Source organism: Rhizobium etli 8C-3, assembly GCF_001908375.1.
Lineage (GTDB): Bacteria > Pseudomonadota > Alphaproteobacteria > Rhizobiales > Rhizobiaceae > Rhizobium > Rhizobium etli_B.
The window spans coordinates 1-115,343 of record NZ_CP017242.1 but is presented as its reverse complement, the minus strand read 5'-3'; the positions used below and the strand labels follow the sequence as shown (position 1 = coordinate 115,343).

Sequence of the window (115,343 nt, the reverse complement as noted above, 5' to 3'; positions counted from 1 at the left end):
CAACGCGGTGAGCGCGCCGAAGCGTTTCGTGATCCCGGTTGCGCGCAGGAATGGAACGGTCATGGTGCTGTCCTTTGCGTTTGCTGAGATCACTTGCTTTGGCTTGCCCAGCGAAGAATGTTCTTCCAGATCGTTGCGTAACCGGGCCACGCTACGAATTCGTTCGGCACCCAGTGCGGTCCGATATCGGAGGTCCAGGCGACAGTGCGACCCTTGCCGTAGCCACCGGTCACGAGAAGCGGATGGCCACCCTCCTCCTCCGGCAGCGTCGCCAGAACTTCGACGCCCTCGCCTTCCTTGGCAACGACCTCGTTCGCACCGAGAAGCAGCGGCCACTCGCCGTCGACACCCTGCAGGATCGGGTGGCTCTTCGGCCCGGTCACGACGGCCTTGAAACCATCCGGTACTTCCAGCCGGTCGTCATAAGGCAGGCAGGTGACGGGGAGCGCCTCCTCCACCGGCGTGCGGCGCCAGCGGGCCTTGCCGTCGATGCCCTGGAATGAGAAATAACCGCCGGCCATTACGAGACCGCCGCCCGCGGCGGTCCAGTCGCGGATAATCTTCAGGCGATTGGGAACCGGCTTTCCGTGCAGCCAGACGGAGGGCGGCAGAAGCAGCGAATTCGCGCCGATGTCGGAAAGCAGAATGACCTGATATTCGGACAGCCCCTCCAGCGTGAAGGGGAACTTCTCGACGCAGTCATGCGCCGTCATGTAAGTGATCTCGAACTCGTCGCCCTGGAGCGCTGCAACAAGCGGCTCGGCACCGAGATGGAAGGTCACGCTGCCGAACTGGTCGAACCCCTTGTAGTGGGTTGCCGAGCTCACCCAGCTCTCCCCGACCAGCAAAACCTTCGTCACCATGTCCGTCTCCTAGTACTTTCAATCATGTCGTTTCAGAAATTACCCGGCCTTCGCCTCGACGGCAGAAAGCAGAGCTTCGAGTTCTTCGGCGGTCGCGGTCCGGGCCTGCGCGCCTTCCGCAGTCGTCGTCAGGCTGGCGCCGACGGCTGCATGCCGTGCGGCATCGGAAAGCGGCCGCCCATGCAGCCAGAGGCTCAGGAAAATTCCGGCGAATGCATCGCCAGCGCCGGTCGCATCGACCCGGCTGACCGGCAGCGCGGGGACTTCGATCGGCGGGCCACCGCTCTTGCGGAAGACGACGGCTCCGAATTCGCCGAGCGTCAGCACCACGTCGCCGCGCCGCTTCACCCGTGCGATCGTACGGGCGGCTTCCTCGATCATCGAGGCGAGCGGCGTGCGGATGGAATAGATCTCCCGCAGTGTGTCGTCGTTAATGAAGGTCAGATCAACCTGGCCGATCATCCGCTCGAAGGCTTCCGGGTTGCGTGACCCTTCCGGAAGGCCGGCCGTGTGAAGGCTGACGTTCCAGCCGGCCTCGTGGAAACGGGCGATCGACGGCATCATCCGCTCGTAATGGAAACCTTCGATATGCAGGCATGACCGAACCGGAGCCGGCGCAATATCCATGTTGGCGGTGAGGTCGATCTCGCTGAGCTCGAAGGTCTCGTGAATGATCGTGCGCCCGCCATTGGCCTCGATGATCACCATCGCCCGCGGTAGCCGGTTCTTGCCCGGCCGGCGGATCGGCAAAACGTTGACGCCATGCGCTAGCAGTTCCGCCATTGCCCATTCGCTGTCGGCGTCGTCGCCGACGGCAGTGGCGAGGTCCACTTGCAGGCCGTAGGGTGCACCAACGCTTGCTGCGGCAACAGCGAGGTTGGCGGCCGGTCCGCCGAGCGCCTTGTCGATATGGCTCGCCGCCACCCGGTCGTCGCGATGGGGCAGGACGTGCACCCGGCAGAGATAATCGACGCAGATATGACCCACGACCAGAAGCCGCGGATTGCCCTCCGCCGCCTTGACCTTCCGGGCCGACATCATCGGCAACGACCGCGCAAACACGCTCGGCCGATAGGCAAGCTTCTGGATGGTCGCTTGAATTTTTTCAGCGGTCTCGGCTTTGACCGGCACTGTCCCATTGAGGAAATTGGACACGGTGCCGACCGAGACACCGGCGGCATGTGCAACATCCGTAATAGTGGGACGGCCTTTTTTCATCATTTCCCTGCCAATTGAAGCGCTTCAAGCGTATGGGCAGGTTTCGCAGGCGTCAAAGAAATAATCTTCCAATTTTTCCAACATCAGGCGCCGAAAATCGGTAACTATAGCCGAGAATTGGAATGCATCGCCTCAAATTGGCCGAATTGAAAATACTTCAATCCAAAAGTTATTGGCGCTCATTCCACCTGACCGGCGGCGGTAAGGGCGGCCTGCGGCAGCACATCGCAGCCAGCAACCGCATGCGCCGGTTCCACATGCTCCGCCTCGTTGTGGCTCAGTCCATCGCGGCGCGGAACGAAGTGTCGCTTGGCAGTTGAGCACTTAATTTGATAATCGCGCCGCGGCCGCTGCATTTAATGTGAGAAGCGAGCACTCGATAATCGGCGGAGCCGTATCTACTGTAGGTCGGCCACAGCGCCGAACGAATGCCCAATCGCGCGGCCTGGAGTCAATCCCTGCAGATAATATGAGAATCTCAGACTGATCATTCTCGTAATAATGACCGGCTTTCCGGAATGGGGAATCCCGTTTCCGGCACTTAATCCTGTGATTGCATTTCCTGTTGAAACCTAGAGTAATACTTTCTAGTCTGCCGTCATTGGGGGGCTCATGAGCAGCGAGAAAGTAAACGAAGGCCTCGGCTTGGTCCGCTTCATATTGGTGTGGTCAAGTCTAAGCCCCGTATTTCTTCTTTGGGCGGTTCGCGGCGTGGACGCCATTTGCGACCGTATTTGGTTACCCGTCTGCATAGTTCTGTTCGCGCTCCCGACGGTGCTTCTTTATCTAATATTCAGGACGGCGAAGAAACATCAAAACGTTAAGACAATAACCGTCGTCAGCGCCAAAGATCAGCGAGAGCACCTCCTCACCTACCTGTTCGCGATGCTGATCCCTCTGTTCGACGCGAATCTCGATGGGCTTCGCGATGTAACATCGGTGTTAATAGCGTTTTTATTCATCACGTTTTTGTTCTGGCATATGCGTCTTCATTATATGAATCTCGTATTCGCGATCCTTGGCTACAGAATCTATACAGTCGAAGTCAAAATAGGAACGTCTTCAGGAAATGATGATCGACTCGCAACATACGCGGTCATTTCGCGTCGGCACTATTTGCCAGAGAAAATGCCTTTAACAGGATACCGGTTGGGTGGAAATGTTCTAGTGGATGAAAAAGACGATGATTGATCAGGAGTTCGACGTTCAAAACATACAGGCGGTGAATCTCGGCGTGAGCCTGAAAGGGAACGCGCAACGCTATTTCATCCCCTCCGACGCTGGAACAAAAAGTGCACTGAGATCGATTTTGAGCGACACTGTGAACGCTTTCGAGGGCGTGGCAACGGCTTGGGAAGTCTACGACATCTCAGAGGATTACGGGAGCAAGCGCCGAATCTATAGCCCTCGTGACAACGAGTATATGACCGCGCTGTCCGAAATTTTTGACGTTGGCGCCCTCCCTGACTTAACAAACTTGAACGACCACGTTTCTGAAATTGAATTCTATTTCGGGGAGTTCACCGACAATCAAGGCCGAAAAGCCGTTGGAATCCGGAAAGCCACTCAGCTTAAGGCTACGTTGACAGCCCGGAATCGTTTGGTCCGTTTAGTCAACGATACGGTCATCCTTATTGAAGAAGACACGCTCAAACTCGATCCCCAATACGATGTGATCGTAACGGATGCGAACATCTTCATTTTAAATCCCCGGAATGTGGAATTGGTCGCCCAAATCACCGAGCATGTAGCGGCGACCGCCACAGCCAAAGTTCAGCACATACAAGATACTGTGTTGTTCCTCGATATGACACGCATTCAGGCCACTATTGCTCGCCATCCTCAAATGGCAAGACACGCAGCATCGATCGCTGCCAATCCCAATCTAGCGAACTTTCAGCAAGCACGGATTGAAGAAATGGCTGTGCGACATGGTATCGTCTTTAAGACGCTCGCGGACGGGCGCCTTCAATGTCGCGTTCAAGATCATGCGAGGCTTCTCGAAATCCTCGACGCACGCCGCTACCACTTGGACCTAGCAGGGAATGGCGGCGACCCATATCGCGCAACTGGGCGACAGAAGGTATCCGCGTAAAAGAGAGAACTTCTTCTCAGAACCTGACGTAACGATGCACTTATCCGGTTAGATTCCGGTTACGCAGTTAGTTTTCAGTCAATACGGTGGCACCCCGACTATTCACAGAAGAGCCTGGAAATAGCTGCGAACAAGCGAGCCTTCCCTAGAATTCAGAAAGCGGACCATAATTAAGGGTGGCGCGTATAGTTCGCCAGGCAGGCATATTCGCGTCGAGGATTGATATGAAATGCTCATTGTGGCTAGGGACGATGAAATGAGCCATTTCATGGAGAATGACGTATCGCAGGCAATCCGGCGTGAAGCGGATCAAATCAAGATTTAACCGGATGGACTGCCGTTGGGGGCTGCTACTCCCCCATTTTGTTCGCATACGCTGAATGAAGAGCCGCTTCACTTGGACACCGAGTTGCCGCTCATATTGCTCGATGATCGGTTTGCTGGCCGTCCGCAGTTCCTCGCGGCACCAATTCAGAAAGACCTCCCGTTTCTCATCCTGGGAGGACTCCTTGGGCACGTTCAGCTCTATGGTTTTGTGGCCGAGCAACACGTCCGCGCGGTCATAGTGATCTTCAATTCTGAGGAGGTAGCGCCGCCCCCATATGTAATGGCTTTCGCGCTCGATAAATTCACGCGGCGTTTCGCGCTCCTGCGAGACAATCTTCCTCTGGTTTTTTCTGATCCAGCCAATTTTCGAAAGAGCAAAGAGACGGACTGTCTCAAGCTTCATATCGCTCGGCGCCGATACGCGAACGCGTCCCGTTGGAGGGTACACACTCAGATGCACATTCTTGATGTCTTTGAACACGACATCAACCGTTACATCAGCGATTTCCAGCTCTCTGACCATCAGTATTCACGCTGAGCCTTTACGATGACGAATACGCGCTCCACCTCGTCCTTGTCCTGAAGCTCCTTATAAAGTGCAGCCTTGATCGCGCGTTCCTTTGGCTCAACGCCTCTCCAGTCGTCGGAGCGAGAAAATTTCACGGCAGAATCCAGGCGCATGGCAAGGTCTTCATTCTTGCCGAGGTTGTTGTAAAGGGCACGCTTGCCTGGCGTGTCCAACTGCACGGGCATATCTTCGGTCTTTCCCGCCGCCAAAGTTTTTACGATCTCGGCCATGCGCTTGAGGTAAGCCTCGTAATCGAGGGCTTTGGCTCTGCGATCTCGGATCACCTCTTCGAGAAGCGCAGAAATGCGGTCAAAAAAGTCCGGATCGTTCATGCGCTCTTTGACGATTTTGCTCCGAACGTTATTCTCGATTGTTTCTGCAATAGCCTCGCGATTGCCCTTTAGTCCTGCAAGCTGTCCTGCTATGGCATCTGCTATGCCTGATTTGACGATAAGATCGATCAGGCTAATATCATCGAACGGAGAAATTTTACGCGGCTCGTCGGCCTCGATATAGGTATCAATCAAGTGCCGCATATCCGCTTCATAAGCCTTGAGATCCAGCAGTTCGCCCGCAGCCCTGCGCACCGTGTCACGAAGCGCTATACTCTCTTCGACACGCGCCTTGACCCGTTTTATATCGTCGGCTGAGTAGCCCGCCTCCTCCATCTCATCGGCGATGCCAGCATAGGCGCGAACGAGGCTGGCAGTGGCCTTGTAGAGGGCGGCTCGCTGGGGCTCTCGCTCTTCAAGGTCCGTTGCGATCTCGGTATTTCCGCAAAAATGGCGGATATACTGAAGCTCGCCTTTTGGTGGCTCAACCGGCTCGCACAAAAGGGCAAGCACTTCGAGAGTTTCATCCAATCTCTCGCGGCCTTTTTCAAGACGATCTTTGAGAAGGATTCCGGGGTCGGCACCGCCTGCGGTAGTGTCAAGCTCTGACGTGTAAACCGCGATGGCTTTTTCGACCTTCTGTAGCAGGCCCTTGTAGTCTACAATGTAGCCAAATTCTTTGTCGTCACCATCGAGGCGATTGGTCCGGCAAATGGCCTGAAACAGGCCGTGATCCTGCATCTCTTTGTCAATATAGAGGTACGTGCAAGATGGCGCATCAAATCCAGTGAGCAATTTGCTGACGACGATCAGCAGTTTCATATTTGCGGGTTGCGTAATGAAGAGAGATTTGACGTCTTCTTCATAGCTCTCCGTCTTCGTCATCGCAGGCTTGGCGACAACGGTCTTCAAGAGGTCCGTATAGGTATTGTAGATGAATTGCTTGTCTGACTCCAAATTTGCCCCGGTATCCTCGCGCGTCACATCCTGCGTTACGGGGTTATAGGAGGTCACAAGCCCGCAGCGGCCTCTGAATGGCGTTTTCTGAAACAACTCAAAATATTTGCAGGCATCATAAATGCTAGCTGCGACCAAGATAGCGTTTCCGCGTTCGCTTGAAAGGCGCGGCTTTACGCTGAAATCAAATATAACGTCCTGGACGACACGTTCTTTGCGCGAGCGGGAACTAAGCACATGTTGCATTGTCCCCCATTTCTTTTTCAGCTCGTCCTTCTGCCAGTCGTTCAACCCCTTTGTTTTGGCGTCGAACCAAGCTTCGATTTTATCTTCTGAACCGAGCCGCTGATCGATATCTCGCGCCTCATAAATCAGATCGAGGACGACCTCGTCCTCGACAGCCTCACCAAATTTATAGGTATGGATGTAGCGGCCAAAGACTTCGATGCTCGTCTGGGCATCTTTCTTAAGCAGCGGCGTTCCCGTAAAGCCGATGAACACCGCATTGGGCATCAGCGCAGTCATCGCCTTGTGCAACTTACCGCCCTGGGTCCTGTGGCATTCATCAACGAATACGAACAGGTCACCCACCGTCTTGCTGGGCTGCGCCTCCAATTCCTTGATGAACGCGTCAAAATCATCGACACCACGCTGGCCAAACTTGTGGACCAGCGAACATAAGAGTCGCGGCTTTGCCTGTGCCAGTACAGACATTAAATCCCGTCCGCTACTGGTGCGATGAATTGCCTCTCCGGCTCCCGCGAAAACACCCTTGATCTGCTTATCCAGCTCGTCACGATCTGTAATGACCACGACACGGGCGTTGGCGTTGTTCTCCAGAATCCACTTCGCGAGCAGCACCATGACGATGCTCTTACCGGACCCCTGAGTATGCCAGATGATCCCGCCCTCGCTGCGGCGAATATTCTCTTGCGCGGCTTTGATTCCGAAAAACTGATGAACGCGAGGCAGTTTTTTAACCCCGGCGTCAAACAGCACAAAATCATGCATCAACTCTAGGAGCCGATCCTTATCGCAGATCTTGAGCAGATACTTATCCAGCTTGTACCGACTGTCGTCCGTTTCATCCTCTTTCCATTTGAGGAAATATTTCTCCGCTGTGCCGATCGTGCCGTATTGCAGTCCCTCGGAATCGCTCCCAGCAAAAACGATCTGGATCGTGGAGAAGAATGTGGCATTAAACTCGGGTCGCTGGTTGGAGAGGACCTGGCGAATACCGTCACCGATACTGACACGGCTGTTTTTTAGTTCGATCACGCCGATGGCGATGCCGTTGATGTACAAAACCAGATCGGGCCGGCGCTCATGCCCGCCACGTAGTGTGACCTCTTCGGTAATCGCGAAATCGTTGGCGTGAGGATTGGACCAGTTGATGAGTTTGACCGTCTCGGAAGGCTTTCCGGCTTCTACCTGCACGGACACGCCATAGCGCAAAAGCCCGTACACCGCCTGATTGTTGTCGTAGAGGCTTCGAACCGTATTGCTTGCTTCGACCTTGAGCTTACGAATCGCAGCGCTGATATGTGCCTCACCGTAACTGGCACGCCTCAAATAGGCGGCAAGCTGGTCTTCCTCGACATTGCTGTTGTGTTCCCGGTCGATCCAATCGCCGAGATATCGATAACCGAGTTCCCCCTCAAAGAGTTTGATAACCCTTCGCTGTGTTGTGCGCTCTGGTTTCCCGATCATATTCATGTAGCGACATCCTCAACAGGGATTTCGGCTTTCAGACAGCCCTGCTGAAATTCAGGGAGTGCCATATGACCGTTATCGTTATGGTCTAGGAGTGTCGAAACTTTCATACCAGCCTCACCCGCCCGGTCAAAAGCTCTCGCATCATACCCTGTTTTAACTGCCGGGCTTTGGCGAGCTTCTCCGCAAGCAAAACCAATTCGTGGTCCATGCTCTCAAGAATATCGGCAATTGCCTCCTGCTCCTGCTGACTGGGAACAGGCACTGGCACCTTACTGATGTCTCCCATGTTTATTTTTCGTGGAGAGGCATTCAACAAGGAGCGATCTTCAATATCTTTGCGGAATTTTCTGCTTTTAGTGTATGCGTGCAGATATCTTGGGTTAACACGGGTCCCCGACTTCAGCAGAGCTAGACTGACATAAATGCTAGCATCGACGTCCCAGTCGATCAGCTTCGTGTCACCGATGGCGCCAATACGCGTTAAAAGAATGTCGCCCTTTTGCGGATTGCAGCGGCGAGTAAGAATTTTATGCTCGTCCGCGCTGATAAATTTTGTGTTAGTAAAGTCATCAGCAGTGACATTCTCAACACTATAGAATGGAAAGCCTGTGTGCACATATTTGGGTGTGAAATGCGTTCCATCTACAATCTCAAGGCACACATCACCGAGCGTGCTTTCGATCCACTTTTCCGAAAACCCCGGAAGGCGTTTTCGGCCAGAAAGGAGATCCTGCGTTACGCCCTGCTTGATTGCGCGCTTTTTCGTAATGAGAGTTTCCAGCGACCCTATCAAAGCATCGGCATCCGACAAAGCTTGGGCAATAGCCTCCTGCTCGTTTAATGCCGTTGGCACATACACCGGAATTTCATGAAGATCGTTACGGTTTACACCAGGAACACCACTTTTCCCGCTATGTGATTTGAAGTCGATCGTTTCTAAAAGGTAGGCGCAAAAACGGGCGCTATTCCCCTTAAAATCTCGCACATAGAGAGTTGTATTAAGCGGCCAAAAATCTTCTTCAACATAAAAGACTTGCCCAATTGTTCCGTAGCGTCCTGTAACGACGCCTGGTCCCGACGCCATTGCCACATTGTGATAACCTTCGCGGCCAGACGAAGTCACAATCCGATATTGGCCGGTTCGTCGCATTCGATGGGGTAGATCAAAGCCACGCTGCAACGTCAAAACCTCGCCAAGCAGCAATCTACACCATCCGTCTGTTTTTGATTTTCGTTGCGCTGCACTTACCATGCGAACCCCATACGCTTCAGATGGTGCTCGACTTCAATTTCGAGATTGGCGACACGTGATGTAATGTCCGGCAACCGTGTCTCGTAGCGCTCTGCCAACATGCGAATGCGGCCAGCGAGTGCCTCACTCACCCCGTCCATCTCACCGTTGATTCCAAACTCAATCTTCGCGAGCCATTTGTCTTCAACCACGAGCACTTTAATATCAGTCTCGGTCAACTTCGCATATTTCGCCAGCGCCTTGGCGTCCAGTTCAACCTCAGCAATCTTGATCCGTCTCTTGAGTTCCGCTTCGACTTCGGCAGCTTCTAGCCACATCCTGAGCGCACCGGCTTCATCCGTGGCTTCCTTGTCGCCCTTGATCTCTTTCAATCGCGCCGTGACGCTTGCCTTGTTTATTTTGTCGAGCTCGGAGAATGCACCCTCATCGGCGTTATGCTCTTCCTCAAGCTCTGCAAGTTCGGCGCTCGTGACTTCGAGTTGACCACTGAGCTGATCAATCTCCGCTTGTTCCTTTGCAAAGAAGCGCGCAACGATAAGCCCCTTTGGGATCAAATCGCAGGTCCAGCCTTTGTCTTTCTCCTTGCCCTTTTTGTCTTTTTCGATGATGCGATAGGTTTCGGCTTTCCATCCATCGGCAGTGATCAGATAGGCATCATCCTGCATCACCTCTGCCCAGTAATCCATGAGGTGCTGATACACATCGTACTTGTCGATAAGTGGCTTGCCTTCGTAGTGGGCAAGCAGACTCTCAGAGATTTCGAATACCACATCCTTGGGATGGAAACCCGGCTTGAGCGCTTTTAAAGTTTCCGATGTGCGCTTTTTCCATGCCCCGAAATGCGCTGTCATGCCGCTGGTGAACGCCGTAAATTCCGGGTGTTCAAAGATTGTTTTCTTGATGTCGGCCTTGTCCATCGTCAGCGTGACGTAACCCGGACGGCACTCCTTAAACAGGCTGGCTTTTAACTTCGGGCAAATAGCCCAATAAGCGCCCATTGCTTCGATATCAGCCTGCGGGATGCCGCCGCGCAAATGACCTTCGATATCCTGACGGTCTTCCCTCTTCTGGCTGTCAATGTAGCGCGGAAGATTGAGGTTAAAGTCGTTTTTTTCGATCTGCTCCACCGGCACCATACCGGAGTAACCGGGGATCGTCGCCATTTTGCCGAACGCATCGACGATCTTGTGAATGTCCTGGCTGCGCAGCCTATTTTTTGGGCCATCCTTCATGAAGCCCTGGCTGGCATCGATCATGAAGATGCCCTTGCGCGCGGCAGCATCCTTCTTGTCCACGACCACGATACAAGCCGGAATACCTGTTCCGTAGAAAAGGTTCACGGGCAGACCGATGATTGCTTTGATGTAGCCTTTACGTATCAAGGACTTTCTGATTTCACCTTCGGCGTTGCCTCGGAACAGAACACCATGTGGAAGAATGCAGGCCCCTGTGCCGGTACTCTTCAGCGATCTGACGATATGCAAGAGGTAGGCGTAGTCTCCCTGCTTCGCGGGCGGAACGCCAAAAGGTTTGAAACGTTCGTGCGGATCGTTAAGAGGGTCCAGCCCCGTGCTCCAGCGCTTATCGCTGAATGGTGGATTGGCCACAACATAGTCGAACTGCTTTAACCGACCTTTGTCCGTGAACTTGGGATCGGCAAGCGTATTGCCCGGCATGACAACCGCAAGAGGGTTGTCATGCAAGATCATATTCATTCGGGCAAGGCCGCTGGTTGCTGAGTCTTTTTCCTGTCCGTAAAGAGATACCTTGGTCCCTGCTTCGTCGCCCACCTTCAAAAGAAGGGAGCCCGAACCGCATGTTGGGTCATAGACGGTTGTGTCCTGGCTCGTCTTTGCCTGGGCGATACCAATGATCTGCGCCATGATGCGGCTGACTTCGGCAGGCGTATAGAACTGGCCCTTACTCTTGCCGCTCTCGGTGGCGAAGTGGCGCATGAGATATTCGTAGGCATCGCCTAGGATGTCATCTCCTTCCGCGCGGTTGTTCGAGAAGTCGAGAGATTTGTCTTCGAAGATCGCGATAAGGTTGGTGAGCTTTTCAACCTTCTCCTTCCCATCGCCAAGCTTTGAGCTTTCGTTGAAGTCCGGGAAGTCGCTCTGATTGAGCGCCTGGTTTGCAGTTGCGAGCGGCGCGATAATCTTCTTGTTGATCTGATCGCCGATATCGCTCTTGCCTTTGAGGGCCACCATATCTTTGAAGCTTGCGCCGTCCGGCACGTTAATCGGGGCGAATGGCTGGCCCGCATATTTGTCGCTGACATATTTAATGAACAGCAGCGAGAGGATGTAATCCTTGTATTGGCTCGCATCCATACTGCCGCGTAGCTCATCACAGCTCGCCCAAAGGGAAGCGTAGATTTCAGATTTCTTACGGGCCATTTATTTTTTGTCTTTCTTTTTCGTCGTTTTGCGGGCGATCCAGCCCTCGATGTCTTGCCGCTTGAACCGCCACGAACCGCCTACCTTGAAGCCAGGTATCTCACCCTCAGCCACCAGCCGGTAGGCCGTCTTGTCGTTGAGCTTCAGATATTCCGCCACCTCGTGGATGGTCATAATTTCGGTCGGCATCCCGCTGATCCTCGCACGAATCCTCATTAAGAAAATACGGGAAAATTGCGGACCTAACAATGAGGGATTCTGTTAAGTCTTTCGCAGTGTTAGGGCGGAGCCAGCTTGCGTGAGGCATTGAGCGACTGACCTTGAAAAATCCTGACTGCGAAGCGGATTTGCCCTATTCCTTTGTTCGATCCCGCTAGAGGCGAGAGAACATTCCTTCGTCCCGAACAACCATTGTCAGATCGCCATAAAGCCGATCAGGTCAAGCCCCGAAGCCTTCGCGCGCGGGTAAAACCCGCGCGGGCTTGACCTGTCGGTGCGGGCGATAAAATGGCTTTGGAACGGGAAGAAGGAAACGAGTGGCCGGATGCTTTAGGCCCGCTGGTCAGCGAAATTCGTCGCCGTCCTCGCTGACGAGGCGGCGGTAGAGCACAAGCGTTGCGAAATTGATCGCGAGGTAAAGCTCCTCCTGTAGGGCCGGATTACCTTCGATCTGCGATCGTGGCCAAACAGCCGTGGCGTGGTCGATCTTCGCCCGTAGCTCGCCTGTCGCCAGATCGGCGGGCAGTATTTCGGCATAGCCCTCCTCGCGCGGCTCGATATACGGTCGCAAGCGCCGGGCGGCAAAAAAACGATCAGCAAGGTTTTTTGCCGGGTCGATCAAAGCGGCAAATCCGAATGCAGATCGGCGGGCGGTAGACAGCAGCACCTTTGAGAGCAGCTCGCTGGTTTCCAAAGGCGGCGAAAGGCCCGTTGGTCGATGGTGGTGCAGGAGGAGAGCGAAGTCGCCTTTTGCTCGATGGATCCATGGGAGCGACGAAATCTCCCCGGTCGCCTCCATGCGCGAATAGCATGGTGCAGGTATCCAAAGGAGGCATACGCTTTTGGTCGCGGGTCCAGTCGGCGATGACGGCTGGTCTGGGTGGGTATCAGGAGGGGCAGGGACGCCTCACTTGATCGCCGATGAAACGGGCGGACGTTTCGATGATGCGAGGGCAAGGCGAGCATCAAGGCCGGGAGGGATGCAACGGGAGACGCGCAGCGGGTCTCCCTTGCCAAGATGCGTGGTAGTTCCACGCATCTTGCACACAACGCTAGTCTCGACATTCCGGTATATTAGATGGTTCGATGGATCAGGCAACCGGCGTCCAAGGAGGCTCTAAGGGAAGCACCATGTCAGCACGATCAGGCTCACCTTGCCACACCAGATTGCCGCTGTTGCCGATGCCCTCAACATGACGCCCTTCCGTGAGCCGGTAGTACTCCATAGCAAGATGGGTCGCGCGAACGCGTCTGACCGATGAAAGGCCCCACGTTTTCCAAAATTCATCAATTCTCACAGCGAAGCAAAGTCCACCGGATGCTCTTGTACTGGGAAAGGCCACGGCCTGCACCTGCGGTAATTTCTCCAGAACCGCCATGGCGATCGTGGATGAAAGTTCGTAGTCATTCGCCCTGTTGGTCAGGACCTCCAGCAGGAATGCGTCGGCGATCACCATGGACTCGGCCTTGTCCCTGTCGCACGCGTTCAGCATGTCGGTGATTGCACCCGAGGCATCGCCCGTCATGGGGCCGCGACCGCTTCTTTGAATCTGAAAAAGTTCGCCGACCGGCGCGATCCGGACTGTCTATCCTGGGAGAATTTTGAACTCACTCAGCATCACAGTCTGATCGTCAATATGTGTCTCGGCGAGCGCGGTGTTGACGCGATCAGCAAGATACAGGACAGGAAAGCCCTCGGCATTGGCGCGCCCAAGCTTCGGATGGCCATTCTTGTTCCAGATCGTGCCATCCGCATGCGGCGGCAGTTCACCGGGGTTCAAAGCTCGTGCCCGCCTGTAGCGCCAGTCTCCTCCCCAATCGACCGCCGTGATTGGATGCAATGCCACGAGGTGCTGCAAGAAAGCTTTCTTTTCCTCTGTGGATTTATGTGGAAACGCGCGAATTTGCGAAACGATGTCGTCAAGCGGAAGCGGCGGAAATCGTTCGGTAATAGTGGGCAGAGACATGGATGTATTCTATCTGAAAAGCAGGGAACTTGAAAATGATGTTCAACCGCGCAGGTTTCGCGGTTCGCTCACGGCTCTACCTTATAAACTTTCACAAGGTGCTGCTCGATCTCATCACAGTCGAAAATGAAACTCTCCGGTTTCACCATCCAATTAAGCTCGGCGTCTTCCTCGTTCTCGGCCTCGCATCCCCAAATTTCCTGAACGACGTTTTTCAATTCAACGCGGTGTTCTGGCATCATCGACCATCCTGCATGATGAAAGAATATGACCTTTGTCCGCCTGTGGCGGTCAGTCATGGGCTTTCCTCCATCGTCCTGATCAGGCGGCAAAGCTGCTTTGCCAACTTCACGCCCCCGGCACGCCAAACGATGATGGCAGTTTAACCCTGCATCTGGGGGAAGATGCGTGAACTTCATTGCTCCATGGCCTTTTAAGTCGCGCGCCCGCTGCCCGCGTCCATGATCGATGCGAGCGAAAACCCTCCCCTCTCGCAAAAAAGAGGCAGGAGTTGCGGGCATTTTCACCAGGATTTCTCTACGCGTCTCGCAGGAACAGGATCTTCAGCTATAGAAGTCGATTATCGACGACGCGGGCCGTGACCGGTTCGGGGCATATATAGCCCCAGCCTGCCACTACTTCTTGAAACGAACACCCACGCCGCCACCATTTTCGGGGAGGAATTCGATACCGGCGGCTTCCAAAGCGAGTCGAATGGCCTTTAAGTTTGCATTTGTAAGGGATGTGGTTCCATCTTCGATTTCCGCGCGGCTCACCGTGGCAACACCAATACCAGCTGCTTTTGCAAGCTCTTTTGCATTCCAACGGATCAACGCACGGGCTGCACGTATTTGCGCACCCGTGATTTCACTAACATCATCTGATTTCGAATTGATCAATGTGATCCCGTGTGCTACCTAGAGGTTACTTGATACGGCAGTTCACTCTCGAATGGCGGCATCAAGGGAGAACTGCGGCTGCATCCGGTGCGCGAACACCGAATACAGCCTGACCACAACCAAGCTTATGGGAGCTCGGATCATGGCTGATTCCGACAATAGCAGAACTTTGTCTACGGTCACGCGGGGAGACTTCCATTCCTTCGTGGCGGCGTGTTTACCCACATATCAAGAGCTTGCCACGCCGAAGACCCTGCCTTTCGACGCGTGCAACGACGATCCCGCGCTGGCGGTCTGGCATCAATGGTGCATCGCTTGGCAACATTTGAGCGAATCGAGTTTGCGCCAGCAGCGGATGGAAAGATCGCTCTTTTCGGTTGTTTTGCCGCCACCGCTTGAGCAAGCAGCAGGTTCGCGAGCGTACGACGAGGCCCTCGAAGCTGAAGATCGTGCATCCATCGCGGAGGACCAGGCCGCGGAAGCCCTGTGGAGGACGCCGGCGCAATCGGTTGAGGGCGCAACGGCCAAGCTCCACGCCGCCGTCACCAGGTGGCAACCCTGCCCCACAAGCCAAGAAGACCCCTGGCCGCAAATTCGCTCCGTCATCGCCGACCTCCTGAAGATCGATATCGGGTCTGTTGCGAGCGGACGCAATCGCTGGTCGACGCCCGAAGTCCACCCCGAGTTTCAAGGCGGCTGAATGGGAATGGCTCAAGAGCACGCGTGATCCTGGAACTTAACAAGACCTGCGCAACCGCGCCCTTGCATGCATTTCGCCCTGGAAATCACGCGTTGGGGACCGCTCCAACGCGTCGTTCCGACTCTACCAATAACTAAAACAAGGAACTTCAAATGAAACTGGGAAACCCATTTCGCCCACGCCTGCTGTCCGCGCTTCTGATCTCCATCCTCCTCGGGGGTGCTCCGTGGACGCCGGCGCAGGCGCAGGAACGCGGAGAGCTTCGGATCGCCACGTCCTACAAGTTGATGACGCTCGATCCGCAATATGCCAATCTCAACGAGAACACCTCGCTGCTCTCCCACATCTACGAGCGACTCGTCTATCAGGACGAGAATCTCGAGTTGAAGCCTGGCCTTGCCACCTCCTGGCGGCCACTGTCTGACACGCAATGGGAGTTCAAGCTCCGCGACAGCGTGCGCTTTCATGACGGTTCAGACTTCACGGCGGACGACATCATCTACACGATCGAGCGCATCCGGGATTTCGTCAAATCCCCAAGCGGCGGATTTCGCTCTTATGTGAGCGGCATCAAGTCGGTCTCGGCAACTGACCCCCTCACCGTCCTCATCGAGACCAACGGCACGGTCCCCAATCTGCCCCTCTCCTTCTCCTCGATTTTTGTGATGAACCGGCCCTCTGAGGGGTTCGAGACGACGGAGGAGCTCAACGCGGGCCGCCCGCCTGTCGGCACCGGGCCTTACAGGTTCGAAAGCTGGAGTTCCGGGGAGAGCCTCAGACTTGCCCGGAATGACGATTATTGGGGCGGCAAGCCCGCCTGGTTGAAGGTAACCTTCCGCGTCATTGAGAACCCAGCCGCCCGGGTTGCGGCGCTCAGCACCGGTGAGGTCGATGTGGCGGATGCCATTCCGGCGCGCGACGTCGCCTCGCTGCAGCAGCGTGGCGCCAGAATCGCGAACGTCAGTGCGGCACGCATCAACTTCGTGCAGTTCGACGTGTCGCGAGAGACACTTCCGGGCGTGACGGGCCAGTCGGGCGAACCGATCGCCAATCCTTTCAAAAGCCCTCTGGTTCGGCGTGCGCTTGCGATTGCGACGGACCGGGGCATTCTCGTCGACAAGATCCTCGCGGGCTATGGCACGGCTGCGGCTCAGGTCTTGCCGAACGGCCTGCCCGGCACGTCGGCAAAACTGCTTCCCGAGGCTCCAAACTATGACGAGGCAAAGGCGCTTCTCTCCAAGGCCGGATACCCGGACGGCTTCAACATCGTTCTCGCAGGGCCCGCCGGGCGTTATCCCGGCGACGCCGAGAGCCTCCAGGCCATCGCGCAAAGCTGGGCCCGCATCGGCGTCAACGCTCAACCGGCCGCCTCGCCGTTCTCGGTCTTCAATACCAAGCGGGCGGCAGGGGATTATGCCATCTGGTACGGCGGCACGTCCGGCGAGGCGGTCGACATCATTCTCCATACCCTCCTGGCTTCCCCGAACCCCGGGCGCGGAACCGGCGCGTTGAACTTCGGGAAGTATCGCAACGAAACCTTCGACACGATGCTCGCAAAGGCGGAGAGCATTCAGGAGGGGCCGGAGCGCAACCAGGCGCTGGCGCTGGCGACGGAACTCGTGATGGCCGACCAGCCGATCATACCGCTCTACCATTTCCATCACATCGTCGGTTACGGCCCGCGGATCGGCTCCTATGTCATGCACCCCCGCGGCTGGACGACTGCGATGCAGACGCTTCCGGCGATGGAGTAAGCGGTCATGGGCATGATCTCGGTTGCATTGGGAAGGCTGTCGCAAGCCTTCCTGCTCCTCATCGCCATGTCGTTGATTGGTTTTATCGGCATCCACAGCGTCGGCAATCCGGTCTTCAACGTCGTCAACATTGAAACCGCCAGCCCCGAGGATATCCGCCAGGCCACGATCGCGCTCGGCCTCGATCAGCCGATCTGGCGCCAGTACCTTGTCTTCATAGACAATGTCATCAGTGGAAACTTCGGCGTCTCCTATATCTATCATCAGCCAGCCTTTGAGCTGGTGATGAGCAAGCTGCCGGCAACGCTGGAACTCGCCTCAGTCGCGATGCTGATCGCGGCGCCGCTCGGAACGGGGCTCGGCCTCCTGGCTGGCCGACGGAGCGGCACACTCTTCGATCGGATCGTCCTGAAGGCGAGCGTGTCGGCGCTGAGCATCCCATCCTTTTGGCTGGCGATGATGCTGATCCTCGTCGGCGCCATTCTGACAGGCTGGTTTCCATCCGGCGGCAGAGGGGCGACGGCGCGGTTCCTGGGAGAGGACTGGAGTCTTCTCACCGCAAACGGGCAGTGGCACCTCATACTTCCGGCATTGGCGCTGGCGATACCGAACATCGCGCTGATCGCCCGTCTTTCGCGATCGGGCACGATCGAAGTCGAGAGCCTGGACTATACGAGGTTTTGCCGCGCCAAGGGGCTTTCGTCGCAAAGGATCCTGTTCCGACACACGCTTCCGAACATCAGCGTGCCGATCGTGACGATCATCGGCCTGCAGTTCGGCGGCATGCTCGCCTTTGCCGTGGTGGTGGAATCGATCTTCTCGTGGCCGGGCGTCGGCAAGCTCTTGATAGACTCCATCCAGCTTCTCGACCGCCCGGTGGTGATGGTGACACTGACCTTCATCTCGGTCGCGTTCGTTGCGCTGAATGCCCTCGTCGACCTCTTCTATGCAGTGCTCGATCCGCGCGTGCGCCTGTCTTCACAAAGGTGATCCGTCTCATGAAAGCCGAAATTTTGAGGGCGCTGAAGAAGCGTCCGCATGGACCAGTCCTGACCGCGTCCACGGTGTTGCTTGCAAGCTACGTCCTGCTTGCCATCGCCGCACCGGTGATCGCGCCGCAAAACCCCTACGATCCGCTAGAGATCTATGGCTGGGAAGCGTCCTCGCCGCCCGGCACGCCCGGCAGCGGAGATTATCTCTACCTGCTCGGGACCGACGGGCTCGGGCGGGACATCGTCAGCACCATTCTCTATGGTCTGCGCATCAGCCTGGTGGTGTCGATTACGAGTGCGGCGATCGCCGCATTGATCGGCCTGACGGCCGGTGTCAGTGCCGCGTATTTCGGCAAGTGGGTCGATATCGCAATCATGCGGCTCGTCGACCTGCAGCTCAGCCTGCCGACGATCCTGATTGCGCTCATCGCCATCGTCACGCTCGGACCGGGTATAGACCGGATCATCCTGGCGTTGATCATCGCTCAGTGGGCGACCTATGCGCGGATTGTGCGGGGCGTCGCGCTCAGCGAAGCGAACAAGCCCTATATGGATGCGGCCCGATTGATGCGGTTGCCGACCTCACGGATCATCTTCCGCCATCTGCTTCCAAACAGCATCGCGCCCGCCGTTACCTTGATCCCGATCGAGGTCGGCCATGCCGTCGCACTCGAGGCGACTCTCTCCTTCCTTGGGCTCGGCGTTCCAATTGACAAGCCCTCACTCGGTTCGGCGGTCGCAAACGGGTTCCAGTACCTTCTGACCGGCCAATACTGGATCAGCCTGTTCCCGGGCCTGGCCCTCTTCGGCCTGATCGCCAGCATCAATCTCGTCGGCGAAGACGTTCGACGCCGCCTCGATCCAAGGAACCATTCGCTATGACCGTCGAACACGTGAACACACCCCTGCTGCGAGTTGAGAACCTTGGCCTTCGCCATGTTTCGCGGTCAGGCCCGACGACGATCCTCAGCGAGGTTAGCTTCGAACTTAGGCATGGCGAGATCCTCGGCATCATCGGTGAGTCTGGCGCCGGAAAGTCGACCGTCGGCAATGCCATCCTCGGATTGCTCGCTCCTGAGTTCGAGCAGACGTCCGGAACGATCGCCTTCGATGGCAAAGCGATCGATGCGATGACGGCAGGTGAGCGCGAGGCGCTTCGAGGACGGCGAATATCGGCGATCTTCCAGGATCACACCGCCTCCCTGGATCCGCTGATGAGCGTCGGCGCCCAAGTCGAGGAAACCTGCCTTGCGCTCGATAGTTCACTTTCCAGGCGTAAGGCGCGCGCCCGCGCGATCGATCTCCTTGCCCGTGTCGGAATTCCGGAGCCGGAGCGGCGATACCGCAACTACCCACACCAGTTCTCCGGCGGGCAGAGGCAACGCGTCGTCATCGCCATTGCCCTTGCCGGCTCTCCCGACATCATCATCGCCGACGAGCCGACGTCAGCGCTCGATGCGACGGTCCAGAAGCAGGTTCTGGAACTTCTAAAGACCCTTGTCGACGAAACCGGTGTCTCGATCATCCTCGTCACCCACGACATGGGCGTGACCTCCGAGATTGCCGACCGGGTTCTCGTCATGCGAAAGGGCCAAGTGGTCGAAGCGGATCGCACGGCCGTTATTCTCGATCGGCCCCGCCACGACTACACGAGAATGCTGCTTGCCGCCGTTCCAAGGCTTCGCATTCCGACAGGAACTGCCAAGGCGGTTGACGATGGCGACCAGAATCACTCTCCTGCGACAGGCGGGGACCAAAGCCCGCTTCTGGTCGCGGAAGGAGTTTCGAAACAGTTCGCGCCGCAGGGTGTTGCCTGGGGGCTTGGCCGGGGTAAGCCCAGGTTTGGCTTGCGTGACGTCGGCATCCGGCTGCCGCGCGGCACGATCACCGGGATCGTCGGCGAGAGCGGAAGCGGAAAGACGACCTTCGGCCGCATCCTCGCGGGCCTCGACACGGCGCCGACGGGCAGGATCAAGATCGGCGAACGGGCCTTCGACGTTTCGCGAAGCGGCCGCCGCAGCGGTCTTCTTGGCCGCGTCCAGATGATCTTTCAGGATCCCTCCGTCTCCCTGAACCCCAGGATGACCGTCGGCGAGACGCTCGACGAAAGCATCCGCTTCGGCGCAAGAATCGGCTCCGGAGACAAGCCGGCGGTCGCGGCGGCGATGATGGATCGGCTTGGTCTTCCCAGAAGCCTGCTCGGGCGCCATCCGCATCAGCTCTCCGGTGGCCAGAAGCAGCGCGTTTGTATCGCTCGTGCCTTGTTGGCAGAGCCTGAGATCATCGTCGCGGACGAGCCGACGTCGGCGCTCGACGTGTCGGTCCAGGCCGAGATCGTCAAGCTCCTGAAGGACACCATCGCCGAGCGGGACATGACGATGATCTTCATCTCCCATGACCTCGCCGTCGTCCAGCAGATGTGCAGTTCCGTCTACATTTTCAGAGACGGCCGGGTCGAGGATTACGGGCCGGCTGAGTTCATCTTCTCGCGATCCGACAATCCCTACACCCGCACCCTCATCAATGCCCGGCCCCGTCGGTTCACATGCTGAGCTGTGCGGCGCCTCTCAACAACCGGGTCCCACCGGAACAGCCAGATTCTCGAAACGCGTGGCGCGCGTCGCCACAGAAGGTCACGCAATGAAAGACAGGTTCACATTGGCGGTAACCGGCCAATCGCTCATCAAGCACGATATCCGCGGCATCCCTGCCCCCGCCTTCGGCAGGGTTCGATCGCTCCTTCGCCAGGCGGATCTCTCCTTCACCAACTTCGAGGGGACCATCCTTGGGAGTCACGGCGGGTGGCCACTAAAGGGATCGTTTTTCGGCTGCAGCGATCCGGTCGTTCTCGATACTCTCCGGGCGATCGGGTTTCGGGCGCTTTCGCTTTCGAACAACCATGCCTTCGACCTCGGCCCGTCCGGCGTGCTCTCGACGCTCGAGGAGGTGGAGAAGCGAGACTTCCTTCATGCCGGCCTCGGTCGCGACCATACCGAGGTCTCGCGGCCAAGCACCGCAACGATCGGCGGGCGGCGGGTCGCGATCGTCGCGATGGACGGAGGTCCCGGTCCGGATTTCATGTATGCCGCCAACGCCGACGACAATCGCCCCGGACGCCCGGGCGTCAATCGGCTTCGACTGTCCCAGGTCATCGAGGTCGACGAGACCGCGTTCGATCAAATCCAGGCCATTCGCGACAAGGTCGGTTACACGGCGATCGATCTCACCAATGACAGCCAGCCGGACGATCCGCCGCGCCTCGCCCCGGAATCCGAGATCGGCATCTCGCGTGCGGTCTTCAGGCGATCGGAAAGGTTCGGACGCAGCGTCAAGATCGATGAGGCTGATCTTGCCAGGAACCTCGCCTCGATCGCGGCTGCGGCCGCCGACCGATCTCTGGTGGTCGCCTATCTCCACCATCACCATTGGGCGTCCGACTGGTATCAGGTCCCCGACTGGGTGAGTGGCGTTGCCAAACGATGCATCGATGCTGGTGCTGCCATGTTCGTGAGCCACGGTGCGCCCGTTCTCCAGCCCATCGAGATCTACCGGGGCCGGCCGATCTTCTACAGCCTGGGGAATTTCATTTTCCATGTGCGTTCGGAGAAGTCGACCTGGACGGCACCCGAAGTCTGGGAGAGCGTCATCGGCCTATGCTCGTTCGGCGAGGACAACGGACTTATCGAGATCACGCTTCATCCCGTCATCATCGGAGGCGATGAAGCGCTGACTGACGGGGTGCTGGAACGTCGCCTGGCGCCGCATCTCGCAGCAGGCGAAAGCGCCGAACGGATATTGCGCCGATTTTCCGAACAATCGGCCAGGCTCGGCGTCGACATCGAGATTTCCGGCGATGTCGCGGTCATCAAGTTTTAGCCTGCGGCGCGCCGTACCAAGGGGCTCGCTGGTTAGCTCCGCAGTCCACCACGACAGCGGAAGCGGCCGTGAGCCGGCCCATCTCAGCTAAAAAAACGCCGCCGACAAGGGTCGGAACTGCTTCAGGACGAGGATGATGAACATGGAAGTTCAGAAAGAACTCATCAGCCGGTTTCTTCGCTATGCCGCGATCGAGAGCCAAAGCAACTGCCGCTGCCAATCCCTGCCATCCTCGCCCGGACAGGCTGCTCTTGCAACTTTGCTCGTCGACGAGATGCGCGCCATCGGCCTGGAGGACGTCCTCATCGACGAGCATGCCATCGTGACGGGCGTCAAACGTGGCAACAAGCCTGAGGTACCACCGATCGGCTTCATCGCGCATCTCGACACGGTCGATGTCGGCCTCTCGCCCTTCGTCCGCCCACAAATTCTCCGCTTCGAAGGCGAGGACCTTTGCCTTAACGCCGGAGAAGACATCTGGCTCCGGGTCGCCGAACATACGGAAGTTCTTGACTGGTTGGGGGAAGACATCATCGTCGGTGACGGCACCAGCGTGCTCGGTGCGGATAACAAGGCCGCCATCGCGATCATCATGACGATGCTTGCCCGGCTCGATCAGCAGGTCGGCCACGGCGATGTCTTCATCGCCTTCGTGCCGGACGAGGAAATCGGATTGCGCGGCGCCAAGGCGCTGGACCTCTCCCGCTTTCCCTGTGATTTTGCGTACACGATCGACTGCTGCGAACTTGGCGAGGTGGTCCTGGAGACATTCAACGCCGCATCCTGCGAGATCGTCTTTACCGGCGTCAGTGCGCACCCGATGTCCGCAAAAGGAATGCTCATCAATCCGCTGCTGATGGCGATGGACTTCATCTCCCACTTCGACCGCGAGGAGACGCCTGAATGCACGGAGGAACGCCAGGGCTTCTTCTGGTTCAAGGACCTCATCGCCAACGACAGCGAGGCAGTACTGACCGCATTGATCCGGGATTTCGACACAGATGGCTTCAATCGGCGCAAACGCCTGATCGCCGACGTCGCGGAACAAATGCGATCACGTTATCCCACCGGGAATGTCCGCTGCCAGGTCACCGATACCTATCGAAACATCTCCACGAGCCTCGCGCGTGACGATCGTGCCATCGCTATTCTATTCAATGCCATGGAGGGACTCGGGATCGAGAAGAAAGTGATTCCGATGCGCGGCGGCACCGATGGCGCGGTCCTCTCAGCCAGAGGGATACCGACACCGAACTTCTTCACCGGCGCCTACAACTTCCATTCACGTTACGAGTTTCTGCCGGTACCAGCCTTCGAAAGGTCGTTTGAAGTTGCGCTGAAGATTTGCCATTTGGCTGGTTCAAGACGACCTGCTTAAGCTGCGTTGCATCGCCTCGGATTCTCGCATTGCGTGATGGACCAAGCGGCGGCTACTTCAACGAACATGGTCCATTGGTGAAGATTATTCTTGACTGTTCATTCCAGAATCCCTATCTACATCCTTATGGCAAGGATCAAAGAGTTCGACAGGGACAAGGCGCTCGATTCAGCGGTGGGCGTATTCCGGGAGCATGGCTTCGACGGGGCGTCGACGGAGATGCTGGTAAAGGCCATGAAGATCGGCCGACAGAGCCTTTATGACACCTTCGGCGACAAGTGGGCCCTCTACCGCCTCGCAGTGGAACGCTATGCATTCGCAGAAACCGACGCGCATATTCAAGTGCTGCGCGGCAATCCGCGCGCCGTGGACGGAATTGCGGCGATGATCGACAGGGTCGTGGCCTCCGCGGACCAGGCATGCCTCGGCGTCAACTCAATCTGCGAGTTCGGCCAGAGCCGGCCAGACCTGACCGACGTGCATCTCGCCGCCGATCATCGATTGCGACATGCAGCAAGCGAACGCATCAAGCAGGCGCAAGACGCCGGTAACCTGGATAGGTCGCTGTCGGCAGATGCGGTGGTTGATTTTCTCATTGCCAGCATCGCCGGGATTCGGATCGCAGCGCGCGGGGGTGCCGGGAAAGAGAAACTGGAGTCGCTCGGGCAGTTGGCGCTTCGCGCACTCGGACAGCGGTAAAAAATTTAGTCAATTCTGGAACAATCAGTCAAGAAAGTAAAGCAGATGAAAGCAATTATCATGAACGACATTGGTGACACCGATGTCATAGAATTTGTGAATTATCGGGAGCCCGAAGTCACGCCGGGACATGTTCTCGTCGAGATTGCTGCGGCAGGCGTCAACTTCATGGACATCGGGGTTCGGCAAGGCATGGCCTGGACCGACTTACCAAACCCGAAAATACTTGGCGTCGAAGGCGCAGGGCGCATTCTCGCGGTCGGTGAAGGCGTGACGGATTTCTCCGTGGGCGACCGCGTCGCCTGGGTTTACGCACCGGGAAGCTATGCGCAACGGATCTCGATCCCCGTCACGTCGCTGGTAAGTATCCCTGATTTCATCGATGACCGGACAGCCGCATCGATCATGATGCAGGGATTGACCGCAAGCCACTTCGCAACCGACTTCTACCCGGTTCAGCAGGGCGACATCGCACTGGTCCATGCAGCTGCCGGAGGCGTCGGCTTGCTCCTGACCCAGATCATCAGGCTGCGCGGCGGCCGTGTAATCGGGCGTGTTTCCTCCAAAGAGAAGATGGCCATCGCAAAGCAGGCTGGGGCCGAGCATGTCATTGTCGACACCCGGGGAGACTTTGCGCAGGACGTTCTGCGTTTGACCGGAGGCAAGGGTGTCGATGTTGTCTACGGCGGCTCTGGCCCCACGACCTTCCAAGGATCTCTCGATAGCCTGCGCCGTTCGGGAACCTTTTGCTGGTACGGTCCCGTTTTGGGTGGCCCGGGCCTGCTCGACATCATGAGCCTGCCGAAAAGCATCAAGATCGGCTACGCCGTCTTTTCAGATCACATCCAGACCCCCGAACTCCTTCGCGCCCGCAGCCGGCAGCTTTTCGACTGGGCGCGCGATGGTTCGCTCACGGTCAATCTCGGGAAAAGCTATCCTCTTGCAGACGCAGCTTTGGCCCACGCGGACATGGCGAGCCGACGCACGACCGGAAAGCTGCTGTTGCTCCCGTAGCAGGGTTCGAGCTCGCCCGGTGCATTCATTTTGACCTAACCCCGCAGTTCTTGAGCGGGGCTAGGCCGACGTGTTGTTTTGCAACTACCAGCGAAATCTGACACACCATTGATAGCGAGACGATTGCACTATAGGTTCACAGGCGCGGCAAGCGGCCGCCTTATCATCAGGAGCTTTCATGCCTACCGGTAGTGTCAAATTTTTCAACGAAGACAAAGGGTTTGGCTTCATCACTCCTGAGAATGGCGGGACGGACGTATTTGTGCATGTCTCCGCTCTGCAACGAGGCGGATCCTTGAAAGAGGGACAAAGGGTAAGCTACGAGCTAGGCCAGGACCGCAAAACTGGAAAGTCGAAAGCGGAAAACGTCAGCGTGCTCTGATCAACTTAAGGCCGCCGGAGTGAGTGAGCTGCCGGTATCCTAGTGAACAAGCGCCGGCCTCTCGGAATCTCGTTGAATACAGATTTAAAAGCATGGCGCCATGTTTCGGCTGGCTTCATATCCCTCCTCCAAATCGCCTTGCACGCCCCGGTCACGCCCGCCATACAGTTCGAATTCGGGGAACAACTCGGATGCTCGCTCGAAGATGACAATTCAAGGCCGAAAGTTGCTAAAATTTCGCAATCTCGCAAACGTGCAGGTCTGGTCATGTCGAATATCACGCACAACCAAATTATCGCTCTTACCGATGAGTTTATCGAGCTTATGCGCGCAGATGACGAAAAATCGTTTGGGCTCAGAGAGTTTTCGGTATTTGTCAGCGGCCGCTTGGGCTATGAGGCGACGATGTGGGATCCGGACCTGGAGGGCTCCCTGATCAAGCGGTTCAACGATCATTACGATCTGGTCAGGCAGCCGCTCGGCATGAGATGGGACTTTCTGAACGGCTACGTGGAGAGGCATCTCTGAGCGCCGCTCCGCCGCTACCTCGTTCGGGTATTGCGCCATCGGCCATGCGTCCCGCTATTTGCATTTCGGCTTGTATTCTTCCGATGCCATCATCTCAAATGTCGTTTTCTTTTTACGCATTCCCTGATGTAATCATCGGATGGTCAAATCTCCGCCACCAAAACCGCTGCTCGCCACCGATATGCCGGTTCGTTCAAGAGCTCGCAAGCCGCGAGATCCGGCTCAGCCGAACCTTCCCCTCGATCCGATGCCCGCGCGCATCGAGCCATGTCTGGCACTTACAAAAGCGAAGCCGCCCAAGGGACCGGACTGGGTCTTCGAAATCAAATGGGACGGGTATCGTCTCGCGGTTCACATCGAACCCAGGCGCGTCCGGATCATCACGAGAGGTGGGCATGATTGGACGCATCGCTTTCCGGCGATAGCAGAAGCCGCAAAGCAGCTCGGCGTGGCAACTGCGATCCTCGACGGCGAGGCAGTCGTTCTCGACGAGCACGGGCGGCCGAATTTCGGATTGCTGCAGCAATCGCTTGGCGGGCGTGGCGGCAAACGCACGTCCGGCGAAGCACTCTTCATGGCTTTCGACCTGCTCTACTTCGATGGTCATGACCTGACCGAGATGGAATTGTCCGGAAGGCGTCATCTGCTCGAAGATCTGGTCGCCGGCAAGGAGGGCGACATTCGACTTTCCGAAGAGGTCGAGGCAGACGGCGATCAACTGCTTGCTGCTGCATGCGAGCACGGCCTCGAGGGCATCATTGCCAAGAACCGGCACAGCACCTACCGCTCCGGCCGCCTCGGCGACTGGTTGAAGATCAAATGCCTCCAGAGCGACAGCTTTGTGATCGTCGGCTATGAACAGTCCATGGTCGCGCGGGCTGGAATCGGCTCCCTGCTGCTTGCGGCGCGCAAGGGCGATAGGCTCGTCTATGTCGGGAATGTCGGGACCGGCTTCAGGGAAAGTGTCGCATGGGAGCTGCGCTCTATGCTCGATCGCCTGATAACGAAGAAACTGCCCGTCGAATACAAGGACCGATCGAAGGGTATTGTCTGGGTGCAGCCGACGCTGATTGCCGAGATCGAATACCGGGCATGGACGCACGACGGCAAGCTCAGGCATTCGTCATACAAGGGGTTGCGTGAGGTGCAGGACAACGCGGCGATTTACGAGATAGAGTGACCCAATCGAAAGCATTATGATTCAGCGATCTTACGGCGCTTCAGATTGTCTCCTGCATGCCATCCCGAGGCCGCCCAATTACATTCGACTCCCCGCAAAGATGAGGCCGGGGAATGTTGACTCTATAGTTCATTCAGCCGAGAACAGGCGATGGCTAGAGAGGAACTATTGATGGCTGACGAGAACAACATAGGACCGGTTGCTGCAGTTGAGACGACGGACGCGGAGGCAAAAACACCTGCTGTCAAGAAGCAGAGGTCGCCACAGCGTCAGAAGACGGCTGCCGAACCGGCGCGCGCTGCATCAGAGGTAGCTGCTGCAAAGTCGCCCGCGGCTAAGCCCAGGACGTATAGCGAGCAGGAAAAAGCCGGTAAGCTCAAGCTGATCGAGACGGAAATCACCAAAGGCAAAAGCACCCTCAAGGACGCGATCAAGACTGCCGGCATATCGGAGCAGACCTACTATAACTGGAAACGGACCGCGACGCCCGCTGTTCAAAAGAACGAGAAGGCTGCTCCGGCCGGCGATGAGCTGGCAGATCTTGTTCAGCTCGAAGAGGAGAACGAGAAGCTTCGCAAGCGTCTGGCGGAAAAGTTGCGCGCGGAAAATACGGTACTGCGCAAGAGGCTCGGGCTGGATTGATCTACGAGCGAGGCCGTGCAGGCGGTCATTTTCTCGATAGGCCGCCTGACCTTGCGAAACTCCGAAATTTGGCTCCCCTCCCATCCCGCCGTTGAGGTGAGATTGCTGGCGCGAATATTTCCTGCGGATAGCTCCTCAAAAGGTCGTTTACTACGGGGCTGCCGCCGCGAAGTATGGGTCGTTGTCTCGCGCGCTGGCCAGTTGCAGCGCGCGGTGAGGTGATATATAGGCCCCGCCGGGCATGAACGCAGTGGCGCCAGTCGGCGCTGGCTGTGCTACGAGTTGCTTAAGGTTGAAATCATATGAAAACGCCACAACGGAAATTCGTTGTTGAATTCAAGTCGGGTCGGCGAGCGATGAAGGCGCGGACCAACTCAATTTGGGGCGACACTGATCTCAAGGCTTTCGCCCGCGAAACGGAAGATAGCGCGCCGCATCCGTTCAATTCAGATGGAGCACCCGGTACGCCTGACGAAGGTGGAGACGGCCCGTCTAATCCGATGAATTCGGGTTCTGCTAGCGAGCACGCAGGTGAGGCCAACGTTGCAGGCACGGCGACACCATCGGGCAACGGCGCAGACGGTGAAGTGCCAAATCAACATGAGGCCAGCGTTCTCGCGGTCGAAATTGTTGCGCAGATGCCGGAGAGCCAGCCAGAGCCGCAGCCTCGGACAACATCAAAGCGTACTCCTCGAAATCGTGTTAGGCGTGGTCCCATTGCGATGGGGAGGAACAAGCCCCGAAGTGCGGAATCCGTCACTGCTAGGGATTCCGTTTCCCTGGAGGAAGTGGCCGCCCTTGGTGCAGAGAATAAGCGGCTCAAGACGCTACTGGCTGAACAGCTCCATCTACAGAACTTGCAGCTCAAGAAGATGCTTGAGCGGTTTGATGTCACGTAAGCTGCTCCGGGAAATGGCCCGCGCCGGGGCGAGGCCGTGGTTCTCAATACTGCCGGTTTCGGCGATGAGACGCCTGCAAACAAGTGGTGGAAGCGACCCAGGCTAAGGCAGATGTCATGGCATGCATCAACGCGCGATGACAGCCGAGGGATCCTCATGTATGGTTGCTGCCCGGCGGGTGCGGGCATCAACTGGGACTTCGGTCCGAACGCACGGTTCAATGGTAACATGGGCAATGTGGGAGTTCGCGGATGCTTGAGTTATTGGCCTTGGAGCCCGAATGCTTCTACTGGGCAAGGCGCAGGGAAACCGGAGGCGCCTGGGAGGTCGTGCAAATTTCAACGGTGTTCGGCGCCGGCCGCGACTATTGGACCGTCGCCAGAACTGGATCGGATGTCCACCAGATGGTGGACGACTACGAGTTTCTGGTGCGAGTTGCCTTACCGGAGGCCGCTATGATTTCTCTATCGCAGGCCGCCGAGTAAGCACCTACGGTGGAAAGGGCGATGCGGCCAGCAACCATGATTAATTCTCTTTCCCAGGATGCGCGGTTGGGGTCTGCGGTCAATAAGGCGGGGCAGACGACCTGGTGCGCGTCGTTGTCAGAGATTTCGGTACGACGGCCGAGCCGCAGCCGGCCAGCCTGAATGTTCCAGCCCTAACGCGCCGCTACCGACGCTCCCTCGCCTTCAAACTGCTCATCTGCAATTGCATCCTCGAGAACCTGGATGTCCTCGCGAACAATGCTGCTGAGACTGCCTAGAAGGTCAGCCAGCTCGAAGTCACGATCCTCTGCGGCCTTTGCGGCCCGCGCCTCGGCCTTGGCGACATAAAATTGGAAAATGTGGTGCTTTCCTTTCAGCTCTTCAAAACTTGACATGACAATGGTCCTCTTCGTCGGTGTTGCGCATAGGCATACTCGCTGTAATGGGAAGAGCAAAGCCTCCCACGCAGTATTGGATAATGCGCGGTTGTGTGCGGCTGAATTCCTACGTCTTTTCCATCGTTCGTTTATGTCGCCACCAGGGCGGACCCCGACGGCGCGATCAAGCTCGTCCCGAAGCTGGTATGGATGGGCGCGGATGTGGAGACAGAAGGTTGGAGAGTGTGCAATCTGTACAATGTCACGACGACACGCGATGCCGTGATGCAGTTCACCAAGGCGTTCCGCGACAAGGCCGGCTGGAACGAACCCTCACTTGACGTCTTACCCAGCTACCAGGCGCCGGTTGTCCGCCTCAGTGAAGACGGACAGCGCGAGATCGCACGCGTCACATGGGGCATGCCGTCGCCACCGGCCTTTGTGAAGAACTACGATCCCGGCGTCACCAACATCCGCAACGTTGGCTCGCCGCACTGGCGACCCTGGCTCGGACCGACCAGCCGCTGCGTCGTGCCGTTCACTTCCTTTGCCGAACCCGATCCCACAAGCAAGTTGCCGGGCGGTAAGGTTCCAAACGCCGGGTTCGCTGGCAACAAGGACAGGCCTCTGATGTTCTTCGCCGGCTTCTGGACGCCCTGGAAAGGCGTTCGGCGCGTCCGAGATAGCGAGCGCGAATATGAGCTGTTCGGTTTTCTGACGACATCACCGAACGAGATCGTCGCGCCGATTAATTTCAAGGCAATGCCTGCGATCCTGACGACGCCGGAGGAAGTCGACCTGTGGCTCACGGGATCCTGAGACGAGGTCAAGCACCTGCAGCGTCCCCTTCCCGGCAACATGCTTGTGATCGTCGAACTACCCGCTCCGTCTCCGGAAGAAGGGGGTTGCTGTTGTGACATACCGTTCAGGTCAGAAACCGCCGGGGCAAGAACACATCGCAAGCGACTCAACAGCCGCGAACCTCGGCACGGTGATGGGAGCGGATCTGGCAGCAATCCACAAAGTAAGCGCCGACGACATCAGGAGCGATCTTGCGGGACGCGAGCGAGATCCCATCCATGATCCCTGTGCTTTGCTCAACCGTTTGCTTCAAGAGCCGAACGAAAGTGCCTGGCTGGAATTCAAGGTCAACAACAAGGATCCCCGCGAAATTGGTGAGTATGTCTCCGCCCTCGCGAATTCAGCCATGCTGGCTGGCAGGGATCGTGCTTTCCTTGTCTTCGGAGTGGAGGACCGCACGAAAGAACGCGTGGGGACCGAACTCCGTTTGCAACAGCTAAAGCAGGGAAACGAGGATTTTACCAATTGGCTGAGCCGGATGATCGAGCCACGCGTCCTCATCGAGGTTCTGGATTTCTCATGCGATGGCCTTGCCTACTCAGTGATTGCCATCGAGCCATCTTACGAGCGGCCGGTACGGTTCAGCGGTGCGGAATTCATCCGAATTGGCGAGAACAAGAAAAAGCTCGCCGAGTTTCCCGAGCATGAACGGGCGCTCTGGATAGCGACCGGAAGGCGTCGCTTCGAGACAGCCGTGGCTGCATCAAACGTAACCACAGACGACGTCTTCGCCCTACTGGATCCGGACCCCATGTTCGACTTGACCGGAGAGCCAAGGCCCAAGAGCCAAGAAGAGGTAATCCGCAAGATTGCGGATCGAGGGTTTGTTCTGGATAATCTTGAAGGCCGGTTCGACATTACCAACCTCGGCGCGATCATGCTGGCCCGCGACGTCACCGCTTTTCCGTCCATCGCCGGGAAAACCGTTCGCATCGTCAAATATGCCGGCCGCGACAAATCTCGATCCGACTTCGAACAGGAAGGCAAGAAGGGCTACGCGGTCGGCTTCACCGGCATGATGAAATTCCTGATGGAACGCCTGCCCAAGGACGAACGCTATATCGACGGAGTGCGACGCATGGTTCCGCACTTCCCGGAAACAGCTATCCGGGAGGTGATTGCCAACGCACTCATCCATCAGGATTTCATGGCGACCGGCGTCGGTCCCGTGGTCGAGATCTATGATAACCGGATTGAGGTCAGCAATCCGGGCAACTCTCTGATCAGCACCGACCGGATCCTCGATGAACGCCGCTCCCGAAACGAAAAACTGGCAGCCACGATGCGTTCATTCGGCCTCTGCGAGGAACGCGGTGGTGGACTCGACAAGACGCTAATCGAGATCGAAGCGGAGCATCTCCCCGCCCCCGATTTCATCTCGTCTGAGAACTCAATGCGTGTCGTGCTGTTCGCACCCAAGAGCTTCAACCAGATGTCGAAGGCGGAGAAGATGCGGGCGTGCTTATTTCATTGTGTTCTGCGCTGGCTAACGCACGACTACATGAGTAATGCAACCCTCAGGGAACGATTCTCGCTTCCGGCGGAAGAGTATCAGGCAGTATCCGCAATTATCGCCGAATCGATCAAACTCGGCCGTATCGCACCGGCGGACCCGGATCAGGGCAGGAGGAACGCGAGATACGTTCCTTACTGGTCCGTATAAGGACACGCGCTCGGCTCGATGGGAACCATAGCGCCGTAGCGAGCGATCTGAAGGACCGATCCTTTTAGCTCAAACAATGTGCGTGTTATTCTTCTATGAAGAATAATGACGTGAGGGCACAATGGGCGTTGAAAGTCCGGTGGCGGAGAGAGCAGGTCATCTGAATCCAGCGTTTGGGAGCGGGCCGCTCTTTCGGCCGCAGAGACGCATAGGAAGCGTTGGCTGGCCGATCTCAAGAATAAAAGTCTGGAGATGCTTGAGGCTTTCCAGCCGTCCAGCTGCGCTGATCTCCTGCGTCCGGTTCAATACTCCCAGATTCAGCGCCAACGCATATGAAAGAGTTACTAATGTAACCCGGTATTATTATGATTCTTAGCAAGGAGTGATATTTTCTCCAAAACCACTCAGGAGAGCATCAAATGGGCACTATAGCTAAGCTAGCCGAACGTATCGGGTCAAAGGTCAATTCTGTCAGCGACCGAACGTTGGAGAAGGTAGTATCTGGTATTCAGAAAGTCGTCCCGGACGATAAAATGGAAAAGGTAGGAGAAAAAATTAAGGGTTTTGTTGGGGAGGAAACCTTTGATAAAATCGAGAGCGTTCTTGATGATGCAGATGACAGGCGGATCGCCAGAAAGTATCAGGAATACCAAAGGAATCAAGGAATAGAGGCTCGTCGTGCAATGATGCTTAATAGGAACGAGTCAAACGACCGCAGCCGATAATTTTGCTAGCCCCTGATTATAGATCGGGCTGACAATTATTTGTAAGCTAACTACGCTAATCCATATAACAGCCGACGAGGCTTCCGAAAATCGTTGCGGGGAGCGAGGCCGCTATCGACCAGTAGCCATCGGTTGCGGCGATTCCCACGGCAACAAGCAGCGCGTGCGACGGCAGAATCGGCACGAAGCGTTCTGCCGCAGTGGCGGCCGTTAGACCGTGGCGCCGACTGCCGCCATGTCAACGATGAGGGTTCCAATCGGGTCCATACGCATCTCCGTATATGAGCAGGTTCAAGCTTGCCGACTTCGTGCACGCTGACTGCGCGTACATCGGTTTCTGACGGGCAGAGTAGGCTCGCAATCGACATTCGGCGGCCGGCGGAGGTTCGCTTCAGCGGCAGGCGAACCGGAACATCATCGGAGACTTTGAGTTGAATTCCCTCGGTCTGCCCGATCTCAGATGTCTCGCTCCGAGCCTGCGAGGCTGCGGCGGGTAAGCAGCATCCGAGGATCTTGCTCGGTAAGTCTGCAGGCGACATACTTGCGATAGACGCGCACTCGCGTCGCTGACGAAGCCAATCTTCGGGATGCTTTCTTCCGACCTCAGTTCAGCAAAGAGCATTCCTCTTCCTTCGTCAGACCGACTAATTCCTTGGACTCATCCCACAACTTAGCGGCGCGGACTTCGTCATACGAAATCGTCGCAGAACGCTTCTCACCGAACGATCCGTCCTGGAAGTACTTGCCGGACCCGTCCGCATAGGCCGTGTCAGCCGCCAGTTTGGCAAGGGACGCTCCCGAGACATCGAGGCTTCCCACCGTAATGCCAGCGCGCTTCATCAGCCGCTTGGCGAAGGAGGTTCCGGCGATGAACCGCAGGGGCGGCGGTGCGCCGCGAAGGAAGGATGTCCCTGACACGGAGCCGGGGTCGAAGGCAATGGAGGCGATCTCACTCCCGCTCCGTCGCAGGCGGCGGTGCAGCTCATAGGCGAACAGCATGACACATAGCTTGGCGGTGGCGTAGCGCACGCCGGATGAAAGTGGTTTTCCGCCATCCGCTCCTACCTTCGCGAGTTTCCAGGCGTTGGGTTCCACTGCTGGCCCCACCGCCCTCCCGTCACGCGTATCGGGATCATGGGTCCCGCTGGCAGTAAAAACAATTCAGCCATCGTTTGCCACACTGTCGATCAGTAGATTGACCAGTAGAAAATGACCAAGGTAATTGCTAGCGAACGTCGCCTCATATCCCTCCGGACTATACAAAACCGGTCCGAAGCCACGTCCACCCGCATTGCACAGGATGGCCTGGAGCGGGTCGATCTCCGCGGCCTGAATCATTGAGCGAAACTCTACTGCGGCTTTTCTGACCGATGCCAGCGAAGACGTGTCAAGTTGCAGTGTGCTTACCTTCGTCCCGCTGCTCTGCCGGAGCTGATCCGCCACTTCCTTCATGTGATCAGGACTTCTGCCCGCAAGCACGATATTCCGATGCTCGTCTAATATGAGCCGCTTGACGCATTCCAGTCCAATACCGCTGTGACCACCCGTGATCAGGATCGTTGGCATCAATGGTTTTCCTTCTGATGTTTAGTGCTGGCCCGTCAGGGCCAGTGTGTCGGGCAGACGACTCGACAGCTTTGCTCCAAGCTCAAATCACTAGCGGACAACGCCAGTTTACTCGCAGGTCGCGCCAAGTGGGCAACCGCGACGCGATTGCTCAAGCAACCGCGCGCGGGCAAGTCATCAAATGACCGCCTATGTGGTGATGCTTCGCGAGAACGTGACCAACCAGACAGAAATGGACACCTACGCTGAACCTGGTGAACTTTTTTGATCCTCGTCTATGTGAGGGTGTCGCAGGCGACGACCGGAAGCTTGCAGGCGGTGCGACTATTGGCCTTCCCGCCACCGGAATTCCTTGACGTGAGGTTAAAACCCTCAAGGTAGGGGCCGCCGGGCTACCAGGGAATTGTTCCCTTCGGTCCGTGGAACTCGCCTGTCGGGCCATCAGGGCCGATCAGCGCAAGGCGCACCGCTTCGCGGGCACCTTGCTCAATCGTGTCGGTGCCAGCGTACTTGTCCAGATTCGTCTTGGTGAAGCCCGGGGAAACGGCGTTGACCTTGATGCCGGTCTGCTCCAGCTCGATCGACATGGCCAGCGTTATGGCGTTAAGCGCTGCCTTGGAACCCGAGTATACGGGACCGAAGGCTGGACGGTGCGGGTTGCTGGGATCCGCATTCATCGCCAAGGAACCAGCGCCGCTCGACACATTGACGATGCTGGCATAGGGCGCCTCGCGCAGCAACGGCAACACCGCCTGGTAAACCCTTAAAGGGCCGAACACGTTGACATCCCAGACAGCGTGTATCTCTTCAAAAGAGACCTTGCTTGGCAGAACCGTCTGGGCGTACTCCATCAGGGACATGCCATCCTTCCAAGTGGTGTTGGAGATGCCGGCATTGTTGACCAATACGTCCAGCCGACTGAATTCCCTGCGGATATGTTCCGCTGCCGCCGTGATCGAGGCCTGATCCGTCACGTCGAGCTGGATCGCGTAAGCGTCTCCGTCGATTGTTCCGGCAGCCTCCTCTCCTCTCGCAAAGTTGCGCGAACCGCCCAGAACCGTCAGGCCCGCGGCGGCGAGTTCCTTTGCGATCTGGAGGCCGATCCCCTGGTTCGCCCCCGTAATCAGGACAACGCGCTTCTCTTGCATATGAACCTCCATTCTCAATCGCTGTAGGGAAGCGAGCCCGGTCGCCGGTTAGCAGTCATGCCGCTAGGCGATTGGATAGCGCTGAGACGAGGGCAGCTCAGTAGCGGAGCGCGCCAATTCGCTCGCAGGTCACGCCGTTCTCACCTCTCTCCATGTTGCTCGCGAGATTGCGGGCGTCGCAGATCAATGAAGGACGGCGTTACCGTGCTGCGATGAGCCCATGCCGTTGATCTCCCGCCAACGACCGGGCGTCATGCTCTCCCATTCCTTGAAGGCTCGATAGAAGGAGTTCGTATCCTGATAGCCTAGAAGGTAGGCAACCTCTTCAATTTCCATTGAGGTATCGGAGAGTAGCTGGCGCCCGAGTTCCTGGCGCGCTTCATTGAGAAGAGTACGAAAGGTCGTTCCCTCCTGCGTAACGCGTCGCTGCAATGTACGTTCGCTCAGTCCGAGTTCGCGCGCCACATTGGCGATCTCCGGTCGGCCGCTCGCCATCCTCTCTTGAGAACGGCCTTTACCTGCGCGCGAACGGAGCTCTCCGCTTGAAGTTCATTCAGTGCCGTGTTCAGCGCTGGCGTAAGCAGGTCGAGAAGCTCGGGGTTGTGACCGGGAAAGGGGCGATCGAGATCAGCCGACCTGAGCACAAGCATGTTGCGTGGCGCACGATACCGGACCAGACAACCGAAGTAGGCCTGATGCACTTCGATTTTGGGGCCGGTACGTGCGAAGTCCATACGGACAGGCGTAAGATGTTGACCTGTGCCCCTTCTCCCAACTTCAAGCAGCAAGGCGAAGTTGGCATCGGCTAGCAGGGGCGGAACAGGCTCGGCGGCGAAGGGCCACTCCTGGGAGATGAAGAATTGTCCCTTCCCGTTCGTCGAAGTGCACCGGCGCGCACAAACGTTTGAAGCGGGCAACTCTTGACAGCGCATCGCGATAGTCAGCAGCGAGACAAGCAACTAGAAATGCCGGTTTATGACCCATCGTGCTGGTCGTCTCGACCAACTTGATACCAAACCTCGGGTCTGCCGTCAGGTCCTCGATGGCCCTCCAGATTGCGAAGAGCTGGGCCGTGGTGAGAATCACCTGTTCACGCAAGTGAAGTGTGGCAGGCAGCCGGGCTTGTCTCAACACTGCGGCCGGCGGCAGACCAAGCCGATCAAGCGTGAGCCAAACCGCCTGCCCCAGCTTGCATTTGTCCACTGGAGCAACATCATCGCATACTATTGCCGTTCACCATGCAAGGTGGCCCTTTTGGTCGAACACGCCAAGCGCAAAATACGCCAAATGACTTGTAGTTTACGCCATGCGATGGGTTGCTGCGGCTCCGACCATTGTAGATGGACTATTTATCGGGGTTTGGGTTCGGCGCTGATGTAAAACTACATCACCGCTCAGTGAGCGGTGAGCATTTCGACGGCCTGATCGAAGCGGCCACCCCGCTCTGCCCAGTGTAAGAAGCCGACACGTTCCACAAGGATCTCCTCGGGCCTCGGCTGCCGCTGAAACAACGCCATCACCTCGTCCGCGAACTCCTCCTCCATCTGTATGTGGTTTACGGTGTCAACCACTGGGTTCGGGCAATGTCTACTACAACGTCAGGCCCTGCTACAGATCGTCGAAGCCGACGAACCGCCGCTCCACTACGCCGCCGGCAGCGACGCGGTACGCATGACGCGGGAGGTGCTGGAGAAGCGGCTCACCGAACTCGACTCCGGCACGGCCAGGCTGCAGAGTTCGGCGCCGTGCGGGCCGGTCAGAAGCCAATAGCAGATCTCCCGCATGACGGATGGGTAGAGGATCGGAATTGCCTTCGGCGTCTCGGACACCCGGATCAGGCGCAGCACGCATTCCGCCAAAGGTTCGTCAACCTTTCGACGAACACGGATGGACCGGGCGTGGCAGGCGAAACCGGTGGCGTCTCCAACTGCTCCAACACCTCGCGCAGCATGTTCACGTCGAGATCGATGGTGACGCCGATATAGGGTGTCTGCTCACTTGCCTCGACAACCCGCCCGCTGGCCGGCATTTCCATGCTGACGACCAGGCATTCCATGGCGCCATAGCGAAGCGTCTCTTCGCCGAACAGGATTTCCTTCGCCCCTTGGGCCACCACGCAAAGCGACGGACGATAGATCTGCCGCATCGGCATCCGCTGCTGGTAGGAACGGATGATGTTGACGTTCTCGATCTGCGTCGGAAACAGGCCTTCACCGCCGCCCTGATTTTCGATGTATGCGGTGATCCCGCCAGCACTCGCCCTTCAGCCGGCAGCATATCGTCGCCTGTAGGAATAGGCAAGTTTATTGAGGTATTCGGCATTCTGGTCATGGGAGATTTCCTCTAGCTTGATGACGTCACTCGCAGCCAGGGAAGCATCAAGCATGACAGAAACGGCCGCTTCGTCAATAGATAAGCACGCTGATCTGCCCACCATATCTACTGCGAGCGGCGATGAATACGTTGAGGGTCGGCGGGCCACAATGCTGCTTATTTCGCTATTTCTTGTCAGCGCCACGTCCCAGATCGACCGGATGCTTCCCTTCGTCCTGGCCGAGTCGATAAAGGAAGAGCTCGATCTGAGCGATACCGAAATGGGTTTGCTCACCGGCATCGCCTTTGCGGTCTGCTACACGCTGCTGTCGATACCGCTCGCCCGCGCCGCTGATCGAGGATCGCCCCGGTTCGTCCTCGTCTTCTGCATCCTGCTCTGGAGCGCGATGACATTGCTTGGCGGTCTCGCCATGAGCTTCCTGTTCCTCGCCTTTACCCGCTTCGGCGTCGCGTTCGGCGAGGCCGGTGGGACGCCCTCCAGCCACGCGATCATAGCTCGCAAGATCCCGCCCGAGCGCCGCGGGCTGGCGCTCGGCATTTTTTCGATGGGCATTCCACTCGGCACTATGGTCGGTTTCGGCGCCGGCGGCGCGATCGGGGATACGCTCGGCTGGCGCACAGCGCTGGTCGGGGCCGGCGCCATGGGCGTGCTGATCGGTCTGCTGGCGCTCCTCGTCGTCGGTCCGACCCCACCGCTCAAGCGCTCGGCCGCCACGAGCGAACCTTTCCTGCGGTCGAGCTTGCAACTGCTTTCGTCCCCGTCATTTCGCTGGCTGTTCATCGGCTCGGTCGCACTCGGCTTCGCCGCAGCGCCGTTCTACGCTTTTGCAGTGCCCTTCCTAATCCGCACTCATGACTACAGCGCCAGCGAGGCAGGACTTGCGTTCGGGCTGCTGCAAGGCCTGATGGGGATTTGCGGTACGCTGATCGGCGGACGCCTGTTCGACCGCGCGGTGCGCTCCGGCACCGGCCGGGTCCTCGGACCGCCCGCTATCCTGTTCATGATCGCAAGCCTGACGACGACAGCTGCGCTGTTCGCGCCGGTCGGGTGGCTTTCCATTTTGCTCTTCGTTCCGGGAATGCTCTCCTTCGCATTTCTGCTGCCGTGGTGCTTTGGCGCTGCCCATTTGGTGGCAGGCAAGGGCAAGGAGGCGATGGCGACGAGCCTCGCGATGATCGGCTCCGGTCTTCTGGGGCCGGCACTCGGCCCCCTTATCGTCGGCATGATCAGCGATGCGGCGACAGCGGCGCAGGTTCCCAACGGTCTTGGGCTCGGTCTGCTCACCGTCCCAGTCGCAAGCATCCTGACCGGCATCGCCATGCTGATCGCCAACCAGCGCATTGCTGCCTCGCTATGGCGGCCGTGACTACCGAAGGGCCACGGCCGTAACCCCGACTTTCACAAGTTTCTGCGAAAGAGAGGTTCTTTCCATGTCCGATCCGATAACGCCCGTCGCACCTTCCTGGCGCTCGCCGCCTCCCCAGCGTCAGCAGGTCCGCGGCCATGCCCCCTGTGGCCGCATCGGCGAACCGGAGGATCTAGTCATGGCCATCACCGCCTTTTGCGCGGCCGACGGGGAGTGGATCAACAGCCACCTCGACTTCGCCGACGGAGGCTTCCTCTGATCGGCCGGGGCGAGTTTCGCGCCGCCGTGTGGCGCCGCAACGGGACGGACGATCAGCAACGCAACGCGGGCAATAATCAGGAGAAACTGCATGGTTGAGTTGGTCATCAATGGAAAGCCGTTGAGCGTCGACGCTGAGGTCGACAAACCCCTCCTCTGGGTGCTCCGTGAGGATCTCGGGCTACTCGGCCCGAAATACGGATGCGGCATTGCCCAATGCGGGGCTTGCCGGGTCCTCATCGACGGAAAGTCCACTCCCTCTTGCATGACGCCAGTCGGTTCCATTGCGGGCGCGTCGGTGGTGACTGTTGAGGGGCTGACTCAATCGGGCGGAATGCTATCCGTCGTGCAGCAAGCTTGGATCGAGGAGCAGGTGCCGCAGTGCGGATTTTGCCAACCGGGCTTCATCGTCGCCACCACGGCGCTGCTGGAGGCGAACCCACGTCCGACAGACGCCGACATCGATGAGGCGATCACCAATATCTGCCGATGCGGTACCTATCCGCGCATCCGCCGCGCAATCCATCGCGCCGCCGCCATGCTGGCCGAGCGCTGAGGAGACAGTCATGCCCCGTTTTCTTTCTCGCCGCGGCTTCCTGATCACCGGTGCGGCCCTGGGCGGCACCGCCCTTGTCGCGGCTGTCGGCGGTGCCGGTTATCTCGCCAGCGTCGACGTCGACGGCCTTCATGGCCATCTCGACGGCGACCGGGCCGCTCTCAATGCATTTCTCATCATCCAGGACGACGGCCGGGTGGTCGTCAATGTCCCGCGCACCGAGATGGGCCAGGGCATCCATACCGGCCTTGCCATGGTGGTGGCCGAGGAACTGGATATTCCTTTCGACGACCGCATCACTGTCGAATTCCCGACGGAGGCGCATCCGGCCTATTCCGTGTGGTTCAACATGCTGCAGATCCGCCCGGAAGAGGCGTCCGGACCGGTTGTCTGGGTGGGTCGGCGCGTGCTGGGGCAACTGGGCTTCATCGCCACAGGAGCGTCCGGCTCGACGATGGGGATGTGGCACCCAATGCGCGTGGCCGGTGCCTCGGCGCGCCACATGCTGCTGGCAGCGGCAGCGGCGCGGCTGGGTGTGCCGGCCGCGGATCTTGCCACCGGCGACGGATTTGTTCGCCACGAGGCCTCCGGCCAGCGCTTGTCCTATGGCGAGCTTTCCCGCTCGGCCGCCCTCCTGCCGCCACCCGATCGTCCAGCGCTAAAGCCCGCCTCTGAATGGCGGATCATCGGCCGGTCGCAGCCGCGTGTTGATCTCCCGGCCAAAGCGCGCGGCGAGCCGGTCTTCGGCATGGACGTCGCTCTGCCCGACATGGTCCATGCCGCCATACGGCATGCACCGGTCTTCGGTGCCAAGGTGGCCGGCGTCGTCAATGAGGACGAGGTCCGCGCCGTGGCCGGCGTGCGCGACGTCGCCGTCATCGATGGGCAGAAGGTGGCAGTGGTCGCCGATTCCTGGTGGCAGGCCGAGCAGGCCGCCTGGCTCCTCGATATCGAGTGGACCAAGACCGCTGCGGACGGTGTCAGCAGTTCCGAGATGTCAGCGCGGCTTCGATCCGCGCTCGGAAGCCCGACCCCGTACGAGCATATCGACGATGGCGATGCCGATTTCGTAATCGCAAATGCCGACGCTTCGGCGGTGGTCGAGGCCGATTACACGGTGCCATTCCTTCCCCATGCCTGCATGGAACCTATCAACGCCACTGTGCTCGTCCGCGACGACTTGATCGCAGAGGTATGGGTCTCGTCGCAGTCGCCGATGGCCGTCCGGCAGGGCGTTGCCCGGGGCGCCGGCTTGGCGGGAGTCGAGACAACTTCGGTGACCTGCAACATCACAATGAACGGCGGCGCCTTTGGCCGGCGCAGCGATCAGGATGTGGTGGCCGAGGCGGCGTTCCTCGCGGCGCGGCATCGCGGGCGGCCGGTCAAGCTTATCTGGTCGCGCGAGGAGGACATCAGCCGTGGCCTGTTCCGCAGTCACGCCGCCGCGCGGCTGCGCGCCGCCCTCGGGCCGGACGGCCTGCCGGTCGCCTATGACGCGCTTGTCGCGACGCAATCAGTCATAGAATCGGTCGCCAGCCGCAACCTGCCCGTCAACCCCGGTCCCGATGGGGATCGCATTTCGGTCGAGGGGTTGGACAAGCTGCACTACGCCATCCCCAACCGGCGGATCCGCAGCCAGCATGTGCCCAGCCACATGCCGATCCACTTCTGGCGGTCGAACGGCTTCTCGTTCAACACCTTCTTCACAGAGAGCTTCATCGATGAATGCGCCCTGGCTGCCAAGGCGGATCCTTTGGCCTATCGCAGGGCCCTTCTTCGGGGCAGCCCGCGCCACCTCGCCGTGCTCAACCGCGCGGCCGAGTTGGCCAAATGGGGCACCCCTATGGCGCCAGGTCGCGGGCGCGGCATCGCCATCGAGGAGTGCTATCGCAGCGTCGTGGCGCAGGTGGCCGAGGTGACGGTGGCAGCAGACGGTGAAGTCAGAGTGGACCGCGTCTTCTGTGCAATCGATGCGGGGCTCGTAATCAACCCCGACGCTGTGATCGCCCAGATGGAGGGCGGCATCAGCTTCGGCGTGACGACCGCGCTGATGAGCGCCATCTCGCTTGATGCAGGCGCGGTCGTGGAATCGAACTTTCACGATTTCCCTATGCAGCGTCTGGCCAATGCGCCGGCGATAGAGGTCGCGATCGTCGACAGCGGCCTGCCGCCGGGCGGGGCGGGCGAGCCGGGAATCGTGCCCGTTGCCGGCGCGATCGCCAACGCCATCCACGCAGCCACCGGTCGGCGGATACGCTCGTTACCGCTGGCCGTCACCGAGACTGTCGACGAACGCCGAACCCGGACCGTTTTGCCCCCCGTCGCGACGTGAGGCGTGTGCTCGCCTCGGATCAGGAAAGCTCCTGCCCGACGATCCGACGAGAATTGCCACTGATCCTGCCTATCTGCGGCGGCTTCAGAACCACCGGAGGCGGCCCACCTCCCTTCAGGTCGCGCGGCCCACATCCGGCGAAAGCTGCCCCTGTCATCGATCGAAGAGGAATGGCATTATGGATTTTGACCCGATAGCAGCGATCATGGCGTGGATCGGCGCGTATGGGCTCGTTGGTCTTTTCGCCATCGCGCTGGCCGAGCGCTTCGTGCCGGTCATCCCATCCTACGGGCTGCTGCTGGCGATCGGAATCGGCGCAGCGGACGAGGCCTGGTCGCTGCCCGCTGCATTCCTTTCGACAGTCGCTGGCGGTATGTTCGGCTGCGCAGCCTTGTTCTACACCCTGCGGGGGATGGGCACCGCGCGGTCCGTGCGCCTCCTGAACAGAGCTGGGCGGATCTTCGGAATGTCAGTCGATCGCATTGAGCGCGGGACTGCGTCATTCCGCAGGAACCAGGCAACGCTTGCGTTCGCTCTCCAGCTCGTCCCGACCGTCCGGCTGTTCGCTCCGGCCTTCGCCGCCATTCTGCGCGGAAGGTCGCGCAGGGTCCTCGTGGCATCGGCCGCCGGCATCGCCGCCTGGAACGGGCTGTTCATCGGCATCGGCTTCTACGCCTCCCACACGATCGAGACGGGGAACATGACGGTCCTCGCTTTGGCAGCCCTGGGCTGCCTGCTCGTTACGGAAGTAGCCCTATTCTGGCTCGCACGATGGGTTCGCGCCCGTCGCAGACGGGGGCCGCGCTATGCCAAACCTGATGACATCTGGCGGGGGCACGCAATCGGCAGTGCTACCGGCCCAAGAACATGTTCGGGGTGATATCCAATGAAACAGCAGCGTATGGCCGAGACGTTCGGCTTCTTACGAGCCTGGCTTAAGAATCCTCTGCGCGTCGCCGCCGTCGCACCGTCGGGACGGGCGCTGGCCAATCTCATCACCTGCGAAATCTCGCGTGACACCGGGCCGGTGATCGAGCTCGGCCCGGGTACGGGTGCATTCACACGCGCGCTCATCATCCGTGGCGTCAGAGAGGAAGACCTCGCGCTGATCGAGTTTGGGTCCGAGTTCGCCGCCGCGCTCCATTTCCATTATCCGGCAGCGCGCACACTTTGGATGGATGCCGCCCGCCTGCGTACGATCGACCTCTTCAACGGGAGGCCGGCCGGTGCCGTCGTCAGCGGGCTGCCTGTGCTGTCGATGCCGCCCATAAGGTGATGGCGATCCTGACCGGCGCATTCGACAAGTTGAGGTCGGACGGCTCCTTCTATCAATTCACCCACGGCCCGCGCCGTCCGGTTCCGCCCAGATTGCTGAATCATCTCGGGCTCGAGGCGGAACGGATCGGCGGCACGCTCGTCAACCTTCCTCCGGCGGCGGTTTACCGGATCAGACGCACGTACCCCAACCCTTTCCACGTTGACCGCTTCTCATTGCGGCAGAGTGAACTCGTCGAGTGAAGATGGAGATGCGATCCGAGGTCTGATTGATCGGATTGCGGCTTGGCCAAGCCGTTGCCTGCGCGACAACCTCTACGTCATCACCGCCAGGGCCTGTCAAATTTGAAACCTCATTGGCCCATACGAGCACGCGCTGATGCTTGAGCCGCCCGGATCAGTCCCTGATACTGGGAATCCTTGTCACGATACCAGGGCATCTGTCCTATATCGGCGAAACCTGGGATCGTTTCCATATGCTGCACCATGCGCCGGCGCATCGCCTCGTCTGGCAAGGGCCCGTACATGGCCTGGACATTGTCCTCGGCATGCTCCGGATTCGAAGTACCACATAGCACTGTCGTGACGGCTGGATGGGCCATGACCCACTTCAGGAAGAACTGCGCCCAGGTCGCGGCTTCGAATTCCCGAGCGAAGTCCGGCAGCGGGCGACCTTCGACCACCTTCATCAGGCGCGCCTTTTCGAGCGGAAGGTTGATGAGGACGCCAACCCCGCGGTCTAAAGCAGCCGGCAGCAGGCGCCGCTCGGCGCTGCGGTTGAAGATCGAATAATTCGTCTGAATGAAATCGACACCGCCACGCTCGACAAGATCGGCGAGCTGATCCTGCGCGCCGGTTTCATGGTGGGTCACGCCGACGTACCGAATGCGACCTTCCTTCTTCCAGGCCTGCATCAACGGAATGACGACAGGTGCGTTGACGATGCTGTGGCACTGCATGAGGTCGATTGTGTCGCGCCAGATGCGCAGCCTCGACTGCTCGAGACTTGCAACAGCGTGGCTCTCGTCGCCGAGATATTCGCCGGTCGACCAGATTTTGTTGGCGACGAAAATCTCGGATGCCTCTGGTGTACCCGCAAGGAACGCGCCAACGGAGACTTCCGCCGACCCGTAGAGGGGCGACGTGTCGACGACCCGACCACCACCCGCGACGTAGCGTCGAAAGACCTGGCCAAGGTTGCTGCGATCATCGCCTGGGCGGGCGTCGAAGGTCAGGAAGGTGCCGAGACCAAGTGTCGTGAGGGTCTGCTCCGTTCTCGGAATTGTTCGTGTTCGTGCGGATTGCGCGGCAGCCGTCTCCGGCACGCTCGCTTGGCCCTGGGCGTTGGCCCCACCGGAAAGGAACGGTGTTGTAGCCAGTATGGTGGCTCCCGTGCCTAGCGTACCGATGAAGCCGCGCCGGCTGAAGCCGAAATTCTGCCGTTCGCTCATTGCAATAGTCTCCTTTGTTGTAAGCTTGACTTCATGCACGGACCTCTGCGCATCGCGGGCTGGGTGACTGACCGAACCACCTAGAACAGACCTTCGATGCGGATCGGCGGCTCTCGAAGACGCCGCCCAGTGGCATGAGAGATCGCGTTTGCGCGCACGACGGCTCGGTCACTGCCGCTAAGCGACGTGCGATGACCGCTCCGACCCGCGAGGAGCCGGTGGCGCGGCGAGTTTGGATGGCTGAGATATCCATGGCTCAGACCACAAAGTCGAAGCGTGCGAACTGACCGTCGCCTGCGGGGCTAATGGTCATGAGCAGCGTTTCGTCGAAGATCCGGTCGCGCGCATTGCCCGGCTCGCCCGGAAAGAAGAGCTGCGTCGTAAGGACATCTCCGCCCGGCCGTTGGACTCTGAGATGGAAGTGTCGCGTGCGTCCCGGATACAGCGCCGGCACGACGCTGTTGAACCACCAGCGTCCCTGCTCGTCAGCGAACTGATGTCCCCGCAGACGGAAACCCTGACGATCGTACTCGCCGTTTTCATCCGCTTGCCAGATCTCGACAAGGCTACGCGGTATGGGGCGACAGCGATCATCGAGGACGTAGCCGGCGACGGTGATGCGCTCGCCGCGGGGCGCCTCCAGATAGAGATCCTGCTTCAGCGGTGAGTTCGGCTTGAAGAACGGGCCGGCCTCGCGAGCCGGCGTCGGTTCATCTCCGTCGGCGCAGGCGCGTGTCAGCGGCAGCAGCGGCGCCCCCTGGCCGAAAGCCGTGGCTCCGGCCAGCGGCACGAGCGGCATGGCGAGAAAACCCGATAGAAGTGCGCGCCTTGATGACGTCATTGCAGGGCCTCCATGCTTCACCGGATTAGAACTGCCAATTGACCGGGACCCAGGCATAGCCGGCGTCCGTCTTGAGCATTCGGCCAAGGCCCGGGAACGGGTAGTGGAAGCCGAGAACGAGGAGCCGGTCTGCCACCGCCATGTCGAAGATGCGGCGGCGGGAGGCGAGCGCGGTGTCTTTGTCGCGATCTGGCCCAGGCACCCAGGGCCGGTCGACATTGACGATCGGATGGTAGGCGAGATCGGCGGTCAGCAGGAGCTGGTCGCTCCCGGATTGAACAAGGAAGTTCGCCATGCCGGGGGTGTGGCCGAATGCCGGAAGCGTGGTCAGCCCGGGGACGATCTCCGCGCCGGCTTCATACAACTCGATCTCGTCGATGACGGGTTCGACGCTCCGCTTGATGGCCGCTGCGAAATTGCGGCGGAAGTCCTCAGGCACCGGCATATAGGAAAGGTCTGGACTGTTACGGACGAAGAAGTCCCAATCGGCCCGAGGCGCAAAGACACTCGCCCGCGGAAACGCCTTGCCGCCATCCGCGGTTCGAAGATTGCCGACATGGTCGGGATGCGTGTGCGAGACAACCACAACGTCGATGTCCTCGGGCCGTAAACCGATGCCGGCCAGGTTCTCGAATATGCGGCCGCCTTGCGGGCCCATGGTCTGGCCGGCTCCGGCCTCGAGGAGGATCCGCCTACCACTCGTCTCGATAAGCAGCGTGTTGAGATTCAGCGTCATACGGTCGGTCGGCAGGAAGGCACGTCTCAGAACATCCTGCAGTTCTGCCTCCGGCGCATTGCTGGCGTAGACCCGCGGAGGGCCACCGATCAGCCCGTCGCTCAACACGGTCGCTGAGATGTCGCCGACGCGAAAGCGGTAATGGCCGACATTTCCGCCCTGAATTCCGGGCGACGCGACGGGAGCAGCCTGTACAAAGGCCGTGCCGGTCGGCAAGGCCAGTCCCGCCACGGCCGACGCGGCTGTCAGCATGATCTTCCTGCGATTCAGTGTGATTTCGCCCATAGTTCTGATCCCGTTCAAATACATGCTCGCGCGTTGGCGTGGCCGCGATGACCGTTGGCGCCGCCTCGCGGCATGTTCTCTAGGGATGACACAGATCGGGCGCACGGATAAGCTAATCAAAACGGATCAACTTATTAAGCAGGACTTTGCAATGCGGCCACTGCGCCTTGACAGCTTGGAGATCTTTGAAGACGTCGTACGCTGTGGCGGCTTTCGAGCCGCCGCGCTTGGCAGGGGCGTTTCTTCGTCCGCCATCAGTCAATCGATCAGCGTCCTTGAGGAAGCGCTGGGCATCCGGCTGCTGAACCGAACGACACGCAGCGTTGCGCCGACTGAAGCGGGCGAGCAGCTTCTGGAGCGTCTAAGGCCCGCCCTTTACGACATCAGGACAGCGATCGACGATCTCAACCAGCTTCGCGATCGCCCATCCGGCACCGTGCGCATCAATGCACCGGGTCCGGCCGCCGATCACATCCTGTGCCCTTTGGCCTTTGAGTTCATGAAGATCTATCCCGACGTCAACGTCGAGATCGTCAGCGACGCTGCGATCATCGATATCGTGGAGCAGGGTTTCGATGCTGGTGTGCGCTTCGGAAATCAACTTGCCCAGGATATGATCGCCATGCCCCTCGGCCCCGCCCTGCGATATGCGATCGTGGCCTCGCCCGATTATCTTCGCAGCCGCGGTCGACCCGACTCACCGCGCGATCTCTTGCAGCACGACTGTATTCGTCGCCGTTTCCCCGGCGGAACCATGGTGACGTGGAAATTTGAAAGGGAAGGCGAGGAAGTGGAAATCACCCCGAAAGGTCGGTTGACACTGAGTTCAGCGCATCAAGAGCGCCAGGCCGCGCTTGCGGGATCGGGCATCGCTCATCTGTTTGAGGATTATGTTCGTGATGATGTCGAACAAGGCAGAGTTATCGAATTGCTCAGCGACTGGAAACAGAAGCTGCCGAGTTGGTACCTGTATTATCCGAGCCGGCGGCATACGAGCGCAGCCGTGCGGGCTTTCCTCGGATACATCCGTAACCAGAGATGGTAGCCAAGAATAGTGAGGCGGGCGGGCGGAAATCATCCGACACATCCGTCGGGACAGCGCATTTCGCATCCGTCTCATCTACCAACTTCGTCACGCCCGAATGTTGCCGGCGATTCCAGCCTGCGCGCTATGCACCTTGTCTAGCCGGGCTGTCGGGAAAACAGCTGAAGTAACGAGTTCTGGCGGAGACCTATTTTCTCATACACCGGCTTTCCAGCAGCGGTGGCCTCGAGCATACCCCGTCACTTGCGCGTGACCGCCACCCCGAAACCGCCACTGGCGGTCAGTGTCGGTCGCTGCCAGGTCCAGAAACAGACAGCCATCTACCCTCGCACGCGCCAGCACCTAGGGATCACTTGGGGCGGAGCGCATGCCTTCTGCGGAGATGCGCCTTGTCGGGTAGGGATACGCCTGGATGTTCGCCGCCGTTTTGAAGAAGGTCGCTTTGGCGCCGTGACAAGCTTAGGATTGACATCTGGGGCCATCATCGAACTGGCCGGCAACCGCTCCCCTCGCCGCTTCGGGCACTTGAGACTTCATTAACTCATCGCGACGGGACGTTGTCTAACGGGGATTTCCGCACGTCCGTCAGAACACTATTTCTTTTCGAGAAGGCCGCTCTTATCAAAGACTGTAAAGAGCCGCCTTCCCGGCGCGCGATTTACGCAGTACGAACTGTGCGGCTGGCATATTCGCTATTCAAGCGCTGCTGGTTCATCGCGTCACGCTTCGGCGCAGCGCCAAACATCCGGCAGTATTCGCGGCTGAATTGCGAAGCGCTCTCGTAGCCGACCTGATAGGCAGCCTCTGCTACGCTTGCAGCTTCAGCCACCATCAGTCGCCTTGCCTCGAGAAGGCGCAGCTGCTTTTGGAACTGGAGCGGCGTCATCGAGGTGAGCGCCTTGAAGTGCTGATGGAACGACGACGGGCTCATTCGCGCGACCTCGGCCAGATGCTCCACATGCAGCGTCTGGGCGAAGTTCGTGTGCAGCATGGAGATGGCTTTCACGACCCGCTCGATATTCGATTCGGGTAACGCCAACCTATAGAGTTCGCCTCCATGCGGGCTGTTCAGAAGCCAGAAGCAGATCTCGCGTACGATGGAGGGGTAGAGGATCGGGATCGCTTTCGGCGTCTCGGACAGCCTGACAAGACGCTGGATGCAATCCGCCAGAGGTACATCGACCTGGCTCACGAACATGCAGGGACCGTGGCTGACAGGTGGGACAGGCGGCTCATCCAATTGTTCTACCACCTCGCGCATCACCGTCACGTCGAGATCTATGGTGACGCCGATATAGGGCACGTCGGGGTTCGCCTCGACGATCCGCCCGCTGGCCGGCAGTTCCACGCTTACGACAAGACACTCCACCTTCGGCGGGGTTGATGTGGTGGTGAACAATGCCGAGATCATGAATGTCGGCCCCTTTGCTCAAATGACCGACGCGGCGGGAGCCTGAGCGCGCAGTCGGTGTTTGGCGAGACCACCCGCGATGATCGTCGCCCGTTCGACAGCGGCGACTATTATGAGGGCGCCAACCGTCCGAACTAACTGCTCGCAGTTCATTCAAGGCACCGTCCGCGGCAAGGTCGCAAATACTTCCGCGGCGGCCCCTCTCCGGTCTGAGCAGAATTATCGCCGTCGCAGCTTGGGGCGGTTGAGCAAATCCCCTCCTCGGGATATGCCAGCCCTCGCCTAAACAAGCGCTCGAAGGCGCCGCAAAGGCGCATTGGTGTTGCACGACAAAAACCGGGACAGCGAACATGTCCTGAGACTCAAGGCATCGAAGCTAGCAGATTGCCGTAGCTTCTGAAGGGAGGCGATTGCTGGAGTCTGGATGGCGGCTTTCCGCATAGGGGCCGGACCGGCCCCTTTCGACGCGACCTGAACACAAATAGGACAGTCCCTGCCGCTTCACGTTTGGTGCCGCGGCCCCACTTGATTATTACCACCTCTAGGGAATCGGAACCTGCAGGAGATGCTCGATCCGAACCGGCAATTCCCGCAGCCGCTTGCCGGTTGCATGAAAGATTGCATTCACGATAGCTGCCGATGCGCCGACCATCGCCACCTCGCCCAGTCCCTTCACCCCTACGCTATTTGCCACCGGGTCGGGTTCATTGATGAAGTCGACCTCGATCTCCCCAATATCGGCGTTCACCGGCACCACGTAGTCGGCGAGATCATTGTTAAGGAAACCGCCGAAGCGCGGATCGACTTCGGTGGCCTCACGAAGTGCTGCGCCGAAGGCCCACACGACGCCGCCACGCACCTGACTGACCGCAGTGCGCGGGCTGACAACGCGCCCGCAATCGGCGACACTCACCACGCGCGGCATCCTGATGCGCCGGGTGGTCGGCTCGACCTGAACCTCAACAAAATGGGCAATGTAGCTCATTGCGGTAAATTCGGGAAAGGTCGGACCGGCGATCGCATATTGCCCTCTGCGCAACCGTTCCAGTGCTGCGGCATCCTGACCGGGCCCGAGCAGCGAAACCTCAACAGTCAAAAACGGGCGGCGTATGGCGGCGAGCTGCTGGTGAATGGTTCCGGAAACCTGCCTGCCTGCGAGCAGTTCGGATATCGCGGCGCGCATCCGCTCGACAGCGAGTGCTGCAGTCGGCACCACGCTGAATGTTCCCCAGGACCCGGCTGTGATCTGCTGGGGAGCAACGGTTGTGTCGCCAAGGACAATGTCGAGCTTTCCCGCGTCTATCTCCAGACCGTCGAGCAGTACGGCGCCAATCGCAGTTTTGATACCCTGGCCGAATTCGTGGTGCGTTGTCGCGAAACGTGTCGTACCGTCCGCACTGATGCGAAGCGTCGCCACGGTCGCAGTGACCAGTGCGGGATAGATGCCACTCGCAACACCCCAGCCGACCAGCGAGCCGTCCGCCGCCCGCATGGATCCGGCCTTGTGCGTGCGTTTCGACCAGCCAAAACGTTGGGCGCCGCGGCTGAGGCATTCATTGAGATGACGGGACGACAGTGGCCGGCCGTTCTGAGGATCGACGCGGGTATCGTTGGCGATGCGGAAATCGACCGGGTCCGCGCCATGGCTATACGCCAATTCGTCAACCGCGCATTCAAAGGCGAAGCAAGCCGGATGCTCGTGCGGTGCGCGCATATGCCCAGGAGGTTGGGTGTCGATCCTGTAGTCCAAGCCGCCACCATAATAGTTTCGAATGCCGTACAAGCGTGTGGGGCCAGCATGATAATCGGGCGGAAAGGTACCTCGGCGGGACTGCTGCTGATCGGCGACATAATGTACGCCCGTCATTTTTCCCGCAGCATCGGCTCCAAGCTTGATGCGGTGCGTGCTGTTTGGCCGGAACTTGGCAAGGTGAAATATCTGCCCCCGCGGGGTGACCAGCTTGACCGGCCGTCCGAGCAACATAGCTGCCCGGGCGATGATGGCCGTTTGCTGCTGTACCCAACCCTTTTGACCGAATGCTCCGCCGACCGACGGGCTTTTAACGTCGACAATGCCCGGATCAATCCGCAGGATCCGCGCAACAACCTCCTTGATCCCACTGGCGAACTGGGTCCCTTCATAAATGGTCAACCGGCCATCCGCCCAGACAGCAGTCGTGGAAATCAGCTCGATCGGATTGTGATGCTGGGCTGGTGATTCATATTCGACATCCACCGTCATGGTAGCTTGCGCCAGAGCGGCTTCAGCATCGCCGAAAGCGGTTGGCCGCGCCTCCTCGCGGACTGCGAGCGCGCTGCGCTTGGTGGCCGCGAACGGCTGTGTCTCGAATGTCGCCGCCACGCGCTCAGCTCCCTCCGTCGCCGCCTCCAACGTCTCGGCGACGACCAGCGCGATCGGCTGGCCACGGAAGGCGATGTCTCGATGAAGGGTCGGCGGCGCGTCAGCGTTGGGGAAGCGCACCGGCTCCGGTGGCGGCGGAAAATCGTCTGGCGTCAGTATACGCACCACGCCCGGCACGTTGACGGCGTCTTCGACGTGGAGGGTCGCGATACGGCCTTTGGCCACCACCGATGGTACGAGCATTGCGTATAGCATTCCCGGCACGGGAATGTCGGCGGCATAGGCCGTTGCGCCCCGAACCTTGTCAAAAGCGTCAATTCTCGGCCGGTCCTTGAACGGTGTGGTGGTCATGAGGTTCTCCCTAAAGCAGATGTTCGATGCGGATCGGCAACTCGCGTATTCGTCTGCCCGTCGCATGGAAGACGGCGTTGGCGACGGCCGCCGAAATGCCCACCATCGAGACCTGGCCCAGTCCCTTGACCCCGGCAGGATTTGAGAGGGGGTCCGGCTGGTCGATCAGGCCGATCTCGATCTCGCCGATGTCGGCATTCACGGGCACCACATAATCGGCCAGGTCTTCATTGAGGTAACCGCCGTAGCGCGGGTCGATCTCAGTCGCTTCGCGCAGGGCATGGCTCAGGCCCCAGATTACCCCACCGTACACCTGGCTGTGTGCAGTCCGCGGGCTTATCACGCGGCCGCAGTCGGCGATGCTTACCACCCGCGGCACCCGAATGCGCCGGGTGCGCGGCTCGATGCGCACCTCCAGAAAGTGGGCGCTGTAGCTGAAGGTCGAGAATTCCGGATAAACGGATTCGGCGACGGCAAAGCCGCCCTGACGCAGGGCCTCTAGCGCGGCCTGATCCTGTCCCGGTCCCACGGTCGCCACCTCAACCTGCAGGAAGGGACGGCGGATGCTTGCGAGCTTCCGGTGAAGATTTCCCGAGACCTGTCGGCCGTCCAGCAGGTCCGCAACGGCAGCCTGCATCCGCTGCGCCGCCTGCATGGCCGCCGGCACGACGCTATTGGTGCCCCAGGATCCGGCGGTCATGTGCTGCGGTGCTGCCCTCGTGTCACCGAGAGCGATTTCCAGCCTTTCGGGGTCAATATCGAGGCCCTGAAGCAGCACCGACGCGATAGCCGTCCGCATGCCCTGACCCATTTCGTGACCGGAGATGGCAAAGCGGGTATGGCCGCGCGCGTCGATCCTGAGCGTCGCGATCGCCGGTGTCGTCGCCGACTGGTAGATACCGCAGGCCATGCCCCATCCGACCAGGCTGCCGTCAGCCGCGGTCATCGAGCCCGGCACCGGCGAGCGGCTCGACCACCCGAAGCGCCGCGCGCCTTCCCTCAGGCACTCGTTCAAGAACCTCGAGGATAGGGGATGGCCATTCTGCGGATCAACGCGTGTGTCATTCGCCAACCGAAATTCGACCGGGTCGCGGTTCGTCTTATGGGCAAGTTCGTCGATTGCACTTTCGAACGCGAAGAATGCAGGCTGGGGATGCGTGCCGCGCATGTAGCCTGAATCCTGGCGATCAAGCCGGATATCGGCGCCGGTCCCCAGATAGTTTCGAATGCCATACATTCGGATTACGTCCCGGTGATATTCGGAGACAGCGAAATATCCGTTTGGCGACTGCTCCTGTTCGACGTGATGCTGCACACCGACGATCGTTCCGTCCGCGTCCGCGCCTATGCGGATCTGATGCCGCGTGCGAGCCCGGTAGGTGGCGGTATGAAAAATCTGGCCTCGCGGCTGCACGAGTTTGACCGGCCGGCCGGTCAGAATCGCGGCACGCGCAACAAGCGCTGTCTGGCGCTGCACGGCCTTTTGCCCAAAACTGCCGCCCATCGTTGCGCCGCGCACATGGACGAGAGTTGGATCCAGCCGCAATGCCCCTGCGACGGCACCTTTGACGAGTGAACTGGCCTGGGTCGATTCGTGGATCAACAACGCGCCATCTTCCCAGAGTGCAACCGTCGCGATGAGCTCAAGAGGGTTGTGATGCTGCGTGGGAGAATTGTAAGTCGACTCTACCGTCGCCGCCGCACCGGAAAGGGCTGCTGGAGCGTCCCCGAATGCGACTTCATCCGCAGGCTGACGCTGCGCGCCGGCGCTTTCCATCACGCAGGCAAACGCCTCCGCCACGTAGGTCGGGCGGATTACCTCAGCGCCTTCAATCGCAGCTTCCAGCGTTTCAGCGATGACCAACGCGACCGGCTGGCCGCGGTAGGCGATGGTTGTTTCCAGGGTCGGAGGCGGCGGCGGGGGACCATCTTCGCTGAACGGCGGAGGTGCCGGAAAATCTTCAGGGGTTAGGACACGGACGACCCCCGGCACGCGGAGCGCCGCTTCAACGGGCAGCGAGGATAAGCTGCCTTTGGCGATGGTGGCCGGGACAGTCATCGCGTAAAGCGTTCGGGGAAGCACCAAATCGCCAGCAAATCTTGCCTCTCCCCGCACTTTGGCAAGAGCATCGACGCGGGCACGATCGGGAAAAGCGGTGGTACTCATGTGCGACCTCTTTCGGCGGCAATGATAAGGGCATCAGCGATGGTGCGGGCGCCGAGCTCTGTCTTGAAGCTGTTATGCCGCCCGGGTCGCGCATCACGGAAGGCGGCTTGGCCGGCAGCGAGCGCGAGTTCCGGCGTGAGCCGATGGCCGATCAGAACCTCTTCGGCCTCGGATGTGCGCCACGGCCGCGTGGCCACGCCGCCAAGCGCGATCCGCGCCCCCTCCACCCGATCACCGCTCATCTCCAGCGCTACCGCAGCAGAAGTGAGCGCGAAAGCGTAGGATTCCCGATCCCTGATCTTATGGTAGGTCGACAGGCGGCCCGCCGGCGTCTTCGAAACCGTGATTGCTGTTATCATCTCGCCGGATCCGAGGGTAAATTCAAGATGCGGCGTGTCGCCCGGCAATCGATAGAGATCGCCGACGGGCAGCGAACGTGAACCAGCCGGTCCTAAAACCTCGATGGAGGCGTCCATCGCGACAAGGGCCACCGGCCAGTCCCCCGGCGAGACGGCGGTGCAGGCCTCGCTGGTCCCGAGAACCGCCTGACCGCGATCAAGTCCGCCGATGGCAGCACAACCACTGCCCGGTTCGCGCTTGTTGCAGGGATAGATCACACCCCCACCGTTTCGGAAGTACATGCAGCGCGTCCGCTGGAGGAGATTGCCGCCGACGGTCGCCATGTTGCGAAGCTGTTGGGAGGCCGCCTTCAACAGGGCCTCCGACAGCACCGGATAGTCGCGCGCGACGGTCGGGTCGCCTGCGACGGCACTCATCGCTGCGTTCGCCCCAAAGCGAAGCCTATCGCCGTCCGTTTCGATCCGGTCCAACCCCTGGACAGCGGTCACGTCGATCAGATGGTTCGGCCGCTCGATCGTGAGCTTCATGAGATCGTAAAGCGTGGTGCCGCCGGCAATGAACCGTGCGCCTTCGCCGGCTTCGGCGAAAGCGCCGACTGCTTCTTGAGGTGTTGCCGGACGGATGTAGGTGAATGGGCGCATTTTCAGCCCCTCCCCATCTTGGCAGCCGCATCTTCAATGGCCGCGACGATGCCGACATAGGCGCCGCAGCGACAAATGTTGCCGCTCATATATTCTCGGATTCGTTCGCGTGACGTAGCGTTGCCCTCGGCGACGCACGCCACCGCAGCCATGATCTGACCAGGCGTGCAGTAGCCGCATTGCAGCGCATCGTGATCGATAAACGCCTGCTGCATCGGGTGTAGCGTGTCACCTTCGGCAAGGCCCTCGATTGTGAGCACTTCCCGGCCATCGACTTTGCCTGCCAGCGTCAAGCAGGAGGCGACACGGCGGCCGTCGATGTGAACAGTGCAGGCACCGCACTGCCCGTGGTCGCAGCCCTTCTTTGCCCCCGTCAGGGCAAGCCGTTCGCGCAGCAAGTCGAGAAGCGAGGTCCTCGCATCAACCGTAAGCTCCACCGTTTGACCGTTAATCGACGTGCGAATTACGAGCGCCTGATCCGCAGGGACGGGCAAAACAGCTTGGCGAGGCCCGCTTTGAGCGCGAGCGGAGTCTGCGAAATGGCTGGCGGCGACAACCGCGACGCTTGCGATCATCGCATCTCGCCGTGATACGAGGAGTTGGTTGTCCGGGATCTCTGGGGCGACGTCAGGATCATTGCACATTGTTGCTCCTCTCGATTGGAAGTGTTGCGGCAGAATCTGCATTGCTCGGACGGTTCTTTCCTCTGAGCAGGTGGCGTGTTGGGATAGGAAGCCTGTTGGGACAACCGTCTGGATCCACCCTTCGGCGCTATCTCATTTGCCAGCACCGATCGGAGCGGGCGAACTCCCGCCAAAGTAAACTCCTCCAGCGAGATCTTCCAAAAGCGTGGAGCCGCTTGGCGACCAGCCCAGATTGCGGCGCGTTTCGGCACCGGATGCACGGATGTCCATCGCCGCGAAGTGATTGAACCAGCCGAAATGGTTAAGTGCGGCTTCTGCGTCGATCGGTGCGACCGGAAGGTCCAGACCGGTCCCGATTGCAGTCGCGATATTCCGCAAGGGAATGCCTTCCTCGGCAACTGCGTGGTAGCGTGCATGGGTCGACGCCCTCTCGGCCGCCAATCGATAGAGCCGGGCCGCGTCGCGGCGATGGACGGCGGGCCACCGGTTCTCGCCGTTGCCGACATAGGCCGAAAAGCCCTTTGCCCGTGCGATATCGATGAGAGTTGGCACGAACGCACGATCCCCTTCGCCATGAACACTCGGCGGCAGACGGACGATCGAGACCGGCACCCCCAGATCGGCCACTGCATCGGCGGCAATTTCCGAAGCAGCGCGCGGATTGGCGGCTGCGTCGGACAGAGGAACAGCGTCCGTGGCTTCGGTAACGAGCCCGTGCTTGGGCAAGACGCCGATTGCCGAAGTGACGACGAGGGGCCGATCCGAGCCGGCAAGTTCTCCGCCGAGAAATTCGATGACATCGCGGTCGGCTTCGCAGTTTGCGCCGAACTGCGAAAAGTCGTGATTGAAGGCGGTATGTATAACGCCGTCAGCCCGAGCCAGCGCCGCCCGCAGGCTGTCTCGCTCGCGCAGATCGGCCGCATAGGCTTCCGCCCCGAGTGTCGCCAGCATTCCGGCCGCGGCGGCGGAACGGACCAGTCCGATTACCCGATGTCCGGCATCGACCAGATCCTTCACCACGGCCGAGCCGACAAAACCTGCTGCGCCGGTTACCAAGATACGCATAGCAATCTTCCTTTAAATGAAGGCAATCCAGCGGCCAGCGAAGACGGCGCTGACCCAGAGACACAGCGATACGGCACCTGAGAAGCGCGCGGCTCGCCTTCCAGCCAGGACCGCGAGATCAACGCCCACCCCCGCCTGCCGCAGAAGCAGCGCGTTGCCGCCGGCTGCCGCAACGATCATCATCTTGATGAGAAAAACCGGATTTTCTGCGTAGTTCCCAATCCGCACCGATAGCAGCAACAGCCCGGTCGTCGCTGCCAAAGCGAAGCCACAGAGCGCCATCCTCACCAGCGCCGGCAAGGCCTCATCGAATTGCGGGCCAAGAACGCGCAACAGCCGCAGGTCGACCGCGACGATCGAGCCGAGCAGCGTTCCTATACCGATGATGTGCAAGGCCGAAACGACAGGATAGATCCACGGCACGGCAACGATCAGCCGAACAACGCCAAGGTCCTCGATTTCTTGAAACATCAAGGCTAGCATCCGTCCACTCCCGGCGCCCAGTCTCTGGAGTAGGAGAGCGTCTCGCCGTCCCTCAGCCGTATCCAGGTGCTGCGCAACTGATGCGGGGGCAGACAGTTGCGAAGCGCAACCAGTGTGATGCGATCACCAGGCTTTACCTTAGCTTCGAGGTCGTAGAACATCCGCACCGGAGAAAGTTCGATCTCACGGACCTGTCCAAGGTCCTCGGGACGAGCTGATACCGGTCCAAAATATTCGCTTGGGCGCCCGAGAGACCCGTCAGCAACGTTTGCTCGCTCGACACGGACGGACAAGACGGGGTGCGGCGGAGAGAAGGTCGTGGCAGTGACGATGCCGGAGATGAGTATGGGCCGTGAGGCATCATAGCGGCCGGTAACCCCGTGATGCGCGACAGCACTGCCTGCCAGTCCACAGGCAAGGACGACGGCTGCAGCGTGCCGCGAAACACTTCCAGGACACATGTTATCCTCCTTTGGCAACAGACGATTCTGTCCAAGTCGATGCAAACGTAGAGGCTTGATGCAGCACGATCCATGCCCTACAGTCCGCGATATCGTCGCAATCGTCCGGGAATCGTATGGATCCACTTTCTGAAGTCTTGTCGCTGCTCAGAACGCGCAGCTATGTGTCTTCCGGTTTCAGAGCCGGTGGCGATTGGTCGCTTCATTTTGCGCTCAGGGAGGACGTGATCAAATGCTACGCCGTTGAGACCGGCGGATGTTGGCTGGCGGTGGACGGGATCGGTGAGCGGGTCAGGCTCGAAGCTGGAGATTGCTTCGTCCTTCCAAGTGGACGTCCGTTTCGCCTTGCCAGCGATTTGACGCTCTCGCCGATGGATTCGAAGGCCGTATTCCCTCCCGCCCTGCCGGGTGGCACCGTCACGCTGAATGATGGCCGTGACCTGCTCCTCGTGGGGAGCCGCTTTACTGTGGCGGGACGGCACGCAGGCATGCTTCTGAAGATGATGCCACCGATTGTGCATATTCGAAAGGATGTGGATCAGGCGGCATTGCGCTGGTCAGTGGCGAGGATGCGTGAGGAACTTCGCGATGGTCAGCCTGGCGGCGCGTTGATTGCGCAACAGCTGGCCCACATGATGCTGGTTCAAGCGCTGCGCCTGCATCTGCTGGAAGGCGTTCATGAGCCCGGCTGGTTTGCAGCACTGACTGACACCCGTCTGTGCGCGGCGATATCGGCCATGCATGCCAATCCTGCGGTGCGCTGGACCTTGCAGGAACTTGCTGCAGAGGCCGGAATGTCGCGATCGGTCTTCGCGCAGCGGTTCAGGGAAGCGGCCGGTGAAACACCTTTGGAATACCTGACCCGCTGGAGGATGCTTCTGGCCGGCGAGGAACTGGAGGTTGGACGATCGGTTTCGGCGATCGCCCCTTCGCTCGGCTATGCATCCGAGAGCGCCTTCACCAGCGCGTTCAAGCGCGTGATGGGCTGCACGCCAAGAGACTATCTGAACAAAAGTAAGACTAGGCTGCCGCTTCAGGCCGCTCAGACCGGCCGCGATACCCACATTAGGCTTCGCGGCTGAATCGAATGATACTCCGGTGCGGGTGTTGTGCATTCTGCAGCTGAAGCTTACGTGCCAGCTGGTCGCGCAGCAGCCTGATCTCCTCATCAAGGCGGATTGCATCGTCAGAAACGGCGGGAACGCCCGGAGAGGGTGGCGGAACGGCTTTACTCCCTGCCGCTTTCTTGCCCCGCGTGCTGCGCTTTCGCGTTGCACCTTCTGCAGTCTGGGAGGGTTTCAATGCGTGGCGCGCGGCCGTACCGGCCTCATCGGATAAGGCCGGATCAGCCGCCTCCACGGGCCTGGCGCCTTCGATAGCTGCCGTGCCGTGAACACCGCTTGCCGTTTCTTCGGAATGATCCGGGTCCGCTGACACCCCCTCCGATTGTTCGTAAGCGACCGGTTTTTCGTCGACCTTGGGATCGGCGGTGTTGAGCCCGTTGTCGGCAGCCGTTTCAACCGGCTTGGCGATGGCCAATACGTCCGGCTTCACGTCATCGGTCGGCCCCTGTTCTTGGCGCTGCTGACGTCGCGGTGACACAAGCCGGGCAAGAAGTTTCCATGGAGACGCCATTTTATTCGACCTCGTATTCTACCCGCATGCAGGCTGCGAGCAAAAGCGTTGGCGACGGGACTAGCCGCCGCCAAGATATTCGTCTCGATATAGCCTTGAGAATGCGGCCAGCGCTTGGCCGACGGCTGTGGATCAACCGAGGTTGAGCCGCTTTCGCAGATCGGCATTTTCAGCACGCAGCTTCTCGGCCAGCAGCTTGCGCAGTCTTTGGTTTTCCTCTTCCAGCTGCAGAAGATCTGCAAACTCGTCAACTGCCGCCACCGACGGTGCAGTCGCTGCCTGCACGGCCTTCGGAGCACGTTTGACAGGCGCACGTTTGGCGCTTGGCGCGTCAGCCTTTGCCTTGCGTCCTCTCTTCGGCCTTCCAGCTGCGGCATTCGAAGCCGCTGCCGGCTGCGCCGAAACTGCGGCTGAGGCCGTCTCGGGCGCCGCCTTCCTGGCGCGAGGTTTGCGCTCCTTCTCCGGTGCGGGCACCGCTACGGCCGGCGTGTCAGCATCAGTCATCGTATTGTTTTCGTCGGCCATTATGGTCTCCTGTAAAGCCGATGCATTTGTCTCCTGCTCGATCGGCGGTGTCAACAACGCCGCCGCCTGTTGTTCTCCGGCGAAAGACATTCCGGCGCTGCTAAGCTGGGAAGTTTCCGGAAGGAATGGCATTGCCTCGTCCTGCAGATCCTGCACAACGGACTTGAGATCCATGTCTCCCCAGATGGAATTCGGATTGGAATTGAGTTTCCGCCGACCCGATCTGTACTCGACGGCAAAGCTGCGCTGGACTTTTTTCATTTTGAGAGGCCTTGGGTGTCTGCGGTGATGTTTCGGCGACGTTTTCAGCATCGCAACAAACCTTGCAGATAACTGCTGACGGGCTGGCGGTCTAGGGCCACCGCAATATCTGCCGCCGCACGCGATCGACTTTGGTGGTCCAGAAGGCTTTGAGTCAGGCGCGTTGGCGACGCGCATTGCGCGGCTGCTGGCACCGAGCTCAATGGGCGACAGGTAATTGCCGGGCGCCTTCCTGGCGCCTTGGAGGGAATCGAACATCTATCCCTTCGATCAGTTTAAGCCGAAAGAGTGCCAGGTTTTTGATTTGATCACATGAGAGAGGCGGCATTCTCCCCGCTGGCTTAGCTCGGTATCTTTCCGGGTCGTCGATGCGCGCCACATAATCCGCGCAGGATGCGGATGGTCTCGCCCACTCGTAGATAGGTCGGTAGATAAGCTGTCCTCGCGACAACCAGTTCAAGGGCACCCTCAGTCCGATAAGGTTTGCCGATTTCAACGTAATCCGCCGCGATAGCTGCGCCACCTTCTCGGTCTCAATACGCCAAGAATGTGCGATGGGATCAGTCAGCAAGAAAATATGATTAAAAGAGTCAACAAAGACTAGACGGGACCGTCCCGTTTGATTATAAGGCCTGCCGAGATCTCATTATTGCCTATCGACAGTCAACGCGACGACGGAAGGCCGCTAGGCCTTTTACACAACGACATCGTCGCCTCCCATCCTCGTGCTGGGAGTTTCTCCGAACTTTGCGTCGGCAACGCTGGCGCAGGCCAAAAAGTTATTTCAGAGGCATCAGAGAGGCTACATATGCCGACGACACAGAAGCGCGTCGAAACCGATCATCTGACGGGTCGAGCACCTCATGAGACCATGCCGAATGAGGTTGACATTCTCGGAATCGGCTTCGGGCCTACGAACCTAAGCCTTGCGATCGCCGTCGAAGAATGCAACCAGATCCAGCCGCGAGAGCAGAAGCTGACGTCGCTATTCCTTGAAGCGAAGCAGGAGTTTAGCTGGCATAGCGGAATGCTCCTGCCGAATTCGACGATGCAGATCAGTTTTCTCAAGGATCTCGTTTCCCTGAGGACCCCTACAAGCCCCTACACGTTCGTGAACTATCTCCACGAAAAGCAGAGGCTTTCCGATTTCATCAATCTCAAGACCTTTTTTCCGTCGCGCAAGGAGTTCCACGATTACCTCCTTTGGGCCGCCAAACGCATATCGATACCCGTTTCTTACGGCGTTGCGGCCAAGCACATCGAATGGCGCGCCGGTCGTTTCGCGGTCAGGACGGCCCGCAGCATTGGGGCGGATGCATCGATAGAGACGGTCTTTGCGCGCAATATCGTGCTCGGCATGGGATACCGGCCTGTCATGCCCGAGGGCGTGGTGGCCAGCGCGCGCATATTCCATAACCACAATCTCCTTTCGAGCCTCAAGACGCTGCCATCCCGTCCGAACATGCAGTTTCTCGTCGTCGGAGCGGGACAAAGCGCCGCTGAAGTTGTGGCATACCTGCATGAGACCTACGGCGATGCTGAAGTTCATGCATCTCTTAGACGTTTCGGCTACTCGCCGTCCGACGATACTCCCTATGTCAACCGCATCTTCGACCCCGCATCCGTGGACGAGTTTTATACGGCGCCTCCCGCGCTCAAGAAACAACTGCTCACGTACCACTGGCCGACCAACTACTCGGCTGTCGATGCGGATCTGATCAATGATCTTTATCGCCGAGAGTATGATGAAACGATCGGCGGCGCGCGACGCCTGCATGTGCATCGCACGACCGAAGTCGAACAGATCGACGAGGACAGCGACGGCGTCGCCGTCACGCTTCGCGACATCGGCGACCGACATAGCAGGCGATTGAAAGTCGATGCGATCGTCTTTGCCACCGGCTTTCAACCCTTTGATCTAAGAAATCTGCTCGGATCGGGTATTGATACGGAAAACGCCTTTGATGGATGCCTGCCCATCGTCAATCGAAACTACTCGTTGGATCTTCCGGGCCTATCGGGCCGCATCTATCTGAATGGCGGCGTGCAGCACAGCCATGGATTGACCTCGTCGTTGCTGTCCAATGTCGCGATCCGATCTGCCGATATTCTCGAGGCCATCACCACCGATGCCCAATGCGACGCCTACGAACAATCGCAAGCCAAACGCGTCAACCTAGGAGCGCTTTAATGACTGTAAATCCGTTCGATGACGTAAACGGCGTTTTCTATGCTCTGGTCAATGACGAGGAAGAATATTCGCTGTGGCCGACATTCAAGAGCGTTCCCGAGGGTTGGAGCGTCGCCTATGGCGCGCCCGACGGCGCGCCGCGCCAGCAGGTGCTCGACTGGATTGACGGGACGTGGACGGATATGAGGCCCAAATCCCTGCGCGGCCAGCCGACCGCTCACACATCGGGTTCCAGCAATATATAGAAGGGAAAGGTCGATATGACCGTGTTCACCTCTGGCATAGCCCAATCCAACGCAGCTTATGTAGTGCCACTGGCCGTCGACGCCGTCACGGCAGCCGCTTCGCTCGCTTCGGCGGTGGAAGGGGACGCTCTGACTTCGCCGCAACCGGCAAAAAATCGTGCTGGCGCGGAGCCCTATATTCTCTACGAAAAGGCCGGAGAAATCTCGTTTGCGGCAGGCTCTATGATGGAGATCCGGCTCGATCGAGCCGGCCTGCAACTGACAACGCCCACAGGCTCGCGGCGCGAGCCACTGACCGATCGGCCGCTTCGTCAGGTTCAGGCGATGCTGGCAAGCGTCCTTTCGATCCAAAAGGGTTCGCAGCCGCGTGTCTTCGGATGGGCCGCATTCGAGCTCTCCTACCTGCTGCAGGGGCTGCCGATCGCCGATGATGTCGGAACATTGCTGTACCTGTTCGTGCCGCAGCACGAAGCGCGGATCCGGTCCGGTGAAGCGGACCTCCGCGTCTCTGATCCGCAGGTCGCCGAACTTTGGCTGACGGCGCTGCGCAATGCCGAGCCAAATGACCCCTCGGAGCGAATCCATGTCGATGAAGTTAGCGACGCCACCGGCTATGTCGATGCGGCCCGTGAAGCCATCAAGGCGATCGACGGCAGCAAGCTTCGCAAGATAATCCTTTCCCGCTCCGTCTTCCTGGCTGAAGAGGTCGATTTGGTCGCGAGCTATCGGACGCTCCGCCGCAATAACACGCCGGTACGGTCCTTCCTGTTGCGGCTTGGCGGGATTGCCGCCGCCGGCGTGAGCCCGGGAGCGATAATCGAGGTGTCAGCGACCGGCGCCGTCGTCACCCAGCCGCTTGCCGGTACGCGAGCCTATACGGGTCAGCCGGAACTCGACGCTTCGCTTCGCGACGAACTCCTCAGCGATCCGAAGGAGATCTATGAGCACGCCTTGTCCGTAAAGCTGGCACAGGACGAAATTGCCGCGGTCAGCCAGCCGGGAACCGTATTCGTCGAAGATTTTATGCATGTCGTTTCCAGAGGCAGTGTCCAGCATCTTGCCTCGCGTGTGCGCGGTCAGCTTCGATCGGACGCCAGTTGCTGGGATGCGCTCGGCAGCGTCTTTCCGGCTGTCACTGCTTCGGGGATTCCCAAGCGCGATGCATGCAGGGAGATCAGCCTTCGCGAGCAATCCGCCCGCGGCCTCTACAGCGGGGCGGTCCTGGCCATCGACGGCAGCGGCCAATTCGACGCCGCCCTCGTTCTTCGCTCCGTCTATCAGGTAGAAGGGGCAACCTGGCTTCGTGCCGGTGCGGGTCTCATCTCGCAGTCCAATGCCGAACGCGAGCTGGAGGAAACGCGCGAGAAAATGCGCAGCGTCAGCCGCTTCCTCGTGCCGAGATCAGGGAGCACGGCGTGATTACAGCTCAAATCAACGGCATTCGCATCGCCTACGAGGACACCGGCGGTCCGGGCCACACGGTCCTACTGGTGATGGGCACGGGAAGCCCCGCTCGCGTCTGGGAAGTACATCAGGTGCCGGCACTGAAGGCCGCAGGATTCCGGGTCGTTTCCATGAACAACCGGGGCATTCCGCCGAGCGATGAATGCCCGCACGGATTTACGATGGACGACATGGTCAACGATGTCGTCGGGCTGATCGAGCATCTCGGTTGCGACAACGTCTCTCTCGTAGGTACCTCGCTCGGCGCCAGGATCGTTGTCGAGGCGGCGCTTGCAAGACCCGATCTTCTTTCCCGAGTCATCGCCCTTGCCGCCCATGCCCGCTTGGAGCCATTGCAGCAGGCAATGACGCGCGGCGAGATCGAGCTTGCCGAGCAAGCCTGCCCGCCGCCGGCCGACTATCGCGCCGCCGTCATGGCATTGCAGTATCTGTCGCCCGCCACGCTCCGCGATGAAGGACTGGCCCAGGACTGGCTCGATATGTTTGCATTCGACGACGGACGCATCAGCGCCGGCCACAAAGCTCAGTTGCAAATATCGCAGAGCCTCGGTGACCGCCGCCCCGCCTACCGGAACATCTCCATTCCGCTGTTGGTCGTCGGCTTTTCCGATGATGCGGCGATCCCGCCGCGATTGAGCCGCGAGGTCGCGGAGGTCGTGCCGGGTGCGGAGTACGTGGAAATCGCCGATGCAGGCCATTTCGGTTACCTGGAGAAACCGGCCGAGGTCAATCGCCTTATCATCAACTACCTCCGACGGTCGTTCGCTGCGACAGGCGCGATCGAAGTTCCAGAAGATATTAGGGTGCGACATGTCTGAAACGAATTTACGGACGTGGCCAGTCGAACTGGCCGAACGATACAGCGAACTTGGTTACTGGCGCGGGAAGGAACTGACGGCTCCCGTGCGGGAGCAGGCGCGCAGCAATCCCGACAAGGTCGCGCTCATCGATTCCGCCGGGCAGCGGCTTACCTATGCCGAACTCGACCGGATGGCGGACCGCGTGGCGTCGGCACTGCACGAATGGGGTTTGCGCCGCGGCGATCGTTTTATTCTTCAACTGCCCAACGTCATCGAGCTCGTGACCTTACTGCTCGGATCGATCAGGGCAGGTGTCATACCCGTCATGGTCCTTCCGACGCACCGCGAACAGGAGGTCAGCCATCTCGCCAGGGGCTCCGGAGCCGTCGCCTACGCGATCACGGACGTCGAAGCGAGCTACGATTTCCGATCGCTTGCGCGCCGCGTACGCGAGGCCGTGCCGACCTTGCGCAAGGTCGTCGTGGTCGGCGGTCCCGGCAACGATCCCAGCGCGACGAGCTATAGCGAGCTTGTCGGCATGGGAGGCGGCTCCGTCGAAATCGGCGACCTGGATCCGTCGTCCGTTGCGCTCTTCCTGCATTCCGGAGGAACCGGAGGGCTTCCCAAGCTCATTCCCCGAACCCACAACGACTATGAATATAATGCGCGGGCAAGCGCCGAGCTTTGTGGTTTCGACCAGTCCACCGTCTATCTTGCGAGCCTCTCGGCCGCCCATAACTTTCCCCTCGCCTGCCCGGGCATATTGGGAACCTTCATCGTCGGCGGCACCGTTGTGCTCGCGCGGGAGCCCAGTCCGGAATCCGTATTCGCCTTGATCGCAAGGCATAGGGTGACCGTGACGGCTGCCGTTCCGACCTTGGCGGCGCTTTGGCTCGAAGCGCGCGAATTCGACGACGCCGATCTCTCCAGCTTGCGTAACCTTCAGGTGGGGGGAGCAAAGCTTGCCCCATCCGTCGCCGTCCGGATCCACGGCTTCTTGGGCGTCCGCGTTCAGCAAGTCTTCGGAATGGCGGAAGGACTGCTGAACTTCACACGGGACGAGGATCCGACCGACCTGGTGGAGACGACGCAGGGCCGGCCGCTATCGCCGCACGACGAGATCAGGCTCGTGGACGAGATGGGGGAGGACGTGGCGGACGGGGAAGTCGGCGAGCTGTGGACACGTGGTCCCTACACGATCCGTGGCTACGTGGCGGCGCCCGAGGCCAATGAGCGGGCTTTCACCGCCGACGGTTTCTATCGGACCGGAGATCTCGTGCGCCGTCTTCCGACGGGTCACCTGATCGTCGAGGGCCGCGCCGGCGACCAGATCAACAGAGGCGCGGAAAAGTTCTCATCGGTTGAGATCGAGGAATATCTGCTCGATCATCCGGCCGTGCGAGAAATTGCCGTGATCGGCGTGCCCGATGCAAGCCTTGGCCAGGCGTCATGCGCCGTGGTGCGGCCGGTCGAAGCGCCGCCGAGCCTTCGCGATCTTAGGGATTTCCTGAGAAGCCGCGGTGTTGCGACCTACAAGTTTCCCGATCGAATTCGCATCGTCGACGAAATACCTCTCACCCGCTTCGGCAAGATCGACCGCAAGCGTCTCTTGGCTCAGTTCGGTCAGGAGGCCGCAACCGAGCCGGTGGCCGTGCAATAGCAGTGCGCCTAAAATAAGCGCCTGCGGTGCCGCACGCACCGCAGGCCAGCGACATACCCGGCACGAAGACGCTGCCGCGAACCAGGTTTCGACAGATGAGACAAGGGCTCAGTGCGCCAAAGCGGAGCGGCTTTGGCGACGGAGGACGATTGTCTCGCGCTGGCCCGGTCCGCTGCGGCATGTCTGCCGCCATACCAGACGCTTTTCAACGATGACTGCCTACCAGATGACTAGACGGAGATGGCTGTATGAATGCCCGGTTTGATTTGACGACTCCTGGATATCGGCTACGTGCTCGAGGTGTGGCGCAGAGAATAGATCCCGACCATTGGGACGGCGCGTCCGTCGCGGATGCCGTGGACGCGGCATTGGCTGCTGCGAATGGAAAGACGAGCGACGGCGCAAAGCGCATCGTCGTTGGCCTGGTCCCCTTCGATACGAGCAGGAAGGCGGTATTCTACGTCCCCGAGGAGGCTGAGTTCCATACGGATTATCCAGCGGCGTCGCTTCCGCGCGAGGAACGACGCAATGTCTTCGAAATCCACGGCGCAGATTCGCCCTCCTATCGAGAAAATGTTACGGAAGCGCTCAAACGCATCCAGTCCGGCGCCTTGGACAAGGTCGTGCTCGCCCGCAGCGTGACGGTCGATTTCAATTCTCCGATCGATATCGATGCGGTTTATGCGCGCTTATGCGCTCGAAACGGCAGCGCCTATGTCTACCGGGTGGATTTGCCGGATAGTCTCGAACAGAAGACATCCTCGGTGTTGCTCGGTGCAAGTCCGGAACTGGTCTTGAGTAGCGACAAGGGCAAGATTCGCAGCACGCCCCTGGCCGGCTCGACGCCGCGCGCGGCGAATGCGCTTGCGGACGAGGAAGTCGCCCGCGCTCTTTTGAATTCGAGGAAAGACCTGGCGGAGCATTCGATGGTCGTCAAGGCCGTTGGCGAGACGTTCCGTCAATTCGCCGACAAGGTCGACGTCCCCAGCACGCCTCAACTCGTTCAAACGCCGGTGATCTGGCATCTGGGAACCTATATCACCGGCATGCTGCGGGAGAATGTATCGCCCATAGCTCTTGCCTATGCTCTTCATCCGACACCGGCCGTCGGCGGCTGGCCGCAGGACGCGGCACGCAAGACGATTGCGGAACTGGAGGACTTCGATCGTGGGTTCTACGCCGGACTCATCGGCTGGATGGACGAGGACGGAAACGGCGAATGGGTGCTCACCTTGCGATGCGGCATCGTAAACGGAAGCAAGGCAACAGTCTTTGCAGGCGCTGGTATCGTTGCTGGCTCGGATCCTGAAAAAGAGCATACGGAGACGAGCACGAAGCTGCAAACCTTCATCAATGCATTGGGATAGGCGCAGGCTTCCGATCTTCCGGGGCGGTCCGGAAGCAAATGTTTCACGGACAACATGGACGATAGCGGCTTAAAATATGAAACTAATAGTCAACAATTACTAGACGGGACCGTCCCGTTTGATATAACCACGGCCAAGGTGGGGGCCAGCCTATTCGGTCGATAGCAGAGGGCCGAGCGGCCCTTCTGCCTCGAAACGTGATTTCGCTTTGCCGACTCCCGCCCCGCAGCTGGGAGCCGTTCCGAATGTCGCGTCGGTGACGCGGCATTTGCAACCAGTCATTCCAAGGCATCAGAGAGGCTAGCTATGCCGACGATACAGCAGCGCGTTGCATTCGCAGAATTCCAGAGGTCGAACGGCCACGGCAGGCAGGCCCAATATGCCAGGTCACGCCGCAATCAGGTTTGCGGGAGGTCGATGTGAACACTCTTCCAGATCGTTTCGCTCATTGCGCCGCCCTCTCGCCAGAAGTAATTGCCGTCACGGCCGCCGAACAATCCCTGAGTTATTCCGAGCTCGAAGCAAGAGCGAACCGGTTGGCGCGAAGGCTCATCGCAGCCGGCGCCGGCCCGGATCGCATCGTCGGCGTTTCCCTGCCGCGTTCGGCCGATCTGATCGTGGCGCTTCTGGCAGTGCTGAAGTCCGGCGCAGCCTATCTGCCCATCGATCCCACATACCCCGCCGCGCGTCTGGAATATCTTTTGTCGGACGCAAAGCCCGTGACGATCGTCAGCGCCCCCGGCGTAAAGATTCCCGACTGCGGCCTGCCCCGCATCGAGCTGACAGACGAGGAAAGCGGTGAGACGTGGGATGCTTCTGCGGTTGACGATACCGACCGTCTCTCCAGCCTGCATCCCGATCAGCCGGCTTATGTCATCTACACTTCCGGCTCCACGGGACGCCCGAAGGGAGTCGTCGTTTCGCATCGATGCGTCCTTACCCTTCTCGATGCCACGATACCGATCTTCCATCTGGATGCCGGCGACGTATGGACCGCGTTTCATTCCTATGCATTCGACTTCTCGGTATGGGAGATCTGGGCGCCGCTGCTGACCGGCGGGAGAACGGTCGTCGTTCCTCCGGAGGCCACATGGTCGAGCGAGGAACTTTTGCATCTTCTGGAAGCCGAGCGCGTCACGGTTCTCAACCAGACTCCTTCCTCATTCGCATCGCTTGAGCGTGCCGACGCCAACGGCGCGAAGGCGCTGAGCGATCTCAGGCTTGTGATATTCGGCGGCGAGGCATTGGATCCGGCGCGGCTGTCCGCCTGGTTTGCTCGCCGTCCGGCTCGTCCGCGCATGGTGAACATGTATGGGATCACCGAGACGACCGTGCACGTGACGGCGATCGATATCTTGCCGGAAATGAGCTTGGCCTCCAGCGAAAGCCCGATCGGCCAGCCCCTGCCCGGGTTCCGCAGTTATGTCTTCGACGATGCCTTGCAGCCTGTTGCCGACGGCCAGGTCGGAGAACTCTATCTGGGCGGCGCACAGGTCTCTCGCGGCTATCTCGGTCGTCCCGGGCTGACCGCCACGCGGTTTGTGGCCGATCCGAATGGCCATGACGGCCGGCTCTATCGGACCGGAGACCTCGTGCGGCGTCTCGGCGACAATCTCAACTTCATCGGCCGAGCCGATACCCAGCTTTCCCTGAGGGGTTTCCGCATCGAGCCCAACGAGGTCGAGGCGGCGTTGGATGCATATCAGGGCATCACGGCAAGCGCCGTCGCCGTCAAGCCTGACCCGGATGGAAACGATGGCGACGATTGCCTGGTTGCCTATGTCGTCGCTGCGGACGGAAGGCTTGATGAGCGAGGCCTGCGCGCCCATTTGACGCGCCTCCTGCCGGCGCATCTGGTCCCCAGCCACATCATGCTGCTGTCAGCGCTTCCTCTGACCCCCAATCGGAAGCTCGACCGAGCGGCGCTGACGCCGCCCTCCCCTCGAAAGACTGCCAAAGCGAACCTTCGCGAGGAGCTGCTACGGCGGCGTCTCGTCAATCGCCCCCAATGAACACCAGAGGAAACGACAGATGAACATTAGCAACGAGCGGTGGATACGTGATGCCGTTGTCGAAATTCTCGGCGAGGAACCCGCAACGATTTCCGACCGGGAAAACCTGTTTGAAGCGGGGCTGGATTCCGTAGGGCTGCTGCGTCTCGTCAACCGCCTGCGAAGGGGCGGGCTGCAAGTCAGCTTCGCGGATCTGGCGCGCGAACCGACGCTGGCGGCATGGGATAGATTGGTCGGCGGGGGAAAAACCGCCGACGCCGAGCCCGAGGCAACCCAAGCGGCGGACGCGGGGGATGCAAGGCAAGCCGATAGCGAACAGACCCAGCTCGGCGTGATGCAGCACGCTTATTGGGTCGGGCGAAGTGCGGGCCAGAGGCTTGGCGGCGTTGCGGCCCATCTCTATGCGGAGTTCGACCATGCGCCGACCGGCGCGGATCCGGCGATCGATCCCGATAAGCTCAGGTTTGCACTCGAGCGGCTGATTGAGCGTCATGAAACGCTGCGGACGCGCATCACCTCCGACGGCAAGCAGGAGGTGTTGCCGGCCGTTTCCGCGCCGCTCACCGTGCACGACATGCGCGGGCATTCCGCCGCCGCCGTGCAGGATCACCTGTCCACCATACGCGAGGTCTTTTCGCATCAGGCTCTCGATATCGACAATGGCGAAATGATGTCGGTTGCGCTCACGCTTCTGCCGGATGGCGCGACGCGCCTGCATATCGATGTCGACATGATCGCCGCCGACGCCGTCAGCTATCGCATTTTGCTTGCGGACTTCGCAACGGTCTACGCCTCGCCGTCGGAAAGCCTTCCGACGCTCGGACTGAATTATCGCGATTATCTTGCCGGGACCAAAGCCGGCGGACAGCAGAGCGCGCGCCTGGCCTCGCAAGCCTGGCAGCAGAGACTACACGCATTGCCGGGCGCGCCGGCCCTGCCGGAAGTGATCGAAGCGCTGCGTGACAATCCAACCCCGAAAGTCGCGCGCCGGCATCTCTGGTTGCCTCCCGAGCAAAAGCAGCGGCTCACCGACATTGCCCGCCAGAACGGCGTGACCGTGGCCATGACGGTGGCGACGGTGCTTTCGGAAGTCGTCGGGCACTGGAGCGCGACCGATCATTTCCTGCTCAACGTCCCGATGTTCAATCGCGCGGGCGATCATCCCGACTTCGATCGCATCGTCGGCGATTTCTCGAGCTCGGTGATGCTCGAGATCGACTTGCGCAAGCCGCTTGCATTCATCGACAGGGTCCGGGCGCTGCAGAACCGAATGCATAGCGATGCCGCCCATGCATCCTACACCGGCCTCGATGTGCTGCGCGATCTCACCCGGCAACGCGGCGAGACGGTCCTGGCGCCCGTCGTGTTCACAAGCGCATTGGGGCTTGGAGAGCTTTTCGCGCCGGCGGTGACTGCCGTCGTTGGCCGGCCGGTATGGGTCATTTCGCAAGGACCTCAGGTGCTTCTCGATGCACAGGTTACCGAGTTCGAAGGCGGACTTCTGGTCAACTGGGATACCCGTGAAGAAGCCCTGACGCCCGGCGTCGTCGACGAAATGTTCAAGCTGTTCGAACGGGCCTTGCGCCAAGTCATCGACGAGTCGGGAGCCTGGGATCGACCGTTGCAGGTTGCAAGTGCAAATCATCCCCGCCGCCGGTTCGGCGATCGCGATGTACGCGTTGTCGATCACCTCGGAAGGGACCGCCCCGATCACGTTGCGGGTCAATTGCTGTTTGCTGACGAAGAGTCGCAAGACCTCCGGCGATGGGGTCGCGCCGACGCAGATGGGCAAGTCAAGCTGCTCGGCGACGATAGCGAGCGCGTAAATGTCCATGGCGTCCCTGTATGGCCCGTCGAGGTAGAAGAAGCGGTGCGGTCCGATCGGCGCATACGTGATGTCGTCGTGCTGCGGCATGGCGAAAGCCTTGTTGCAGCGGTCGCATTCGAACGATCTGGGGAAGCAGACGGGGCGCCGACCGGCAAGGTATTCCGTGCCCAGCTTGCCAGGCAAATACCGTCTCATCTGCTGCCGAGCCAGATCATCGTTCTCGACGACCTGCCGCGGGATGCCGACGGAAAAGTGAAATCGGACGCCATAAGCCAACTGATCTCGGCCCATGCCGGGCGATCCGATTATGTTGCCCCCCGCACCGATCTCGAGCGTGTCATCGCAGGCGTCTGGGAGGAAATTCTCGGCCTTGAGGATGTCGGCGTGAACGAGGAGTTCATCGCGCTCGGCGGGGACTCGCTGCTGGCGGCAAGGGTGGTCTCAAGATTGCAGGAAGAGCTCGACACGAACGCAGTCACGCTGCGCGCGCTGTTTCGCTCGCCCACCATCGCCGAACTTGCCGAACAACTCCGCAAAGATGACGACCCTGCCAGATTGAACGAAGTTGCGGCCATCGTCCTTGAAATCCGCGCCATGTCCGATGAGGAAGTGGCAACCTATCTCGGCGAGGCGCCGCCCGTCGCTTCCTCGACGCAGGCGGGAACGGCGGCATGATCGCAGACCGTCAAACGCTGCTTCGGCAGCGGCTCGCATCGGCGGGGCTGGCAGGAGCGGCGAAAGCCGGAGGTATTCCCAGCCGTGCCGATGCTCAAAAGGCGCGCCTCTCCTTCGCCCAGCAGCATAGCTGGCTATACCAGCAAGCTTTTCCCAAGAGTGTCAGCAACAATCTCGGCCTCGTCATAACGTTCACCGGAACGGTGGACGAGAACGCGATAGCCTCGGCCGTCGACCGCATCGTGGAACGGCACGAAATTCTTCGGACCACCTATCACCGAGGGCCGGAGGGCACTGGTTTTCAGCGCATAAGACAATCCATGACGGTGCCGAAGTCCCTTGCCAGCATTTCCAGCCGGGAGGCCAGCGAGCTGGCGAAGGCCTCGTTGCGGATTCCGTTCGATCTCGAAACGGAGGCGCCGCTGAGGCTGCTGCTTTTTCGCACCGGCGCAGATGAGGTGATGTGCGCGCTCATCGTGCATCACATCATCTGGGACGGGGCCACCTTCGGTGTGCTCTCGAAAGAGCTGGAAAGAGCTTACGAGGCCTCGGCCCTTCCGGACCTCGGCGTCCAGTATGCGGACATCGCCGAATGGCAACGGGACCGGCAAACGCAGAGCCTTGCCGAGGATATGGAATACTGGACGCGGCGTCTGGCCGCTCCCCGCCCGGCGAAAACGCTGGCGGTTGATCCCGGGCTCGCTGCGGTCGATCTGGAATCGGCTGGCCGCGTGGACTATCGGCTCACCTCATCGCTTGAACTGACGCGGCTGGCCTCCAGGCACAAGGTGACGCCGTTCGTGGCTTTCCTGGCCTGCTGGGCCGCGGTGCTCGGGCAGAACGGCGCTAAGGAGGTGACGATCGGGACGACGGTCTTGACGCGAGACCATCCCGAGACGGAAAACCTCATCGGCAATTTCGCCAACCACATCGTGCTTCGCCTGCCCGTCGGCGCAGCACCCGCATCCGCAGCGCTGATCGCGGTCGCCGCCGAAGAATTCGATGCAGGCTTCGCCCATCGAAACCTGCCTTACGAAAGCCTCGCCGAGGCGCTTGGCGGGCACGAGATCAAGGCGCCGCCGGAACTATTCGATTCGCTCGTCGTCTTCATTCCCAGCGGAACGGAAGGTCCTCGCCTCCCCGGCGCCACGACAAAATGGCAGCGCCTTCACAACGAGGCGACACAATTTCCCCTCGTCCCCCTCGGACTGGAAATATTCGTACGCGGCCGCGGCGCGGAAACCACGATCGACATCGAAGCCACCTACGCCGGAAACGCATTTGACGGCGGAACGATCAGCGAACTGCTTTCGCGTCTAGACAATACCATCCACGATGCTGTCCACGAGGTCTGGTAAAATCCATGAATTCGCGAGTTGAACTTTTGCGGCGACGGCTTGGTGAGAACGGTGTGGCGCGAGCAGCCGTTCAAAGGCGTCCGAATATCGAGGCTGCGCCCCTGTCGGACGCGCAGAACAGGATGTGGCTGCACCAGAAACTGCATCCCGGCAGCGGCGCCTACAATGTCTGCATTCGCATCGATTTCGCAGGCGACCTCGATGAGTCGCGGCTGCTGGGAGCGCTGGCCGCGGTCGTGGATCGACATGAGATCCTTCGCACGACCTATCCGACCGGCGCAGACGGCCAACCATATCAGCACATTCACCCGCAGTTGCAGCCTCTCGTGCAGATCGTCGAAGATCGCGATCCCGAGCAGGTTGCGCAGGCGGCAGCTTGCGAGCCGTTCGATCTTGCATCCTCGGGGCCGCTGCGCGCGCATCTGGTCAAGGTCAATGCGACGCAATGGTCCTTGGTGTTGACCGTTCATCATATCGTATGGGACGGTGGATGCTTCGGTGTATTCAGCCGAGATCTCAGCGTTGCCTATCGCGGCGGCGCCGCAGAGCCGCTGTCGCTTCAATATGCCGACATAGCGGCGCACCAGAATCCGCCCGACGCCAGGTCCGCGGCAAATCTCGAGGCGCAGCTGGATTATTGGCGTCGGACGCTCACCCCGTTGCCGCCGGCCATCCCGCTGCCGACCACGCGTTCGCCAGGCCCCCGCATGAGCGAACGGGCAACGCGCCTGGATCGGATCATGCCGGCGGACTGCGCCACGGGCCTGCGAACCACCGCCGCCGCCTTGCGAACAACGCCTTTTGCAGTGTTCATCGCCGCATACGCGCTGCTGCTGAATCGCTGGACCGGTGCATCTGACATCGCGATCGGCACCATGGTTGCCAATCGGCACCTGCCGGGAAGCCGCGAGCTCATCGGCAATTTCGGAAACACGATATTGCTGCGCCTCAACGTGTCCGAGGGTTCGACATTCCGTGAGCTCGTGGCGCAGACGGCTCAGGTCGTTACCGAGGCCGTCAGCAATGGCGATGTCTCCTTCGAACGCGTGGTGGCGGACCTTGCTCCCCCGCGCGAAGCGGGTCATGGCTTCTTTACCGACACGCTCGGGCTATTTCTCGATCGCGATATCGGCGGACCGGACCTGCCTGATGTCGACGTTCGCTGGACCAATATTTTCAACGGCTCGTCGCCGTTTGCATTGACCTTCCAGGGCTTCCTCACCGGCGACGTTCTGGAGGTGGAAGCGACATTCCGCAACGAGCTTTTCGCGGCGGCCACCGTGCTCGACATGCTCGAACATCTCGAAACGATATTGCTTGCCGCGACCGCCAGTCCGGAAAAGCCATGCTCGGCCGTCAGCCGCTTGCCGGCGCGGCAGCATGACCGTCTTGTCGAGCTTTCTCGTGGGGCCGAGGTCGATCAAGGCACGAGTTCCGTTCTCGATCATTGGCGCCGGCAGGTGAAGAGCGGGCCGTCGCGCACTGCACTCGTCCATGGCCCGGATCGGTTCAGCGTCATCGAGATAGACGAACAGGCCAATCGGCTGGCCGCGCATCTCATCGAGCGCGGCATCGAGGCGCAGAAGGTCGTTGCGGTGGCCGCAAGCCGCGGGTTGATCACCATTGTCGCCCCCCTGGCGATCTGGAAATGCGGAGCGATTTACCTTCCGCTCGATCCTCGCCACCCCGAGGCGCGCCTGAAGAAGCTCGTTCGGGCAGCAAATGCAAAGCTCGTGATTTGCGATTTCGACCTTGCCGCGGACGACGTTCCCGTTGTCGCCGTCCAAGAATTCTTGGAAACAGGGCGCGGTCATGCCGTCGACCCCGGCTATCGTCCCCATCCTCTGGAAGCGGCCCATATCGGCTTCACATCAGGATCGACCGGCCAGCCGAAAGGCGTCGTCACCACGCACGGCTCGCTGGCGGCCCGCACGGTCTGGGTTTCGGACCATTGGCCCGGAGGCTCCGGCGGCGCCCGTCTTGCCAAGAGTGCGCCCACCGCGATCGACGCAACGGCCGAGATCTGCGAAGCCTTCGTTACCGGCGAACATCTCGTGCTGGCGACGGATAGCGAAGCGAGGGACGCGGCAGCGCTCGCCCGCCTTCTGCAGACACACGGCATCGGTCATTTCATGGCTGTGCCTGGCGTGATCGAGGCCGTTACGATCGCGGCACCCGCCGTTCTGTCCGGCAGGGACCGTGTTCTTTCCACCGGCGAACCTCTGCTTCCCGGCGTCGCGGCATCGATTTATCGAACGGCCAAAAGCGTTCCGCTGTACAATTCCTATGGATGCACCGAGACAACAGGAGATGTTACCGCCGGAAAAGTGAGCATGGCGGATGCCGAAAGCGGGGGCATGCCGATTGGCCGGCCGCTCCCCGGATCTCGCTGCTATGTGCTCGCCCCCGATCTCACGCTTTCACCCCCAGGCGCGCTCGGCGAACTCTATGTTGAGGGAGCGCAGCTCGCACGCGGCTATCTTGCGCAGCCTGGATTGACGGCGGCGCGGTTCGTCGCCAATCCCTTCCGCAAGAACGGCCGGCTGTACCGCACCGGAGATCTTGCCCGCTGGCGCGAAGACGAGCGGCTTGAGCTTGCCGGACGCGCCGACGATCAGGTGAACATACGCGGCCATAGGGTGGAGCCGGACGAAACCGTCGCAGAACTGTACGCCGCTCCCGACGTCAAGGAGGCGGCCGTGCTTCCGCGGCGCATCGGATCCACCATGGAACTCGTCGCTTACGTCTCCGGCGATGGCCTGCGGCCGGAGGACGGGCCACGCCTGCGCGCGCGGCTGGCGGATCGTTTGCCGGGGCCGCTTGTCCCGGCAGAGGTGATCGTGCTGCCATCTTTGCCGCGGCTCGGCGGGGGCAAAATCGATCGGCAGGCGCTACCGCAAGGCGCGGCCGCGCCGGCCGTGCCGTCCAGATCGCCGCGCAACGACCGCGAAGAACGCCTGACCCGCCTGCTGCAGGATCTTCTTGGCGGCAAACCCATCGGCATCGACGATAATTTCTTTGCGCTCGGCGGAGATTCGCTGACGGCGGTTTCCTTCGCGGCACGCGCCAATGCGGCAGGATTTGATTTTCCCGCCGCCGCGGTCTTCCAGTATCCGACCGTCGCACAGCTGGTCGAGCAGCTGCCGCCGCCGGCCGAGGAACAGGCTAAGCCCCTCTCCCTCCCGGTGCAGATTCATCGGCTCCGTCTTTCGGGTCTCCCGATACAGGAACTCATAGCCTGTGAGGCGCTTCGGAGCCTCCCGAAACCCGAGTGGTTGCGCGAAGCGCTCACCGAAGCCATATCGACGCATCCGGGGCTGAGGCAGACGATTGCTGTCAGAGGGCGGCTATGGCGCGCCGCGCAGCTGCCCGGGCCTGCGCGTCAAGCCAAGGTGATCGAGGTAGCGAGTTCAGACGCGGCCGAGATCATGGGCACTGCGCGATCGGCGATCGATATCGCTCTCGGCGATGTGATCGCCGGCATCGTCACGCCGGATGCATCTCTGCTCGTCGCGCATGCCGCCGTAATTGATGGCGTGTCTTTGGAGAAAATTGCCGAAGACGTCGACAGGGTTCTGTCGAGGGGAGATGTCCCGACGCCGCGCGTCGATGCCTTCGCAGGGCGCGACCAGGCAAAGGTCCATCCTTTGACGGCAGCTTCGATGCCCGATCCGTTCGATTGGCAGTCGATTTTCGACGCAGCACCGAAAACCCCATGGTGGATCGGACCTGAGGAAACCTTGTCGAAAGGCCCGGATATCAGGGTAAGAGCCGCCATACCAGGCGCCGACGAGGCGATCGTCACAAGGGCGCTGCTGTCTGCCGCCCGCGCCGTCTCCAAATGCGACTTTGTCGTTGCGGACGTCGAAGTCGAGCCCGCCGAGATCGGTCCGCTTCTTGCTGTGCCCGTCTCTACGCAAGTCGGCGGGCAGGCCGCGATCGGCGATGCGGCGTCCTATATTGCTTATCTCCATCTCCGCCGTCCGACAGCCGGGGGCCCGGGCCTTCTCGTCCGGCGGACCGTCACGCCGCGGCATTGGGCGGACGGCGGGCTGGTGCGGGGTGCGGATCGCCTGTACCGAATTGTCGCCTCCTGGCAGAAATTCGAGGACCGAACCGAACTGGAGGTCGCCGCCTGCGAAGCGGATGTGGCGCGGGAACTGCTGGACGCGTGGATGGCCGCGGTCTCCCGTCGGGATCCGACTGATGCATAGTCGCGAATTCGACACCCCGCTTGCAACGCACCTCGCGCAATTCACACGCAACGGGCGTTGCCACAATTTTCACGCGGTGCCTTGGCCGTCCGTCCTGGAGGCCACATCGTCGGAACTTGCGCAGCTCTATCGCGCGCTACTCGGGGCCGACCTTTCGCGGATCGATGCGAGCTGGTCGGGGAGCGCGGTGGATTCATTTTTTACGCCTCATGGACCTCTTGCCGACGCCCAGCGCAAGACCGCCCATGCGTTCGGCGCCGACGCTACGTTCTTCGGCACGAGCGGTACGACGACAAGCAACCAGATCGCACTGGAATCGCTCCGCTTTCCGGGCGCCGACGTGCTGATGGACTGCACAGCCCACCAGTCGTTGCTGTTTGCCGCCGAGGCGATGCGCGTCACGCCCACACCTCGTGCCGGAACGGTGGAAAATCCCTGCATCGACATCGAAGGGACCGCAAAGCTGCTTGCACAGCGGGCCGCCGAGGGGCGACCGTTCGATATCCTGGTTCTCGCTGCGACCGGCTACGATGGCCGAAAGCTGCGCCTCGATCGCGCTCTGCCGCTTCTGGCCGGATCATCTCCGACGACAGCGCTGGTTATCGATGAAGCCTGGTCGGCGCTGCACGCATTCGTCCCTTCGCTGGCCGGCTCGACAGCCCTTGCCGTGGCCTCCCGCCTGCCGTTGCGCGCGCCCGTTCTCGTCACGCATTCGGCGCACAAGACGATGGCCGCGCTCCGCCAGGGTTCGTATCTCCACGTCCTCGGCTCTTCCTCCGACATCGAGAGAATACGGCTGGCGCGGTATCGCATTCACACCACCTCTCCGTCATGGCCGATCCTGACCTCGCTCGATCTTGCGCGCGCGCATGCAGAGCGGTTCGGGGCAGCGGAATTTGCGCGGGCTGGCGCCCTCAGGAGGAAGCTCGACGCCATGCTTGGCGAAAACCCGGAGACCGCAGGCATGCTCGCGCCGCCGGCGCACGGTTCCTATTACGATGTCGATCCGCTGGTATTGTGCCTCCATGTCGGGCCGCGCTCGCGCGCCATCAGGGATTGGCTTCTTCGCGAACATCATGTGCTCGTTACGATCGCCGGCGATCATCTCGTCGTGCGTCTGCACTTCGGCGTTTCCGAAAATGACCTGAATGCGCTGGTGAACGCCCTGTCGCTGCTGGGATCGGGCTTGGGGCCGCCAGCGTCCGGCCCAAGGGCCGCCGGTCCGCAAGAGTTCGAGCCCGTCATCGGTTCGCATAGCCGCGAATACATCATTCCCTATCCGCCCGGCGTTCCGCTTGCCATGCCGGGAGAACTTTGGACGGATCGGCACGCCGTGGCGCTGGCGCAGGAAAGAGCCCGGGGCGCGGAGATCTACTGCCTCGCCGCAGGCGGCAGCACGCGACGCGCGACGAGTGCGGGCAGCGCAGCGCTCGGCCCCGTCCTCAATCCCAGCGCGGAGGTCGAGCCCATATGAATGCGCGGCCTTAACGACAATTCGCCGGCAATGATGATTTCAGTCCGCGCATACCGATGCGATGCGCGCCCGCAAAGACGACCAGCCGTATTTCGAGCGCCTCTGTTGACGGCGTTCATCGGGATAAAACAGGAGAAGAGAAATGACGTTTTCGGATCGTAAGCAACAGCTCTTGCTGCAACGGCTCGCCGGTGCCGGCCTCCTCCAGTCAGAGCAATCCGTTGCGAGCGACCGCCCGCGGCGCGAACAGCGCGACGGGCCCACGGTCCTTTCCTCGGCGCAGCGGCGCATGTGGTATCATTCCCAGCTTGCCGAAGGATCCGCGGCCTACAATTTCTGCCTGATCTTGCGGCCAAGCAAGGGCTCATCCTTTTCGGTCGCAGCCCTGACCGAAGCGCTGGAGCAGGTCGTGCGCAGGCACGAGATACTGCGTACGCGATACCGGGCCGGAACAGCCGGGACACCGGAGCAGATCGTCGAGCCGTATCTCGCTCCGCATGTGACGGAGATCGATCTGACGCTGGCCTTGAACCATCGATCAAAGACTCTCGAAGAGAAGTTGGATGACCTTGCATGCCAGGCGCGCGATACGCCTTTTGACCTGGAGACGGATACGCCCCTGCGCGCGCTGGTCGTTCGAAGCGGAGCCGCGGTGGTCGCCGTCATACTCGTCCTGCCCCATATCGCGGGCGATGGAGGATCTTTCGGAATCGTTCTCGCAGATCTGGAACGGGCCTATGGTCACGGCGCGAATCCGGATGCGTTGCAGCCTGCATCCAGCATCCGCTACACGGACTATGCCCTGTGGGAACGACGGCATCTGGGCGATCCCAAAGCTGCGGGGAGCCTGCATGCACGACAACTAGGTTTCTGGGAGACCCAGCTGGCTGGCCTGCCTGTGGAGATCGCTCTTCCGCTCGATCGGCCTCGTCCGGCCGCGCCGACCTTCTCGGGGAGCCAAATCAGGCAGTGGCTCGGAGAAGGACTGTCCTCGGCCTTGCGGCAAACGGCAAGGCAATACGGCGGCACGCCGCTCGTGGCGCTGCAATCCGCCGTCGCCGCCGCACTCGGGCGTGTCGGCGCCGGACAGGACATCCCCCTCGGAACTCCCGTCGATCTTCGGCATGACTCCACGCTCGACCAGCTCGTGGGCTTCTTCAGCAACACCGTGGTCGTGCGTGTCAACATTTCCGAGGATCCGGAATTTTCCACGTTGTTCCAGCGCGTCCGTGATACGGGCCTGAAGGCTCTCGACAACCGGGACGTGCCGTTTGAAAGCGTCGTCGAGCACATCAACCCGCCACGTGCGGCAGCGCGCAATCCGCTCTTCGGCGTCATGGTCACGGCCACGAGGCCATGGCCCGAGCTTCAGTTCGGCGATGCCGCCATGACTCTCGAGGAACCGCGCCAGACGCAGGCGAAGTTCGACCTGACCTTCGTCGTTCATGACGAGGGCACCGGCGGCAGGATAGGCGTATCTCTGCTGTATGCCTGCGACCTCTTCGACGAAGCCACGGCGCGGTATCTGCTCGAATTGGTGATCGGCATCCTCGGGCAGGCGGCTCATCATCCGCAACTGCGATTGTCTCAGCTGGCCGAATTCGGGCATAGCCGTTTGAGCGACGGCGCCTCGTCGCTGGCCGCGATCCTGGCGGAGCGACGCGCGGCATCGCCCGCGACGGCGCGCGCCATCCGGCTGGCAGACGGCGTTCACGAAGCCGATGTCGTGGCCGCCCTGGTCGGATTGCTGGATCGCCACGATGCGCTGCGTTTACGGCGCGATCCGGAAGGCGGACAGTGGCGCCTCGCCGACGCCGCAGACCTATGGGAGGCACCAATCTTGCGGGAACAGCCCGCAGGCCCCGAGGATTCGGAGCGCTTCGCTGCATGGCTTTCGGGCGGAGAAGCATCTGGACGCATTCTGGAGATGCGGGCTCCGGGTCGCTGGATCGACGACGAATCGTGGGGCGTGCTGCTCGCCGAACTCTCTCCCGTCCGGTCGGACGGTGGACGTGCCGCGCCGCTTGCGGCCGGATCATATGCCAACTGGTTGACGCGGACCGCCGAATTCGCGGCACAGGCGGACATGGTCGCCCATACCGAATCCTGGCTGGACATGCTGGAAAAAGCGGAGGATTGGGCGCCGGCCTACGGCCGTTCGGAAACCCCGTTCGCCTCGGCGGAGCGCAGCCTCGCGCTTCCCGACCTCGGCGGCCGGCCAAACCAGATGGCGCTGCGCACCGCCGCCGTCGCCGCCATTCTCTGGACGCAACGTCTCACGCCGTCGCCCCTTTTTCTCGCGATCGACGAAGCCGACCGGGACCGTTTCCCAAAAGGAGCGCTGGAGACCACGGTCGGATGGTGCAGACGGAGTTTTCCCATTCTCGTGGCCGCGCCGTCCGAGGGCGCGGCAGCGCCGCAGCCGACGCCACAGCTTGTCGAGAGCTTTACCAGCGCTGCCCATAAAGTGCTTGGCATCGACAATGCCGAAGGCGTGGCTGGCGACTTCGCCACGAGCTATTTCCTGGCGCAGGAGGTCAGCCCCGATGTCGCAGGCGCACTCGACGACACGCCTCGTCCTGATGTGACGCTCTCCATCGTCATGACGGATGAGGGTGACGGTCCGATGTCGCCGGCGCCGGCCGCGCACGTGGACGGAGAGCACTGGACGGTACGAATAGATCTGCGGCGCAACAAGGCATGCCTCGGCATTCGCGCTGCGCGCAGCGCAACGGAAATAGACGCCCTCATCGAGGCGTGGAGTGGTGTCTTTGCGGAATTCGCAGCCGCGGTCGCTCCCGCCGATGACGGCGAGCGGCGCGAAGAAGACATGCTTGCCGAACTTTCCCGTTGGGATCAGCGGCGTCTCGAGGAAACCTTCGGCCCGGTGCGTGAGGTGCTGCCGCTTTCGCCCCTCCAGGAAGGCTTGCACTTTCACAGCGTCGGCGCAGCTGAGGGCTTGAACGAGGTCTATATATCCCAAACCTCGCTGGACCTCTTTGGCGAGATTGACGCCGAGCGTCTCCATTGCGCGGTGAAAAGAGCGATCGAACTCACACCGACCGTCACGGCTGGTTTCGCCGAGATCGGCGGCAGGACGGCGCAGGTCGTGCCCGCCTATGCCGATGTCCCCTGGCGGTCGGAAAGGGCTGCGAGCGAGGAAGAGGCCAGGCTTATTGCCAATCAGGAATATGGAGCGCACTTCGATGCCGGCCGTCCGCCGTTGATACGGTTTGCACTCATTCGCCTGCCGGAAAGCGGGGCCGGCGTTCTCAATCGGCTTTTGTTGACGGCGCACCACATCCTGCTCGATGGCTGGTCGATCCGCTTGTTCTACCGCCTCGTGATCCAGCTCTATCTCGATCCTGCGGGCACCGCGGCTCCGCCTCCCTTCAGCCGCTATCTGCGGTGGTTCACGCAGCAAAACATGGCCGATGCCGAAGCGGTATGGCGTGACGTGCTCGCCGGCAGCGAATCGACGATCCTCTATCCGACAGCACGCGGCCTCGAGGCAAGCACGGAGCATAGCGACGAACACATGCTGTCGATCGGATCCGAAACGACTTCGGCACTTGCCGGGCTTGCGCGTTCGGCTTCGACGACGTTGAGCACGGTTCTCGAACTTGCCTGGGGCACGCTTCTCATGCGGCTGAGCGGTACTTCGAACGTGGTGTTCGGAAACGTCGTATCCGGCAGGCCGGCGGAAATCGAGGATGTCAACGAGATAATCGGCCTGTTGTTCAATACGGTTCCGGTCCGGGTGCAAGCGCGCGGCGAGGAATCGATAAAGGCGGCTCTCGGCGCCCTCCACGCACAAAAGGCGGTGTCCCTTCGGCATTCCCACGTCAATCTCACGCGCCTGCAGCAGATCGCGGGGCACAGCCCCCTGTTCGACACGCTCTTTTCGGTCCAGAATCTGCCGGCCTTCGATTTCCCCGATCAGGGCGAGATCCGCATCGGCAACGCCGGCGTCCGCGACGCGACGCACTATCCCCTCAGCATGTCCGTCACGCCGAAAGGTCACGCCATCGACCTGCGTCTGATGTTTCGCAGCGACGTGATCGCACCGGCACAGGCCGAAGCGCTCATCCAGGCCTATGCGTACATATTGAACAGTTTTGCCGCAGATGCGGATCTTCCCCTTATGGCCATGGATGCGCTGCCGCAGGCGAGCCTTCTGCTGCCGCAGCCCATCTCGGGCGAAGACATGGAGATCGGCTCTCTCTCGGTTGCGGATCTGCTCGTCAGACAGGCGAGAGCCACACCGGATGACAATGCCGTCACAGCCGGCGAAACCAAGCTCACCTTCGACGAGCTGGCGACGGCGGCGCATCGGCTCGCTCATCTCATCATCGCGCGCGGCGTCGAACCGGAGCATCGGGTCGCCTTGCTCCTGCCCCGCTCGGAACTGATGATCGTGGCGCTGTTCGGCGTCTTTGCCGCGCATGCCGCTTATGTTCCAATCGATCTGGAGACGCCCGCCAACCGAATTCGGTCGATGCTGGATCAGTCGCAGCCGACGGTCATCCTGAGCACCGGCACTCTGAAGGAACTTCTACCGCCCGAATACAAGACCGATCCGCGCGTGGTTCTGCTCGACGAGCCTGCTACGCAGAGCGAGCTTGCACGACACCCGAAAACCCTTCCGGAGACCAAGCGTCCAGCTGGCTTGAACCATTTGGCCTACATCATCTTCACATCGGGATCTTCTGGAGAACCGAAGGGCGTCGCCGTACCCTATCTCGGGCTCACCAACATGTTCATCAATCACAAGAAGGCCATTTTTGCGCCTGTTTTGGCTTCCCAGGGCGGGCGCAGGTTGAAGATCGCGCATACGACCTCATTCGCCTTCGACGCCTCCTGGGAACAACTTCTGTGGCTCCTGGCCGGACACGAGGTGTATGTAATCGACGATGAACTCCGACGGGATCCCGATCGCCTGCTGCCGCTGTTCGATCGGGAGGAAATCGACGCCTTTGACGTTACCCCGACCTATGGCGGGTATCTGGTCGAACACGGACTGCTCGAGCGAGATCGACCGCAGGGAAGAGGCGGAACCGGCGTGGTCTTCGTATCGCTTGGCGGCGAAGCAGTCGGTCAGGATCTGTGGACACGGCTGCGGGAAGCGCCCGGCGTCGGCGGCTATAACCTTTACGGCCCGACCGAATATACGATCAACGCCCTGGGCGCCGACCTTTCCGAGAACGCCGAGCCTACGGTCGGCCGGCCGATCGCCAACACGAACGCCTATATCCTCGGACCGGGTCTGCACCCATCGCCCGTGGGGGTCACTGGCGAACTCTATCTCGGCGGCGTGGGATTGGCCCGCGGCTATGTCGGACGCCCGACAACCACGGCGGAACGCTTCGTCGCCAATCCTTTCGGCAAGCCCGGCGAACGGATCTACCGAACCGGAGACCTGGCGCGCTGGCGGCCGGATGGAGGCATCGACTACCTCGGCCGCTCCGACAACCAGCTGAAAATTCGAGGCTATCGCATCGAGCCCGCCGAAATCGAGAACGCGCTCGTCGAGCAGACCGGCGTGAAACGCGCGGCAGTCGTCGGAAGGCCTGCCCAGGACGGCTCCATCCGCCTCGTGGCCTATGTCGTATGCGACGACCAATCGGCGGATGCGGAGAAGCTGCGGGAGCTGCTGCGGCTGCGACTTCCCTCCTATATGATTCCAGCCGCCATCGTATTTGTCGACGACCTGCCGAGAACCATCAATGGCAAACTCGACATCGCCGCGCTTCCAGACCCGGCGACGGCGGACATCAAGACGGTGGCGCCAATCAATGCGACCGAGCGGATCATTTGCGAGCTCTTCGCCACCGTACTTGAACGCCCGTCGATCGGTCGGTTCGACGACTTCTTCGAGAACGGCGGCCACTCCCTGCTCACGGTCAGGCTCGTCAGCCTGCTTCGCGAGGCCATTAGCCCTGGCATCAAGGTTCGGCAGATCTATGATCATCCGACGCCGGCTGCCCTTGCGATATCACTTGGGCAGGCCGACGAGACCGCCGATGCGCGGCCAGGTTCCGCCGACGGGGATCGCGACACGGACCTCATGCTCGCAGACCTGGTTCTGCCGCCGGATATTGCGCTCCCGGATCACGCTTCCGTTCCGCCTCGACCGGCTCTCGCCACCATCCGTTCCGTTCTGCTGACGGGCGCGGCCGGCTTCATCGGTTCCTTTGCGCTGGCCGAGCTGCTGCAAAACAGCGCGGCCGACATCTACTGCCTGGTGCGTGCGAAAGACGAAACCGCAGCGGCGGAGAGGGTCCGCAAGTCCCTGACATCGTATGGTTTGTGGGAGGATACCTTCCAACATCGGATTATCGGGCTTCCCGGCGATCTCTCGCAACCCCGCCTCGGTTTGACCGCTGAAAAATTCGCCGCCCTTGCCGACGAGGTCGACGTCATCGTCCATAACGGCGGCGCCACGAACGAATTCGACACCTATGCGCGCCTTGCGGCGATCAATGTCGGGGGAGCGAAGGAAGTATTGCGGCTGGCGGCGAGCGGCAACCGTGTCACGCCTGTCCATTTCGTGTCGACCGCATCGGTGGTCGCGCGGCGCGGTTCCAATCCCTCCATCATCAAGGAGGACACCCGCCTGACGATCCGCGAGGTCGAAGATACCGGCTACGTCCAAAGCAAATGGGTGGCCGAGGAACTGATGCACGCGGCCGCGGCAAGGGGCCTGCCCGTGACGATCCATCGTCCCGGCCGCGTCAGCGGACATAGTCAGACGGGAATCGGGAGCGCCAGTATCGGCTTCTGGCATTTCATCCGGTCGATGCTTCTGCTTCAGGCGGCACCGAGCCTCCGGTCGGACCGCTTGACCCTGGCGCCCGTCGACTATGTAGCGCAAGCACTGGTCGCGCTGATAGAACGCGGCGAACCGGGTGCGACCTATCATCTCTCCAATCGGATGCAGACGAGCATCCATGCGATCGTGGAGGCGGCGCAAAGAGCCGGGCATCATCTGAAGGTCATGCCGTTCGAGGCCTGGCGCGAGCGTCTGACAAGGGCAGCGGAGGAAAGAGCCAGACAGGGCGACGACTCCTTGTCCTCCATCCTGCTCCTGGCAGACCATCTCGACAAGTATGATGGCCTGGAGGTGGAATCGGCTCTCGGCCAGGACAGGGTGGAGACGGCGCTGGCCGGCTCGGGCATTTCACCGCCACCGGTAACGGATGCGGTGCTCGATCGCTATGTCGAGTATTTCATCAAGGTCGGCTTCTTCCCCGAAGCGGACGATCGGCGCGAATCGTCTGCCCGCATCTAGCCGGTCAAATTCGGACCCCCTGCCGTCAGCCAAGGCCGACGGCAGGGGACCTTGCAGAGCGCTGGACGGCAAGCGTCTGACGGTCGAGCATCGTCCATGTTCTGACGAATTCGCCGTCAATGTCGAAATCGATCAAAATCTCCTTGTTCTGCGGAATGCCTGGATGCAGGGAATGCACGATGGACAGGGACAGCTTTTGATCGCTGTGAATGCTGTTGAAGACTGCCGCGTCGAAGCCAAAAAACTGCAGAACCACCGGATGCAGCGCTTTGAATATGGTTTCCTTGGCGGAGAAAATCAGGGTGGCAAGAACGGCGGGATCGAACCTGGTCTGCTGAAAAACCCGATCACGCTCCTGCGGCGCCAGCGCTTCCTTCAGGATTGCCTCGAGAGAGGCGCCGGTCGCAACTTTTTCCACATCGATGCCGATCAGTCTCTCTTCGCCCGCAAGCACGAGGCAGAGACATTTCCCGTGCGAGTGACTGATCGAACCGGATACTCCGCCCGGCCATACCGGCGATCCCTGCTCTCCAATGGCGATGGAAACACCGGTATCGAGCAATCTGTCCAACGCGGCGCGGGCAAGAGCGCGTCCAGCGAGAAATTCGCTTTGGCGTTTCGGAACAGCGTTGATCAACGTCGATGGAAAGTCGATGTCGTAGGTCTCGAAGAGAGACCGAGTATAGGCCGGAACTGTATAGTGCGCTTGCAGAGCGATAAGCACGTTCGGCTGCTCGCTGAGGACGGCTACATCGCTCAGAAACCGCCCCGCATGTGCCTGCAGATAAGAAAGATAATCCGATGCCGGCTTCACCCGCACGCTTCCGGTTTAAGATCGTTCCCCTGCACCGATGCCGTTACGAAATCCTGTTGCAACTCACACCATTGATAAGCCAGTGCCATGTCCTGTGAAAATGCGCTTCGATATCCTGACGTCTATCGAACTCATTGCTGCCCATCATCGCCGCGGTCGTCGGCAACGCGACCATACAGTGAATGAGATGGCAGGCAATCCCGGTTGCGTCGCCGGCGCAGATCGCACCTGTCTCCTGCGCTTCGCCCACGGTTTCAATCAATTTCGCCATGATCGGGTCGGGCTGCGGCGGTATCGGCCCGTTCTTTTCGAAAACAACCGCTTCACTAAAGGTGATGCGCTTCAGTGCGATCAGTTCCGGCTCCATGTTGACGTATAGAAGCTCGAGCAAAAGGGATTTCAAACGTTCGAGCGGATCGCCGGAAACCGCAGGTAGTTTGTCAAGTCTTGCGACAGCGCTCTTGTGCGCATGGTCGACCACCGCTTCGAACAGGACGACCTTCGACGGGAACCGGCGATAGACGGTGTCCTTGCCCGCCCCGCAATGCGCGGCCACCTGCTCCATCGAGGTGCCGGCAAACCCTCTGCCCGCAAAAAGCTCTGTAGCGGCAAGTATAATTCTCTCAGCAGCCATATCCTGGCTCGCCTTTGGAGGTCGGCCTATTCTCGCCACGGCGCTCATGCTTTTTGCGACCATACTTTTTCTCCGTCTCGCCAGATCCCGACCAGTTTCAAGACGTGCGCGTCTTTAAAGTTGACGGACACATTCATATTAACTGGACAGGACGTACCCGTTTGATTAATAGACTTACCGCATTTCGACAGCTCGGACCATGGGGATCATCCGTGAATTGCCGCATTTCTTTCAAGCAAATTTTGATGGTATCTACTTTCCTTGTTCCGGCACTTCAAGCAGTGGCTCAAGAAACGAGTACGCAGCTGGCGCCGATCGTCGTGCGGGATGCAAGTAACGACGACGACACGTCGAATACTGTCCTGGCCAAATCGGCTCGGTCCGCCACCAAGACTGCGACGCCGGTCGTCGAGACGCCGCAATCGGTGACGACGGTTACCCGCAAGCAGATCGACGATCAGAACCCGCAAACCGTCAGCGAGGCGCTGCGCTACACTGCCGGCGTCCTTTCCGACAGGGACACGAATTCTCGTTACGACTCGCTGTTTCTTCGCGGGTTCGGCAACTTCGGTCTGTCGACGAGCTACGTCAGCTACCTTGACGGCCTCAAGCTCCAGCGCGGTCAGGCTTTCGCCACGCCATCCATCGATCCCTTCTTCCTCGATCATGTGGATGTGCTGAAGGGGCCGTCTGCCCTTCTTTACGGCCAGGTCAGCCCCGGCGGTCTCGTCAATCAGGTCAGCCGGTTGCCGTCGGACGTGCAGTCGAACGAGGTAAGGGTTGAGGCCGGAAGCGACGGTCGCGTGCAGAGCGGCCTGTACTCGACTGGCCCCATCACCGCCGACGGGACTTTGCAATACGGGTTTGCGGCGGTCGGCCGCTCCTCCGGTACGCGCTATGACGACGTCGACGAGAGGCGCCTCGGTATCGCTCCTTCTCTCAAGTGGCAGCCGGACGCGGACACGTCCCTCACCCTCTCCGGATACTACCAGCGGGATCCCGAAGGCGGCTACTTCAATTCAATTTATCCCAAATTCCTGGCGCCGGCGGGCATCGCCGGCTTCCTCGATCGCGATCTCAATGTCGGAGACCCGACATATGACAATTTCGAGCGCACGCAGTACGGGATCGGCTATCAATTCGAGCACAGTTTCAACGAGCGGGTCACCGTCCGGTCGAACTTCCGCTATTCCGGCGTGGATACCGATATGCGCTCGCTTCAGATGAACGGCCAGATGTCGGACGCAGGCATCATTCCGCGCTGGGCTGTTCATTCCATCGAGGATGTCAGCGGTTTCTCTTTCGACAACCACGCTGAATTCAAGGTAGAAACAGGTGCGGTAAGTCATACACTCCTTGCCGGCATAGATGTTCAGAGTTCCGACAGCAGCTGGGAATATCAGCTTGGCGGGGCAACGTCGCTCGACGTCACGAACCCTGTTTACGGGCAAGCCGTCGGCCCGTTCGTAACCGCCGTCGACAGCGACCAGTCCTTGCGTCAGACCGGCATCTATCTGCAGGATCAAATCGAACTCGGCGGGCTGCGGGGCGTTTTCGGCGTCCGCCACGACTGGGCGGATCAGGAAACCGAGAATTTGCTGGCCGGAACATCGTCCGACCTGTCGAGCGAGGCGACGAGCTACCGCGCCGGCCTTCTCTACCTGTTCGACAATGGCATCGCGCCTTATGCAAGCTACTCGACTTCGTTCGAACCATCGCTCAGCACGGACGCCAATGGCGATGGCTTCAAGCCGACGGAGGCGCAGCAATACGAAATCGGCATCAAGTATCAGCCGGCAGGACTCGACGCCATCTTCACGATCTCGGCCTTCGATATCCGTCAGCAGAATGTCGTTTCGTTCGACGCCTCGACCGGTTTCAACGTGCAGCAGGGCGAGATTCATTCGCGCGGGGTGGAATTCGAGGCGAGGGGCAGCGTCGCGAACAATGTCGAGTTGATCGCCGCGCTCTCCCTGCTCGATACGACGGTGTCGGAATCTGTCGACAGCTCGATCATCGGCAATCGTCCGCAGGCCGTGCCGCGCTACTTTGGTTCGCTTTGGGCCAATTATACCATCGATACCGGCGCGCTGGAGGGGCTGAGCGTTGGCGGCGGCGTCCGCTTCGTCGGGTCGAGCTACAGCAATGATGCCAATACGGTGAAGGCCGATGGGTACACATTGCTGGACGCGGCTCTGCGCTACGATTTCGGGGCAAAGAACCCGAACCTGAAGGGGCTTCAGGCGACGCTGAACATCACCAATCTGCTCGACAAGGAATACTACTCCTCGTGCAGCTCCGAATATTATTGCCAATACGGAAACGGCCGCACGGTTCTGGCTGGTCTGAGATACAAGTGGTGAGTCGGCTTTGACCATAACAAGACGTCTCTTTTGCGCCTCCCTCGCGGCAACTGGCCTCCTTTCGGGAATCCCGGCTGCCGCGGCACAGCAACAGATCACGGTCGTCGATATGGCCGGGCGCGAGGTGCATCTCCCCGCGCTCCCCAAACGGATAATTTTGCTAGAGGCACACGATCTTTTGACGATGTCGCTCCTGCATCCGGATCCGGCCTCGCTGGTCGTAGGGTGGGCGGCGGTCGATCGCATAGACAGCGAAGTCTTGCAGACGCGGCTGCTCAATCATCACCCGGTTGCAGTGGTCGGCAAGCAAAGTCCCGACACGGTATCACTTGAGGGGTTGATCGGTCTCTCGCCGGATCTTGTCGTCACGACAGCTTTCATGACACCGCAAGGCGACGCCGATCCTATGGTGGAGAGGCTCAAACAGTTCGGCATTCCCGTGGTCTACAGCGATGCGTCGAGCAATGCAGCTGCGGGCGAACAGGCTGCCGATCCCGTCAGCGAACTCAAGACTTCCATGAAAATGTGGGGCGCACTTCTCGGTGCAACCGACAAGGCGGATGCGTTTACGTCCTTCTTCGACCGGGAAATGGCCGGAATCGCGGCGCGCGTCTCAGGCACGAAACCCGTCACCACCTATCTGGAGGTCCAGTCCACACCCGACGACTGCTGCTGGGCGGCGGGTCGCAAGGTTTGGGGCGAATTGCTGGCTCTGGCCGGTGGTCAGCCCCTGCCCGGCGTGACCGCGCCTTGGTTCGAAAAGCTCTCCCTCGAATATCTCGTGTCCACACCGCATGACGTCTACATCGCATCGGGCGGTGGTTGGGCGGCGGGCAGCCGGCCCGCAATCGGCCCCGGGATCGATCCGAAGCTGGGCCAGGAAGGATTGCGGCGCCTGATCGACGGCAGGCCTGTCTTCAATCAGCTGGCAAGTGTTCAAGAAAAGCGCGTTTATGGGATCTGGACGGGGCTGATCACCAATCTGCCTCTCAATGTCGTGTTCGTCGCGCAAGCCGCCAAATGGCTCCACCCCGAGCAATGCGCCGATCTCGATCCGGCCGCCATCCTCAACATCATCAATCGCGACTTCGCGGCGTTCCCGATCGAGGGACCGTTGTGGGCCTCGATCTAAGTTCATGGAACCAGTCCACATGTCTTCGACTGTCTGCAGCCCATACCGCGCAAGAGCGGTGGTACGATTTCCGAAAATCAACGAATACATCGATCCGATCGTCGATTCGATCGCGACTCACGACATGGCAGTCGAAGAGACCGATGGCGTCCACTATATCCACTCACCGTTCGGAGACGCCACCTTCGAAGCGACCGGGGACGGCTTTAGGCTGACGGTTGAAGCCTCTGATTCTGGGGGGCTCAATCGCTTGAAGCACGCCCTCGTCGGGCCGATCGGCTTCATCGCTGCTCGCGAAAAGCTGGAAATCCACTGGGAGGGCGACCGTGCGGAGCCGGCTCTTCCTGATGACCTGCGGATCCTCTATGTGAGATCCATCGAAGACATTGCTCCTCGTTTCCGCCGGATAACCTTTCGAGGGGAGAACTTGGAACGGTACGATCGGGACGACCAGCTTCACTGTCGGCTCATCTTTCAGCCGCGCGGCATAGCCGAGCCGCTATGGCCCATGCTCGACCATCGCGGCCATGTTGTCTGGCCGGATAATGCCGCTGTTCCGACGCGCGTCTACACGATTCGGCGCATTGATACAGCAAGGCAGGAAATCGCAATCGACTTTGCCCTTCACGCCAACCCCGGCCCCGCGACGCGATGGGCCATGGATGCGCGACCGGGCGATCTTGTCGGTATTCTCGGTCCTGCTGCCAATGGTCCGAAACATGCGGAATTCTACGTCCTGGCCGGTGACGAGACGGCATTGCCTGGTATCGCCAGGATTCTTGAAAACTTGCCCACAAACGTTGCCGGCCATGCGTTCATCGAGATCGACTCGAAAGCCGACGAATTGCCGCTTCGTTATCCTTCGGGCGTCACGATTCATTGGCTTCATCGCGCTGGAGCCGTATCGGGCACGACGACGTTGCTGATGGACGCCATAACGTCGGTGCGATGGCCGGAAAATCTCGAGCGTTCATTTTTCTGGGGCGGATGCGAGCACAAAGCATTCAGCGCCCTGTACCAGTATCTGAAGAAGGAGCTAAGTCTTCCGAGAGACCGATTCGTCCTTTACTCGCACTGGCATAAATCCCTCAGCGAAGAGGAGATAATTGCTCAGGGTGGAGAGGCTTATCTGCCGCAATAAAGAATTGGCTGCGAGACATTCAAAGAATGTTTCTTTGATGAGAATCGAACAGGAGACCCTGTTTCTTCAGCGGTCGCCTTGAAGTGATTGGAACCGACGACCCAGTTATTCCGGATTTCATTTGAAACTGAATTGCTCGGCAAGCCAAGTGGTTGGCCTGCTTAAGGTGGCTGATTTGGGGCCGGTTGCAGACATACCGTTCTTGCAATTTATCTGAGCAAATCCGACATCGCTTGGAGAATTTCAGGGCCATTTCAATGCGGCGCGCTAGAGCTTGGCCTCGGGATAATGACCTTTAATTTCCGCGTTGAAAAAGCGACCTTGTGAGTCCGCGGTCATGAAACGCTCGTGCATGAATGCAGGCACGTTGAAATATTGGTAAACGCCGCCGTGCTTGAATTGGACCTCGAGCGTCTCCAGCTCGGGGTCATATCCGACCTCGGCCAAATTGCCTGACGTTACGGGCTGTCGTTCCATCAATTGCCTCCCTCGTCCTCGTCCGACTCTGGCGGCTCCCACTTCGGATCCTGTGCACGCCATACTGCGACAAGCTGATCATAATCTTCAGTGCCCCTAGCGCGCTTCCAACTGTCTGCGACGAGCGGGTCTTCGCTGTCCGGGCGACGGTCTTTGGGTGGCAGGGTAATGCGGCAGCGCACTGGCAGCCGCGCAGCTTCGCCGGTTATGATGGCTTCTCCGGTCCGTAGAACCGAAAGGCTGTCAGCGATACCGCTCAAATTATCGGGCAAAGCGGCTTGTACCTTGCTGCGGTCAGTGGAGTTGGTGAGGCGCAACGCGATGAAGGTGCCACACTGGGAGAGAATGGTGTCGTCAATTTCGGAAGGACGCTGGCTGACGATCATCGCACCGATGCCGAACTTGCGCCCCTCTTTCGCGATTCGCTGGACCATCTCGCGCGCAGGGTTATCGGCTTCCCGACCAAGATACCGGTGCGCTTCTTCCATAACGACGAGTTGGGGCCGCTTGCGACCACCCCCGTCGCGCTCGCGACCCCAGAAAAGTGCCTCATAGATAATCGACAGAATTGCGCCGATCAAATCCAGGAGAACGGCACTGGGGATACCCGACAGATCGAGGACGGTTATCGCCTTCTCGTGGCCGATCCAGCTTTCAAGAAGGGCGGGAAGGTCATTCGCCACATGACCGGTCAGGTCAGGTTCCCAGCCGCCGGGCTTGAGCAAGAACTCGAACTGACGATCGAGCATACGTGACCGCATGCGATCGAGCTGCTTGCGGATGCCGAGTACACCGATGTTGTTCTGATAGGGCGCCGTATTCGTCGTCGTGTGCGGCTGGTAGGTCGGCATGCGAAGCGTAGCCGCGTCTCCGGGGAGCACGATCGCCGGCTGGGTCTTTGCCTGATCGAGCCAGGTTTTGACCTCCGGATCGATCAACTCGAGCCATAGGCTTCGCAAGCTGTAAGGAATCGGGCTGTCGACGGTCATCGAATTCAGGTCGACGCCCGGCAAATTGTCTGCCTGGGCTATCGTGCTTTTAGCCGCGAAGATCTTTTCGAGGATTGCGGTCGTCGCGCGATCGTCCATCTTCCCACACAGGAAGTTGAGGATTTCAGTCGGCCGCAGTGCCCAGTACGGAATGACCAGCCGCTTCTCACCGTCTCCAGGCGTGATCCGGAAAATCTCAGCGTTGTCGCCGAGCGCGCGGGCATATTCGCCGTGGATATCGAGCAGGAGGATGCGCGCGCTCGGAAAGCCCGCTCCGCCCGGCGCCGAGATCGATCGCAACAAGCTGGCGACGGTCGTGGATTTGCCCGACCCAGTCGAGCCGAGCACTGCGCTGTGACGGGTGACCAGCTTGTCGAGGTCCAGGCGGACCGGGATGCTCTCGGCGTTGGCAAGTCGCCCCACGACCACCTGTCCGGCAAACTCCGCGCCGTAGATCTTGGCCAGATCCTCCTCGGTGACTAGATGCACCTCATCGTTCACGTTCGGATATTGGCTGATGCCCCGCTCGAACGATACCTCGACAATCTCGCCGACGAGTTGAACGGTCAGCCATCGTTCGCCGCGGTCGAGCGTATCGGTCAGCGTCGCTGGTGTCGCACTTGCCCCCACCTCGGATATGATCGCGTAGAGGTCATGATACCCTTGAGGTATCCGCACGAAGCTGCCGACTTGACCGACCCGATAGCTCCGTCCTCCGATGATTGCGATGCCCGAGGCCACGCCCTCGAACTGGCGCACGCTGACGGTTGCACCCGCGACAGAGCCGACATGACCGAGAAGGGTCGGAGCGTTCATCAGGCCACCGACGCGGTGGTGGCTGCCGGCGGTGGCGTTGCCGCCGCTGTTGCTGTCAGCGCCGATGGTGTGGGAAATGCTTGAACCGAGCGCGATGCTGCGAAGAACCGGGCGAAGGGTTCGATCGCTCCGAGCGTGAAGTTTCCGTCCTTGTCGAGATAGGTCGACCTTATCGGCCCCCAATCCCTGTTCGGAAGTTCGGCCGGCGCCTTCCATGGGCCGCGAATGCCGTTCACCTTGGCCTGGTCACGCGCATAGACGCTGAAGTTTGGCAGGCGGCGCGCAAGATCGCACGCTGGCCCCTCTTCCTCGAGGACCTTGTACTGGAACGCGAAAACGCTGGAGGATGGATTCGCTGCCAGCGCTTCATCCAACCGGGCTGCAATATGTGCGTCGGCAAAGGAGAAGCCGATAGAGACCAGCAGCGTGTCGGGGGTGAGCAAGAACGCACGAAGCCGATCGAGCAACGCGGCGTATGGGGCCTTCTGCGTCTGATCGTATTTCAGATGTTCGGGGAAGACGAGGTGACTTACCGAGCTTTGGCCCGTTCGGATCACTTCTCCCTTCGAGCTCGCACGCCAGCCGAGTGAGCCATGGAGCTTCCAGAGCCGCGTCCATCGCGCGGGAAGGTCGCTGCGCGACACTGACACTGGGTCGAAGAACGGCTCGCGACCGCCCGTGAAGCCATCGAAATACGGCGCGCGCACGGACTCCAACGCTTCTTCGAACAGCAGGTCGTAGTTCGTGGTGAAAATCTCGACCGGGTAGTCACGCATTGTGCCCGTGATCCAGTTCACGAGAGCGGCATAAGCCGATCCGGTCTCCGGCAATCGAACGTCCACGATCTTGCCGATCTCGGTGCAGATCGCTTCGCCGAAAGTGGCAAAGCCGGGGCCATCGAGGTCGTGGACTTTTGCCGATCCGATCACTTTGCTCAGAGAGCGAATCCGAGAAAGGATCGTCTCAATGTCGTGCTGCGCGAGCTCGGCTTTCAGGCCGTCGATCTGTTGTTGATAGGTCGGCGCAAGTGTCGTGAGAACCTGATCGGTGAGGCCCGCAACCGCCGGGATAAGCGGATAAGTACCATCAGGCTTGGCCATGCCGGCAGAGGCTCCGGCGCCAACCAACAGCCCGATCCGCTTGCGGCCCTGCGCTATGATCGTCCGTAGCGCCGCCATATATTGATCAGGATTGTGAACACTGACAGTCAACTTACGCCCCCGACGTTAGCTCCGCATCCTTGATTCGAGCTACCAGCGCATCATTCCACGCTCGATCTCGCCTGTCTATTGTGATCGTCTGCGAAGGCTGTCACTTCCAACCGCATTGGAGACGATGGCGGCAGCGTGGCTACTACTGACCGGCGGCCCTTTTTAAGTGGTTAGCCGACTGGTACTCTGGGGGAGACAGGCTAGGCGAGGTGATTCGTTGCCGGCCCGCCAGATGCATGGGTAGCAGCTTCAAAGGACTGGAGAAAGTCGTCCGCACTGGCAATGCACGTCGCCAAGCCGAACCGTTCGCGCACAATCTGATCCATTGGATCATCGATGAGCGAAACATACAGGGCAGGACCGCCGCCGCGCCGTGTGAGCACGCGGCGGGCATTTTCATCACGAAGCGAGTGGCCCACAACTACCACTGGACGGTCGCCGATCGCGGAAGCCACATCGTCCCAATATTGAGCGTCTTGGCGCGCGCGCGCAGCGTCCTCCTCAGTTATAACCAACGCCGAGGGGAGCCCAATCCAGCCATCCACCTGAAAGATAGTCACCTGTGACCCGACACCTCTGGTTTCGCCGTTCGGGGAACGGACAGTGTACGTCACGCCTCTGGCTAGGCACGCTCGCTCGAACAGGTCGTCGTAGTTGGTAGTTACGATGTGGCGGAACGTAGAAACTGCTGCAAGATGCCCCGCTGTCGGCACGACCCCCTGCGCGGTGTCGAACGCCTGGACAACCGCTCGTTCCAGCTCGGCGCGGCCGAAGCGGCGTTCGAGCACCGACGCAACATCGGCGAAACGATGACGCGCGAGGATTCTCTCGCCATCCGCACCCAGCGACAGCCGAGATCCGAACAACTCAGTCATGACCGCCGCTGTGGGCAGGCCCGCAGAAACCGACACTCCGGCGCCTGCGAAGAGGACAGGGTCGCGGCCGACGAAACCTTCCGGTAGAGGCACCCTATCGAATGCAGTGCTAGACCCTCCGGTCAGGGAGCGAATCCCAGTTCGCGGCCGAGCAGCCATCTCGCGGAGCAAAGAACTCTGAAAGAGGTCGAGCAGAGTGTTGCCGACCTTTCTGCTGAGTTCATCAATCCACTCGAACTCCTGCCGAAATCGGCCAGCCTCCCAATCGCCGACCTCGTGGCGGAAAGCATCTCGCGCATTTGCGTCATCGGTATCGCGAGGGGCATCGTAGGCTAGGCGCTTGAAGAACGGCAGGATCGGGAGCCCCAAGGCGTTTGCGTAAAGCGCCTCCATATGCGTCACCGACCGCCCTTCTCCCGCGCCAGGTCCAGAAGTGGGGATCCAGCCATAGCTCTCGCCGCTCAACAGTATGAAAATATTAGACGTATCAATCTCAGATCGGATAACATCCCAACTCGAGCGACCATCCGGATTCATATCTTCGGCGTTAACCGGCTCAAGGTTCAACGATCGCAGTCGCTCGACCACTGCTCGCCGAGCGTCGCCGAGATCCTTCATCGTGCTGCTCACGAACACGCGCAACTTGCTGGACAAGCGTTTCCTCCGGTGCGGCATAGAATGCGCGCGCCGCGCGCCGTGTCAAGACAATGAATGTCCGGTTTCGGGGTCAGCGCCAAGGTGTCTGAGATGGAGCGCATTGCTGCCATCGGCAATCCCGACGATAAAAAGTTGTCATGGGGCATAAACAGAAATTATTTCCTCCCTAGAGAATGTTCCCAGGTGCAGATCTCGAGCCTGACTGCACAGAGACGTGAAACATTCTTCTTAACCAAGCGCCTGGTGCACGGAGATCGCGATCGGAAGCAACCGCTTGTTCGAGTCTGGCACGACCGCGCTATTGGTAGTAGTAAAACGCCAGCTCACCTAAAACGCACATTCCCTATCCAAGGTGCTCGCAGCAAGATCGAAGATCTGCATACGCAGCACGTTAAAGAAGCCGACGCGCCGTTCATTAGATACCGCTGAGCATCCTCGCGATCCTCACAGCATATCGATCAGTCATGCCCGACGTGAAGTCAGCAAGAGCATGCAGAGCACGCTCTGCATCGGCAACGTCTCGCAAGTCCAAGTCGAGCGCCCTAGCGAGCTGCCGTGTGTGGTCGGAAAGCCCATCCGGATCCCAATTGACCCTAAAAAGATCTTCGAAGACAGGAAGTACACCTGACATCACGTTGCCTATCACACGCCGCCCAGACACTTCCAACTCAGTCTTTCTTCGGGCCGTGAAGACCTGGTCCCGAGACAGGGCCTTCATTTTTGCGAAGACAGAGGCCATCGGCCCTGCATCAGCCAAAGAACGAGAGAACGTTCCAGCCATAATCGCATCGTAGTTGGTCTTGAAGGCCTCCACGCAACTTTCGACTGCGGCCCCAATGCTCAATGCCCGCAATAACGCGATATGTTCGGCGGGGCTGAGGCTACTCACATCGCGGTTCGGGTTGTTCGCTGCCTCGTGCAAGAGCCCTCTGACCGTATCAAATGGGAGCTCACCAGTCGTGAAGGCGTCCTCAAGATCGACGATGTTATAGCAGATATCGTCTGCGGCTTCGACAATGAACACCAGCGGATGCCGACGCCACCAATTCCCAATGCGGTCCACTTCTTCAGGAAGCCCCAACGAATTGGCCGCTTCCTTGAACAGCTCTATTTCGGAACTGAAGATGCCGAACTTCTTGAGGCCGACATATGTCACATCTCCACTGCCGACAATACTCTCGCGGACGGCAGAAGTGGTCGGATATTTCGTGAACGCCCCCAAAGTTGCCTTGGACAGGCGCATGCCGCCATCATTGCGGTACATCTCAAGCCGCGAAATAATTCGAAATCCCTGTGCGTTGCCTTCAAACCTCACGAATTCTGAGCGGTGTTGATCCTCGACCTCCGCCATCATCCCTTTGGCATCATCGAACTTCTCCGCGAACCAGTCGCCCATCGCCGCTTCGCCTGAATGGCCGAAGGGGGGATTGCCGATATCGTGGGCGACGCAAGCTGCCTGAACAATGTTCGCCAAGCTGTTGGACTCGCCGCTGGCGATCCGATGTGTTTCCTCAAGCCAATTACCAATTCGCATGGCTAGCGATCGTCCGACGCTACTGACTTCGACGGAATGGATTAGGCGGTGGTGGACGTGATCATGCTCGTAGAGAGGTTGGACCTGGGTCTTGTTGGCTAGTCGCCGGAATGGCGCAGAGAAAACAATGCGGTCATGATCCTGAACGAAGATCGACCGGTTCGGCCTAGGCTCATAATGCTTGTCGCCAAGCCGTTCACTGCAGAGCAGTTTCTCCCAATCCATTCTCATGCCCCAATTCTATCGATTTCCTATACCGATCAACAGCCTCCGCAGCAATGGCGCCAAGCTGGATATCCAAATTCATACTGACGGGCGGGCGCCCTCTCACATGCCGCTTCCGTTCGCATCGTCAGCAGAACGGCCAGGCGCGATTTCTTTTCCCGATATCGTCTCACGGCAGCGCGTCGAATCTGCGCTGGTGCCCGTTCACCATCTCGCGCAGCCGTGCGGGCTGGAGCACTTCCACCGAGTTTCCCCAAGAGTAGAGATGCCAACACATCTCGAGGAGGCCGGACGCCTTGAAGCGCACAAGCAGCGAGCCGTCAGGCTCCTCCTCTATGGTCTGTGTCGGATGGAATACGAATCGGCGCGCGTGGGGCGCGGCGTCCGGCGAGAACCGCCATACGACATCGCCGTGCTCTGCGGCGCTTTCGTACGACCCGAAGCCCTTCTCCGCGTGCCTGCGGATGTTGAAACCGGGATCGAGATCGAAGCTCTCATCGAGTACCTCGGCCGAGTAGATTTCCTCGACGCGGTAGTGCTGCAACGGTGCTCCGGGCTTCTTTGCCGTGTCTCTCGCGACCAAGTAGCGACGCACTCCAAGAAGCAGGCCGTGAGGCGCAATCACCCGTTCAGTCGGCTTGTCCTGCTTTCGCTTACGGTAAGATATCCGCAGCAGGAACGGCCCCTTGAGCGCTTCAGAGATCGCCGCGTCGACCTCACTGCTGACAGCGGGGCGCGGTCCCGGTCGGGCCGCGTGTCCTAAGGCTTCGAGCAGCGCTTCTTCATCGACCGCGAGCCTCGTCCCGGCCTCCGGCGGAATAAGGGCCCGGATCTTTCGCTCGAGTTCGCGAACCGTACCAGCTTCAGGCTTCATTCCAGCCGTTTCAAGTTCGGTGATTGCCGTACTTAACGCAGCGAGTTCCTCAGCCGAGGGGGTCAAGAGAGGTGCGATCGCCCGTGCCGGGATTCTCCAACGGCGCTTGCGATCGTCGCCATCATCAGACTGCGTCTGGGGAAATGCAGCCTCCAATGCGACCGTCATGCGCTGCGCTGACCGATGCACGCAACCGAACTCTTCGATGATTTCCTCAAGTGACACGCCCCCTCGGCGGGTCGCCATCATCGCTAGCTTGAGAAGCTCCTGAGCCTTCGCGAAAGACATAGAATCACCGTGACAGCTTTTGTCGCCCTTTTCAGCTATAGCGGAAGAAAGGAGATTGCGCATGCGATTGATTGGGGACTTGTTACGACTGAGTGCGTCGGATCTCATGCGGTTCAAGGGCTGCCGCCATGCGACGGCTTTGGATTTGCGTTTAATCGAAGTTGGCGACCTTAAGCCCGATGAAGACGGCCCTGAAGCCGAGCTACTCCAGAAGCAGGGCGATGATCACGAAGTTGCGTTCCTGGAGAGGCTGAAGGCGGATGGCCATAGTGTCATCGAGATTCCGAAGGACAACATTTCACTCGAAGAGTCGGTACGCCAGACGCTCGAGGCGATGAGGACTGGCCCCGACATCATTTACCAGGGCGCGTTGCTCGATGGCGCATGGGGCGGTTACAGCGACTTCCTTGAACGCGTCGAAAGACCCTCCGACCTCGGCGCGTGGTCGTACGAGGTTGTCGACACCAAGCTGAAGCGGAAGCCTGATCCAAAGCATGTCCTCCAACTCTGTTTGTACAGTGATCTCATCGAAAAAGTGCAGGGCGTGGCGCCAGAGGCCGCCCACCTCCAGTTGGGCGACGGTAGCCGCTTCACTGTCCGGCTTTCGGAAGTATCGGCCTATGCACGCCACGCTCGGCGGATGCTGGAGGTGTTTCTCATGGAGCGCCCCGAGACCCGGTCCGAACCCGTGTCGGCGTGCACCCTGTGTCGTTGGAGTAGCCATTGTGCCAAGCAGTGGGACGCCGACGACAGTCTGGCGCTGGTTGCAGGCATCGCCAGGTCTCAGCGTCAGAAGCTCGAGGCAGTCGGCATTACCACGATGGCCGCTCTTGCTGTATGCAAAGATCGCGTGCCGAAAATGGCGGCCGAAACTCAACGCAAGTTGGTATCCCAGGCTCACCTGCAGTCGGCCCGCCGAGCTGGTGGGCCGCCGGCCTTCGAGCTCCGAAATGCGGAGGCTGGAAAAGGGTTCGGCCTGCTGCCGGCCCCTGATGGGGGAGACGTATTCTATGATATCGAGGGCGATCCGTACTTCCCGGGCGGGCTTGAGTACCTTCACGGCGTCTGGTGCCGCGAAAAGGATGAGTGGGCGTTTCGGGCATTTTGGGCTCATAGCCGCGAGGACGAGGGCCGTTCGGTGGCCGACCTGCTGACTTTCCTCGTCGAGCATATGCGGCGGCACCCAAACGCCCACGTATATCACTATGCCAACTACGAGATTGCTGCACTCCGGCGACTGACTGCGCAGCATCGTACCTGCGAGGCCGCGATAGATCAACTCCAGCGCGAGCGTCGCTTTGTCGATCTATTCAAGGTCGTTTCCGGCGCCATGATCGCATCGGAGAAGGGCTACTCTATCAAAGATCTCGAGGCCTTCTACATGAAGAAGCGTTCGGGTGACGTCGCGACCGCCGGGAGCAGCGTCGTCTTCTACGAGGAGTGGCGCCACACAGGCGAGCAGCGCCTGCTCGACGAAATCCACGACTACAATCGTACAGACTGCATCTCGACACAATTGCTTCGCGATTGGCTTGTCCGCGATGTCCGCCCGACGGGAATGGCTTGGCCAGTCCTTGGCGAGGTGCCCGAAGGCGGATCACTCTCAAATATCGAGGCAGAGAATGAGGAGATCAGAGTCCTACGCGCCAAACTGCAGCCAGTGCGAGAGCGTCTCGGCGACCAAGTGGCCGATTTGCTGCTTGACCTCAGCCAATTCCACAAGCGCGAGGACAAGCCGGCTTATTGGGCGATCTTCGACCGCCTCGCGCAGGAAAGCGAGGAACTGCTCGACGACCTCGAATGTATCCAGGGCCTGGAGGCCGTAAGCGAGCCTGTGCAGGTCACGAAGCAGTCCTTCGAACGGACATACCGGTTCCCACAGCAGGAGACGAAGCTGCGTGCTGGCAAGAGTCCATGCTTGAAGCCGGCAGCAATGCCAGAAGACGTTAACCTGCGGTCGATCAACCACGATTCGAACACGCTGGTATTGCGTCGCTCGACGGCGAAAGGCCCTCTACCCGATCGCCTTGACCTCTTGCCGCCGAGGCCTCTGCGCAATAGCGTCCTGAAGAACGCGATCGCGGCGGTAACCGAGGAAATCATTGCCAACACTGGGCAGGTCCCTGCCATCGAGGACATGCTCACCCGCTCCCGGCCCCGGTTCGTGGACGGTCAGCGGTCCACCGGCCTGATTTCAGGGGACGGCGACCTGTCCGTCGAAACAAGCCGCGCAATCGCTGCAATGGCCGATTCTACGCTGGCAATCCAGGGACCGCCGGGGAGCGGCAAGACGTATGTTAGTGCGCTCTCGATCGTGGACCTTGTCCGGGCAGGCAAGCGTGTCGCCGTGTCCTCGAACAGCCATAAGGCGATTAGCAATTTGCTGAAGGCGGTGGCAGACCGAGCACGGGTGGAGGGCATGAACTGCCGACTCGTTCAGAAGACGTCTGACGACGACGAAGAAGAGGCCTATCCTGGCATTGTTTTTGTGAGCGATAATGACGCGCCTGAGATCGCATCCGCACATGTTGTCGGCGCAACTGCGTGGCATTTCGCCCGATACAGCGACGCAGCATTTGACTATTTGGTAGTCGACGAGGCTGGCCAAGTCTCCCTAGCCAACATCCTCGCCATGGCAAGATCCAGCCGCAACATCGTGCTAGTCGGCGATCCCATGCAACTGCCCCAACCCCTGCAAGGTAGCCATCCCGGCGACAGTGGACGTTCGTGCCTCGAATATCTGATCGATGGGCACCGAGTAGTACCAACTGACCGCGGCATTTTCATTCCCGTCAGCCGCCGAATGCACCCACGGGTCTGCGGTTTCATTTCGACGGCCGTCTACGAGGGGCGGCTCCGCAGCGACGACGCGGCGCGCAGTCAGACGCTCGTCTCGCGCACTGGTATCGATCTCCTGGGTGCCAGCATGCGCGCCGTCACACATGCCGGTCGGTCTCAGGTGAGCCCCGAGGAAATCCAAGCCATTGTGGCCCGGATAGCGGAGGTCGAGGGCGCGACTTATCGTGATCGCGATGGCCGCGAGCGTATCATCGGAAACGCCGACATCCTTGTCGTTGCTCCTTACAATGCGCAGGTGAACGCCCTCCGCGCTGCACTTCCGGGCGCGGTGCGGGTCGGCACTGTCGACCGGTTCCAAGGTCAGGAGGCGCCAATCTGTCTCGTGTCTATGACGACATCGAGCGGCGAGGAACTACCGCGCGACATCTCTTTTCTGTTCTCGCTGAACCGCATCAACGTCGCTGTCTCGCGCGCTCAGGCCGCAGCGATGGTGTTCGCCAGCCCGCTGCTGCTTGAAACATCCTGCCGAACGATCGAAGAAATGTCGCTGGTAAACGCCCTTTGCATTCTGCGCGAATACGGGGGTGACAGCTTCTGACATCTACCCAGTGCGATACTGCCTAATCGGAATATGGAGATTCGCACGGATGGTTAACGAACAGCCGAACAAGACGGTCACTATCGTCGTCGAGGGTACCGAACACGATTGGCCCAAGGGCGACATCAGCTACGAGGAGGTGGTGACGCTCGAGGTGCCGGATTACGCCCAGCACCCTGAGATCACCTACTCGGTACGCTACAAGCGCGGCCAGGGTAACAAGCCCGAAGGTGCACTGGCGCCGGGCGCCTCGGTCAAAGTCAAAGAAGGGATGATCTTCAGTGTTTCGGAAACTGGTCAGTCGTAACCCCGACCTCGCTCGGCTCGTCGAGCGCGGCTATGCGGTCGCGTTCGACAGCAATTGCCTCGTCGTGCGTGACATCCCCTATCTCGATCGGCAAGGCGCACTGCAGAGCGGCGCGATCGTCGCCAAGCTCGTATTCATTGACCAGGAGCACGTTCAGCAAGATGACCACCAGATCTACTTTGCCGGCGGCCATCCCCATCAGCTTGACGGCTCACCCATCCGCAACCTCGGCGGTGGTGAGACGAGAATCCAACTGAGTAGCGTGTGCGCCGATGTTGTCGTCCAGCGGTCGTTCTCCAACAAGCCGATGCCCCAAGGTAGCTTCCTTGATTTTTACGCCAAGATTGAAAGCTACGTATCAATTATCTCCGGACCTGCGATCGAGCGGCATCCCACCGCGACACCCCTCACCTATCGGGTGGTCGAAACCTTCGAGCCCGACCCAATATTCAAGCTTCAGGACACGCTAACGTCGCGCGCGCAGATCGGCGACTTGAACACCGAGTTCGCCGGGGAGACGGTGGCCATCATCGGACTTGGCGGCACCGGCGCCTATCTACTCGATCTTCTGGTCAAGACGCCGGTGCCTGATATCCGCGCGTTTGATGGCGACACCTACCATGTCCATACGGCGTTTCGCTCCCCGGGTCGCTTCGCCAATGAGGAACTGCGGACGGCGAAAGCCACCGTCTACGGCGCTCGCTATGACAATTTTCGGCACGGGCTGACAGTCGAAGCCACCTACATCGACCAAGACACTGCCGAGCGCCTCGACGGCGTCACCTTCGCCTTCGTGTGTGTTGATAAAGGATCGTCGCGCGCAGGAATCTTCGGCGCGCTCATCTCTCGCAACATTCCCTTCATCGACGTTGGCATGGGTCTCAATCGCAAGCATGGCGCGATTGGTGGCATGCTGCGCGCCACCTACTATCCCGTTGATGAGGGTGCAACGATGCGCGACCGGAAGCTCGCCGACCTGTCCGACGCGGTCGACGATATCTATCGTTCAAACATCCAGATCGGCGAGCTGAACGCGCTTAATGCCTGCCTCGCCGTGATCCGCTACAAGCAGATTCGGGGCTTCTATCGAGACACCGAGGGGTATCGACACGTGCTCTTCGGGATCGACGACTTTAGTCTCACCGGGGATACTTATGATAAGGATTAAGCTAGAACGCGTGCGCACTATGCCGGCTCAGCTTGAGCCGGGCGTTCTCTATGTGTCGAAGGAGTTCGAGACTGCCGCGCACTTGTGCGCATGCGGCTGCGGTTCAAAGGTCCGGACACCCCTGGGGCCGACCGAATGGTGTTTCACGGATCACCCCCAAGGACCGTCGCTTCGACCGTCGATCGGCAATTGGCAGCGTCCTTGCAAGTCGCACTATTGGATCGATCGGGGCAAGATCGAGTGGTCCACCGAGTGGACACCCGAGCAAATTGCCGCCGGCCGCGCGGCCGAGGAGCGTCGGCGCGAACACTACTACGCCGAACTGTATGCTGAGGGGTGGTGGGTACGCGTTTGGCGTTGGCTTAAGTCTATCATGAGCAGCTAGCATTGGATCGCGTCGAATGCTTGAGAGAAACATTTATCCACAAGGCACAGCATTGCGCGGACCTCTACTTGAGGGTTGCCCAAAAAACGCGCCTTCTTCTTAAAGATGTCGGCTACTGATTCTCGTAGCCCGGTTGGAAAACAGGCAGGACCATGCTCGTGGATCAGGAATATATTCAGTGGAGCTTGTGGGGCGCGGCCGCCTTCAGCTCTTTCGTATCGCTCCTCGTTGTTTTGGTGATCATAAGCCGCTTTTCACGGTTGGCCGCAAAGCTTGATGCCGATCCCGCAGCGGCAAAGCTGAGCGCCCTGGAAATCGCCCAGGAGCGCATTGAGCGCAATGTGCGCGACGATCTTCGGGCTGCTCGCGAAGAAGGCACGGCATCCGCCAAGAATTTGCGTGAGGAGGTCACAAAGAGCATCGCGGCACTCGCAGAAACCTTGCGGACGCAGTCCGCCGAGGCGGCGAAACACCAGAAGGAGAACTTGGACCAGGTTTCCCAGACGCTTCGCCAGATGGCGAGCGACAGCGCAACGCAGTTCTCCAAAAACCAGGAAGCCCTCCTCACCACGTTCCGCGAACTTCGTGACCAGGTCATCCAGAATCTCGATGCGATGAAAGCCGATGCCGGCGAGCGAACAAAGTCACTGACGGAAACGGTTACAGCTAGCTTGGACCGCTTTGCCAAGAACTCGATCGAACAGAACCAGCAGATGTTTGATATCCAGCGCGCCCAACACGAGGATTTTGGAAACCGCCTGGAAGCGTTGAGCGAGAAGAACGCGCAGACGGGCGAAGCACTAAAGCTCAGTGTAGAAAACCAGCTAGGCGTACTGCGCAAAGAGAATGGTGAGAAGCTCGAACAGATGCGGGTCACCGTCGATGAGAAGTTGCAGGGTACGCTCGACAAGCGGCTCGGAGACTCCTTCAAGATCGTCAGCGAACGCCTCGAAGCGGTTCATCAGGGCCTGGGTGAAATGCAGAACTTGGCGACCGGCGTCGGCGATTTGAAACGCGTGCTGACGAACGTCAAATCACGCGGGTCGTGGGGCGAGGTGCAGCTGGGAGCTTTGCTTGAACAAATATTGACACCTGCACAATATGTGGCCAATGCCACCACGTCCGAATTCGGCAACGAACGGGTCGAATACGCAATCAGACTTCCCGGCTCCGGCGAGAGCGAAGAATGCCTGCTGCCAATCGACGCTAAATTCCCGATCGAGGACTACGAACGGCTGCAGGCGGCCTCCGAGATCGGGGACGCCGCCGCAGTCGAGGAAGCCTCGAAGGCGCTTGAGACCCGGATTAAGAATTCGGCCAAGGACATCTCCAGCAAGTACATTCGTCCACCGAAGACGACAGATTTCGCAGTCCTGTTTCTGCCAACGGAAGGGCTGTACGCCGAGATCATTCGTCGCCCGGGGCTGTGCGACGACCTCCAGCGAACCTATCGCGTTACAGTGGCAGGACCGACAACCCTCACCGCCATCCTCAGCAGTCTGCAGATGGGCTTCCGGACGCTGGCAATCCAGGAGCGGTCAAGCGAGGTGTGGCAGGTCCTTTCCGCGGTCAAGGAGGAATTCGGCAAGTTCGGGCCGGTGCTGGAGAAGGTCAAGAAGAAGCTGCAGGAAGCGTCCAACCAGATCGATAACGTCGAGGTGCGCGGCCGCGCCATCAACCGCAAGCTCCGCAATGTCGAGATCCTGCCTGCAAACGATGCGCAGGTCTTGATCGAGACGCTGGAAGAGGACATTGGTTTCGACGATGGTGATGCCGAGGCTGACGGAAAACTGTCGGCTTGAAGCTCAACACTTGTCAACGCGCATCCGATAACATTCTCAGACGTTTCATTGGCTGGGTGAGTTCGGCCCAATGGCCACGGGCTCGCTCTTTCGGAAGGCAACTTTCGAGACATCAGAAGGAGATAAGACGTGGTTCAGGGGTCAGAAAGTTGTTCGTGGACTTGCAAATAGCGCGCGGTTTACGGTTGATCCACATCTACCGCAACGCTCTTGCTCCCCGCCGGGCTGCAGCCGTCATGGCCGGCTGATGGTCCAGGTCCCGTCGGCCGGGGCAATCTCGTATGAGCTATCGTTTGGGGTAGCTCAGAACACCACTCGCGATGATCGTCTTGTGCTCCTTCCGATATACGTTTTGTTAAACGACAACTCCTATTTCCGCTCGCCCTCGGCATTGGGGCCGAGAGGGATGCGAGCATGCCAAAAGAAGATATTTCCTCACGTCATTTTGAACGAAAAATCTCAGACTTCTGCGACGTGCGTATCGCGCCGATCGCAGCGAAACACGTCCTGGAAAATATCCGGCCATATCTCATCAGCCTGATCATCTACCGCAAATCACCGCCGTTGCTGAACGGCCGCATCGACTGGAAGGCGGTCGGTGAAGCGTGCGGGATCGAGGACGAGATGACGCCGGAGCTGAAAAACCAGCTGCGCCCTGCTCTCGACGCCATCCTCCGATGGCTGCGCCTGCCGCCCGCGGCCGAAGACATACGGCATTCAAAGCCGAAACCAAAACCGACCAAACCCAATCATCGGACGCCAGCACCGACCGCATCCTCCACCCGCAAGCCGCAACGGCTGGGCAGCGACAACACCGCGGCTCAACCCGCCTCAGCATCGCCAGGTCCACAGCCGAAACCGATCCAGGAATTTCCCGAACCGCTCTTTGAAGCGGCAGACGATCCCGAGAGCTTTCAGGATGCGCTCATCTATCAGATGCGCCGCTTCGGCGACAGTTACTGGCAACTCTATCGCGCGATCATTCGTCTCGGCGAGACTTTCGACCACAAGACTCTGTTGTCATGGATCCAAGGCGAACGCGCGCCGAGATCGATTGCCAGCTTCGACATCCTCTCCCGCATCGAGCGGCGCTACCGACTGGCACCGGGATATTTCAAGGCCAAGCTTCCGCATCAGTCCCGCTCGCTCAATGGTCACGACCTTGGCGATATCAGCTCCGCTGAGCGGCGGCGACTGGCCTGGCATCTCCCGGATAACTTTGGCAGCCTGCCGTTCTCCAAGCGCGAGCAGATCATCGACTGGGTGCGCCGTGTCATCATCTCCGGCTCCACCGATTATCGCCGCTACCAGGCGGCGGCCAGCAAGCAGCGCTATGCCATCCGCTTTCCCGGCATCACCTATGGCGGCGGATCCCTGTCTCCGCGATCGCCCGTGCTGACCAGCGGCCCCAACCGCAGAGCGGAAGAATCCTTCGAGGATCCGGACCTTCTTTCCGGCGTGGTCGACGCGCCGCCGCGGCTGGTGATGGAGATGGCGGACCTGATCCGCTTCAAGACCTCGACACTGACGGAGATCGGCTTTCAGCGCAACGGTGTTTGGGGCGTGGAAACGGCATCGCAGAAGGTCGAGCATCTCGGGCTGATGTTCGGGGCTCTCGCCGCCTCACCCGCCGGCATCGTCAAAGGCCGCGGCGTGCCACTCAGCCAGCTAACCTTCGGTCTGCTGATCTTCCCGGGCGTCTGGGACTGGTATCTGCAATGGCGCGAGCAGCGGCGCGGCTTCTACACCAAATGGGAAGAGGATATGCTGATGGTGGCGCAGGCCCTCACCCGTGCCGAGGTCGGCTGGATCCGGCAGCATCCGGAGCTTCTGAAGAACGTTCGCCCTATCGAAGGGCTGATCGCGCCAGAGGAGATCGAATTCGCTTCACGCGACTGGCACGGCGCCTGCGACGCGTTTCATCGGCATGCCGCCAATCGCTCCAAGGAAGTTCAACGGGTCATGCGCGTGCATCGCGATCCGTTCGAACCGATCATGGTGATCCTGGAGGCGGATAGCCCGCTGGCCGAATACCGCAAGATCACCGACGAGATCCTGAAGCGCATGCCGGACGAACATCTCTATCCGCGGCCGGCCGCCGAAGCCGTCCGCTCCTTCCTTATGCTTCGGCTCGGACTTCATCTGGGACTGCGGCAGAAGAATCTTCGGCAGCTGCGGGTCTGCCCGCGTGGTCATTTTCCGACGGCGGAGCGGCGGCTGGAAGACATGAAGTGCGGGGAGCTGCGCTGGAGCGAGCGCGAGCGTGGCTGGGAAGTGCTCATCCCCTCGGTCGCCTTCAAGAATTCCGGCTCGTCCTTCTTCGGGCAAAAACCGTTCCGGCTGATCCTGCCCGACCTGCTCGACCTCTACCACTACCTGGACGCCTATATAGACCGGCATCGCGATGTGTTGCTCGCCGGCGCGAAGGATCCCGGCACCCTGTTCGTGAAGACGGTCAAGACGACTAGCACCGACGCCGCTTACGACTCAACGACCTTCTATGAGGCTTGGCGCACCGTCATTCAACGCTATGGGATCTACAACCCGTACACCGGTCGCGGCGCCATCAAGGGCCTTTTGCCGCACGGGCCGCACAATGTGCGAGATATTCTCGCGACCCATATCCTCAAGCAGACAGGATCATACGAGCAGGCGAGCTATGCGATCCAGGATACGCCGGACGTGGTGCAGCAGCACTACGGCCGGTTCCTGCCGCAGGACAAGGCGGCGCTCGCGGCAAAAATCCTGAACCAGGTTTGGGAGGCGGCATAGGCCGGAACGGGGCGTTTGCCTAGAGTACCGGTCCGCTCAGTGACTCGGCCGAGCCTGCCGCCGACGCGCGGGCAGGTTCGGTCTGCCTCGATTGCACGTGGTCTCATTCTGCGCGGCCGTGATCGCCAACTTGGCGCAAGCTGGTGACGTTTGCGCCTCATTAACCATGTGAATTAACGATGTTATTTTCTGTCGCAGAAGCCATCTAACCCATAACTTCTGTCAGCGATAACGGCCTGAACTACGCGGACTAACCATCGATAAGTTGGTTATCGATGGTGATGGCTTTCAACCTACAAACGCGCCATGCCAGCCTGCCGCAGAATGCCGGATTCCGCGGAAATACGGCGTTCTGCGCGTTCTCGCGCACAACCTCACCGACTCTCTACTAGATTGAGTAGAATGCCCTGCTGCTGGATCGTCGACCGAGAGGAGCGGGGTCGGCGTCCTCAAAGAACCTGGCTTTGCGCCATTTCGTCCATGTAAGGCTGCTAGCGCGCTTTCTCACTGTCGGACGGTCGACGGCTCGTCCGAGCCTTAATTTCGCGCTGTACGGCCTGCTATTCCGATCATAAAACACGCTTGCAAAGGAACGTTTTCTCACGCATTCATTATTTGTACAAAACCCATTCTTAAAGGGTCGCGAGATTTCCATGGCGAAACCCGAAATCCCCAATCCCCGTCCTCCGCCGCAAAGGCTCATCGGATATGCGCGTGTGTCGACGGACGAACAGGTTAACGACGCTCAGGTCGACGAGTTGCGAGCGGCTGGTTGCTATCGCATCCATCAGGAGCACGGATCCGGCGCGTCACGGGCCAGGCCAATCTTGACGAAGCTTATGCGGGAGCTTGTCGCGGGCGACGTGCTCGTCGTCGTCCGCCTGGACCGGCTGGCGCGCTCCGTTAGCCATTTGCTTGCCGTCATCGAAGACCTGGAGGAAAGGGGCGTTCACTTCCGATCCCTTCGTGATCCAATTGATACGTCGACGCCGCAAGGCATGTTTTCTCTTCAGGTGCTAGGTGCCGTAGCCCAGCTTGAGCGGGCGCTGATCGCGGAGCGTACCAAAGCCGGCATGACGGCAGCCAAGACGCGGGGCCGGCTCGCCGGTAATCCCGGACTTCGAGAGCGCCGACCGGAGGCGCTCCGCGCTGTCTCAGCCGCCCGCAATCGGGCTTATCTGGATGAGCTGATTTCATCGGCGCAGACATGGCTGCCGACGGTACGCCAACTGCGACCGCAACACAGTTGGGACAATGTCGTGCGGATCCTCAATCGCAGAGGTCACGAGTGGACGGTCGAACGCTTGCGCCGGGCCGTCCACCGGATGGTGCGCGAAAAGCTCGCTGAGCCAGAACTGCTCGCCCGCTCTCCGCGCCGCCCGCCGGAAGACAATCTGATGAAGCTCGTTGCCGCGATCGCGATCGCCGATCCTGATCTAACGCTGCGCGATATTGCTGCCCAGCTGGACCAGATGCATGAACGGCCGCCGCGTGGCGGTCGAAAATGGCAGCCGTCTTCAGTCAGCGCGCTGTTGAACGAAGCGCGCCGCTTCGGGCTCGTTCGCTCATAAGGGCTCTGTCGCTTGGTCAGCCGATGATAGGAAAGTCTGGCCATGCCTAATCTTGCATGAATTATATGTCGATAGAATCGGATTTCATCGACACGTTTGATCCACGTGTCGTCACCATCGACATGTCGCGAAAATGTGTCGACTAACTTGCGGAATGTCGACATGTCATTCAGGCCGGACCGCCCTTATAATGACCTGCCTTCCCTCCCGCCCGCAAGAGATATCGAATCCAAGGCAGTCTTGCGAGCCTGCATCAGTGCCCGCGCCGCAATCGCCGAACTGAAGATCGCGGGTCAATTGATCCCAAACCAAGCCGTTCTGATCAACTCGATCCCCCTCCTCGAGGCTCAAGCAAGTTCCGAGATAGAGAACATTGTGACCACAACTGATCGATTGTTTCGCTTCGCCAATGAAGAAGGTAACCAAGCGGATCCAGCGACGAAGGAAGCATTGCGGTACCGCACAGCCCTTAACCGCGGCTTCCATACCTTGGCAACACGCCCCCTTTCCACCGCTACGGCAATAGAAGTCTGCCGCACGATCAAGGGCGTCGATCTCGACATCCGGGTAACGCCGGGGACAGCTTTGATGAACGAGGCAACGGGTGCGGTCATCTATACGCCACCCGAAGGCCAAGCGTTACTGCGGGACAAACTCTCCAACTGGGAGCACTTTATCCATGAGGCGGAGGAATTGGATCCCCTCATCCGACTGGCCGTAATGCACTACCAATTTGAGGCCATTCATCCGTTTGTCGATGGTACTGGCCGTGTCCTGAACCTACTATACCTTGTCGACAAGGGGCTACTCGAAATCCCGGTCCTCTATCTAAGCCGCCACATCACCGCAACAAACGAAAATACTACGACCTTTTGCTCGCGGTGACCGCCGACGCAGCCTGGGAGTCGTGGATTCTTTTCATGCTCGAAGCGGTCCGCGACACGGCAGAATGGTCGACGGCGAGAATTCGGGCAATCCGCGATCTTCTCGATGAAACTGCAGACCATCTGCGGCGGGACGCGCCGAAGATCTATTCGCGCGAACTAGCAGAAGTGATCTTCGTCCATCCTTATTGCCGCATCGGCGATCTCGTGTCGGCTGGCCGAAAGCAGGTCGCGAGAACCTGTACATTAATCCCGCTCTGCTGGCGTTACTTTCCGACCGGGATACAACTTCCGCCTACGCGTCTCGCCCTTTTTAGACCGTTTAGTGTTCAGTGAGCAGCATTCGAGACGGATCGGTCGGCCCGCATGCGCCGGCGACAGTGCGCCGACGGCTGGCGAACTGGTCGACGCTGACCAAATGGCGCGGTCTTGACGGGACCTTCGCCTCCCCTGCCCTCAAATCGGCGATCCGGCTGGCGGTGCGGGCCGCGACAACGCCAGCGCAAGAGCGCCAAGGCGGTCACTGGTGATGTGCTGGCCAAACTGCTGGCGCTCTGCGGCGGCGAAAGCCTGCGCGATCTCCGCAACCAAGCCATCCCGATGGTCACCTTTGCCTCGGCAGTCGGCGGCGCAGCGAAATTGCCGGCCGGCGCCGTGAGCAGCTGACAGTCGAGGCGCCGATCCCGGCCGAGGATGGTGTCCCCTTCCCTCATTCGCCATCCCATCTCGGCCGCACCAAAAACAGCGGTGCCGGCGAAGATGAGATCGTCTTTCTATCCGGCCGGCCGGTGGATGCGTTGAATGCCTGGCTGGCAGCCGCGAAGATCGTCAGCGGCAGTGTGTTTCGGGCGATCGACCGTGGGGGCAAAGTCAGCCGCCGGGCGATCGATCCGAAGGGGGTCAACGATATCGTCAAGCAGCGGGTTGCGATGGCCGGATGGAGGTTGGGGCGTTTTCCGCCCATGGACTGAGATCTGGCTATCTCACCGAGGCAGCGAACCGCGGTATTCCTCTTCCCGAGGCGATGGAGCAGTCGCGTCATCGCTCCGTGCAAAGGGTCGAGCTATAACAACACCACAAGGCGCAGCGGCAGAACGGCGCGCCTACTATCATGACTGCGTTCGGCGCCGTCATCTGACCTGGGCCGAAAACCGGGGCATCTTCTTCCCTCCGGTGACGGAGCTAGTCGCGGCCCAAATCCGTCGCCCGGGCGTCAGCCATCATAACAATCCGGAGCCCACGCACGGTGTAGCGGCGAATTGGTGGCCTCGCCGGTTTTTCGCGTAGCGACCTTGCGGAACTACTTGAGTCTCGAGAACTAGCAGCACTCGAGCAGGTGGCTCTGGGCATAGAGATGCTTGTCCAGCGGAAATTTTTGCGCGCAGGAAAGGACTGTTGGAGATCACCGCCACAGCGCCGTTGTCGGCAATGGCACCGCACAGGCGATCGTTGTCATAAGCAGTGTCGGCCATGACGAAGTCGGCAGGTATCCGCTCCCACTGCTCGTCCCGAAGGATCAGACGATCCAAAACACCCATGGCTGCCCTCCAAAAGACAGTCTTGAACCTGATTTGTTCCCCCGCATGCACCCCTGGCGACCGGATGCCGCGGTTCCGCGCTCAAACGACAGCCGAAACTGGAACCGTCACTTGGACACGCTAAAGCCAAACCGGCCGTCGAAGGGGATTTTATCCTCAGCACTCGTCGCTTCTACCTCGACCACGCTCATCTGTCGGCCAACCCATTGGCGGTGCTGCTCTTTGTCACTGCCCAACGCGGAACCCGTGATCCTCCCAGATGCATTTCTCTGCGAGTAGTCTCCGCCTTTTCGCGGCGAGTAGGTCTAGCTATTTGCCGAAGCCAAATGCACTCGGACCAAAACCCTGACAGCTGTCAGGGTTTTGGGGTTGGCTGAAGCAGG

At 59.9% G+C, this 115,343-nt stretch carries 89 protein-coding genes and 7 pseudogenes (1 of these 96 running past the window's edge); 53 read left to right on the top strand and 43 right to left on the bottom strand.

What is annotated here, in order from left to right; translation table 11 throughout:
• The 3 genes in view from AM571_RS21010 to AM571_RS21000 are tightly spaced (at most 39 nt apart) and all read right to left on the bottom strand, a layout consistent with a single transcriptional unit that may run on beyond the window.
• On the bottom strand, positions 1 to 63 hold the beginning of the coding sequence (locus AM571_RS21010) for an ATP-binding cassette domain-containing protein (RefSeq protein WP_074063683.1). Its footprint begins 711 nt before the window's first position; 63 of the gene's 774 nt are visible here — the first part of the coding sequence; it begins with the start codon at positions 61 to 63; the stop codon falls past the left edge of the window.
• 26 nt (positions 64 to 89) lie between these two features.
• On the bottom strand, positions 90 to 863 hold the full coding sequence (locus AM571_RS21005) for a glutamine amidotransferase (protein WP_074063468.1): 774 nt from the start codon (positions 861 to 863) through the stop codon (positions 90 to 92).
• Positions 864 to 902: 39 nt separating this feature from the next.
• Positions 903 to 2,081: a carbohydrate kinase family protein gene (locus AM571_RS21000; RefSeq protein ID WP_074063467.1), complete on the bottom strand. Its 1,179-nt coding sequence runs from the start codon at positions 2,079 to 2,081 to the stop codon at positions 903 to 905.
• A gap of 612 nt (positions 2,082 to 2,693) precedes the next feature.
• Here AM571_RS21000 and AM571_RS20995 point away from each other — a divergent pair.
• On the top strand, positions 2,694 to 3,272 hold the full coding sequence (locus AM571_RS20995; protein WP_074063466.1) for a hypothetical protein: 579 nt from the start codon (positions 2,694 to 2,696) through the stop codon (positions 3,270 to 3,272).
• Entirely contained in the window at positions 3,253 to 4,176 is a 924-nt protein-coding gene (locus AM571_RS20990; protein ID WP_081377162.1) for a Kiwa anti-phage protein KwaB-like domain-containing protein, read from the top strand. The genes AM571_RS20995 and AM571_RS20990 overlap by 20 nt, the downstream gene beginning before the upstream one ends.
• A 145-nt stretch (positions 4,177 to 4,321) precedes the next feature.
• Here AM571_RS20990 and AM571_RS20985 read toward each other — a convergent pair whose 3' ends face one another.
• The 10 genes from AM571_RS20985 to AM571_RS20940 form a co-directional block, all read right to left on the bottom strand.
• Positions 4,322 to 5,026, bottom strand: a complete 705-nt coding sequence (locus AM571_RS20985) for a M48 family metallopeptidase (RefSeq protein ID WP_074063464.1) — start codon at positions 5,024 to 5,026, stop codon at positions 4,322 to 4,324.
• Positions 5,026 to 8,076, bottom strand: coding sequence for a type I restriction endonuclease subunit R (locus AM571_RS20980; protein ID WP_074063463.1), 3,051 nt, complete (start codon positions 8,074 to 8,076; stop codon positions 5,026 to 5,028). Before AM571_RS20980 ends, AM571_RS20985 begins: the two co-directional genes overlap by 1 nt.
• Before the next feature lie 103 nt (positions 8,077 to 8,179).
• Positions 8,180 to 9,328, bottom strand: coding sequence for a restriction endonuclease subunit S (locus AM571_RS37000; protein ID WP_196776351.1), 1,149 nt, complete (start codon positions 9,326 to 9,328; stop codon positions 8,180 to 8,182).
• Complete coding sequence (locus AM571_RS20970; protein WP_074063461.1) at positions 9,322 to 11,727, bottom strand: type I restriction-modification system subunit M; 2,406 nt, start codon at positions 11,725 to 11,727, stop codon at positions 9,322 to 9,324. The genes AM571_RS37000 and AM571_RS20970 overlap by 7 nt, the downstream gene beginning before the upstream one ends.
• The gene (gene mads1, locus AM571_RS20965; RefSeq protein ID WP_074063460.1) at positions 11,728 to 11,916 is read right to left on the bottom strand and encodes a methylation-associated defense system helix-turn-helix domain-containing protein MAD1; all 189 of its coding nucleotides are present in this window, start codon (positions 11,914 to 11,916) and stop codon (positions 11,728 to 11,730) included. It lies immediately after the preceding gene.
• A 373-nt stretch (positions 11,917 to 12,289) separates the two neighbouring features.
• Positions 12,290 to 12,745, bottom strand: coding sequence for a hypothetical protein (locus AM571_RS20960; protein ID WP_074063459.1), 456 nt, complete (start codon positions 12,743 to 12,745; stop codon positions 12,290 to 12,292).
• A 292-nt stretch (positions 12,746 to 13,037) separates the two neighbouring features.
• On the bottom strand, positions 13,038 to 13,472 hold the full coding sequence (locus AM571_RS20955) for a hypothetical protein (protein WP_074063458.1): 435 nt from the start codon (positions 13,470 to 13,472) through the stop codon (positions 13,038 to 13,040).
• A 60-nt stretch (positions 13,473 to 13,532) separates the two neighbouring features.
• A complete protein-coding gene (locus tag AM571_RS20950; RefSeq protein WP_074063457.1) occupies positions 13,533 to 13,913 on the bottom strand; it encodes an RES family NAD+ phosphorylase in 381 nt (126 codons plus the stop codon).
• Between the two features lie 68 nt (positions 13,914 to 13,981).
• Entirely contained in the window at positions 13,982 to 14,440 is a 459-nt protein-coding gene (locus AM571_RS36400; RefSeq protein WP_155774493.1) for a hypothetical protein, read from the bottom strand.
• Between the two features lie 108 nt (positions 14,441 to 14,548).
• Positions 14,549 to 14,812 carry a helix-turn-helix domain-containing protein gene (locus AM571_RS20940; RefSeq protein ID WP_074063455.1) on the bottom strand — a complete coding sequence of 88 codons (264 nt, stop codon included), beginning with the start codon at positions 14,810 to 14,812 and terminating at the stop codon, positions 14,549 to 14,551.
• 142 nt (positions 14,813 to 14,954) lie between these two features.
• Between AM571_RS20940 and AM571_RS20935 the strand changes: the two genes are divergently transcribed.
• The 15 genes from AM571_RS20935 (at position 14,955) to AM571_RS20865 (ending at position 29,341) form a co-directional block, all read left to right on the top strand.
• On the top strand, positions 14,955 to 15,512 hold the full coding sequence (locus AM571_RS20935; protein ID WP_074063682.1) for a hypothetical protein: 558 nt from the start codon (positions 14,955 to 14,957) through the stop codon (positions 15,510 to 15,512).
• 152 nt (positions 15,513 to 15,664) lie between these two features.
• A complete protein-coding gene (locus AM571_RS20930; protein WP_074063454.1) occupies positions 15,665 to 17,266 on the top strand; it encodes an ABC transporter substrate-binding protein in 1,602 nt (533 codons plus the stop codon).
• Between the two features lie 6 nt (positions 17,267 to 17,272).
• Positions 17,273 to 18,256 carry an ABC transporter permease gene (locus tag AM571_RS20925; RefSeq protein WP_081377161.1) on the top strand — a complete coding sequence of 328 codons (984 nt, stop codon included), beginning with the start codon at positions 17,273 to 17,275 and terminating at the stop codon, positions 18,254 to 18,256.
• Between the two features lie 8 nt (positions 18,257 to 18,264).
• Positions 18,265 to 19,140 carry an ABC transporter permease gene (locus AM571_RS20920; RefSeq protein ID WP_074063681.1) on the top strand — a complete coding sequence of 292 codons (876 nt, stop codon included), beginning with the start codon at positions 18,265 to 18,267 and terminating at the stop codon, positions 19,138 to 19,140.
• Positions 19,137 to 20,810 carry a dipeptide ABC transporter ATP-binding protein gene (locus tag AM571_RS20915; protein ID WP_074063453.1) on the top strand — a complete coding sequence of 558 codons (1,674 nt, stop codon included), beginning with the start codon at positions 19,137 to 19,139 and terminating at the stop codon, positions 20,808 to 20,810. Before AM571_RS20920 ends, AM571_RS20915 begins: the two co-directional genes overlap by 4 nt.
• Positions 20,811 to 20,898: 88 nt before the next feature.
• A complete protein-coding gene (locus AM571_RS20910) occupies positions 20,899 to 22,134 on the top strand; it encodes a CapA family protein (RefSeq protein ID WP_074063452.1) in 1,236 nt (411 codons plus the stop codon).
• 142 nt (positions 22,135 to 22,276) lie between these two features.
• A complete protein-coding gene (gene pepT, locus AM571_RS20905) occupies positions 22,277 to 23,512 on the top strand; it encodes a peptidase T (protein ID WP_074063679.1) in 1,236 nt (411 codons plus the stop codon).
• A gap of 126 nt (positions 23,513 to 23,638) precedes the next feature.
• Complete coding sequence (locus AM571_RS20900; protein ID WP_074063451.1) at positions 23,639 to 24,211, top strand: TetR/AcrR family transcriptional regulator; 573 nt, start codon at positions 23,639 to 23,641, stop codon at positions 24,209 to 24,211.
• Between the two features lie 45 nt (positions 24,212 to 24,256).
• Complete coding sequence (locus AM571_RS20895) at positions 24,257 to 25,225, top strand: quinone oxidoreductase family protein (protein ID WP_074063450.1); 969 nt, start codon at positions 24,257 to 24,259, stop codon at positions 25,223 to 25,225.
• 178 nt (positions 25,226 to 25,403) lie between these two features.
• On the top strand, positions 25,404 to 25,607 hold the full coding sequence (locus tag AM571_RS20890) for a cold-shock protein (RefSeq protein WP_074063449.1): 204 nt from the start codon (positions 25,404 to 25,406) through the stop codon (positions 25,605 to 25,607).
• A gap of 72 nt (positions 25,608 to 25,679) precedes the next feature.
• Positions 25,680 to 26,135, top strand: coding sequence for a hypothetical protein (locus tag AM571_RS20885; RefSeq protein WP_155774492.1), 456 nt, complete (start codon positions 25,680 to 25,682; stop codon positions 26,133 to 26,135).
• A 139-nt stretch (positions 26,136 to 26,274) separates the two neighbouring features.
• The gene (gene ligD / locus AM571_RS20880) at positions 26,275 to 27,315 is read left to right on the top strand and encodes a non-homologous end-joining DNA ligase (RefSeq protein WP_074063447.1); all 1,041 of its coding nucleotides are present in this window, start codon (positions 26,275 to 26,277) and stop codon (positions 27,313 to 27,315) included.
• 171 nt (positions 27,316 to 27,486) lie between these two features.
• Positions 27,487 to 27,957 carry a transposase gene (locus AM571_RS20875; RefSeq protein WP_074063446.1) on the top strand — a complete coding sequence of 157 codons (471 nt, stop codon included), beginning with the start codon at positions 27,487 to 27,489 and terminating at the stop codon, positions 27,955 to 27,957.
• A 302-nt stretch (positions 27,958 to 28,259) separates the two neighbouring features.
• Positions 28,260 to 28,856 carry a hypothetical protein gene (locus tag AM571_RS20870; protein ID WP_074063445.1) on the top strand — a complete coding sequence of 199 codons (597 nt, stop codon included), beginning with the start codon at positions 28,260 to 28,262 and terminating at the stop codon, positions 28,854 to 28,856.
• A gap of 251 nt (positions 28,857 to 29,107) precedes the next feature.
• Positions 29,108 to 29,341 carry a hypothetical protein gene (locus tag AM571_RS20865; RefSeq protein ID WP_074063444.1) on the top strand — a complete coding sequence of 78 codons (234 nt, stop codon included), beginning with the start codon at positions 29,108 to 29,110 and terminating at the stop codon, positions 29,339 to 29,341.
• 173 nt (positions 29,342 to 29,514) lie between these two features.
• On the opposite strand, the gene AM571_RS20860 is transcribed toward AM571_RS20865, so the two are convergent.
• Entirely contained in the window at positions 29,515 to 29,736 is a 222-nt protein-coding gene (locus tag AM571_RS20860) for a hypothetical protein (RefSeq protein ID WP_074063443.1), read from the bottom strand.
• A gap of 225 nt (positions 29,737 to 29,961) precedes the next feature.
• On the opposite strand from AM571_RS20860, the pseudogene AM571_RS20855 reads away from it, so the two are divergent.
• The 3 genes and pseudogenes from AM571_RS20855 to AM571_RS20845 form a co-directional block, all read left to right on the top strand.
• Positions 29,962 to 30,624 (top strand): annotated as a pseudogene (locus tag AM571_RS20855) (SOS response-associated peptidase); the annotation flags it as partial.
• A gap of 187 nt (positions 30,625 to 30,811) precedes the next feature.
• Complete coding sequence (locus AM571_RS20850) at positions 30,812 to 32,242, top strand: ATP-binding protein (protein WP_237358587.1); 1,431 nt, start codon at positions 30,812 to 30,814, stop codon at positions 32,240 to 32,242.
• Positions 32,243 to 32,661: 419 nt separating this feature from the next.
• On the top strand, positions 32,662 to 32,967 hold the full coding sequence (locus tag AM571_RS20845) for a hypothetical protein (protein ID WP_074063442.1): 306 nt from the start codon (positions 32,662 to 32,664) through the stop codon (positions 32,965 to 32,967).
• Between the two features lie 603 nt (positions 32,968 to 33,570).
• Here the strand turns inward: AM571_RS20845 and AM571_RS20840 are convergent.
• From AM571_RS20840 to AM571_RS38020, 7 genes and pseudogenes are all read right to left on the bottom strand, one after another.
• Positions 33,571 to 34,062: a hypothetical protein gene (locus AM571_RS20840; RefSeq protein ID WP_155774491.1), complete on the bottom strand. Its 492-nt coding sequence runs from the start codon at positions 34,060 to 34,062 to the stop codon at positions 33,571 to 33,573.
• A gap of 66 nt (positions 34,063 to 34,128) precedes the next feature.
• Positions 34,129 to 34,533: an SDR family NAD(P)-dependent oxidoreductase gene (locus AM571_RS20835; RefSeq protein ID WP_074063440.1), complete on the bottom strand. Its 405-nt coding sequence runs from the start codon at positions 34,531 to 34,533 to the stop codon at positions 34,129 to 34,131.
• Between the two features lie 392 nt (positions 34,534 to 34,925).
• Positions 34,926 to 35,681, bottom strand: coding sequence for an SDR family NAD(P)-dependent oxidoreductase (locus AM571_RS20830; protein ID WP_074063439.1), 756 nt, complete (start codon positions 35,679 to 35,681; stop codon positions 34,926 to 34,928).
• Between the two features lie 183 nt (positions 35,682 to 35,864).
• On the bottom strand, positions 35,865 to 36,176 hold the full coding sequence (locus AM571_RS37505; protein WP_237358586.1) for a helix-turn-helix transcriptional regulator: 312 nt from the start codon (positions 36,174 to 36,176) through the stop codon (positions 35,865 to 35,867).
• Positions 36,125 to 36,815: pseudogene (locus AM571_RS20825) on the bottom strand (AraC family transcriptional regulator ligand-binding domain-containing protein). Before AM571_RS20825 ends, AM571_RS37505 begins: the two are co-directional and overlap by 52 nt.
• 572 nt (positions 36,816 to 37,387) lie before the next feature.
• Positions 37,388 to 37,926, bottom strand: a pseudogene (locus AM571_RS20820) (AraC family transcriptional regulator); the annotation flags it as partial.
• A gap of 18 nt (positions 37,927 to 37,944) precedes the next feature.
• Positions 37,945 to 38,067: a hypothetical protein gene (locus tag AM571_RS38020; protein ID WP_257788697.1), complete on the bottom strand. Its 123-nt coding sequence runs from the start codon at positions 38,065 to 38,067 to the stop codon at positions 37,945 to 37,947.
• On the opposite strand from AM571_RS38020, the gene AM571_RS20815 reads away from it, so the two are divergent.
• The 6 genes and pseudogenes from AM571_RS20815 (at position 38,066) to AM571_RS20790 (ending at position 44,046) form a co-directional block, all read left to right on the top strand.
• Positions 38,066 to 39,382 carry an MFS transporter gene (locus tag AM571_RS20815; protein ID WP_074063438.1) on the top strand — a complete coding sequence of 439 codons (1,317 nt, stop codon included), beginning with the start codon at positions 38,066 to 38,068 and terminating at the stop codon, positions 39,380 to 39,382. The two genes, AM571_RS38020 and AM571_RS20815, sit on opposite strands and share 2 nt — an antisense overlap.
• 64 nt (positions 39,383 to 39,446) lie before the next feature.
• A complete protein-coding gene (locus tag AM571_RS20810; RefSeq protein WP_074063437.1) occupies positions 39,447 to 39,641 on the top strand; it encodes a hypothetical protein in 195 nt (64 codons plus the stop codon).
• A gap of 90 nt (positions 39,642 to 39,731) precedes the next feature.
• Positions 39,732 to 40,196: a (2Fe-2S)-binding protein gene (locus AM571_RS20805; protein WP_074063436.1), complete on the top strand. Its 465-nt coding sequence runs from the start codon at positions 39,732 to 39,734 to the stop codon at positions 40,194 to 40,196.
• A gap of 10 nt (positions 40,197 to 40,206) precedes the next feature.
• Positions 40,207 to 42,528 (top strand): xanthine dehydrogenase family protein molybdopterin-binding subunit, encoded by a 2,322-nt coding sequence (locus AM571_RS20800; RefSeq protein ID WP_074063435.1) that lies wholly within the window; start codon positions 40,207 to 40,209, stop codon positions 42,526 to 42,528.
• 178 nt (positions 42,529 to 42,706) lie between these two features.
• Entirely contained in the window at positions 42,707 to 43,408 is a 702-nt protein-coding gene (locus tag AM571_RS20795) for a DedA family protein (RefSeq protein WP_074063434.1), read from the top strand.
• A gap of 21 nt (positions 43,409 to 43,429) precedes the next feature.
• Positions 43,430 to 44,046 (top strand): annotated as a pseudogene (locus tag AM571_RS20790) (class I SAM-dependent methyltransferase).
• A 110-nt stretch (positions 44,047 to 44,156) separates the two neighbouring features.
• Here AM571_RS20790 and AM571_RS20785 read toward each other — a convergent pair.
• From AM571_RS20785 to AM571_RS20775, 3 genes are all read right to left on the bottom strand, one after another.
• The gene (locus tag AM571_RS20785; protein ID WP_074063433.1) at positions 44,157 to 45,254 is read right to left on the bottom strand and encodes an aldo/keto reductase; all 1,098 of its coding nucleotides are present in this window, start codon (positions 45,252 to 45,254) and stop codon (positions 44,157 to 44,159) included.
• A gap of 256 nt (positions 45,255 to 45,510) precedes the next feature.
• A complete protein-coding gene (locus AM571_RS20780) occupies positions 45,511 to 46,095 on the bottom strand; it encodes an intradiol ring-cleavage dioxygenase (RefSeq protein WP_074063432.1) in 585 nt (194 codons plus the stop codon).
• A gap of 25 nt (positions 46,096 to 46,120) precedes the next feature.
• Positions 46,121 to 47,083: an MBL fold metallo-hydrolase gene (locus AM571_RS20775; RefSeq protein WP_074063431.1), complete on the bottom strand. Its 963-nt coding sequence runs from the start codon at positions 47,081 to 47,083 to the stop codon at positions 46,121 to 46,123.
• Between the two features lie 118 nt (positions 47,084 to 47,201).
• Between AM571_RS20775 and AM571_RS20770 the strand changes: the two genes are divergently transcribed.
• On the top strand, positions 47,202 to 48,161 hold the full coding sequence (locus tag AM571_RS20770) for a LysR family transcriptional regulator (RefSeq protein WP_074063677.1): 960 nt from the start codon (positions 47,202 to 47,204) through the stop codon (positions 48,159 to 48,161).
• A gap of 658 nt (positions 48,162 to 48,819) precedes the next feature.
• Here the strand turns inward: AM571_RS20770 and AM571_RS20765 are convergent.
• The 8 genes from AM571_RS20765 to AM571_RS36395 all read right to left on the bottom strand — a co-directional run bounded on the left by AM571_RS20765 (position 48,820) and on the right by AM571_RS36395 (position 58,106).
• Complete coding sequence (locus AM571_RS20765; protein WP_081377160.1) at positions 48,820 to 49,572, bottom strand: AraC family transcriptional regulator; 753 nt, start codon at positions 49,570 to 49,572, stop codon at positions 48,820 to 48,822.
• 541 nt (positions 49,573 to 50,113) lie between these two features.
• A complete protein-coding gene (locus tag AM571_RS20760; protein ID WP_074063430.1) occupies positions 50,114 to 52,285 on the bottom strand; it encodes a xanthine dehydrogenase family protein molybdopterin-binding subunit in 2,172 nt (723 codons plus the stop codon).
• A 10-nt stretch (positions 52,286 to 52,295) separates the two neighbouring features.
• Positions 52,296 to 54,452, bottom strand: coding sequence for a xanthine dehydrogenase family protein molybdopterin-binding subunit (locus tag AM571_RS20755; RefSeq protein ID WP_074063429.1), 2,157 nt, complete (start codon positions 54,450 to 54,452; stop codon positions 52,296 to 52,298).
• A complete protein-coding gene (locus AM571_RS20750) occupies positions 54,449 to 55,453 on the bottom strand; it encodes an FAD binding domain-containing protein (RefSeq protein WP_074063428.1) in 1,005 nt (334 codons plus the stop codon). The genes AM571_RS20755 and AM571_RS20750 overlap by 4 nt, the downstream gene beginning before the upstream one ends.
• Positions 55,454 to 55,455: 2 nt before the next feature.
• Positions 55,456 to 56,097, bottom strand: coding sequence for a (2Fe-2S)-binding protein (locus AM571_RS20745; RefSeq protein WP_074063427.1), 642 nt, complete (start codon positions 56,095 to 56,097; stop codon positions 55,456 to 55,458).
• Between the two features lie 132 nt (positions 56,098 to 56,229).
• A complete protein-coding gene (locus AM571_RS20740; RefSeq protein ID WP_074063426.1) occupies positions 56,230 to 57,162 on the bottom strand; it encodes an SDR family oxidoreductase in 933 nt (310 codons plus the stop codon).
• Between the two features lie 12 nt (positions 57,163 to 57,174).
• Positions 57,175 to 57,645: a hypothetical protein gene (locus AM571_RS20735; RefSeq protein ID WP_074063425.1), complete on the bottom strand. Its 471-nt coding sequence runs from the start codon at positions 57,643 to 57,645 to the stop codon at positions 57,175 to 57,177.
• The gene (locus AM571_RS36395) at positions 57,639 to 58,106 is read right to left on the bottom strand and encodes a DUF6152 family protein (RefSeq protein WP_155774489.1); all 468 of its coding nucleotides are present in this window, start codon (positions 58,104 to 58,106) and stop codon (positions 57,639 to 57,641) included. The genes AM571_RS20735 and AM571_RS36395 overlap by 7 nt, the downstream gene beginning before the upstream one ends.
• Before the next feature lie 116 nt (positions 58,107 to 58,222).
• On the opposite strand from AM571_RS36395, the gene AM571_RS20730 reads away from it, so the two are divergent.
• On the top strand, positions 58,223 to 59,188 hold the full coding sequence (locus AM571_RS20730; RefSeq protein ID WP_074063424.1) for an AraC family transcriptional regulator: 966 nt from the start codon (positions 58,223 to 58,225) through the stop codon (positions 59,186 to 59,188).
• On the opposite strand, the gene AM571_RS20725 is transcribed toward AM571_RS20730, so the two are convergent.
• A complete protein-coding gene (locus AM571_RS20725) occupies positions 59,172 to 59,741 on the bottom strand; it encodes a hypothetical protein (protein ID WP_074063423.1) in 570 nt (189 codons plus the stop codon). The genes AM571_RS20730 and AM571_RS20725 overlap by 17 nt on opposite strands.
• A gap of 132 nt (positions 59,742 to 59,873) precedes the next feature.
• Positions 59,874 to 60,527: a transcriptional regulator gene (locus AM571_RS20720; protein ID WP_074063422.1), complete on the bottom strand. Its 654-nt coding sequence runs from the start codon at positions 60,525 to 60,527 to the stop codon at positions 59,874 to 59,876.
• 808 nt (positions 60,528 to 61,335) lie between these two features.
• On the opposite strand from AM571_RS20720, the gene AM571_RS20715 reads away from it, so the two are divergent.
• The 12 genes from AM571_RS20715 (at position 61,336) to AM571_RS20660 (ending at position 87,106) form a co-directional block, all read left to right on the top strand.
• Positions 61,336 to 62,718, top strand: coding sequence for a lysine N(6)-hydroxylase/L-ornithine N(5)-oxygenase family protein (locus AM571_RS20715; RefSeq protein WP_074063421.1), 1,383 nt, complete (start codon positions 61,336 to 61,338; stop codon positions 62,716 to 62,718).
• Entirely contained in the window at positions 62,718 to 62,963 is a 246-nt protein-coding gene (locus AM571_RS20710; RefSeq protein WP_074063420.1) for an MbtH family protein, read from the top strand. Before AM571_RS20715 ends, AM571_RS20710 begins: the two co-directional genes overlap by 1 nt.
• A gap of 15 nt (positions 62,964 to 62,978) precedes the next feature.
• The gene (locus tag AM571_RS20705; RefSeq protein ID WP_074063419.1) at positions 62,979 to 64,382 is read left to right on the top strand and encodes a salicylate synthase; all 1,404 of its coding nucleotides are present in this window, start codon (positions 62,979 to 62,981) and stop codon (positions 64,380 to 64,382) included.
• Complete coding sequence (locus AM571_RS20700) at positions 64,379 to 65,245, top strand: alpha/beta fold hydrolase (RefSeq protein WP_074063418.1); 867 nt, start codon at positions 64,379 to 64,381, stop codon at positions 65,243 to 65,245. Before AM571_RS20705 ends, AM571_RS20700 begins: the two co-directional genes overlap by 4 nt.
• The gene (locus AM571_RS20695; RefSeq protein WP_074063417.1) at positions 65,238 to 66,887 is read left to right on the top strand and encodes a (2,3-dihydroxybenzoyl)adenylate synthase; all 1,650 of its coding nucleotides are present in this window, start codon (positions 65,238 to 65,240) and stop codon (positions 66,885 to 66,887) included. Before AM571_RS20700 ends, AM571_RS20695 begins: the two co-directional genes overlap by 8 nt.
• A 302-nt stretch (positions 66,888 to 67,189) precedes the next feature.
• Complete coding sequence (locus AM571_RS20690) at positions 67,190 to 68,254, top strand: isochorismate synthase (RefSeq protein WP_196776350.1); 1,065 nt, start codon at positions 67,190 to 67,192, stop codon at positions 68,252 to 68,254.
• Positions 68,255 to 68,673: 419 nt separating this feature from the next.
• A complete protein-coding gene (locus tag AM571_RS20685) occupies positions 68,674 to 70,266 on the top strand; it encodes an amino acid adenylation domain-containing protein (RefSeq protein ID WP_074063415.1) in 1,593 nt (530 codons plus the stop codon).
• Between the two features lie 19 nt (positions 70,267 to 70,285).
• Complete coding sequence (locus tag AM571_RS20680; protein ID WP_074063414.1) at positions 70,286 to 72,769, top strand: condensation domain-containing protein; 2,484 nt, start codon at positions 70,286 to 70,288, stop codon at positions 72,767 to 72,769.
• A complete protein-coding gene (locus AM571_RS20675; protein WP_074063413.1) occupies positions 72,766 to 74,127 on the top strand; it encodes a condensation domain-containing protein in 1,362 nt (453 codons plus the stop codon). The genes AM571_RS20680 and AM571_RS20675 overlap by 4 nt, the downstream gene beginning before the upstream one ends.
• 5 nt (positions 74,128 to 74,132) lie before the next feature.
• Entirely contained in the window at positions 74,133 to 78,341 is a 4,209-nt protein-coding gene (locus AM571_RS20670) for a non-ribosomal peptide synthetase (protein WP_081377158.1), read from the top strand.
• Entirely contained in the window at positions 78,334 to 79,815 is a 1,482-nt protein-coding gene (locus AM571_RS20665) for a hypothetical protein (RefSeq protein WP_074063411.1), read from the top strand. The genes AM571_RS20670 and AM571_RS20665 overlap by 8 nt, the downstream gene beginning before the upstream one ends.
• A gap of 142 nt (positions 79,816 to 79,957) precedes the next feature.
• On the top strand, positions 79,958 to 87,106 hold the full coding sequence (locus tag AM571_RS20660) for a non-ribosomal peptide synthetase (protein WP_074063410.1): 7,149 nt from the start codon (positions 79,958 to 79,960) through the stop codon (positions 87,104 to 87,106).
• Between the two features lie 25 nt (positions 87,107 to 87,131).
• Here AM571_RS20660 and AM571_RS20655 read toward each other — a convergent pair whose 3' ends face one another.
• Together AM571_RS20655 and AM571_RS20650 are read right to left on the bottom strand one after the other, a co-directional pair.
• Positions 87,132 to 87,920, bottom strand: coding sequence for a 4'-phosphopantetheinyl transferase family protein (locus AM571_RS20655; RefSeq protein ID WP_074063409.1), 789 nt, complete (start codon positions 87,918 to 87,920; stop codon positions 87,132 to 87,134).
• A gap of 43 nt (positions 87,921 to 87,963) precedes the next feature.
• On the bottom strand, positions 87,964 to 88,554 hold the full coding sequence (locus tag AM571_RS20650) for a TetR/AcrR family transcriptional regulator (RefSeq protein WP_237358585.1): 591 nt from the start codon (positions 88,552 to 88,554) through the stop codon (positions 87,964 to 87,966).
• 245 nt (positions 88,555 to 88,799) lie between these two features.
• Here AM571_RS20650 and AM571_RS20645 point away from each other — a divergent pair, with 245 nt between their 5' ends.
• From AM571_RS20645 to AM571_RS20635, 3 genes are read left to right on the top strand one after another with little or no spacing between them, the layout of a single operon-like run.
• The gene (locus AM571_RS20645; RefSeq protein WP_074063408.1) at positions 88,800 to 90,917 is read left to right on the top strand and encodes a TonB-dependent siderophore receptor; all 2,118 of its coding nucleotides are present in this window, start codon (positions 88,800 to 88,802) and stop codon (positions 90,915 to 90,917) included.
• Positions 90,918 to 90,924: 7 nt separating this feature from the next.
• Complete coding sequence (locus tag AM571_RS20640; protein ID WP_074063407.1) at positions 90,925 to 92,049, top strand: ABC transporter substrate-binding protein; 1,125 nt, start codon at positions 90,925 to 90,927, stop codon at positions 92,047 to 92,049.
• 19 nt (positions 92,050 to 92,068) lie between these two features.
• Positions 92,069 to 93,190: a siderophore-interacting protein gene (locus tag AM571_RS20635; RefSeq protein WP_074063406.1), complete on the top strand. Its 1,122-nt coding sequence runs from the start codon at positions 92,069 to 92,071 to the stop codon at positions 93,188 to 93,190.
• 267 nt (positions 93,191 to 93,457) lie between these two features.
• Here the strand turns inward: AM571_RS20635 and AM571_RS20630 are convergent, their stop codons facing one another.
• The 4 genes from AM571_RS20630 to AM571_RS20615 form a co-directional block, all read right to left on the bottom strand.
• On the bottom strand, positions 93,458 to 93,667 hold the full coding sequence (locus AM571_RS20630) for a KTSC domain-containing protein (RefSeq protein ID WP_074063405.1): 210 nt from the start codon (positions 93,665 to 93,667) through the stop codon (positions 93,458 to 93,460).
• Positions 93,667 to 95,472: an ATP-binding protein gene (locus AM571_RS20625; RefSeq protein WP_074063404.1), complete on the bottom strand. Its 1,806-nt coding sequence runs from the start codon at positions 95,470 to 95,472 to the stop codon at positions 93,667 to 93,669. The genes AM571_RS20630 and AM571_RS20625 overlap by 1 nt, the downstream gene beginning before the upstream one ends.
• Entirely contained in the window at positions 95,472 to 96,683 is a 1,212-nt protein-coding gene (locus AM571_RS20620) for an SIR2 family NAD-dependent protein deacylase (RefSeq protein WP_081377154.1), read from the bottom strand. The genes AM571_RS20625 and AM571_RS20620 overlap by 1 nt, the downstream gene beginning before the upstream one ends.
• 200 nt (positions 96,684 to 96,883) lie before the next feature.
• Entirely contained in the window at positions 96,884 to 98,212 is a 1,329-nt protein-coding gene (locus tag AM571_RS20615) for a DUF4062 domain-containing protein (protein ID WP_074063402.1), read from the bottom strand.
• Between the two features lie 93 nt (positions 98,213 to 98,305).
• Between AM571_RS20615 and AM571_RS20610 the strand changes: the two genes are divergently transcribed.
• Positions 98,306 to 98,644 (top strand): hypothetical protein, encoded by a 339-nt coding sequence (locus AM571_RS20610; protein ID WP_155774488.1) that lies wholly within the window; start codon positions 98,306 to 98,308, stop codon positions 98,642 to 98,644.
• Here the strand turns inward: AM571_RS20610 and dgt are convergent.
• Positions 98,631 to 99,974, bottom strand: a complete 1,344-nt coding sequence (gene dgt / locus AM571_RS20605; protein WP_074063675.1) for a dGTP triphosphohydrolase — start codon at positions 99,972 to 99,974, stop codon at positions 98,631 to 98,633. The two genes, AM571_RS20610 and dgt, sit on opposite strands and share 14 nt — an antisense overlap.
• A 169-nt stretch (positions 99,975 to 100,143) precedes the next feature.
• Positions 100,144 to 101,136, bottom strand: coding sequence for a helix-turn-helix transcriptional regulator (locus AM571_RS20600; RefSeq protein WP_074063400.1), 993 nt, complete (start codon positions 101,134 to 101,136; stop codon positions 100,144 to 100,146).
• Between the two features lie 61 nt (positions 101,137 to 101,197).
• Between AM571_RS20600 and AM571_RS20595 the strand changes: the two genes are divergently transcribed.
• From AM571_RS20595 to AM571_RS20555, 9 genes and pseudogenes are all read left to right on the top strand, one after another.
• Positions 101,198 to 104,533 (top strand): TM0106 family RecB-like putative nuclease, encoded by a 3,336-nt coding sequence (locus tag AM571_RS20595; protein ID WP_074063399.1) that lies wholly within the window; start codon positions 101,198 to 101,200, stop codon positions 104,531 to 104,533.
• 49 nt (positions 104,534 to 104,582) lie between these two features.
• Positions 104,583 to 104,840 (top strand): multiubiquitin domain-containing protein, encoded by a 258-nt coding sequence (locus tag AM571_RS20590; protein ID WP_074063398.1) that lies wholly within the window; start codon positions 104,583 to 104,585, stop codon positions 104,838 to 104,840.
• Positions 104,815 to 106,008: a ThiF family adenylyltransferase gene (locus AM571_RS20585; RefSeq protein WP_074063397.1), complete on the top strand. Its 1,194-nt coding sequence runs from the start codon at positions 104,815 to 104,817 to the stop codon at positions 106,006 to 106,008. The genes AM571_RS20590 and AM571_RS20585 overlap by 26 nt, the downstream gene beginning before the upstream one ends.
• Positions 105,995 to 106,393, top strand: a complete 399-nt coding sequence (locus AM571_RS37500; protein ID WP_074063396.1) for a DUF6527 family protein — start codon at positions 105,995 to 105,997, stop codon at positions 106,391 to 106,393. The genes AM571_RS20585 and AM571_RS37500 overlap by 14 nt, the downstream gene beginning before the upstream one ends.
• A 152-nt stretch (positions 106,394 to 106,545) precedes the next feature.
• Positions 106,546 to 108,195, top strand: coding sequence for a DNA recombination protein RmuC (gene rmuC / locus AM571_RS20575; protein WP_074063395.1), 1,650 nt, complete (start codon positions 106,546 to 106,548; stop codon positions 108,193 to 108,195).
• Positions 108,196 to 108,609: 414 nt separating this feature from the next.
• Positions 108,610 to 110,967 (top strand): hypothetical protein, encoded by a 2,358-nt coding sequence (locus AM571_RS20570; RefSeq protein WP_074063394.1) that lies wholly within the window; start codon positions 108,610 to 108,612, stop codon positions 110,965 to 110,967.
• A gap of 653 nt (positions 110,968 to 111,620) precedes the next feature.
• The gene (locus tag AM571_RS20565; protein WP_074063393.1) at positions 111,621 to 112,538 is read left to right on the top strand and encodes a recombinase family protein; all 918 of its coding nucleotides are present in this window, start codon (positions 111,621 to 111,623) and stop codon (positions 112,536 to 112,538) included.
• 162 nt (positions 112,539 to 112,700) lie between these two features.
• Positions 112,701 to 113,739: pseudogene (locus AM571_RS20560) on the top strand (Fic family protein).
• A 36-nt stretch (positions 113,740 to 113,775) separates the two neighbouring features.
• Positions 113,776 to 114,537 (top strand): annotated as a pseudogene (locus AM571_RS20555) (tyrosine-type recombinase/integrase); the annotation flags it as partial.
• Between the two features lie 206 nt (positions 114,538 to 114,743).
• Here AM571_RS20555 and AM571_RS20550 read toward each other — a convergent pair.
• Positions 114,744 to 114,918 (bottom strand): annotated as a pseudogene (locus AM571_RS20550) (IS5/IS1182 family transposase); the annotation flags it as partial.
• Positions 114,919 to 115,343 lie beyond the last annotated feature (425 nt).

Coding starts and splice junctions, on each gene's coding strand:
- AM571_RS21005 (WP_074063468.1), bottom strand. CDS start 863: ATGGTGACGAAGGTTTTGCTGGTCGGGGAGAGCTGGGTGAGCTCGGCA.
- AM571_RS21000 (WP_074063467.1), bottom strand. CDS start 2,081: ATGAAAAAAGGCCGTCCCACTATTACGGATGTTGCACATGCCGCCGGT.
- AM571_RS20995 (WP_074063466.1), top strand. CDS start 2,694: ATGAGCAGCGAGAAAGTAAACGAAGGCCTCGGCTTGGTCCGCTTCATA.
- AM571_RS20990 (WP_081377162.1), top strand. CDS start 3,253: ATGAAAAAGACGATGATTGATCAGGAGTTCGACGTTCAAAACATACAG.
- AM571_RS20985 (WP_074063464.1), bottom strand. CDS start 5,026: ATGGTCAGAGAGCTGGAAATCGCTGATGTAACGGTTGATGTCGTGTTC.
- AM571_RS20980 (WP_074063463.1), bottom strand. CDS start 8,076: ATGAATATGATCGGGAAACCAGAGCGCACAACACAGCGAAGGGTTATC.
- AM571_RS37000 (WP_196776351.1), bottom strand. CDS start 9,328: ATGGTAAGTGCAGCGCAACGAAAATCAAAAACAGACGGATGGTGTAGA.
- AM571_RS20970 (WP_074063461.1), bottom strand. CDS start 11,727: ATGGCCCGTAAGAAATCTGAAATCTACGCTTCCCTTTGGGCGAGCTGT.
- mads1 (WP_074063460.1), bottom strand. CDS start 11,916: ATGCCGACCGAAATTATGACCATCCACGAGGTGGCGGAATATCTGAAG.
- AM571_RS20960 (WP_074063459.1), bottom strand. CDS start 12,745: ATGGAGGCGACCGGGGAGATTTCGTCGCTCCCATGGATCCATCGAGCA.
- AM571_RS20955 (WP_074063458.1), bottom strand. CDS start 13,472: ATGACGGGCGATGCCTCGGGTGCAATCACCGACATGCTGAACGCGTGC.
- AM571_RS20950 (WP_074063457.1), bottom strand. CDS start 13,913: ATGTCTCTGCCCACTATTACCGAACGATTTCCGCCGCTTCCGCTTGAC.
- AM571_RS20935 (WP_074063682.1), top strand. CDS start 14,955: ATGGCTGATTCCGACAATAGCAGAACTTTGTCTACGGTCACGCGGGGA.
- AM571_RS20930 (WP_074063454.1), top strand. CDS start 15,665: ATGAAACTGGGAAACCCATTTCGCCCACGCCTGCTGTCCGCGCTTCTG.
- AM571_RS20925 (WP_081377161.1), top strand. CDS start 17,273: ATGGGCATGATCTCGGTTGCATTGGGAAGGCTGTCGCAAGCCTTCCTG.
- AM571_RS20920 (WP_074063681.1), top strand. CDS start 18,265: ATGAAAGCCGAAATTTTGAGGGCGCTGAAGAAGCGTCCGCATGGACCA.
- AM571_RS20915 (WP_074063453.1), top strand. CDS start 19,137: ATGACCGTCGAACACGTGAACACACCCCTGCTGCGAGTTGAGAACCTT.
- AM571_RS20910 (WP_074063452.1), top strand. CDS start 20,899: ATGAAAGACAGGTTCACATTGGCGGTAACCGGCCAATCGCTCATCAAG.
- pepT (WP_074063679.1), top strand. CDS start 22,277: ATGGAAGTTCAGAAAGAACTCATCAGCCGGTTTCTTCGCTATGCCGCG.
- AM571_RS20900 (WP_074063451.1), top strand. CDS start 23,639: ATGGCAAGGATCAAAGAGTTCGACAGGGACAAGGCGCTCGATTCAGCG.
- AM571_RS20895 (WP_074063450.1), top strand. CDS start 24,257: ATGAAAGCAATTATCATGAACGACATTGGTGACACCGATGTCATAGAA.
- AM571_RS20890 (WP_074063449.1), top strand. CDS start 25,404: ATGCCTACCGGTAGTGTCAAATTTTTCAACGAAGACAAAGGGTTTGGC.
- ligD (WP_074063447.1), top strand. CDS start 26,275: ATGGTCAAATCTCCGCCACCAAAACCGCTGCTCGCCACCGATATGCCG.
- AM571_RS20875 (WP_074063446.1), top strand. CDS start 27,487: ATGGCTGACGAGAACAACATAGGACCGGTTGCTGCAGTTGAGACGACG.
- AM571_RS20870 (WP_074063445.1), top strand. CDS start 28,260: ATGAAAACGCCACAACGGAAATTCGTTGTTGAATTCAAGTCGGGTCGG.
- AM571_RS20865 (WP_074063444.1), top strand. CDS start 29,108: ATGCTTGAGTTATTGGCCTTGGAGCCCGAATGCTTCTACTGGGCAAGG.
- AM571_RS20860 (WP_074063443.1), bottom strand. CDS start 29,736: ATGTCAAGTTTTGAAGAGCTGAAAGGAAAGCACCACATTTTCCAATTT.
- AM571_RS20845 (WP_074063442.1), top strand. CDS start 32,662: ATGGGCACTATAGCTAAGCTAGCCGAACGTATCGGGTCAAAGGTCAAT.
- AM571_RS20835 (WP_074063440.1), bottom strand. CDS start 34,533: ATGCCAACGATCCTGATCACGGGTGGTCACAGCGGTATTGGACTGGAA.
- AM571_RS20830 (WP_074063439.1), bottom strand. CDS start 35,681: ATGCAAGAGAAGCGCGTTGTCCTGATTACGGGGGCGAACCAGGGGATC.
- AM571_RS37505 (WP_237358586.1), bottom strand. CDS start 36,176: ATGGCGAGCGGCCGACCGGAGATCGCCAATGTGGCGCGCGAACTCGGA.
- AM571_RS20815 (WP_074063438.1), top strand. CDS start 38,066: ATGACAGAAACGGCCGCTTCGTCAATAGATAAGCACGCTGATCTGCCC.
- AM571_RS38020 (WP_257788697.1), bottom strand. CDS start 38,067: ATGCTTGATGCTTCCCTGGCTGCGAGTGACGTCATCAAGCTAGAGGAA.
- AM571_RS20810 (WP_074063437.1), top strand. CDS start 39,447: ATGTCCGATCCGATAACGCCCGTCGCACCTTCCTGGCGCTCGCCGCCT.
- AM571_RS20805 (WP_074063436.1), top strand. CDS start 39,732: ATGGTTGAGTTGGTCATCAATGGAAAGCCGTTGAGCGTCGACGCTGAG.
- AM571_RS20800 (WP_074063435.1), top strand. CDS start 40,207: ATGCCCCGTTTTCTTTCTCGCCGCGGCTTCCTGATCACCGGTGCGGCC.
- AM571_RS20795 (WP_074063434.1), top strand. CDS start 42,707: ATGGATTTTGACCCGATAGCAGCGATCATGGCGTGGATCGGCGCGTAT.
- AM571_RS20785 (WP_074063433.1), bottom strand. CDS start 45,254: ATGAGCGAACGGCAGAATTTCGGCTTCAGCCGGCGCGGCTTCATCGGT.
- AM571_RS20780 (WP_074063432.1), bottom strand. CDS start 46,095: ATGACGTCATCAAGGCGCGCACTTCTATCGGGTTTTCTCGCCATGCCG.
- AM571_RS20775 (WP_074063431.1), bottom strand. CDS start 47,083: ATGCTGACAGCCGCGTCGGCCGTGGCGGGACTGGCCTTGCCGACCGGC.
- AM571_RS20770 (WP_074063677.1), top strand. CDS start 47,202: ATGACACAGATCGGGCGCACGGATAAGCTAATCAAAACGGATCAACTT.
- AM571_RS20765 (WP_081377160.1), bottom strand. CDS start 49,572: ATGATCTCGGCATTGTTCACCACCACATCAACCCCGCCGAAGGTGGAG.
- AM571_RS20760 (WP_074063430.1), bottom strand. CDS start 52,285: ATGACCACCACACCGTTCAAGGACCGGCCGAGAATTGACGCTTTTGAC.
- AM571_RS20755 (WP_074063429.1), bottom strand. CDS start 54,452: ATGAGTACCACCGCTTTTCCCGATCGTGCCCGCGTCGATGCTCTTGCC.
- AM571_RS20750 (WP_074063428.1), bottom strand. CDS start 55,453: ATGCGCCCATTCACCTACATCCGTCCGGCAACACCTCAAGAAGCAGTC.
- AM571_RS20745 (WP_074063427.1), bottom strand. CDS start 56,097: ATGTGCAATGATCCTGACGTCGCCCCAGAGATCCCGGACAACCAACTC.
- AM571_RS20740 (WP_074063426.1), bottom strand. CDS start 57,162: ATGCGTATCTTGGTAACCGGCGCAGCAGGTTTTGTCGGCTCGGCCGTG.
- AM571_RS20735 (WP_074063425.1), bottom strand. CDS start 57,645: ATGCTAGCCTTGATGTTTCAAGAAATCGAGGACCTTGGCGTTGTTCGG.
- AM571_RS36395 (WP_155774489.1), bottom strand. CDS start 58,106: ATGTGTCCTGGAAGTGTTTCGCGGCACGCTGCAGCCGTCGTCCTTGCC.
- AM571_RS20730 (WP_074063424.1), top strand. CDS start 58,223: ATGGATCCACTTTCTGAAGTCTTGTCGCTGCTCAGAACGCGCAGCTAT.
- AM571_RS20725 (WP_074063423.1), bottom strand. CDS start 59,741: ATGGCGTCTCCATGGAAACTTCTTGCCCGGCTTGTGTCACCGCGACGT.
- AM571_RS20720 (WP_074063422.1), bottom strand. CDS start 60,527: ATGAAAAAAGTCCAGCGCAGCTTTGCCGTCGAGTACAGATCGGGTCGG.
- AM571_RS20715 (WP_074063421.1), top strand. CDS start 61,336: ATGCCGACGACACAGAAGCGCGTCGAAACCGATCATCTGACGGGTCGA.
- AM571_RS20710 (WP_074063420.1), top strand. CDS start 62,718: ATGACTGTAAATCCGTTCGATGACGTAAACGGCGTTTTCTATGCTCTG.
- AM571_RS20705 (WP_074063419.1), top strand. CDS start 62,979: ATGACCGTGTTCACCTCTGGCATAGCCCAATCCAACGCAGCTTATGTA.
- AM571_RS20695 (WP_074063417.1), top strand. CDS start 65,238: ATGTCTGAAACGAATTTACGGACGTGGCCAGTCGAACTGGCCGAACGA.
- AM571_RS20680 (WP_074063414.1), top strand. CDS start 70,286: ATGAACATTAGCAACGAGCGGTGGATACGTGATGCCGTTGTCGAAATT.
- AM571_RS20675 (WP_074063413.1), top strand. CDS start 72,766: ATGATCGCAGACCGTCAAACGCTGCTTCGGCAGCGGCTCGCATCGGCG.
- AM571_RS20670 (WP_081377158.1), top strand. CDS start 74,133: ATGAATTCGCGAGTTGAACTTTTGCGGCGACGGCTTGGTGAGAACGGT.
- AM571_RS20665 (WP_074063411.1), top strand. CDS start 78,334: ATGCATAGTCGCGAATTCGACACCCCGCTTGCAACGCACCTCGCGCAA.
- AM571_RS20660 (WP_074063410.1), top strand. CDS start 79,958: ATGACGTTTTCGGATCGTAAGCAACAGCTCTTGCTGCAACGGCTCGCC.
- AM571_RS20650 (WP_237358585.1), bottom strand. CDS start 88,554: ATGGCTGCTGAGAGAATTATACTTGCCGCTACAGAGCTTTTTGCGGGC.
- AM571_RS20645 (WP_074063408.1), top strand. CDS start 88,800: ATGGTATCTACTTTCCTTGTTCCGGCACTTCAAGCAGTGGCTCAAGAA.
- AM571_RS20635 (WP_074063406.1), top strand. CDS start 92,069: ATGTCTTCGACTGTCTGCAGCCCATACCGCGCAAGAGCGGTGGTACGA.
- AM571_RS20630 (WP_074063405.1), bottom strand. CDS start 93,667: ATGGAACGACAGCCCGTAACGTCAGGCAATTTGGCCGAGGTCGGATAT.
- AM571_RS20625 (WP_074063404.1), bottom strand. CDS start 95,472: ATGAACGCTCCGACCCTTCTCGGTCATGTCGGCTCTGTCGCGGGTGCA.
- AM571_RS20610 (WP_155774488.1), top strand. CDS start 98,306: ATGGAGCGCATTGCTGCCATCGGCAATCCCGACGATAAAAAGTTGTCA.
- dgt (WP_074063675.1), bottom strand. CDS start 99,974: ATGGATTGGGAGAAACTGCTCTGCAGTGAACGGCTTGGCGACAAGCAT.
- AM571_RS20600 (WP_074063400.1), bottom strand. CDS start 101,136: ATGTCTTTCGCGAAGGCTCAGGAGCTTCTCAAGCTAGCGATGATGGCG.
- AM571_RS20595 (WP_074063399.1), top strand. CDS start 101,198: ATGCGATTGATTGGGGACTTGTTACGACTGAGTGCGTCGGATCTCATG.
- AM571_RS20590 (WP_074063398.1), top strand. CDS start 104,583: ATGGTTAACGAACAGCCGAACAAGACGGTCACTATCGTCGTCGAGGGT.
- AM571_RS37500 (WP_074063396.1), top strand. CDS start 105,995: ATGATAAGGATTAAGCTAGAACGCGTGCGCACTATGCCGGCTCAGCTT.
- rmuC (WP_074063395.1), top strand. CDS start 106,546: ATGCTCGTGGATCAGGAATATATTCAGTGGAGCTTGTGGGGCGCGGCC.
- AM571_RS20570 (WP_074063394.1), top strand. CDS start 108,610: ATGCCAAAAGAAGATATTTCCTCACGTCATTTTGAACGAAAAATCTCA.
- AM571_RS20565 (WP_074063393.1), top strand. CDS start 111,621: ATGGCGAAACCCGAAATCCCCAATCCCCGTCCTCCGCCGCAAAGGCTC.